The organism is Sodalis sp. dw_96 (assembly GCF_018449575.1).
In the GTDB taxonomy this organism is placed as follows: Bacteria; Pseudomonadota; Gammaproteobacteria; order Enterobacterales; family Enterobacteriaceae; genus Acerihabitans.
Map to the genome: position 1 here is coordinate 1 of NZ_JAAVUT010000018.1, position 109,473 is coordinate 109,473.

Annotated in this window: 94 protein-coding genes and 7 pseudogenes; 48 read left to right on the plus strand and 53 right to left on the minus strand. The window is 50.3% G+C overall.

All coding sequences use genetic code 11. The annotated features are described in order from the left end of the window. Positions 1-1,082, minus strand: a pseudogene (locus tag HB631_RS20585) (phage tail sheath protein); the annotation flags it as partial. Positions 1,083-1,265: 183 nt separating this feature from the next. Here HB631_RS20585 and HB631_RS20590 point away from each other — a divergent pair. Then, positions 1,266-1,997 carry a hypothetical protein gene (locus HB631_RS20590; protein ID WP_213993053.1) on the plus strand — a complete coding sequence of 244 codons (732 nt, stop codon included), beginning with the start codon at positions 1,266-1,268 and terminating at the stop codon, positions 1,995-1,997. A gap of 136 nt (positions 1,998-2,133) precedes the next feature. Here HB631_RS20590 and HB631_RS20595 read toward each other — a convergent pair whose 3' ends face one another. Beyond that, positions 2,134-2,292 carry a DNA methyltransferase gene (locus HB631_RS20595; RefSeq protein WP_345945729.1) on the minus strand — a complete coding sequence of 53 codons (159 nt, stop codon included), beginning with the start codon at positions 2,290-2,292 and terminating at the stop codon, positions 2,134-2,136. Next, positions 2,275-2,421, minus strand: a pseudogene (locus tag HB631_RS20600) (integrase); the annotation flags it as partial. The pseudogene HB631_RS20600 and the gene HB631_RS20595, both read right to left, overlap by 18 nt. A gap of 827 nt (positions 2,422-3,248) precedes the next feature. Here HB631_RS20600 and HB631_RS20605 point away from each other — a divergent pair. Next, positions 3,249-3,833 carry a hypothetical protein gene (locus HB631_RS20605; protein ID WP_213993054.1) on the plus strand — a complete coding sequence of 195 codons (585 nt, stop codon included), beginning with the start codon at positions 3,249-3,251 and terminating at the stop codon, positions 3,831-3,833. Between the two features lie 378 nt (positions 3,834-4,211). On the opposite strand, the gene HB631_RS20610 is transcribed toward HB631_RS20605, so the two are convergent. Both HB631_RS20610 and HB631_RS20615 read right to left on the minus strand, forming a co-directional pair. Then, positions 4,212-5,183, minus strand: a complete 972-nt coding sequence (locus tag HB631_RS20610) for a hypothetical protein (RefSeq protein WP_213993055.1) — start codon at positions 5,181-5,183, stop codon at positions 4,212-4,214. A gap of 19 nt (positions 5,184-5,202) precedes the next feature. Next, positions 5,203-5,442, minus strand: a pseudogene (locus HB631_RS20615) (IS630 family transposase); the annotation flags it as partial. A 544-nt stretch (positions 5,443-5,986) separates the two neighbouring features. Here HB631_RS20615 and HB631_RS20620 point away from each other — a divergent pair. After that, positions 5,987-6,577 (plus strand): TetR/AcrR family transcriptional regulator, encoded by a 591-nt coding sequence (locus HB631_RS20620; protein WP_213993056.1) that lies wholly within the window; start codon positions 5,987-5,989, stop codon positions 6,575-6,577. Between the two features lie 22 nt (positions 6,578-6,599). On the opposite strand, the gene HB631_RS20625 is transcribed toward HB631_RS20620, so the two are convergent. Continuing rightward, positions 6,600-6,842, minus strand: a complete 243-nt coding sequence (locus HB631_RS20625) for a hypothetical protein (RefSeq protein ID WP_213993057.1) — start codon at positions 6,840-6,842, stop codon at positions 6,600-6,602. 136 nt (positions 6,843-6,978) lie between these two features. On the opposite strand from HB631_RS20625, the gene HB631_RS20630 reads away from it, so the two are divergent. Further along, a complete protein-coding gene (locus HB631_RS20630; protein WP_213993058.1) occupies positions 6,979-7,347 on the plus strand; it encodes a helix-turn-helix domain-containing protein in 369 nt (122 codons plus the stop codon). A gap of 515 nt (positions 7,348-7,862) precedes the next feature. Further along, positions 7,863-8,999 carry an NADH-dependent flavin oxidoreductase gene (locus tag HB631_RS20635; protein ID WP_213993059.1) on the plus strand — a complete coding sequence of 379 codons (1,137 nt, stop codon included), beginning with the start codon at positions 7,863-7,865 and terminating at the stop codon, positions 8,997-8,999. Between the two features lie 893 nt (positions 9,000-9,892). Here HB631_RS20635 and HB631_RS20640 read toward each other — a convergent pair. Both HB631_RS20640 and HB631_RS20645 read right to left on the minus strand, forming a co-directional pair. Continuing rightward, a complete protein-coding gene (locus HB631_RS20640) occupies positions 9,893-10,741 on the minus strand; it encodes a universal stress protein (RefSeq protein ID WP_213993060.1) in 849 nt (282 codons plus the stop codon). Between the two features lie 86 nt (positions 10,742-10,827). Then, positions 10,828-11,439, minus strand: a complete 612-nt coding sequence (locus HB631_RS20645; RefSeq protein ID WP_213993061.1) for a TetR family transcriptional regulator — start codon at positions 11,437-11,439, stop codon at positions 10,828-10,830. A 377-nt stretch (positions 11,440-11,816) separates the two neighbouring features. Here HB631_RS20645 and HB631_RS20650 point away from each other — a divergent pair, with 377 nt between their 5' ends. Continuing rightward, positions 11,817-12,602 carry an IclR family transcriptional regulator gene (locus tag HB631_RS20650; protein WP_213993062.1) on the plus strand — a complete coding sequence of 262 codons (786 nt, stop codon included), beginning with the start codon at positions 11,817-11,819 and terminating at the stop codon, positions 12,600-12,602. Positions 12,603-12,879: 277 nt separating this feature from the next. Here the strand turns inward: HB631_RS20650 and HB631_RS20655 are convergent, their stop codons facing one another. Further along, positions 12,880-13,491 carry a TetR/AcrR family transcriptional regulator gene (locus tag HB631_RS20655; protein WP_213993063.1) on the minus strand — a complete coding sequence of 204 codons (612 nt, stop codon included), beginning with the start codon at positions 13,489-13,491 and terminating at the stop codon, positions 12,880-12,882. 430 nt (positions 13,492-13,921) lie between these two features. Here HB631_RS20655 and HB631_RS20660 point away from each other — a divergent pair, with 430 nt between their 5' ends. The 4 genes and pseudogenes from HB631_RS20660 to HB631_RS20680 all read left to right on the plus strand — a co-directional run. After that, entirely contained in the window at positions 13,922-15,058 is a 1,137-nt protein-coding gene (locus HB631_RS20660) for an efflux RND transporter periplasmic adaptor subunit (protein WP_213993064.1), read from the plus strand. Positions 15,059-15,068: 10 nt separating this feature from the next. Continuing rightward, positions 15,069-18,206, plus strand: coding sequence for an efflux RND transporter permease subunit (locus HB631_RS20665; RefSeq protein ID WP_213993065.1), 3,138 nt, complete (start codon positions 15,069-15,071; stop codon positions 18,204-18,206). Then, the gene (locus HB631_RS20670; RefSeq protein WP_213993066.1) at positions 18,199-19,608 is read left to right on the plus strand and encodes an efflux transporter outer membrane subunit; all 1,410 of its coding nucleotides are present in this window, start codon (positions 18,199-18,201) and stop codon (positions 19,606-19,608) included. The genes HB631_RS20665 and HB631_RS20670 overlap by 8 nt, the downstream gene beginning before the upstream one ends. Positions 19,609-21,894: 2,286 nt before the next feature. Continuing rightward, positions 21,895-22,860 (plus strand): annotated as a pseudogene (locus tag HB631_RS20680) (IS110 family transposase); the annotation flags it as partial. A 197-nt stretch (positions 22,861-23,057) separates the two neighbouring features. Here HB631_RS20680 and atoC read toward each other — a convergent pair. The 9 genes and pseudogenes from atoC to HB631_RS20720 form a co-directional block, all read right to left on the minus strand. Next, entirely contained in the window at positions 23,058-24,440 is a 1,383-nt protein-coding gene (atoC, locus tag HB631_RS20685; protein ID WP_213993067.1) for an acetoacetate metabolism transcriptional regulator AtoC, read from the minus strand. Beyond that, complete coding sequence (gene atoS, locus HB631_RS20690) at positions 24,437-26,287, minus strand: two-component system sensor histidine kinase AtoS (RefSeq protein ID WP_213993068.1); 1,851 nt, start codon at positions 26,285-26,287, stop codon at positions 24,437-24,439. The genes atoC and atoS overlap by 4 nt, the downstream gene beginning before the upstream one ends. 443 nt (positions 26,288-26,730) lie before the next feature. After that, entirely contained in the window at positions 26,731-27,915 is a 1,185-nt protein-coding gene (locus HB631_RS20695; protein WP_213993069.1) for an acetyl-CoA C-acetyltransferase, read from the minus strand. 18 nt (positions 27,916-27,933) lie between these two features. Beyond that, positions 27,934-29,265 (minus strand): TIGR00366 family protein, encoded by a 1,332-nt coding sequence (locus tag HB631_RS20700; protein ID WP_213993070.1) that lies wholly within the window; start codon positions 29,263-29,265, stop codon positions 27,934-27,936. Further along, entirely contained in the window at positions 29,262-29,927 is a 666-nt protein-coding gene (locus HB631_RS20705) for a 3-oxoacid CoA-transferase subunit B (protein ID WP_213993071.1), read from the minus strand. The genes HB631_RS20700 and HB631_RS20705 overlap by 4 nt, the downstream gene beginning before the upstream one ends. Further along, positions 29,924-30,589, minus strand: coding sequence for an acetate CoA-transferase subunit alpha (gene atoD, locus HB631_RS20710; protein ID WP_255557180.1), 666 nt, complete (start codon positions 30,587-30,589; stop codon positions 29,924-29,926). The genes HB631_RS20705 and atoD overlap by 4 nt, the downstream gene beginning before the upstream one ends. Positions 30,590-30,988: 399 nt before the next feature. Next, positions 30,989-31,451: pseudogene (locus tag HB631_RS27130) on the minus strand (IS630 family transposase); the annotation flags it as partial. After that, the gene (locus tag HB631_RS20715) at positions 31,412-31,555 is read right to left on the minus strand and encodes a hypothetical protein (RefSeq protein ID WP_213993073.1); all 144 of its coding nucleotides are present in this window, start codon (positions 31,553-31,555) and stop codon (positions 31,412-31,414) included. The gene HB631_RS20715 and the pseudogene HB631_RS27130, both read right to left, overlap by 40 nt. Positions 31,556-31,567: 12 nt before the next feature. After that, positions 31,568-32,017: a conjugal transfer protein TrbD gene (locus HB631_RS20720; protein ID WP_213993074.1), complete on the minus strand. Its 450-nt coding sequence runs from the start codon at positions 32,015-32,017 to the stop codon at positions 31,568-31,570. Between the two features lie 113 nt (positions 32,018-32,130). Here HB631_RS20720 and HB631_RS20725 point away from each other — a divergent pair. Next, a pseudogene (locus HB631_RS20725) lies at positions 32,131-32,384 on the plus strand (IS3 family transposase); the annotation flags it as partial. Between the two features lie 33 nt (positions 32,385-32,417). Here HB631_RS20725 and HB631_RS20730 read toward each other — a convergent pair. Next, positions 32,418-33,143, minus strand: a complete 726-nt coding sequence (locus HB631_RS20730) for a TetR/AcrR family transcriptional regulator (RefSeq protein WP_213993076.1) — start codon at positions 33,141-33,143, stop codon at positions 32,418-32,420. Positions 33,144-33,611: 468 nt separating this feature from the next. On the opposite strand from HB631_RS20730, the gene HB631_RS20735 reads away from it, so the two are divergent. Next, positions 33,612-34,622, plus strand: coding sequence for an amidohydrolase family protein (locus HB631_RS20735; protein ID WP_213993077.1), 1,011 nt, complete (start codon positions 33,612-33,614; stop codon positions 34,620-34,622). Between the two features lie 112 nt (positions 34,623-34,734). Here HB631_RS20735 and HB631_RS20740 read toward each other — a convergent pair whose 3' ends face one another. From HB631_RS20740 to HB631_RS20760, 5 genes and pseudogenes are all read right to left on the minus strand, one after another. Then, the gene (locus tag HB631_RS20740; protein WP_213993078.1) at positions 34,735-36,369 is read right to left on the minus strand and encodes an FGGY-family carbohydrate kinase; all 1,635 of its coding nucleotides are present in this window, start codon (positions 36,367-36,369) and stop codon (positions 34,735-34,737) included. Positions 36,370-36,386: 17 nt separating this feature from the next. Continuing rightward, the gene (locus HB631_RS20745) at positions 36,387-37,340 is read right to left on the minus strand and encodes an ABC transporter permease (protein ID WP_213993079.1); all 954 of its coding nucleotides are present in this window, start codon (positions 37,338-37,340) and stop codon (positions 36,387-36,389) included. A 1-nt stretch (position 37,341) separates the two neighbouring features. Continuing rightward, entirely contained in the window at positions 37,342-38,331 is a 990-nt protein-coding gene (locus tag HB631_RS20750) for an ABC transporter permease (protein ID WP_213993080.1), read from the minus strand. After that, positions 38,324-39,823, minus strand: a complete 1,500-nt coding sequence (locus HB631_RS20755; RefSeq protein ID WP_213993081.1) for a sugar ABC transporter ATP-binding protein — start codon at positions 39,821-39,823, stop codon at positions 38,324-38,326. The genes HB631_RS20750 and HB631_RS20755 overlap by 8 nt, the downstream gene beginning before the upstream one ends. A gap of 123 nt (positions 39,824-39,946) precedes the next feature. After that, positions 39,947-40,933, minus strand: a pseudogene (locus HB631_RS20760) (autoinducer 2 ABC transporter substrate-binding protein). 605 nt (positions 40,934-41,538) lie between these two features. Between HB631_RS20760 and HB631_RS27135 the strand changes: the two are divergent. From HB631_RS27135 to HB631_RS20775, 4 genes are all read left to right on the plus strand, one after another. Continuing rightward, positions 41,539-41,661, plus strand: coding sequence for a hypothetical protein (locus HB631_RS27135; RefSeq protein WP_255557182.1), 123 nt, complete (start codon positions 41,539-41,541; stop codon positions 41,659-41,661). A gap of 551 nt (positions 41,662-42,212) precedes the next feature. Next, positions 42,213-42,647 carry a hypothetical protein gene (locus HB631_RS27140; RefSeq protein ID WP_255557184.1) on the plus strand — a complete coding sequence of 145 codons (435 nt, stop codon included), beginning with the start codon at positions 42,213-42,215 and terminating at the stop codon, positions 42,645-42,647. Next, on the plus strand, positions 42,641-42,976 hold the full coding sequence (gene tnpB / locus HB631_RS20770) for an IS66 family insertion sequence element accessory protein TnpB (RefSeq protein ID WP_213993082.1): 336 nt from the start codon (positions 42,641-42,643) through the stop codon (positions 42,974-42,976). The genes HB631_RS27140 and tnpB overlap by 7 nt, the downstream gene beginning before the upstream one ends. Before the next feature lie 66 nt (positions 42,977-43,042). Next, positions 43,043-43,480, plus strand: a complete 438-nt coding sequence (locus HB631_RS20775) for a hypothetical protein (RefSeq protein WP_213993083.1) — start codon at positions 43,043-43,045, stop codon at positions 43,478-43,480. 21 nt (positions 43,481-43,501) lie between these two features. Here HB631_RS20775 and HB631_RS20780 read toward each other — a convergent pair whose 3' ends face one another. Then, a complete protein-coding gene (locus HB631_RS20780) occupies positions 43,502-44,710 on the minus strand; it encodes an IS256 family transposase (RefSeq protein WP_213993084.1) in 1,209 nt (402 codons plus the stop codon). Positions 44,711-45,806: 1,096 nt separating this feature from the next. Between HB631_RS20780 and HB631_RS20785 the strand changes: the two genes are divergently transcribed. Further along, a complete protein-coding gene (locus tag HB631_RS20785; protein WP_213993085.1) occupies positions 45,807-46,004 on the plus strand; it encodes a DNA polymerase III subunit theta in 198 nt (65 codons plus the stop codon). 458 nt (positions 46,005-46,462) lie between these two features. Here HB631_RS20785 and HB631_RS20790 read toward each other — a convergent pair whose 3' ends face one another. Further along, the gene (locus tag HB631_RS20790) at positions 46,463-46,951 is read right to left on the minus strand and encodes a 2-dehydropantoate 2-reductase N-terminal domain-containing protein (RefSeq protein WP_213993086.1); all 489 of its coding nucleotides are present in this window, start codon (positions 46,949-46,951) and stop codon (positions 46,463-46,465) included. Positions 46,952-47,102: 151 nt separating this feature from the next. Further along, positions 47,103-47,786: a TetR/AcrR family transcriptional regulator gene (locus HB631_RS20795; protein ID WP_213993087.1), complete on the minus strand. Its 684-nt coding sequence runs from the start codon at positions 47,784-47,786 to the stop codon at positions 47,103-47,105. 631 nt (positions 47,787-48,417) lie between these two features. On the opposite strand from HB631_RS20795, the gene HB631_RS20800 reads away from it, so the two are divergent. From HB631_RS20800 to pntB, 7 genes are all read left to right on the plus strand, one after another. Further along, positions 48,418-49,362: an NAD(P)H-binding protein gene (locus HB631_RS20800; RefSeq protein ID WP_213993088.1), complete on the plus strand. Its 945-nt coding sequence runs from the start codon at positions 48,418-48,420 to the stop codon at positions 49,360-49,362. Positions 49,363-49,397: 35 nt separating this feature from the next. Continuing rightward, complete coding sequence (locus tag HB631_RS20805; protein WP_213993089.1) at positions 49,398-50,162, plus strand: SDR family oxidoreductase; 765 nt, start codon at positions 49,398-49,400, stop codon at positions 50,160-50,162. Positions 50,163-50,258: 96 nt separating this feature from the next. Beyond that, the gene (locus HB631_RS20810; RefSeq protein ID WP_213993090.1) at positions 50,259-51,014 is read left to right on the plus strand and encodes a glucose 1-dehydrogenase; all 756 of its coding nucleotides are present in this window, start codon (positions 50,259-50,261) and stop codon (positions 51,012-51,014) included. A 63-nt stretch (positions 51,015-51,077) separates the two neighbouring features. Next, positions 51,078-51,998 (plus strand): NAD(P)H-binding protein, encoded by a 921-nt coding sequence (locus HB631_RS20815; RefSeq protein ID WP_213993091.1) that lies wholly within the window; start codon positions 51,078-51,080, stop codon positions 51,996-51,998. A 195-nt stretch (positions 51,999-52,193) separates the two neighbouring features. After that, a complete protein-coding gene (locus HB631_RS20820) occupies positions 52,194-53,273 on the plus strand; it encodes a transporter (protein WP_213993092.1) in 1,080 nt (359 codons plus the stop codon). Between the two features lie 128 nt (positions 53,274-53,401). Next, positions 53,402-54,937 (plus strand): Re/Si-specific NAD(P)(+) transhydrogenase subunit alpha, encoded by a 1,536-nt coding sequence (gene pntA / locus HB631_RS20825; RefSeq protein ID WP_213993093.1) that lies wholly within the window; start codon positions 53,402-53,404, stop codon positions 54,935-54,937. Positions 54,938-54,956: 19 nt separating this feature from the next. Further along, complete coding sequence (pntB, locus tag HB631_RS20830; RefSeq protein WP_213993141.1) at positions 54,957-56,381, plus strand: Re/Si-specific NAD(P)(+) transhydrogenase subunit beta; 1,425 nt, start codon at positions 54,957-54,959, stop codon at positions 56,379-56,381. 425 nt (positions 56,382-56,806) lie between these two features. Here the strand turns inward: pntB and HB631_RS20840 are convergent, their stop codons facing one another. The 4 genes from HB631_RS20840 to HB631_RS20855 are packed head-to-tail and all read right to left on the minus strand — an operon-like array spanning position 56,807 to position 59,626. Beyond that, positions 56,807-57,409 (minus strand): TetR/AcrR family transcriptional regulator, encoded by a 603-nt coding sequence (locus HB631_RS20840; protein ID WP_213993095.1) that lies wholly within the window; start codon positions 57,407-57,409, stop codon positions 56,807-56,809. Positions 57,410-57,461: 52 nt separating this feature from the next. Continuing rightward, positions 57,462-57,959, minus strand: coding sequence for an AAA family ATPase (locus tag HB631_RS20845; protein ID WP_213993096.1), 498 nt, complete (start codon positions 57,957-57,959; stop codon positions 57,462-57,464). Beyond that, positions 57,934-58,881, minus strand: coding sequence for an AAA family ATPase (locus HB631_RS20850; protein WP_213993097.1), 948 nt, complete (start codon positions 58,879-58,881; stop codon positions 57,934-57,936). The genes HB631_RS20845 and HB631_RS20850 overlap by 26 nt, the downstream gene beginning before the upstream one ends. Further along, the gene (locus HB631_RS20855) at positions 58,874-59,626 is read right to left on the minus strand and encodes a hypothetical protein (RefSeq protein ID WP_213993098.1); all 753 of its coding nucleotides are present in this window, start codon (positions 59,624-59,626) and stop codon (positions 58,874-58,876) included. The genes HB631_RS20850 and HB631_RS20855 overlap by 8 nt, the downstream gene beginning before the upstream one ends. 820 nt (positions 59,627-60,446) lie before the next feature. Here HB631_RS20855 and araH point away from each other — a divergent pair. The 3 genes from araH to HB631_RS20870 all read left to right on the plus strand — a co-directional run bounded on the left by araH (position 60,447) and on the right by HB631_RS20870 (position 64,062). Then, entirely contained in the window at positions 60,447-61,430 is a 984-nt protein-coding gene (gene araH, locus HB631_RS20860) for an L-arabinose ABC transporter permease AraH (RefSeq protein ID WP_213993099.1), read from the plus strand. A gap of 276 nt (positions 61,431-61,706) precedes the next feature. Then, positions 61,707-61,940: a YgdI/YgdR family lipoprotein gene (locus HB631_RS20865; protein WP_213993142.1), complete on the plus strand. Its 234-nt coding sequence runs from the start codon at positions 61,707-61,709 to the stop codon at positions 61,938-61,940. 1,012 nt (positions 61,941-62,952) lie between these two features. Next, positions 62,953-64,062, plus strand: coding sequence for an SMP-30/gluconolactonase/LRE family protein (locus tag HB631_RS20870; protein ID WP_213993100.1), 1,110 nt, complete (start codon positions 62,953-62,955; stop codon positions 64,060-64,062). A gap of 121 nt (positions 64,063-64,183) precedes the next feature. On the opposite strand, the gene HB631_RS20875 is transcribed toward HB631_RS20870, so the two are convergent. The 4 genes from HB631_RS20875 to HB631_RS20890 form a co-directional block, all read right to left on the minus strand. Continuing rightward, positions 64,184-64,474: a LysR substrate-binding domain-containing protein gene (locus HB631_RS20875; RefSeq protein WP_213993101.1), complete on the minus strand. Its 291-nt coding sequence runs from the start codon at positions 64,472-64,474 to the stop codon at positions 64,184-64,186. Between the two features lie 663 nt (positions 64,475-65,137). After that, positions 65,138-65,422: a HigA family addiction module antitoxin gene (locus tag HB631_RS20880; protein ID WP_213993102.1), complete on the minus strand. Its 285-nt coding sequence runs from the start codon at positions 65,420-65,422 to the stop codon at positions 65,138-65,140. Then, positions 65,422-65,700: a type II toxin-antitoxin system RelE/ParE family toxin gene (locus tag HB631_RS20885; RefSeq protein WP_213993103.1), complete on the minus strand. Its 279-nt coding sequence runs from the start codon at positions 65,698-65,700 to the stop codon at positions 65,422-65,424. Before HB631_RS20885 ends, HB631_RS20880 begins: the two co-directional genes overlap by 1 nt. 400 nt (positions 65,701-66,100) lie before the next feature. Continuing rightward, a complete protein-coding gene (locus HB631_RS20890; RefSeq protein ID WP_213993104.1) occupies positions 66,101-66,574 on the minus strand; it encodes a FlxA-like family protein in 474 nt (157 codons plus the stop codon). Positions 66,575-67,963: 1,389 nt separating this feature from the next. On the opposite strand from HB631_RS20890, the gene HB631_RS20895 reads away from it, so the two are divergent. Continuing rightward, positions 67,964-68,275 (plus strand): hypothetical protein, encoded by a 312-nt coding sequence (locus HB631_RS20895; protein WP_213993105.1) that lies wholly within the window; start codon positions 67,964-67,966, stop codon positions 68,273-68,275. 97 nt (positions 68,276-68,372) lie between these two features. Here HB631_RS20895 and HB631_RS20900 read toward each other — a convergent pair whose 3' ends face one another. Next, on the minus strand, positions 68,373-69,116 hold the full coding sequence (locus HB631_RS20900) for a carbonic anhydrase (RefSeq protein ID WP_213993106.1): 744 nt from the start codon (positions 69,114-69,116) through the stop codon (positions 68,373-68,375). A 788-nt stretch (positions 69,117-69,904) separates the two neighbouring features. On the opposite strand from HB631_RS20900, the gene HB631_RS20905 reads away from it, so the two are divergent. After that, positions 69,905-70,858, plus strand: a complete 954-nt coding sequence (locus HB631_RS20905) for an alpha/beta hydrolase (RefSeq protein ID WP_255557190.1) — start codon at positions 69,905-69,907, stop codon at positions 70,856-70,858. 68 nt (positions 70,859-70,926) lie between these two features. Here HB631_RS20905 and HB631_RS20910 read toward each other — a convergent pair whose 3' ends face one another. After that, positions 70,927-72,048: a L,D-transpeptidase family protein gene (locus tag HB631_RS20910; protein ID WP_213993108.1), complete on the minus strand. Its 1,122-nt coding sequence runs from the start codon at positions 72,046-72,048 to the stop codon at positions 70,927-70,929. A gap of 290 nt (positions 72,049-72,338) precedes the next feature. On the opposite strand from HB631_RS20910, the gene HB631_RS20915 reads away from it, so the two are divergent. From HB631_RS20915 to HB631_RS20930, 4 genes are all read left to right on the plus strand, one after another. Then, on the plus strand, positions 72,339-72,953 hold the full coding sequence (locus HB631_RS20915) for a prolyl oligopeptidase family serine peptidase (protein ID WP_213993109.1): 615 nt from the start codon (positions 72,339-72,341) through the stop codon (positions 72,951-72,953). Positions 72,954-73,141: 188 nt separating this feature from the next. Beyond that, positions 73,142-73,837, plus strand: coding sequence for a phosphohydrolase (locus HB631_RS20920; protein ID WP_213993110.1), 696 nt, complete (start codon positions 73,142-73,144; stop codon positions 73,835-73,837). Positions 73,838-73,937: 100 nt separating this feature from the next. Further along, the gene (locus HB631_RS20925; RefSeq protein WP_213993111.1) at positions 73,938-74,120 is read left to right on the plus strand and encodes a DUF2158 domain-containing protein; all 183 of its coding nucleotides are present in this window, start codon (positions 73,938-73,940) and stop codon (positions 74,118-74,120) included. A 409-nt stretch (positions 74,121-74,529) separates the two neighbouring features. Continuing rightward, a complete protein-coding gene (locus HB631_RS20930) occupies positions 74,530-74,697 on the plus strand; it encodes a hypothetical protein (RefSeq protein WP_213993112.1) in 168 nt (55 codons plus the stop codon). Between the two features lie 60 nt (positions 74,698-74,757). Here the strand turns inward: HB631_RS20930 and HB631_RS20935 are convergent, their stop codons facing one another. After that, positions 74,758-75,948: a beta-glucosidase gene (locus HB631_RS20935; RefSeq protein ID WP_213993113.1), complete on the minus strand. Its 1,191-nt coding sequence runs from the start codon at positions 75,946-75,948 to the stop codon at positions 74,758-74,760. A 221-nt stretch (positions 75,949-76,169) separates the two neighbouring features. Between HB631_RS20935 and HB631_RS20940 the strand changes: the two genes are divergently transcribed. From HB631_RS20940 to mdoH, 3 genes are all read left to right on the plus strand, one after another. Further along, positions 76,170-76,685: an O-acetyl-ADP-ribose deacetylase gene (locus HB631_RS20940; RefSeq protein WP_213993114.1), complete on the plus strand. Its 516-nt coding sequence runs from the start codon at positions 76,170-76,172 to the stop codon at positions 76,683-76,685. Between the two features lie 554 nt (positions 76,686-77,239). Then, the gene (locus HB631_RS20945) at positions 77,240-78,808 is read left to right on the plus strand and encodes a glucan biosynthesis protein G (protein ID WP_345945728.1); all 1,569 of its coding nucleotides are present in this window, start codon (positions 77,240-77,242) and stop codon (positions 78,806-78,808) included. Beyond that, positions 78,801-81,317, plus strand: a complete 2,517-nt coding sequence (gene mdoH / locus HB631_RS20950; RefSeq protein WP_213993116.1) for a glucans biosynthesis glucosyltransferase MdoH — start codon at positions 78,801-78,803, stop codon at positions 81,315-81,317. The genes HB631_RS20945 and mdoH overlap by 8 nt, the downstream gene beginning before the upstream one ends. Positions 81,318-81,564: 247 nt before the next feature. Here mdoH and HB631_RS20955 read toward each other — a convergent pair whose 3' ends face one another. The 4 genes from HB631_RS20955 to rhaS all read right to left on the minus strand — a co-directional run bounded on the left by HB631_RS20955 (position 81,565) and on the right by rhaS (position 86,160). Beyond that, on the minus strand, positions 81,565-82,581 hold the full coding sequence (locus HB631_RS20955; protein ID WP_213993117.1) for an ABC transporter permease: 1,017 nt from the start codon (positions 82,579-82,581) through the stop codon (positions 81,565-81,567). Between the two features lie 10 nt (positions 82,582-82,591). Continuing rightward, complete coding sequence (locus HB631_RS20960; RefSeq protein ID WP_213993118.1) at positions 82,592-83,587, minus strand: ABC transporter permease; 996 nt, start codon at positions 83,585-83,587, stop codon at positions 82,592-82,594. A gap of 2 nt (positions 83,588-83,589) precedes the next feature. Further along, positions 83,590-85,101, minus strand: a complete 1,512-nt coding sequence (locus HB631_RS20965) for a sugar ABC transporter ATP-binding protein (RefSeq protein WP_213993119.1) — start codon at positions 85,099-85,101, stop codon at positions 83,590-83,592. Between the two features lie 66 nt (positions 85,102-85,167). Continuing rightward, positions 85,168-86,160: a rhamnose ABC transporter substrate-binding protein gene (gene rhaS, locus HB631_RS20970; RefSeq protein WP_213993120.1), complete on the minus strand. Its 993-nt coding sequence runs from the start codon at positions 86,158-86,160 to the stop codon at positions 85,168-85,170. Between the two features lie 406 nt (positions 86,161-86,566). Between rhaS and HB631_RS20975 the strand changes: the two genes are divergently transcribed. Further along, complete coding sequence (locus HB631_RS20975; RefSeq protein WP_213993143.1) at positions 86,567-86,788, plus strand: YceK/YidQ family lipoprotein; 222 nt, start codon at positions 86,567-86,569, stop codon at positions 86,786-86,788. A gap of 106 nt (positions 86,789-86,894) precedes the next feature. Here HB631_RS20975 and HB631_RS20980 read toward each other — a convergent pair whose 3' ends face one another. Continuing rightward, on the minus strand, positions 86,895-87,275 hold the full coding sequence (locus HB631_RS20980; protein WP_213993121.1) for a MysB family protein: 381 nt from the start codon (positions 87,273-87,275) through the stop codon (positions 86,895-86,897). A 273-nt stretch (positions 87,276-87,548) separates the two neighbouring features. Between HB631_RS20980 and HB631_RS20985 the strand changes: the two genes are divergently transcribed. Next, complete coding sequence (locus HB631_RS20985) at positions 87,549-87,995, plus strand: hypothetical protein (protein ID WP_255557187.1); 447 nt, start codon at positions 87,549-87,551, stop codon at positions 87,993-87,995. Between the two features lies 1 nt (position 87,996). On the opposite strand, the gene mdtG is transcribed toward HB631_RS20985, so the two are convergent. The 3 genes from mdtG to HB631_RS21000 form a co-directional block, all read right to left on the minus strand. Beyond that, complete coding sequence (mdtG, locus tag HB631_RS20990; RefSeq protein ID WP_213993122.1) at positions 87,997-89,223, minus strand: multidrug efflux MFS transporter MdtG; 1,227 nt, start codon at positions 89,221-89,223, stop codon at positions 87,997-87,999. Between the two features lie 365 nt (positions 89,224-89,588). Further along, positions 89,589-90,509, minus strand: coding sequence for a Kdo(2)-lipid IV(A) acyltransferase (locus tag HB631_RS20995; RefSeq protein WP_213993123.1), 921 nt, complete (start codon positions 90,507-90,509; stop codon positions 89,589-89,591). A 165-nt stretch (positions 90,510-90,674) separates the two neighbouring features. Further along, the gene (locus tag HB631_RS21000) at positions 90,675-91,772 is read right to left on the minus strand and encodes an NADH:flavin oxidoreductase/NADH oxidase (RefSeq protein ID WP_213993124.1); all 1,098 of its coding nucleotides are present in this window, start codon (positions 91,770-91,772) and stop codon (positions 90,675-90,677) included. Between the two features lie 169 nt (positions 91,773-91,941). Between HB631_RS21000 and HB631_RS21005 the strand changes: the two genes are divergently transcribed. Then, complete coding sequence (locus HB631_RS21005; protein WP_213993125.1) at positions 91,942-93,003, plus strand: rhodanese-related sulfurtransferase; 1,062 nt, start codon at positions 91,942-91,944, stop codon at positions 93,001-93,003. Between the two features lie 28 nt (positions 93,004-93,031). Here the strand turns inward: HB631_RS21005 and solA are convergent, their stop codons facing one another. The 6 genes from solA to rne form a co-directional block, all read right to left on the minus strand. Next, positions 93,032-94,150 carry an N-methyl-L-tryptophan oxidase gene (gene solA, locus HB631_RS21010; protein WP_213993126.1) on the minus strand — a complete coding sequence of 373 codons (1,119 nt, stop codon included), beginning with the start codon at positions 94,148-94,150 and terminating at the stop codon, positions 93,032-93,034. A 154-nt stretch (positions 94,151-94,304) separates the two neighbouring features. Continuing rightward, positions 94,305-94,559, minus strand: a complete 255-nt coding sequence (gene bssS, locus HB631_RS21015; RefSeq protein ID WP_213993127.1) for a biofilm formation regulator BssS — start codon at positions 94,557-94,559, stop codon at positions 94,305-94,307. A gap of 196 nt (positions 94,560-94,755) precedes the next feature. Then, positions 94,756-95,025: a hypothetical protein gene (locus tag HB631_RS21020; protein ID WP_213993128.1), complete on the minus strand. Its 270-nt coding sequence runs from the start codon at positions 95,023-95,025 to the stop codon at positions 94,756-94,758. Positions 95,026-95,249: 224 nt separating this feature from the next. Further along, a complete protein-coding gene (gene dinI / locus HB631_RS21025; protein ID WP_213993144.1) occupies positions 95,250-95,489 on the minus strand; it encodes a DNA damage-inducible protein I in 240 nt (79 codons plus the stop codon). Between the two features lie 138 nt (positions 95,490-95,627). After that, positions 95,628-96,674 (minus strand): dihydroorotase, encoded by a 1,047-nt coding sequence (gene pyrC, locus HB631_RS21030; RefSeq protein ID WP_213993129.1) that lies wholly within the window; start codon positions 96,672-96,674, stop codon positions 95,628-95,630. Between the two features lie 196 nt (positions 96,675-96,870). Further along, a complete protein-coding gene (rne, locus tag HB631_RS21035; protein ID WP_213993130.1) occupies positions 96,871-100,854 on the minus strand; it encodes a ribonuclease E in 3,984 nt (1,327 codons plus the stop codon). Positions 100,855-101,548: 694 nt separating this feature from the next. On the opposite strand from rne, the gene rluC reads away from it, so the two are divergent. Further along, positions 101,549-102,505: a 23S rRNA pseudouridine(955/2504/2580) synthase RluC gene (gene rluC, locus HB631_RS21040; RefSeq protein WP_213993131.1), complete on the plus strand. Its 957-nt coding sequence runs from the start codon at positions 101,549-101,551 to the stop codon at positions 102,503-102,505. On the opposite strand, the gene HB631_RS21045 is transcribed toward rluC, so the two are convergent. Then, on the minus strand, positions 102,492-103,100 hold the full coding sequence (locus HB631_RS21045; protein WP_213993145.1) for a nucleoside triphosphate pyrophosphatase: 609 nt from the start codon (positions 103,098-103,100) through the stop codon (positions 102,492-102,494). The genes rluC and HB631_RS21045 overlap by 14 nt on opposite strands. 140 nt (positions 103,101-103,240) lie before the next feature. Between HB631_RS21045 and yceD the strand changes: the two genes are divergently transcribed. From yceD to fabF, 8 genes are all read left to right on the plus strand, one after another. Next, on the plus strand, positions 103,241-103,762 hold the full coding sequence (gene yceD / locus HB631_RS21050) for a 23S rRNA accumulation protein YceD (protein ID WP_213993132.1): 522 nt from the start codon (positions 103,241-103,243) through the stop codon (positions 103,760-103,762). A 16-nt stretch (positions 103,763-103,778) separates the two neighbouring features. Further along, entirely contained in the window at positions 103,779-103,949 is a 171-nt protein-coding gene (rpmF, locus tag HB631_RS21055) for a 50S ribosomal protein L32 (RefSeq protein WP_213993133.1), read from the plus strand. A gap of 15 nt (positions 103,950-103,964) precedes the next feature. After that, positions 103,965-104,999: a phosphate acyltransferase PlsX gene (plsX, locus tag HB631_RS21060; protein ID WP_213993134.1), complete on the plus strand. Its 1,035-nt coding sequence runs from the start codon at positions 103,965-103,967 to the stop codon at positions 104,997-104,999. A 6-nt stretch (positions 105,000-105,005) separates the two neighbouring features. Continuing rightward, positions 105,006-105,959, plus strand: coding sequence for a beta-ketoacyl-ACP synthase III (locus HB631_RS21065; protein ID WP_213993135.1), 954 nt, complete (start codon positions 105,006-105,008; stop codon positions 105,957-105,959). Between the two features lie 78 nt (positions 105,960-106,037). Next, a complete protein-coding gene (fabD, locus tag HB631_RS21070) occupies positions 106,038-106,970 on the plus strand; it encodes an ACP S-malonyltransferase (protein ID WP_213993136.1) in 933 nt (310 codons plus the stop codon). Between the two features lie 11 nt (positions 106,971-106,981). Beyond that, positions 106,982-107,716, plus strand: a complete 735-nt coding sequence (fabG, locus tag HB631_RS21075) for a 3-oxoacyl-ACP reductase FabG (protein ID WP_213993137.1) — start codon at positions 106,982-106,984, stop codon at positions 107,714-107,716. A 154-nt stretch (positions 107,717-107,870) separates the two neighbouring features. Next, a complete protein-coding gene (gene acpP / locus HB631_RS21080) occupies positions 107,871-108,107 on the plus strand; it encodes an acyl carrier protein (RefSeq protein WP_132922487.1) in 237 nt (78 codons plus the stop codon). A gap of 83 nt (positions 108,108-108,190) precedes the next feature. Next, on the plus strand, positions 108,191-109,432 hold the full coding sequence (gene fabF / locus HB631_RS21085) for a beta-ketoacyl-ACP synthase II (protein WP_213993138.1): 1,242 nt from the start codon (positions 108,191-108,193) through the stop codon (positions 109,430-109,432). The last annotated feature ends 41 nt before the right edge of the window (positions 109,433-109,473 follow it).

A 109,473-nucleotide genomic window follows, 5' to 3' on the forward strand; every position in this document is an offset into this window, starting at 1 on the left:
TTGCCGGTCGAATGCCACGCCCGGTGCGATAAACCGACCCTCGGCATACAGCGCGTCGTCATACCAGCAGGTGCCGTCAATGATGTACCCGGCGGATTTCAGCTCGCGGAACTTGGCGTTAACCCCTTCCATCAGGTCGCGGACCAGCGTCGGCGTGACGGGTTTATCCATGGCCCACAGGTGCGCCTCGGCCAGAGTGTCCGCCAACACCTGCGCGGTGCGGGTGTAGTTTTCAAAGGCGAACAGCGGGTCGTTGCTACAGGTGCGGGAACCCCAGAATTTAAATCCGTCCTTGCGAATAAGCGTGGTGACGCAGGCTTCATTCAGCAGGTCGGCATCGGTGCCGGTGGTTTGCAAATCCCAGTAGACGTGGCGGGAAATACCGATAACGCCGTTAACGTCCACATTGGATAGCGTCTTATGCCAGCCGGTGTCGTTGTCGATTTTGGCGCGCAGCCCTAGGGCGTAGGCGGTGGCATAAGCGGTATCACTTCACTGGCGGCGATGACCGTATTCCACACCAGGAAATCCGGCCATATCAGCATCAGCTCACGCTGGCTGAAATTGGCGCGGTATGTAATGGCCTCCGCCACCGTTTTGCAGTTCCAGGCGCTGATATAACCGAAAGCACGGAGCTGTTGGCAAATAGAGGCCAGGGCGGTAGCAACCTCCAGATTATCCAGGCCAGGGACGCCGATGATGCGGGGTTTAACGCCGGTTTCAGACTGGGCAGCCAGCAAGGCGTTCAAACCGGTGTAACGGCCTTCGGCATCCACGCCGCCAATGATATTGGCTGTAGTTGTGGCCTCGTCTTTGCCTTCGGCCACGCGAACCACGACGGTGACCAGTTTGGCCTGTGCGGCGATGGCGAGCAGTGAGGAACGTAGCGTGCCGGTGTTGCCCGCTTTTGCAGCAGCGGTCAATATATTGGTGATAAGGACCGGCGTGTTGAGTGGGAAGGTGGCGGCATCGGCATCGTCAGCGGTGCAGACCAGACCGACGACGGAGGTTGATGCGGTGGAAATGGTGCGTGAGCCGTCGTTGATTTCAAGGACGCGGACGCCGTGGTGGTAGTTAGCCATCGGGAAGATCTCTTGGTGAGGGTTATGGGTATGATGCAGGGATTTTTTTCGGTGGGCATGAGGTTTCTGTTTGATCGGGGCCAATACAACGAGGATAAAATTTAACCGGAAAATTTTGTCACGTATCGAGATTATTGAAATGAAGCCGATAAATATCGATTAGCGTATTTAGGAGATAAGTTTGTGGAAGATAGTGATCTCAATCAAGATATTATAAATAAAATATCGGCCATCAGGCCTTATTTTATTTGGGGTAAAAACGGTATAATTGATAAAATTATGCTATGGCTAATTTCAATTCCAACGTTGATTTTTGCTCTGATTATTTTATTTTATATATCAAATGGAATAATTGAAAAATATTATCCTCAGATGCTTGATCTTACCACAAATTACAACGCCTATTATCCCGTGGCAGTAAATATCATTTATATTTATTTGTGTGCAATTATGATGTTTTTTATATTTTTATCGATTTTTCATGGAATAGATGTTCTCTCTAATGGCAAGAAAAATAATGAGGCTAAACATAATTACTTTCTAATAGTACAAAATAGTAAGTTGAGTGATTTTGAACTAAACACTATGAAAATCATTGTCAGTGTAAATTTAACCAAAACTAGCAAAGAAATAAAATATTATCTAATGACGGGCGCCATGTTTGTATTTCTAATATCATCATGGCCTACATTGTCTAAATTTTTAAAATTAGATGCTGAGCTTTTTTTTGATAGCACCCCTTTCCCGATATTTTTACTGCTTTCATCATTTCTAGTGTCAGTTGTTATTCTGTTTGGAATTTTTATCGAAGTACAAAGGAGAAGTGCTTATGCATTAAATGTCATTGAAGCGGCAATAAGTTACAAACGAACAAGATATGAAAATATTTTCAAAATTAAAAAGCTTACGAAATAAATATTAAATGCTTTATCCTTTTTGAGTAATGTGAAAAATTATTCAGTAAGGGTGAAATGAGCATGATTTTTGTACCGACCCAATATGGCCGGTATAAAATTTTATCTTAAAAAATCCGATTTTGTCTTTTAACGCTTCATCCGAAAAAATTTTCCAAGTGTTGACACGAAATATCAAAATACTCCTGACTCATCTCGATCCCGATAAACCGATACCCCTGCCGCAGCGCCGCCACGCCCGTTGACGCACTGCCCACAAACGGGTCGAGTATCAGACTATCGGACCAAGCTTTGATTTGCTTTGTCCCGGTCTTACCCTGGTGGATGAAAATTCCGTCTTCCAACAATTGGCTTTTGCTCAGGCCGAGCACGTCACTTTGCCGCGCCAGGCAGAGATAGGCGATTTCCATCGCCGCACCAACGATACCCGAGGGCGGCGCAGCGGCAGCTATATCGGTTTTCTTGAGGGACATCCGGCAGGCAGCATTCAAAATTACCGGACCGACTATAAAGAGAATTGGAAAGCGGAAGGGGATGCCAAGCCATTGACGCGGGCTGATATCCGGCATTTAAACAGATAACGCAATGAATGATAAACAGACTCTTGCATATTGCATAAAACTGGCATAGATATCCAAAGATAGTGGTGATTTTATTCGCACGAAACTCAATCATTTCAGACATCGCTATTGCGGTTTTTTTGTTTTTTCTCTTTTACACTCTTTTGGTAATTTATAAAAAATCTTCACTTTCATTATTTGTTTCTGCACTTGCATTTCTCTTTATTTTTCTCAATATATATCATGATAAAGCTGGTCATGTTCCATATCAAGGATTCAAATGCTACCGAAATCATCAGAAAGACTTTCATACGAAATGTATTGATGAGAGATTGTATAATATTCAGGAACAGACTCTGTCATTTCGCACCCGGCAGAAAATATTTTTCAAAGCAAATTTTTGAAGTTGCAATTTAATACAAATGTTTTTCTAAAAAATCATCTTATCATCTTATCATCTTGTCATGCTTTTAGCTGAATACGTTTTTTAGTGTTTTTTTGTCATCATTTAGGCCAAGGAGTCGCACGATGAGACGTCTGGTTCTGACTTTTCAGGCGACGCTAGTACAGGATATCATACATCCGCTATCGCCCAATCGGGAGCAAAGTAAAAAGTCATGATAAAGAGACGAAGTACGAAACGGTCAGCGGTTATCATTTTGGCATGGTTGGCGGTGATCGGGGTTCTCGCTATGCTGGATCAGGCCCAAAACGAGGGCCTGATCAGCTCTCGGCGAGCCGCCAAAGAGACAAATTATCCGTCCTTCTGTGAGGTTCCACAAGTCGAACTCTTTTCATGTCGATTAAGCTCGAGGTGGATCGCCTCTTTGTGTTTGGACAAACAAACCAGCAAACTTCAGTTTAGCATTACGAAGGCACAGGGAACCACTGAGGTGCTGCCATTTACCCATCTGTACCAGATAGTCAACGCGGCCTCTAACGGATCTTTGACGATTATCCAGGGCAATACAACGCGCGGCATCTTGACCCTGTTCTTCAGTAATCATTATGCTAATGGCGAGGAAGACAGCGCCGTACAATTTGTGGGGCAAGCGGCCGATTATTGCCTTGATCCCACTATCCGTTATCCCTCCACCTTAATCCAGAGTCCTCAAGGGGGACTTCAGCAATCAATCGATATCTGGAGTTTGCAGAATTATGGTATGGCGAAGCCGTTTTTTGATAGGGCTACTGGAAGAAGAGATGAGACGACAATCTGGAGAATGTGGCCAATTAAAACCCCAAAGCTGGGGAAACACCCCATTAATAATCCCTAACAAGATTTTGATGTCATAGAAAAATATTATGTCCGCTAAAGAAAACATTGACAGATTGACCCTGCTTGTACAGCTTCAGGACTATAGAACGTCGGCCTTTAATACGCAAGACAGCGGTATTGCGAATAATCTGACAACCTTCTCATACGCTAAAACTCAAAGTGGAAATAGTTCTTATACTTTTGGCCTTTATTAATTTGATGTGGGTGCCAATCTCACTGTTCAAAATACATTAGTGAAGGCGCTCATCGTTGCTAACTTTACACACTATCTTCGACGAAAAAGCCACTGAGTGCGTTCGTCTCGTTCTCTTCGCCATCGTCAGGTCCAGGTGCCTTTGCCGGCGGTAATGCAGGCAAAGGCACCGGATGCTTCCCTTCAGGCTATCTCACTCTGTGCGAGCGCCTCTCGACAGAACGGATCACGTTGTAAAACGAGGTGCATTGTAAGTGCCACAGCGATGAGCGCCAGGATTACGCTGATAAGCCCGCCGGTCTGTGTCGCCAACCAAGAATAGTTTCCATTGATAACTATACTTGCCGGCATAGCTGAAAATCCGAAGACAGCGAGGTAGGCCGTTGGGGTCAAAAACAGTATGGAGACAGCTTTCCATCCCCGCAGATATTTTTCGTAGCGGTAGGCGAGCGAGGCGGCCAGAAAAAGTCCAGCAGAATTGGTAAACATCCACCATACAGGAAATTTTTGGAAGACAATAAATGGCTGATTACCGTAATAAAGATAAACCCCAGGGACACGCAGTAACAGTTCTTCAAACAAAACATCCACGGCGCCTGCGATTAAAAAAGCCCCCCATAGCCATTTTGTCTTGACTCCTTTTGAAATCAGGTAATAGTTAATATAAATTAAAACGGCACCGAAGGAAAACCACGCGGCAACCGTATACCACGTCATTTCCCTCCCCCATATGGAAAAAACTACATTTGGATTATGTGGTCCGATTGCATAGAAACAATCTCCGGCAATATCTACAAACACTTCCGGTACGACACAAAGAAGGCCACTGAGGGCAACAAAAATAGGAAGGAGGGATTTCCTTTTTGCTGCATGAAAGCAGGAAATACATACAACAATCAGGCCGCCAATGGTCCAGGCGATTCCGGCGTGCAACGTATTGGTAGCGCTGTAAAAAGTATCTATCGGTGGTATTGGTAACCCAAAAACCGGGTCGATTGGTATCGTTGATGTGCCAGCGGCGTTGGCTGCAATACTGAAGCCAGACAGCAACACCGCGAGCGGGACTCCCATAGCAGTTCCTATCTTTTTCCGAGGGGGCCTGCTCTTTTCACTATCATTTCTAGTCATTTCTATTTCCTTTTCAATAGCGGCCATTTGTACTGCGCCTGTTTCTTTAATCACCAACGTAGACTAAATAGCTGAGCCTAATAGCGCCCCATTTTTTTAGCCCATGCTTGTTGCCGGAGAAAGGGGACGCTGCTTCCATAAACTGCCCTACCTTTCGCAGTAATCGCCACATATGACGGCACAGGTGATTGCGAGTAACCGTTTCATGGAGTGCTAGCCATAACGGTTCAATCCGGTTTACCCAAGATGAATAAATAGGCTGATAAATAACGATAAATTTAGGATTTCCATCCAGCCTACTTTTGTGGATGCTATACACACCGACTTCCGCAGGCGGGATATGTGCAGAGGCGGGCTGTTTTTTATCGCAAGCAGTCAGAGCAAAGAAGACGCTCATCAGAATGCCTACACCGACGCAAGAAATCGGCTTTCTCCTCTCTATTGCTGCATGCGTTCTATTCATCAAGGGATTTTCTTGGAAACTTTTTTAGGTTGATTAACCAACCTATATGTAATAACAAAATATCACATCACCATTGGTTGTTTTTCGATGTTATCATAGATTGACTGACCGACCTATAATTGTCTTGGAGAAATCGTGCGTTCGATCAAAAATGTTCTAAAAGGCTGAATCGTGCGGTATCAATACAATAGTGGATAAAGGCATAGAAAGCAGAGTATCCGGTACTTGTATAATTATGGGCGGCGCACTAATTTGGTGCGATTTTGGGTTGAGTCACTTTTTGATTTCGCGGATAGTGATCACAAGAGACTCTGGGGATAGTCGCCGTAGCCATGATGGAAAAAGCTCCCTAGATCGAGGACGAACAATGACAGCAAATAAAAAATCAGGTGAAACGGCCATAGCCCGGCGACGTAAGGAACAGGTGCTGGACGCTGCGGGTAACTGCTTTCGCCGTGAGGGGTTTCATCGCACTAGCATGGCTCAGATTTCGGCCGCGGCTGATATGAGCTCTGGCCACATCTACCATTTCTTTAAGAGTAAAGAGGACATCGTCGAAGCCACAGTAGCCCGCGAACGCAGCGAATTGGAATTGCTCATCGAAAAAATAAAAACGTCAATGCAGCAAAAGGATGTCATTTCCGCTATTGTCGACGCAACTTCTGAGGAAGCTACCCGTTATTTGGACAGAGAAAACGCCGCGCTTAAGATGGAGATTTTGGCTGAAGGGGCCCGTAATCCTGTGGTTGCAGACCTTATAGAGCACTACGACAATGAGGTGTTTCAGGAATTTTATAAGGTCATTGGAAGTAATTCTTCAGAAACAATTTCACGCTGTGAGATAGTCTCGGCGTTAATGGAAGGATTGTCTGTACGCGCAGTTCGTAATCCACGGTTGGGGGAAACTCTTGACAGAGAGATGGTACGAAAAGTAATCCGGACCATTATGACCTTTTGATCCTGATTTCTGCCGAATCAGCTTACGTGAGGGATGAGGTTCTGGGCGAGTTTGGAGAGATCACTAGCAGCACTAGCCCTGCGGCGTAACCAATCTGGGTGACGGTAACGACCAGGCCTGATAATGCCGGCGGTATTGCCAAGGCTTGTCCAATCGTATGCGCCAGCGGTTGAGCATAATAGATTTTGGCAACAGTCATACCACATGCAGTCGCAAAAACAGTAATCCGGGCTCGAGAAAGCGAGCCGTGGTCTATTTCTTTCATAAAAGATCTCGATTCAAACCGGCACCATGGCGCCGGACAGCTCTGACTGGGAATAACGCTATCTTATATTTATGCTAAAAAATGATTGATAGTGAAAGATAAAATATTGCAAACTCTTGACCGCCAAGGAGTGCATATGAGTTACAACTCAATGATTCATGGCTTAATCATCTGGATAGAAAACCATCTAAATAAGCCACTTTCCATCGACATAGTCGCAAATAAATCGGGTTATTCAAAATGGTATTTGCAACGTATATTTTTACAGGTAACTGACCTTATGCTTGGTACCTATATACGTCAAAGAAAATTATTCGAAACTGCACTCTCGCTTTTAAAAACCAAGCAATCAATTATCGATATTACGATAGCTTATAGCTTCGACTCGCAAGAGACATTTACCCGAGCGTTTAAAAAAGTTCCATTGCACCCCTTCTCGTTACAGGAGGACCATGCCACCTTCAAATGTTGGGATGACAGAATCGAGGAATTCATCACTTATTAGATGCTCAACAAAAAGTGATGAATTACGATCTGTTTTGATATAATTATTCATCTCATATCATCAGTAGCAGTAATTATAATCATGTTAAAATAATGACCAACACACTAGTTCATCTTATTAAAAATAGCCACATTAATATTTATATAACATACATATAAACCAGCTATGTTATGAAAATAATTGACAGCCCTTCATTAAGATTTTATGCAAAGTAGACTACCCATATCTGCTATATTCGCTCTCAGGAAAATTCCATATTGCGGCAATTCAATTTCAATAAATCGATAGTTACCGTAATATACAGCCTTCACTATTAAAGCATTTTTTGCACATTTTTAATAAACTATACGCATTTTTTGCAAATGACCAATTAGTTTGTTGATATATTTTCATGACATGGATTTAAAACCGTCAAGCAAAATGTCTTCAGAGTTATATCCTAAATTTAGAGATATAGAGACCACATCAATCGGTGGAAATATATTTGTATTGTAAACACAGATAGGGGAAGGAACATGTGCAAAAATTTACAAACATTGGTGGAACCTTTGACACTAAGAAATGGTGCTGTTATTCCAAGCAGAATTGCTATGTCGCCAATGGTTGTTGAAGGTTCATCAAAAGACGGATTTGTATCTCAGCAAGATATAGACTATTTTCAAACGCGATCGAATGTTGCCGGATTGATAATCACTGGTGCGGCAGTAGTTAATGAAAACGGTCGTGGGTTTAACTATCAGTTATCCGTGTCGGATGATAAGTATATACATGGATTAGCTAAGTTAGCGGAAAGTATTAAAAAAAACAATAGTAAAGCGGTCCTGCAGATTTATCATTGCGGAAGAGAGGCAGTTATAGCTTATGAGAGACTGGGGGAAGTCATTGCGCCTAGCGCTATTAAGTTTCCCTTTCTTTCTTATGTGCCACGTGAATTGACTTCGAAAGAAATCAAAGAAATCATTAACGATTTTGGACGTGCAACCCAAAGAGCGATTACGGCTGGGTTCGATGGAATTGAGATCCATGGAGCAAATCATTATCTTATTCAGCAATTTTTTTCTGCGTATTCTAACCACAGAACCGACAAATGGGGTGGAAGCTTAAATAATCGCATGAATTTTCCTCTGGCTATTGTTGAGGAAGTACAAAAAGTCGTCAAAAAATTTGCTAAGGCCGATTTTATTGTTGGTTATCGGTTTTCTCCCCAGGAAATTCATGGTGAGAATGTCGGTTACACGATAGATGAATCTCTTCAATTGATTGAGGAAGTGATCAAGCGCAAAGTAGACTATGTTCATGTATCCATATTTACCAACTATAATTCGCACCCGCAAGGATCAACAGAATCATTTGGTCAACTTGTTAGAAAACAAGTGAATGGCCGCGCTGCCGTTATTATTATTTCAAATATCTTCTCTGCAATAGATGCTGCAAATGCTCTGGATCATGGTGATATTGTAGCAATAGGTAGAGAAGCTTTAATTGAACCAGAATTTGCTCTGAAAATTAAAGAAAACAGAATAGATGAAATTGCTTCTGCAATCTCTAAGGAATCGTTTTCCAGATTAGCACTGCCAGACAGATTAACAGAGTGGTATTTATCGGAAAACAATTCCTTACCTCCTCTGCCAGGTGTAGATTCCTTAAGATAGACAGGTAAAATGGACATCCTGGCTTATTGCAAAGTACGCTCAGGTGAGCACTTTATGCAAAAGCCGCCGCAAGCGATAAGGACAACGGATAGAACACCGCATACATTGCTAGATAAAAAACTATAAATTTCAATACGTTTCAGATAATCAAAATCCCATCATCAATCCAAGCGGATCGTGGTGCGTAGCCGGGAATGGGGGCGATCAGCAAACCACAACAAGCCGCCACGCCAGAATCCATGTAGCCTGGCCTGATAGCTGCGATACATGGGACTGCAGGGGCTTCGATCAATAGTAAACGAGCGGTGGCTGCCGCTTTGTTAATGGTAGATGCAGCATTGATGCGGTAGATCGTAGGGGCGTGTTCACGTTGAATTGTTCGAGATGTATAAGCGGGGGAGGACACGCTTTTTCCCGGGAAAGTAGACGGATCTCAGTGAAGCGGCGTCAAGCGACCGAGCATGCAGTGAGTTGTTTGCGATAGAGAGCGGCACGAAGTAGTGGCACTTCAGCGCGAAGTTCTACCGGAGCGGACCAAAGCTCAACAAAAAAGCCCATGCGCGTTCAGAAATGCGAAAGAAACGCACGCCTCGAAGGACGTTCACTTGTGGGATGCGTCGTTGGCTTCTATTATAATGAAACGATGTCTATGAATCAGATGACTATCTTTTAGATATCCGGTCATAATCTGGTATTTAAAAATTTATGATGTAGTTTAGTAATTGTCAAGCAATAGCATAGAAAAATTTATTAGAGATTATGAATATTTATTTCACATTATTCAATCAATTTTATAGTTCGCATGAAATGATATATCCTTATAATTTTTTTCACATGTCTATGGTGGGGTGACTATCTATGGATAATAATCTATCAATATAAAATCAATCCTGCTAATGTGAAATTAATAAAGGGGTTGTCATTGTTTTCAACAGCGACCTGGTGACACCGCCGAATAATATTTCACTAGACCTACTGTGACTGTAAGCACCCAATACGATAAGATCAATTTGATGAGCTGTAACATATTCCATCAATACACTGGCTACAGGTTTCCCATGAGATGATACTGGGTCGACAATAATTTTAACACCATGGCGATTAAGATAGACCAATAAATCGGCTCCAAACAAATCGCCATGATCTGGATGCCTGTCTGGATCGACTTCAACTACCGAGACTGACTGCGCCGCGATCAAAAAGGGTAAGGAATCTGTTATTGCACGCCTCGCCTCGCGGCTGCCGTTCCAACCGAGCAAAACCCGTTTGCCAATCTCGCCTGAAGGATTCGTCCATCCATTTGGCACAAGAAGAAACGGAACTCCGTTAGCTAATAATATTGTTTCAGCAGACCAGTTTTTCGGTAACCCATTGGTACCCGGATTACCGGCAATAATCATGTCTGCATATAACAAAAATGAATTAATACGTCGTTTTACTTCGCTATCTTTAATGATATAAAATTCAGAACTGATCTTTTCACTGGCTTGTGCCGCGTCGAAAAATTCTTTTGCCGTTTTCGATGTTTCAATCTCCTGGTCGCGATGAAATTTTGTCACCGATTTTATTGCCGCACTGCCTACAGAGTAGTTTTCATGGATACTGGTATCCCAGGACGTAGGCGCTATAAATATACCGATGAGATGGGCATTATGGTCACGGGCGATTTTCACGGCATAATCGATACGAGTCCAGCTGTCAGGAGAAATATCAATAAACACCACTATAGTCTTGAGCGCCATGAGTCGGTATCCTTAAAATATTTGAATAAAACTGATAAAATAATTGTTAATACTGGCCTGCTTGTACGCTCTTATACTGAACTGGCTCATATCAGAGAAATGCCTTGTACAAGCATATCCACGGCAAAACGGACACTTTGCTCTCTTTCGGGTATAGAAGGTTCGATGAGGAGCTCAAAGAGCAAGCCGGTTAGTGTCGCCTGCTGAGTCCAAAGGAGGCAATTCATCTTTTTTTCTACATCTTGATCCTGCCCACCACGAGCCCGCCGCAGCAATAAGGATAATGTGGCTTTTTTTAAACAGTCATTAAGCCGGCTTCGCATTGTTGTCACTTTGCACCTGACGGAGGGCTCCAGGGAACTCCACTCTGTTTCAAGAAGAAGAATCTGCATTAGCATTCGCGTATCTTGATCATTAGCAATGTTCAGCAATACTTCCGTAATAGCTTCCCACAGCGCCACTATATTTTTATCGTCAGGTAAATCATCAAATGGCATCTTACGATTTTCAAGCAAATGGACCAAAACATCATTTTTGTCCCGAAAATGCCAGTAAATGGCGCCTCGGGTCATTCCGGCATGTTCGGCAATTTTACATAAAGTTGCGGCGGCCCACCCCTCTCTACTGATGACGTCTGCGGCGGCTAAAAGGATCCGTTGGCGCGTTATCTTCGCATCCTCTACAGTCATCCTCACCATGATGAGTTACCTTCAAGTTAAGAGAAAAATTGGCACTTGGCCGTATTCACTTCCTACCCGCCATAGTGCTCTATCCCACTTCCCGGCCACGTATTTCAATACATACCTCTGGCATTATCCCGCGTCTGTCGATAAAACCGAGTCGAGGGATACTGGCGTGGGTTAAGGAGGACCATGGGTAACACCACATGCCCTTCTTAACGCGTCAACAACTCGCAACGACTCCGGCCATATCCTCATCATTTATCACTGTACCGCATTACAATACAGGTGTACCGTAAAAAAATCCCGTTTACAACTCTGTTTTGCGACTTCATCGATATGTGGCATCATTTACTCTGGAAATAAGGGGAAAAAGAATCCAAGGAAAATCGAACATGGTAGGGGATCATCTCAACGGGAAAGATAAGCAAGGAATGGCGGTCATTTCAAAAGCAGCGGCAGTGCTGCGCGCGTTGGGCCGACATCCCAATGGACTGAGCCTTAATGGCATTGCAGAAGAAACATCGCTTCCCCGGTCAACCGTACAACGGATAATCGATGCGCTTGAAGTAGAGCAGTTTGTTGAACCTCTTGAATCCGGTAACGGCACACGTCTCGGTCCATCACTAGGCCAACTGATGCGCTCAGCCCATAGCGATATTGTGACGGTAGTGAGGCCTTATCTTGAAAACTTATCGCAGGCAGTCCATGAAACGGTGGTCCTGGGCAGTGCGATAGGCCATCAGACGATAGTCGTAGACCGTATTATAGTTGAGCAGCCTCTTTGTGTGATTGTCCCTGTGGGAACAACCGCTCCTCCCTATACGACGGCGGTAGGCAAGGCGTTACTTTCACAGCTACCGGATGCCTCGGTTGAAAAATTCTTGGAAAACAGAATGCACCCGATGACGTCCAAGTCGGTACGTAGCATGCCCCAACTCCTTATTCAACTCCAGGAAATACGCCGTAATGGGATGGCTTATGATGAGGAGGAACATATCGAAGGCGTTTGCACTGTCGCCGTTCCACTGATGACAGTTATGGGTATAGGCCCTTACGCGGTGGCCATAGCCGCCCCGATACCACGTTATTACAGCAAGTTAGAATCGCTTGAAAAAGAAATCAAGAAATGCAGGGATAGCATCGAAATCGCATTGCAGTCGATATGGCGGGCAACATAAACAGCTGCTCGAAAGGTAACACGGGGTGATTTGTCAATGCCAAATGAATTTTTACATGGGTGCTAGCAGCAATCATTCATACAGATTAAAATAACTCAATATCATTTAGATACGTAACAGTATTCAATTTTTCCACGCTGTCAGGCGCGATAGCTGCCCATCGAATGTTGCAGGCGATGCCGGCTTTATAAACCGATCCCTTCAGTATATGAAGCACAACATATTCTCCTTCGGGCTTCTTTCAACCAGAAAAAAAGCAAGAACAATCGTTTTATGCTCACTGCTTTAACGATTTTTCCGGAAAAAGAGCGGCGGTGCTGGCTTTGATAATTTGGAAACCCGCCTGAATGTCGGTATCTTCAGGATTTAACAGATGCTGCATTGATATACCGAAAGACGCCGAGAGAATGAAGCGTGTGATCACCCCTGATGAAGTGAAATCCGGGAGTTCATGTCTGTCTTTATGACGAATAACCTGATCCTCTATCATGCTGGTGGTATCGGACAATAATGTCGCAATCTCAGCACGAAACTTATCCGAACCGAGGGCAACATTGAAAAACTCCAGAAAATTACGGTATGTATCCGTTTTTTCTTTCAGAAGAAACTCTTGATAATCAACCAGCGCCGTAATGCGCTCGCGAAGAGTATTGCTGTCCTTTAGCCAATCAGTCAGGCCGACAGCATAATCCTGTTTCATTCTTCCCAAGACGGCGGAAAATAAGCCGTCTTTGTTTTCATAGTAGTAATTAAGCTGGCCAAGGGCTACATCGGCCTCATCGGCGATGCCTCTGAGCGTCACCCTCGCACATCCTTTAGCTGCAATAGACTTGAAAGCAGCGTCGAGGATACGCTCCGCGGTCAATTCCCCTTTGGAAGCGATTGGCATGGTTATTCCCTGTCTGTTCATCATTGAAAAGTAAGCCACCGGTGGCGCCTTGATAATATCCTGACCGATATTCCATTTTACAACAGCTTGACGGCGGGTTAAAGCAAGCTTATTTTGGTACGGATGTCCGCATAAAAATGTGAGCAATCACGGTTATTGTTGTACGGTTATTTTTTGTCTGCCCTGATAGGACCGACCGGCGATGAACACGGATTTATGTCAGGTTCCTGAAGAGATAATCCACTGTTTTTTGATAAGTATGATGGCCGCGCCCCGTTAGCGATATCGGTATTTGTTCAAGGACTGCGGGTAATCTTTCTGTACGAGCGAAGTTTTTACTTAATTATTTTCACAACCTTCGTCTGTGTCGTTCCGGTGAGAGTGAACGGCTTAAGAATGAATGTGCTTGAATGATGGGATTATAAAGATTATGCGCTTTAAAAAATCAGTTATGTTTATGATTTTTTTGCTTATTGGATGTGATGGTTCCACCCCCCAATCCACGCAAAAGGCCTCTCCGCCACAGGTCAATATCGTCACGTTACATACCCAGGCTGTGGCACTTTCAACCAGTCTGCCGGGCAGAACTACGGCGGTACGGGGAGCGGAGGTCCGGCCGCAGGTTGACGGCATTATTCTGAAACGCCTGTTTACCGAAGGCGCTGAAGTGAAAGCCGGGCAACAACTTTACCAGATTGACCCGGTCGCTTATCAGGCCACCTTTGATAAGGCGCAGGCCACCTTGAATAACGCCGATGCCGTCGCCAGACGTTACAAACCGCTGTCGGAAGCTCACGCGGTCAGTGCTCAAGTCTATGACGATGCGGTCGCTGCGGCCAAAGAAGCGGCCGCCGATCTGGAAACCGCGCGGGTTAACTTAAAATATACCGAGGTCAGAGCGCCGATTTCAGGTCATATCGGTCGCTCGATGTATACGGAAGGTGCGTTGGTCACCAGCGGGCAAAGCAATTACCTGACCACCATCCAACAATTGGATCCCATGTATGTGGATATCAGCGAATCCTCCCAGGATTTACTGCGTCTGCGGCGCGCGCTGGCCGAAGGTCACCTCAAAGCGGCCGGGGACAATGCCGCCGCGATGCAACTGACGCTCGAAGACGGCAGTCCGTACGCTTACGAGGGCAAGCTTCAGTTCTCGGAAGTGACCGTGGATGAAGGGACCGGCTCAGTGACGATGCGCGCCACCTTTCCCAACCCGCACGATGAATTGCTGCCGGGGATGTTTGTGCATGCCCTCTTGCAACAAGGAGTACAAGAGCACGGTATCCTGGTGCCGCAGGAAGCGATCAGCCATGATGTCAAAGGTAAACCCTTTGTTTATATCGTGAAGCCGGACAATACCGTTGAACAGCGCACCATTGCCACCGGGGAAATGGCAAAAGGTCAATGGCTGGTGACCCAGGGACTGAGAGCGGGTGAAAAGGTGATCACCGACGGGCTGCAAAATATCAGAGCGGGGATCACGGTAATGACCAGCGAACGTCAGAACATCCCCGCATCAGAGAGCAACAACAATTCTTCAATGACTGACCCGTCGGCTCAATAGGGAAAATACCATGTCAAAGTTTTTTATTGAACGCCCTATTTTCGCTTGGGTTATCGCTATCGTTATTATGCTGGCAGGCGGCCTGTCCATTCTGTCATTACCGGTAAATCAATATCCCAATATCGCTCCACCTGCCATCTCCGTTACCGCCAGCTACCCGGGCGCCAGCGCAGAAACGGTACGTAACACCACGGTTCAGGTTATTGAACAGCAACTGAACGGGCTGGATAACCTGCGCTATATCGAGTCGCAAAGTAACAGCGATGGCAGCGCCGTTATTATCGTCACCTTTGATCAAGGCACCGATCCTGATATTGCCCAGGTGCAGGTGCAAAATAAAGTCTCGCTGGCAGAACCGCAATTGCCCGATGAAGTCACCAGCCAGGGGTTGCGGGTGGCCAAATATCAATCGAATTTTATGATGATTGTCGGTCTGACGTCCAAAAACGGCAAATTGAGCAACTCGGACCTGAGTGATTTGTTGGTGTCAAAACTCGAAGATCCCATCACCCGGACCAAAGGGGTGGGTGACTTTTTGGTGTTGGGCTCCGAGTATGCAATGCGTGTCTGGCTCGACCCCGCCAAGTTATATAAATATCAATTAATACCCAGTGATGTTTCCAACGCGATTAGCCAGCAGAACCAGCAGATATCTTCCGGGAAAATCGGCGGGTTACCCACGGTCAAAGGCACTAAAATCAGCGCGACCATTATCGGTAAAACCCGATTGGAAACGGTCAAACAATTTGAAGATATATTTTTGAAAGTGAACCCGGATGGCTCGCAGGTCAGGTTACGCGATGTCGCTAATATCGATTTGGGCCCACAGGATTACAGCATCTCATCAACCGCCAATGGACAACCAGCGAGTGGTATTGCTTTGCGCTTGGCCAGCGGGGCAAACATTCTTGATACCGCTGATAGGGTACGCGCGACGATTGCCAACCTGAAGTCTTCATTGCCTGAGGGAGTGGAGGTTCAATATCCCTATGACACCTCGCCGGTCGTCAGCGCGTCCATCGAGGAAGTGGTAAAAACACTGGTTGAAGCCATTGCGCTGGTCTTCAGCGTCATGCTGTTGTTTCTGCAAAACCTGCGGGCCACGTTGATAACGACCATGGTGGTCCCGGTGGTCTTGCTGGGCACCTTTGGTGTGCTGGCGGCAGTGGGTTATTCCATTAATACGCTGACGATGTTTGGCATGGTGCTGGCCATCGGTCTGTTAGTCGATGACGCCATCGTGGTGGTGGAAAATGTCGAGCGGGTGATGACCGAAGAAAACCTCGGGCCGAAAGAAGCCACCCTTAAATCAATGATACAAATCCAGGGTGCATTGTTCGGTATCGCGTTGGTTTTATCGGCGGTGCTGGTCCCTATGGCCTTTTTCAGCGGTTCGACCGGCATCATCTATCGGCAGTTTTCCATTACTATCGTATCGGCGATGGCGTTATCAGTATTGATGGCCCTGATTTTTACCCCGGCGTTGTGTGCCACCATGTTAAAACCCTCGGTCAAAGGACAGGTGAAACGTGGATTTTCCGGCTGGTTTAATCGGAAATTTGATTCCGGCGTGGTGTCTTATACGCGCAGTGTCAGTAGTGTTATTTCCCGACGCCATCTTTTCCTGCTGATTTATTTAGGCATTATTCTGGCAACGGGCTATCTCTTTACGCGCGTACCGACGACCTTTCTGCCGGATGAAGATCAGGGCATTATGCTGATGCAGGTGACATTACCGGCCAATGCCTCCGCCGAGCGAACTGAGCAGGTATTAATGGATATGAAAGATTATCTGCTGAAAAATGAGTCGGCGATGATCAGTTCGGTTTTTACCGCGAATGGTTTCAGCTTTGCCGGACGCGGTCAGAATAGCGCCATCGCGTTTGTGAAGTTGAAAGACTGGGGAGCCCGTACCCGGGCACAGACGGTACAGGCCTTGGCCGCCCGGGCTATGCAACACTTTGCGACATTGAAAGACGCGAAGGCCTTTGCCCTGGTTCCGCCCGCCGTGGTCGAACTGGGCAATGCGACCGGTTTTGACTTTTTTCTTCAGGATATTAACGATCAGGGGCACGAAGCGTTGATGAGCGCCCGCAATCAGTTTTTCCAACTCGCTGCCCAGGATAAACGCCTGACCGCAGTACGGCCTAACGGGATGGAAGATGAGCCCGAATATCAACTGCTCATTGATGATGAACGCGCGCGCGCCCTGGGGCTCAGCGTGGAGGATGTCAACGACGCCCTCTCCTCGGCCTGGGGCTCCAGCTATGTCAATCAATTTATGTATGGAGGCCGGGTAAAACAGGTGTATATCCAGGGACGTGCCCCATCGCGTGTCTCGCCGGAAGATCTGAATCAATGGTATTTCCGCAACAGCAAGGGTCAAATGGTGCCGTTCAGCGCATTCGGCAGCGGGAAATGGATATACGGTTCTCCCCGCTATGACCGTTTTAACGGTATCTCGGCGGTAGAAATCATGGGCTCGCCGGCGGCTGGTTTCAGCTCCGGCGAGGCGGTAAAAGCCGTCAATGACATTGCCGCTAAATTGCCCAAAGGATTTCTGGTGCAATGGCATGGCTTATCCTATGAAGAACAACTTTCCGGCTCTCAAACCCCGGCCTTGTATACCATTTCCATCATTGTGGTTTTCCTCTGTTTGGCCGCGTTATATGAAAGCTGGTCAATTCCCTTTTCGGTCCTGTTAGTCATCCCGCTGGGTATCGTGGGAACCGTTGGGGCGGTATTACTGCGGGGTTTGCAAAATGATATTTATTTCCAGATTGGGCTGTTAACGACGATTGGGCTGGCATCAAAAAACGCCATTCTGATTGTCGAATTTGCGAAAGCCCTGCACGAAAAAGAGGGTAGGGACATTGTTGAAGCGGCGGTTGACGCGGCCCAACTGCGTATCCGGCCCATTATTATGACCTCCATGGCCTTTATACTGGGTGTCCTTCCCTTATCAATATCCCACGGCGCCGGCTCAGGCAGCCAGCATTCAATCGGTACCGCGGTCATTGGCGGCATGCTGACCGCGACCTTCCTGGCCATCTTTTTTGTCCCCTTGTTCTATGTGGTGGTAGTCAAAATATTCAGTCGTGAAAAAAAGACCGCGTCCTTGTACCACGAGGCGACAAATCATGAATAAATTTTATCATACGCTACCTTTGCTGCCGGCTATAATTGCGGTGGCTCTGGCAGGTTGTACGCTACAGCCCAAGTATCACCGGCCTGCTTTGCCGGTGGCCGCTAAATGGGACGTAGACGGACCGGCAGGGGTAAACGGGGCGGATATCGGCTGGAAAGCCTTCTTTACCGATCCCGAAATAAAGCGGCTTATCGGATTGGCATTAGTCAATAACCGCGATTTGCGGGTCGCGGCGCTCAATGTCGAGACGGCGCGGGCACAGTTCCACATTGACCGGGCGGCGTTATTACCCACGGTGGATTTGTCCGCCAGCCAAACGTCCGAGCATCTGCCGGGGAATCTGTTCACAACGCAAAGCATCGGGCCGGTAACCTATCATCAATACGACGCCAATCTGGGCGTCACCGCATGGGAAATGGATTTCTTCGGCCGCTTGCGCAGCTTGCGCGACGAAGGGCTGGAGAGCTATCTGTCCACCGAGGCGACCCGGCAGGCGACGCAAATCAGCCTGATGGCTGAAGTGGCGACCGGCTATCTGACGTTGTGTTCGGACCATGAATTGCTGACGCTGGCGCAAAATACCGCCGACAGCCAGCAGCGTTCGTATGATTTAACTAAACGCAGCTATGATGGCGGGGTAAGTACTTCTCAGGACCTGGCGCAGGCGGAAACCACGGTGCGCAGCGCCCAGGCCGATGTGGCGCAATATACCCGCCAGGTCCGGCAGGATGTCGATGCCCTGCGCTTGCTGGTCGGCACCGAATTGCCCGCCGGGCTGGTTGAACATGCCCGGTTGAATCAGGACTGGCATTTCCCGGCGACCCCGGCTGGTTTACCGTCTGATTTGTTGACGCGGCGGCCGGATATTATTGCTGCCGAACATACCCTGAAAGGGGCCAATGCCGATATCGGCGCGGCGCGGGCGGCATTTTTCCCCACCATCAGCCTGACGACGGCCGGTGGCTCCTCCAGCAGCAGCCTCGACCATCTGCTAAAAGGCGGTACCGCGGCCTGGTCGTTTGTGCCTTCCGTCAGCCTGCCGATTTTTGACGGCGGCGTCAATCAGGCCAATTTAGATATCGCGAAAACCGAGCGAAAAATTGAGGTGGCGAACTATGAAAAAACCATTCAAACAGCGTTTAAAGAGGTTTCCGACGCCCTGGCCGGCCAGGTAACGTATCAGGACGAGTTAAACGCCCGCGCCTTGGATACTGCCGCCAACCAGCGCAACTATGATGCGTCGGATATGCGTTATCGGCAGGGGGTGGATAATTATTTGAATGTCCTGGTTGCTCAGCGTTCGCTTTATGCCGCGCAGCAGTCACAAATCAACACCCGATTGGGATTACTGGAGCAACAAATAACCCTTTACAAAGTACTGGGCGGAGGCTGGAAAGGGTAATCATCGATACCGCCACGGCCTGTTACCATCAATACAGGGCAGTCGTTGCGTATTCAATGATCGGAATGGACCGAAACAGGCACTGTGCGATTTCAGTCCATTAGTTTGGGCTTTGCGCTTTACCCCCCCCGTCATTGCTGTGTCTCGTCTTAAAAAGACGAGAATCAATTAGCAAGGAGAGTACGCATCAATTATGTGGACCCGGCAAAATTGGTCAATGGCTTGTGCTGCCGACTTTCAAAGTGCTGCACCGCACCACGACGCTGGGCCGTATTTGGCTCGAGGGGCACGCCCTAAGGATCGATACCTCGTGCGGGCAACCACAGTTTGCTCAGTATTTCCTCTATTTTTGGCGTAAAAAGATCACTCCCCGGAGCCTGGGCGTAAACCGATACTGTCCCTGGCGCCACTCCGATCCCTCCGGGTATCTCGTGTGAATGAGCAGTGACGCTCACCAATAATATTTTTAATCGTTGGCATGTGATAACAATTTCGTGCAGAAATCACAGACTCATCACGCCCGGCTGGGCACTATATCACGAATACTAAATCACGAATAAGTACGGCCGTCTCGCCATTGCATAGGCGTTCTCTCATTCACTACGGAAATCTGGCCGTGACCTCTGTGAGGTCTTCACGCCGGTTAGCGAAGCATTAATAACAATTATTTACAAATATTAAACAATATTTATGAAATGTGGATTCAATCACACTGACTTGTCTATAAAACGACCATCATTAACTTGCACTGAGGAGGTAATGATGAACATGAAAAGCATCTCAGCCAGTAACATCAGCATCAGAGATATCGAAGCCATAGCAGCGATAGCTGTCATCGTGTGCTTAGTGGCATATAATTTATTTTTTTAAAAAAAGGAGCCGGAAAGTTTTGGGATTAAATAGTTTCTTTCCTCTTATTTGATGGTACCTCCATTAAAAGAAGGTACCATTTTGTTTGTGCTTCTTCTTTCAGCCCAGGCGTTCATCACAACCTCCTGCGTCACACGACTGGTCGTCTAATTTTTTCATGGGACCAGAGGAGCGAATGTTGCCAGTAATAATATCAATTTTTTGTAAAAAAATGGGCCGACTACAGTCCTTAGGGGATATAACAATGAAATTGCCATGCATTGTAGGTTAGTAGCCCCGAGAGACAATGACAAATTAACTGTGCTGGCTTGTGGAACTGCCCCTATAACTGAATTTCCCAATTGTTCAGCAAAATGCGTTCAACTCTCATTTTAGCGGATTGCTGGTGACGGGCACTATGCAGATTATGAGAACAAAAAAATGCCCGTAGCATGTGAACACGGGCAAAAGCTAAAAGGAAAGGGGGAGTGTGAGACTGTATGAATACTAACATTGAATATTATGAGAATGTTAACAATTAATGCGGGTGACGCGAAAAATTGCCATTTAGCAAAGTGACGTCCCAATCATTGGGTGCTAAATAGATTTATTGGCTGGCTGAAACAATTTAGGAACAAATCCGTGCCGCATCAAAAAATTATCAACAGGCTCATCTCCACTGATACCGATGAACCGGCCGCCGCTGGCGTGGTGTTGCTACACCACTCAGCAATATTAAATAATTAATCGTTCCTCGGGGGAGAGAATAAACACCCCTTAAACTTAAATTAATATTAAACGACACTTCTCCTTAAAGCATAAAAAGACAATAATTTGACGGTCTTATGATGCAATCATAACAATGATACCTAATCAATCTGAGATTTACGGCATTTATGCACAAGCGAAGCAGGTTCGGGAAAATTACCACACATGAATTTTAGTGACAATAATCACATAGTCTTGTACCCCTAATTCTACAGGGGTTGCCGCGGTATGGATATGAACGGTGAAGTCCTTATCCGGAGTGATAATGCGTATCCCTTGTTTTTGAATTATTGTTACGACATTTTCACGAACGATGACTGATACCTCGCATTGCTTTGACCGTGCAAGATGGCCGGCAATATAACAACCTATCGCACTCGTTCCATATATGCACAGATTTTAGGAATACGGTGGTTCATCTTTGCTCCTTTATTTTCAATTGAGGGCAGGCCTTGAGTTCTTGAAACCGGTATTCGAATACCTTGATCCTGATGGCAAGGCAAAATTTTTTTAGAGTCACCAGCGTGATAACCTGAAGCTTACTTTGCGTGGCAACACGTGGCATGACCTCCCGTACAACCGAATGAAGTGATGTGATGGACGTCCCTCTTCAACGTAAGTCCTGCCAAACTTATGCTGAGTGATCTTTATCCACAGAGGTATAACATCATGAACACGATAAAAGTCATTGGTATCGATTTAGCGAAATCTTTCTTTCAGGTCTGTGTCTGGATGAGTGATGGTACCGTTGTATCCAATCGGAAGGTTGCCATAAGTAAGCCGTTGGATGCCATTCGCCACCTTCCGGCCAATACGCTGATTGCAATGGAAGCCTGTGCAACTTCGCATTACTGGGGAAGTACATTTCAGTCTATGGGCTATCTGGTCAGGCTTATTCCCACCCCGCATGTTAAAGCATTAGCCCGTTACCAAAAAAATGATGCCAATGACGCGCTGGCTATCTGTGAAACAGCGTTCCGTCCAGGAATTCATTTCGTTACTGTAAAAACTGTTGAACAGCATGATATCAAAGCGCTTCGGAGTGCCCGTCAGTTGATGGTAGAGCAGAGTACTGCGATGGCAAACCAGGCTCGGGCACTGGCGGCGGAACAAAAAATCGAGATCCCTGCCGGCATTCATATTCTTCAACGACGATTGCCTGACATTATCGAAGATCCAGAGCAATTTATTTCGCCGGTATTACGCCAACTGCTTTTTTCATTATTGGAAAATATACATTCGCTCAATGAACAAATATGTTCGACAGAGCACAACATAGCAGCTTTGTGCCAGCAGCAGCCAAAATACAAATCACTGTTGACGATACCGGGTATTGGCCCCCTCATCGCAGCCGCATTTTTGAGTGAAGTTAATGCAGATCAGTTTAATAATGGCAGACAACTTTCCGCCTGGTGTGGTCTGGTCCCCCGGCAACGCAGTTCTGGTGGGAAAAACAGTCTTTCTGCAATGACCAAAAATGGAAACCGCGAGCTTCGAATGTTGATAATCCATGGTGCCAGAGCTGTCATGTACTGGGCCCGAAAACGTGATGACAGCCTTGGGGTTTGGTTAAAAAAAATTGCTGAGCGAAGAGGAAAAATGAAAGCGACTGTCGCGTTGGCCAATAAATTGACGTTAATAAGATTTGCCACTAAAGGGTTGTTACTGTATCGACAGACAAGACCTGACACCTGTCATCATCCGGGGGTCAGGTCTTTTGCTTTTTCAGGGGTTATGATGAAAATCGTTAGGGTGCTGAACAATAATGTTGTGATTGCGTTCGATGAACATCAACATATGCGCCGTACTGGCTTTTGTGACACTGCAATAAGCTATTCAATACAGTATTCTTGCAGTTTATACATTAATGTCCGCAGACTGATCCCCAGGACTTTTGCCGTTTGTACCCGGTTATTCTGGTTGTTGTTCAAGGCTTGCAGTATGAGGGATTTTTCGTAATTCTTGAGGTTATCTTTCAAATTTACGTTTTGTTCAAAAGGTGTAATCGGCGTAACGCCGGAGGAGGGCATATTTTTGACCCGCTGCAAATGTTCCGGTAAATCGTCGGAAAAGATGATGTATCCAGTGCTCATAATCACTGCGTGTTCGATGGCATTTTCCAACTCACGCACATTCCCCGGCCATTTATACTCTTCAAGAATGCTGATGGCGCTGATATCCAATCCTAAAATATCCTTATTATTTTCAGCACTGAATCTTTGCAAGAAATGCCTGGCTAACAACAGAATATCCTCTGGACGTTCCCGCAACGGGTAGGAGTTTAAATGCATCACATTCAAGCGATAATAAAGATCGCTACGGAATTCCCCTCGCTCGATCATACTTTTGAGGTCACAGTTGGTGGCAGCGACAATACGGATATCTGTTTTGATAATTTGATTGCCTCCGACCCGTTCAAATTCACGCTCCTGCAAAACACGCAACAGTTTAACCTGCAAATGAGGCGACATTTCGCCGACCTCATCCAGCAACAACGTTCCCTGATGCGCGCGCTCGAATAACCCTTGTCGCTGTATTTGCGCCCCGGTAAATGCCCCCTTTTCATGGCCGAATAACTCGCTTTCCAATAAAGATTCCGGCAATGCCCCGCAATTGACCTTGATAAATTGGCCTTTTGCCCGCGGGCTATTATAGTGTATGGCTTTAGCAATCAGTTCCTTGCCCGTACCGCTTTCGCCGGTAATCAATACGCTGGCGTGGCTTTGCGCCACTTTGGCTATGGCCCGGCACAGCTCCATCATTTTGGGATTATTGGTCAATATACGGCCGTGGCTATAGCTGTCCGATAGTTCCCGGTGCAACAAATTGATCTCGTGTTTCATATCGCGCAATTGCAAGGCCCGCGCCATCAAGAGCTTCATCTCATCAAGTTCAAAGGGTTTGATGATATAATCGAACGCACCGAGACGTAACGCCTCCACGGCGGTTTCCACCGCAGCATAGGCGGTCATGAGAATCACCGGGATATCCTGATAAATAGCGTGCATGTGTTGCAACGCTTCAATGCCGTCCATATTCGGCATCCGGATATCCATCAGCACCAGATCGGGTTGTTCGTGTTTAAAGAGCTCAATCGCCTGTTCACCATTGTCGGCGCATAAAATAGTATTGCCGTTCTGGGAAAAAACGGCTTTCAGCATCAGGCGGACATTTTCTTCATCATCAACGATCAATATACGATTCGGCTGGCTCATGATGGATCCCGGTCTTTATTATTAATGGGTAACGTAATGATTAACGTCGTTCCCTGGCTTGGCTGGCTTTCCAGCGTAATACTTCCGTTATGGGCGGTCACGATGCGTTGGGCAATGGAAAGGCCCAGTCCGGTTCCCGTGGGTTTGGTGGTAAAAAATGGGGTAAACACTTTTTCTATATCATCAGGCATAATACCGATACCCGTATCATGAATATTTATTTGCACGCATTTGCCGGGGCACAGCGCGGTACTGATCACGACCTTTCCCGCGTTAATAATCGATTGCATTGCGTTGATGATCAAGTTGAGAATTACCTGCTTGACCAACGGAGGATCGACTTCAATCTGGGGTAAATTTTCGCCCAATCGCAAATCAAAATTCACTTTCTTATCTACACCATGAGCTTTTACCAACAGCAGGCTTTCCTTGATTAACGCGTTGATGGATACCCACTGATAATGCTGGGGATGGGGACGGGAAAATTCCAATAATTGTTGGATAAGCTTATTTATCGAGCCAATTTCTTTGCGGATGATTTTAATATATTCCATCCGTTGAGGTTCGGTTTCACCCTCGGTCAAATATTGTATAAACCCGCTGATGGCGGTGAGCGGGTTGCGCACTTCATGGGCAATGCCCGCCACCAGTTCTCCCAATGCGGCTAGCCGTTCAGCGCGGCCAATCTGGTCTTGCATCTGTTTTTGTGCGGTTAAATCGGTAAAAATAACCAGTGCACCGATAATATCACCGTCGGAATTATGCAGTTGGCTACTGCTGGCTTTGATATAGAGCATTTTGCTTTTGGCGGGGAATTCAACTTCAATACCCACGTGTGTCACGCCATAGTTCAGCGTATCCAGGATAGGACTTTGGAAACGGGCCTTGTTGAAGATATCACGATAGGGTTTCCCGAGGACTTCTTCCAGGCTGTAACCGGTTATAGCCTGTGCTGCCGGGTTGAAAATCCTGATGCAGCATTGATTATCGACGCTGACGATCGCATCGGCGGCACTTTCTATAATCAATTCATTCAGCGTTCTTGCTTCCAGCAGGGCATAGGATATCGCGTTTATGCTATCGGAAATTTCTCCCATCTCGCCATGCATCGGTGGGATGGTCGTTCTTAAATTAATGGGGAGTTTATACAGGCCGGCTTTTATAGTATCCACATCTTGGGTGATTTTTCGGGAAAGAACGATAATAAGGAAGACACTTAACGATAATCCTATGCCAATTACCCCAAAAATAGACAAATCCATCGCCAATTCTTGTTTGTCAATATGATGAATGAGTTCATTGGCCCAGATATAGCCCACCACTTTCTGGTGCCGATAGATAGGGATCATGGCATTCATGATATCCCCTCGCACCTGACGCCCGGATTTAATCAGGGGTTTGGCAGTTTTCATCACAATCCGGCCAGGATGATTTTCTTCGATACGGATGCCCACGTTGTTCGAATAATATTTTCGCGGCGCATAAGTGATTATTGCATCCAGTTCCTTGCTATAATAACCAGCGGCGACGTTGGGAAATGCAGCCGTAATTTTTTCGGTAATACCGGCTAAATCTCGATTTAAAGCCTGGATTCGCTCTTGCCTAGGTAGCGTGGAATAACGATCGAGACCGTCGGCCAACGCCTGGTCTAATAAATATGTAACGCTGTAAAGTTTGCTGGTTTTTTCCTCCAACATCCCGCTGCGCCCCTGTTTTTCCACGAAAAAGGCCATTAATAGCGTGGGTAAAAAAACCATAAAGATCGCCAGGAAAATTAGCTTATTGCGCAGAGTGTCAAAAAAAAGATTGTGGATGTACTTTACCACATTGAAATCCTGCGGATACATAACTATATAACTCCAAAAAGCCCACTTATCCGTGCAGCTTTTTTAATATTTGGTCATGTCGTTACCATAGGTTTTTATAAAGTTGGATTACCTTACAAAATCCTCACCCATTCAGTTCAAATCCTTTAACAATATTGGTTCTATTGTGTAAAAATTTCGCGTCCGCGCTGTCTCAATAAAAAATCTGTTATGATATAGATTATTACTCGGTAGTAATAATTATCATAAATCACTGATGGCTCTATTTTACTGATTATTCTAAAACATCTGGTGTAATATTTTGTGCTTTGGCTCGCTTTTCCGCTTAAATGCGCCAATTTATTTTTTATGGTCCGTAATCATCGGTTTATAAAAATAGCTATTTTTTGTGTTATTGCCCGACGCTGGGTTATCCTCCTGCCGTAATCGTCACCGACAGGGGGATATTATCTTCTTAACCGGTATTACAAACGTTCAACAATTACCGCAACCCCTTGTCCGCCGCCGATGCACAAGGTCGCCAGCCCGAGGGTTTTGTCCCTGGCCTGCAAGGCATGCAGTAACGTCACCAGAATGCGGGCACCGCTGGCGCCAATCGGATGGCCCAAGGCTATGGCGCCACCATTGACATTCACCTTTTCTTCTTTGAATCCGAGCGCTCGGCCTACCGCAAGAAATTGCGAGGCAAAGGCTTCATTGGCTTCAATCAAATCCATATCGCTGATGCTCAGATGCGTATCGGCCAGGACTTTTTGCGTTGCCGGAACCGGCCCCATCCCCATCAAGGCCGGGTCAACCCCGGCGCTGGCGTAACCGCGAATACGGGCCAAGGGTTTTAACCCCAGTTGCTTTGCGTATTCTTCCGACATGACCACCAGCGCCGCCGCACCGTCATTAATGCCGGAAGCATTTCCCGCCGTCACGGTACCGTCGGGTTTAAACGCGGGACTCAGCTTCGCCAATTTTTCCAAAGAGGTATCGCCGCGGGGGTGCTCGTCGGTATCAAAAATCCTGTCGCCGGTTTTCTTATTTTTAATCACCATTGGCGTAATCTCTTTGACAAACGCGCCGCCGGCAATGGCCGCCGCTGCTTTTTTCTGGGATTCCAGCGCTAACTGATCCTGATCTTCACGGCTGATATGGTACTTTTTAGCCACGTTTTCCGCGGTGATGCCCATATGATAGCCATTAACCGCACACAGCAACCCATCTTGCAAAATGATGTCCTGCACGACGGTATCACCCATGCGATACCCCCAACGCGCCTTGCTGCCTAATAAATAGGGCGCCATGCTCATATTTTCCATACCGCCGGCAATAAGCACCTTGGCGTCGCCGGCGCGTATGGCCTGGGCGGCAAGCGCCACGCTTTTTAAACCGGAACCACAGACTTTATTGATGGTCATCGCGCTGACATTGTCTGGAATACCTGCTTTTAATGCTGCCTGGCGGGCGGTATTCTGTCCCAAGCCGGCCTGTAATACATGACCCATAATGACTTCATCAATAATATGGGGATCAATACCCGCTCTTTTTATCGCTTCAGTAATGGCGATAGCACCAAGTTCTATTGCCGGAGTCGATATCAGGGCACCGGCAAAACTGCCGACGGCTGTGCGTGTTGCACTGACAATAACAACGTTATTCATTGTATTTTCCTTTGGATATTATAAAAAGCTCAGGGCAATGATAAAAATGATCGCGGAAAAAATTAACGCCGTGATGCAATACCCCATAATGTCTCGCACGCTGAGTCCGGCAATGGCCAATGCTGGCAGCGCCCAAAATGGTTGCGCCATATTCCCGCACTGTTCGCCATAAGCGATGGCCATGGTGGCTTTGCTCAAATCAGTACCGAGTTGTTGCGCGGCGGGAATAACGAACGGACCCTGAATAACCCAATGCCCGCCGCCGGAGGGCACGGCGAAATTGATAATGGCCGAGCTGATAAATGCCATAACAGGAAAAGTATTTTTTGTTGATATATCCACGAAAAAGTTGGTTATCATGCCGCCGAAGCCGGAGTGCTCCATCATTAATTGGATTCCGGCATAAAATGGGAATTGGACAAGCACACCGGCGCAACTACGGGTACCCGCCGAAAACGCGCGCATATAGGCCATCGGTGTTTTATGCAGTAATAACCCGGCAATCAGGAAAATCATATTCACATTGTTGATTGTGATATTGAAGCCGTTTTTCCAGAAATACATTATCAGGTAAACACTCGCCAATATGCTGATGAGAAAAGTAAGGGTCCGGCTTTCTTCCAACTTCTCCGCGACGGAGGCATTAGGCGGAAGTTTTCGTTGATAATCGGGGTCTTCTTGCAGCAAATCAGGATTGATAATATGTACTTGATCGGGCTTTGGCATCATCATCCCGGCAACCAGCGGAATAACAATCAGCAATGCCGCCATTGCAAATATATTAAAACCCGCGAACATGGTCCGGCCGATAGGAATAATACCGCCGGTTAAATGTTCCATTGGATTACCGGGCGTCGCGGCCAGTAGCGGCATAGAACCCGATAACCCTCCGCCCCAGGACAAAAAGCCCATATAAGCGCAGGCGATAAGTAACGGGTAGTCGGAGCCTTTAACGCGGCGGGCAACCTCTTTGGCAAACATGGCGCCCACGATAAGGCCGAATCCCCAGTTAATCGCACAGGCGATCAGACTGAAAAAAGACACGAGCATCACACCTTGCACCGGCGTTTTTGCCAATGATGCGGTATCCCTTAACAAATTGCGGACCAGGGGAGTACTGGCCAGCGCATGACCCGTGACGATGATCAGCGCCATCTGCATACCGAAGGCGAGCAGATTCCAGAATCCGTCCCCCCACATATTGCCGATCTCCAACGGCGAATGGGGAGTGAAAAGGAACCCGATGCAGAACATTAGCAGCGTCAACAGCATGGCGAAGATAAGCGGATCGGGCAGGTAGCGATTAACCACCATGGTCATCGTACTGGAGATTTTTCCTATGCCGTTCATAATGTGGGCCCATCCATTGCAATCGGCATAACCTTCAGGTCGCCCAGGATGGTGATAACGGCCATGGTCTTGTCCAGGACGGTGGACAGCGATACGCCAGGGGCTAATTCTTTCAGTACCAATTGCCCGTTTTCAAAGACCAGAACGCATAATTCGGTCACTATCATATCCACCACGTGCTTGGCCGTTAGCGGCAAGGTACAGCGGGGGAGTATTTTTGCAGAGCCATCTTTGGCGCAGTGCTCCATGGCGATAATGACTTTATGGGCACCGATAACCAAATCCATGGCTCCGCCCATGCCTGGCACCATTTTTCCAGGCACCATCCAGTTAGCCAAATCGGCATCCTGATCCACCTGCAACCCGCCCAGTACACTGGTGTCGATATGTCCGCCGCGTATCAGGGCGAATGAGGTCGCGCTATCGAACATGGCCGCCCCCGGCAGGATGCCGCAGGGCTGGCCGCCGGCATTCACCAGGTCGGGACAGGGTTCGGTAACCGGTCCAAGCCCCAGGAATCCATTTTCCGATTGAAGCGTGATCTCGACATCCTTAGGCAGAAAATTGGCTACCAGGGTCGGTAAGCCGATACCCAGATTAACGATATCGCCATCATGCAGTTCCAGGGCGACTCGACGTGCAATAAGCTCTTTGGCATTCATGACAACGCCTCCACGGGGTAAACAATCAGATCGATCAGGGCGGCGGGCGTAATGACGCAATCGGGATGAATATCGCCGATTGCAACCATTTCGCGGGGTTCTGCAATAACCACATCGGCGGCGAAGGCGATCAAGGGATTGAAATTGCGCGCCGATAATTTGTAGGTGAGATTCCCCGTGGGGTCAGCCATGTCAGCCTGAATTAACGCCAGGTCGGCGCGCAGAGGAAGTTCCAGCAGGTACTCGACGCCATGTTGGTGAATGGTTTCTTTACCCTCCTGTACCACGGTCCCGACGCCGGTTTGAGTTAAAAAACCGCCAATGCCGGCTCCGCCGCAACGGATCCTTTCAACCAATGTTCCCTGGGGAACCAATTCGACGTCTAATTCACCCGAAATCATGCGGCGTCCGGTTTCCGGATTGGTGCCGATATGTGACGCAATCACTTTTTTCACCCGGCCATGGGTAATTAATGGCCCGACGCCGGTATCTATAAAAGCGGTATCGTTGCATATCAGTGTTATATCTTTAATACCCGAATCCATGACGGCTTGAAGTAAATTCGGTGGCGAACCGATGCCCATAAAGCCGCCGACCATAATTGTCATGCCATCATGAAAATAGGGCATGGTATCGGATAACATAATTTTTTTATTTTTCAATTTGGTTATTTCCCCTAAGTCTATAAATAATTCAGGTAAAGCGTTTGCAAACATGGGGCCATTATTTTATATTTTTTATGCGATGTTTATCGTCATGAAAATTATAAATTTTATTAAAAAATTATTTTATAAAAAATATGCAAGTAGAGGTCGTTTCGTTGTATTTTTGCACGGGTGTGCATTTTTATCTGCACACCACGATGATATTATGTGACGGGAGTCACTATGCTATTTTGATAATAATCATTTTGATCTGTTCCAATAAAAATCAACATTCTATTTCAGGATGAATGACGGTTCTATTTTAAACAGAACTGCCGCCGCGCACACGCCAGTTTATCACCGATATACGCGTCTGAATTAACCCGTTACAACCGTTCCACCACTAAATATCTGCGCCTAATACCGCACCACTTTTGCCTGCCCATGTCCGTTGCCGGGGAATGGGGATGCCGCTTTCATAAACTGTTTCACTTTTTTTAATAATTGCCACGTATATCGGCATTAGTGATTGCGAGTCACCGTTTCATGAAGTGCTAGCCATAACAACTCTATCCGGTTCACCCAAGGTGAGTAAATCGGTTGATAAATAATGATAAATTTTGAATTTTCATCCAGCCATCTCGGGTCTTCTGGCTCTTGTGAATGATGTAATTATCAACGATTAGCGTGATGGTTTTCGCGCTGCGATAAATACTTCTAGGTGTTTTAGCATTTGGATGAATAAATCCGAATTTTTACTTGTTGAACTGACGTAATCGACCCGCCCTGTTCCGGCATGTAACACCCCGGCTAGATAATGTTTTTCGTTTTTTCCCGGCGTTAGGATCCGTTTTTGGTATCCTCGTCGTTGCCAATCAGACCGCCGCTTTTGGTCATCACCACGCCGTCATGCCAAAGGGCGGCATAGGCCAGCAAATCGCCGACGCCTTTTGCCTGGCTGCGATAGGGTTTTAGCCTGAACATTGATAAGCGCTCCTATTGTTTTTGCCGTGATGATGAATTTTCGTACACAAAAGGGGTGCTGCGCGCCGGGTAATATGACTGATAGCGACGCTGGCGCAGAAACACCCGTGACATCTCCGGGTCGACTTTGGCCATCATTCGCAGCAGCGCCAGACAAATCACATAAAGCGGTATCCCCACCGCCACGGCCATCAGGTTTTGCGAGGTCAGAATAATGCTGCCGGCGACCAGCGCGGTGAACATCACTAATTCACGTTCACCCCCCATCAGCAGGTTCTCGCGATGGAATACCCGTTGAATAGGCGTGTGACGAAGCTGTCCATTGCTCGTCGTGGGCTTTGATGCGTCAGATGAGCGCGAGCACGAATGCGCCGGTAGACGATGAACGTCAGGAAAATGACCGCCGCCGTCCACATCGCCATGCCACCGTTCATTTTGGATGTTGCCCGGGCTCGGGAACATCCAGTCATCTATTTAATTGAATTTTATCATAAATTTTTTATCCGTCTATTGTTAAGACTCTCGCTTTGACCTGTTTGCCAGCCGTGGCAGCGGGGCGACAAAGAGAAGCGTGATGGCAACTGAAACAGGAAATACAGCGTGTCTATGACAAAAACTACCGTGTCTATGGCTAGCGCAAAATCTGGCATCAGTTAAAACGCGAAGGCATCCGCGTGGCCAGGTGCACCGTGGAACGCCTAATGAGGGTGTTGCAGATAAGTGGTGTGCGGCGGGGTAAAAGCGTCAGAATCACCTATGGCAGCAAAGCGGGTACGCCACATGACCTGGTTAAACGTCATTCGTGGCGGAGCGCCCCGATCACCTGTGGGGGCAGATTTCAATCACTGTATTTTGACAACCCTTAACACTCGACGAGTCCATCTTTATCTGGTCCTGGCGGGTGGTTGCCCTCGAACGAAGCCGCTTTGACGGCTTGAAGGCCCGCCCATAAAAATGTTTTCATGTGGGCCGCCACCATTAACTCGTCACCTTCGCGTACCATTTGCGCCGGTCCCGGCAGGTCGCGGTTCAAGACCAACAGCACAAGCACAGGAGACATGACACTCAGGGTGCTTTGCACAGTCACAGGATGACAGGGTTGCCGGTTGATGACCTCTGCCACGATTTGCCGAATCATATCAAATTTCGGCATCACCTCCATCTCGAGCACTCCTGCCATCAGTTTCGAAGGGGCAAGCAATTCACGTGCCCACAATCGTTTTTGCCAGTCTTCGCCATTTAGCAAATTCACGCAAATGCCGTCGATCAACTGGTCTAGTTTTTCATGGCTGGTCATCTCGCTATCCGCTAACCGGCTCATGTAGTCCAGGGAAAGCATGTGCTGATGTACTTCCCTGAGCACGGCCAGGTACAGGTCCTCTCGACTGCCGAAGTGGTAGTTGACGGCTGCGATGTTGGTATGTGCCGCTTCACAGATCATTTTGCTCGTTGTCTGTGCGTAGCCGAATTCGGCGAATAAACGCCCTGCCACGTTTAAGATTTTTGCCTTCGTCGTATCGCCATCGGGCCGGGGCGCACGAGATTTTTCGACCGTTTTCCGATTGGTAGAGGATGGAGAATTGGTCATGGTTATCCTGGTGTGTAGAAGATGAAGCAGGTATTTTGTTCGAAAATGTTGTCAAATTCAAATTTGAATTCTATACTGTTTTTAACTTTTACCCCATTGGAGGAGCAATGAGCGCCTCCTGCGGTTGTGAGGTGCTGGTTGTAGACGCCGGCCCTAACCGGATTGATGGCCGCCTATTTGTTGAAACTGGCCGGTATTGAAGTGCAAAGAGTCGAACAGCGGGCGGTACTCTCTAATTCTGGAAATCGGCACGTAAAATCAGTGTGGTGCAGGCCTGACATTGCAGACTTCAGATGACCGCAACTGGGATGCGGACGTAGACAATCTACGCTGGCGCGTGGATATGAGAGCTATCTGCTGCTACCAATTATCCCCCTTTCTGGCTGCCCTAGATCCCTCTGGCTGCCGAGCCAAGCGGTTAAGGAGCAGGATGTTTACGGTAGAAATCGATTGATTTATGAGGAAATTATGCGCATTGTTGCCTTGGAAGAACATTTCAACTTCCCAGATATGATTGCCAGGCTCCCCGCGGCCCTGATCCGCAATCGTGGATGGCCGGAAGGCTCTGACGCCCCAGCTTTGATGCAGCGTATTGCACAGCAGTTGCCGGAACTGGGCGCTAACCGTTTGGCCGATATGGATAAACACAACATCACAATGCAGGTGCTGTCGTGGGCTGGGCCAGGTGCCGAGTTACTGCCCGGGGCCCAAGGTGTTATCTGGTCACAAGAAGTCAACGATCGGCTGGCCAATTTTATCGCCCAACATAGCTACCGTTTCGCCGGGTTTGCCCATCTGCCAGTTACAGACCCCGAAGCGGCGCCAGACGAGCTAGAGCGCTCTGTTAAATCGCTGGGTCTAGTAGGCGCAATGATCAACGGGACCAGTGACGGTCGGTTCCTTGACGATCCGCAGTTCCAGCCATTGTTGGAAAAAGCACAAGCGCTGGGTGTCCCACTGTATCTTCATCCTGGGCTGGCACCTATGTCAGTACGCGGTGCCTATTACAGCGGTCTGCCCAGCCCATTGGATTTCATTTTGTCGACCTACGGTTTCGGATGGCATGCGGAAGTCGCTATCCATGTATTGCGCCTTGTATTTTCAGGTACTCTGGACCGTTACCCAAAACTGCGCCTGATCATCGGCCACATGGGAGAATTTTTGCCTATGACAATGACCCGTACCCAATCCATGCTGGCAAACGAACCCGCTGTATCACTGAGCAGACCGCTTGTTCAACAACTACAAGAACAAGTGTGGGTGACAACCAGTGGCCAATTTGATCCTGCAGTGCTACGTCTACTGTATGCCACTTTTGGGGACGACCGGGTGATGTTTAGCGTTGACCATCCCTATAGCAGCAATGCCGAGGGTGGTCTTTTTCTCAGCAGACTTGGATTAACGGAGGCAGAGGCGTCGAGGCTGGCATATGGTACGGCCGACGCTCTGTTAGGCTTGAAGCTGCCTCACGTCAATTGAAAAGCCCGGTACTTTCCGGGCGAGCCGCTGCGGTTGCTCCTCCGGGATGAAAAGTCCTCACTCTTCAAATACGCTCCCCCTTGGATCGTCAGTTAACGACTTGCACGACTACTCAGTCTTTATGCATCATTTGAAAGTATTTCATATGATCGAAATACATCTCATGAAATACCTGATATTTACGATTGTAATACTGTTTAATTTTGTTGGTCTGCGGCGTTACGGTCTTTCCTATACGACTCATGGCATTCATCGCCTCCGGCAGTGAATCATAGATGCCCGCTGCCACGGTGCCCATCATTGCGCCTCCCAGCAACATGGCTTCACTTTCTTCCGGCAATAGCATCGTGCAGCCGGTGGCGTTGGCGTGCTCCTGCACAAATATAGGATTTTTAGTACCACCGCCGCTGGCCATGATGGTATCAATGCGATAGCCGTTCTTGTTCATGGTTTCGATAATATGCCGAGTACCCAGCGCTATAGCCTGGAGGGTGGACAGATAATGCAGGGCCAAATCTTCCGGCGTATTGGAAAGTTTTAGTCCGGTCATCACCCCGGTCAGCGTCGGGTTGGCACGAGGTGAACGATTGCCGTGAAAATAAGGCAGCATATGAATATCACGGGTGAGGAAGGCGATATCTTCTGGCTCGCCCGCCATATGGCGCAGGATATCATTCAGCACTTCATAAATGGTTTTCCCGGCAGTTTTCCCTTGCTTCAGCAGCGCCGGGTAACAGGGATGGGATTGAATGATATGATCGATCAGGGCCCCCGTGACCGACTGCCCCCCTTCGTTAAGCCAATAGCCAGGTAAAATAGCCGAATAGTAGGGACCCCAAACGCCTTTGATGTAACATGGGTTACCGGAAATAGCCATATGACAAGTCGATGTACCGCCAATCAACGCAATGCGACGGTCAAAATCCGCATGTTCGCCCGACGCGCCGGTGGCGCCCAGCGTCCCCAGACTACCCGCATGCGCATCAATGATCGAGACGCTGACCGCAGTCCCGGGGATCAATCCCATCTCGGCGGCGGCACGTTGCGTCAGACCACGTCCTAGCGGTTCACCCATCATTTTCACATCACGACCGATTTTGGCCGCATCATGCTCCAATAATTCTTCTAATTCAATTTGTTTGAAAAAGCTGTCATCCCAACGATTTTCATGACCGAGATAAGTCCATTTACAGACTAACGAACAAAGCGAACGCGTCTCATCCGAGGTTGCCCGCCAGGTGAGATAATCGGGCAGGTCGAAAAAATGACCCGCATTATTCCACGTATTCGGCATATGTTGCCTGAGCCATAACAGTTTCGGCATCTGCATTTCAGGCGAAATGACGCCACCGACATAATCGAGCACTCGGTGTTTTGTCGTGTTAATACGCTCGGCCTGGCTGATGGCGCGATGGTCCAACCAGACGATAACGTTTTGCTCGTTACGACCTGAGGGACTGATGGTGAGAGGTTGGCCTTTTTTATCCAGCACCACCAATGAGCAAGTGGCGTCAAAACCCAATCCTTTCACCTGGATGGGATTCACATCCGCTATATTTAGCGCATCACGCACCGCCTGACAAATAGCTTGCCAGATATCATCCGACGACTGTTCAATAAAATTGTCTTTTGGACGAAACAGCGCTATTTCCCGACTGGCTTGGCCAACCATTCTGCCGGTGATATCGAACACCCCTGCACGCGCGCTACTCGTTCCGACATCCACACCAATAAAATAATTTGCCATAGTTTTTCCCTTTGTGTTTATGCTCTACGATTTTGTAAGGCAATAAATAGGATTAACACGCCGCCCCAAAGCGCCATCGTCAGATAGCTACTGACGCCAAGCAGATTCAGGCCGCTTTCCAACATCTGCAATACTACCAGCGCCAAAATCAATCCCAGTACACGACCGAATCCACCATCCGGATTGATACCGCCGAGGACCGAGGCGAGAATAGTCACCAGCAGGTAAGAGTCGCCATAACCCGCTTTGGCAGAGTTGAACTTTCCCATCATTAACAGCGCCGCGCCCCAACCGAGCAAAGCGGAAAGGATATAGACGATAATCTGTACCCGATGAGTGTTAACACCGCTAAAACGTGTCGCCTGCTCGTTAGAGCCGATCAAATACAGACTGCGTCCTAACGTGGTGTGCTCAAGTAATATCCATAACGCGATCATCACCAGTAAAAACAGGACTAGCGCCACCGGGATACCCAGCAGATTGCCGTTACCGAGAAACTGGATGACATTCGGAAAGCCGGAGATCACATTTCCATTGGAAAGAAGGATATTCAGGCCGCTAATCAGGGTCATGGTACCGAGCGTGGCAAGTATCGGCGACACACCTATCCACGCTATCAGCACGCCGTTTAGCGCACCGATGAGCACCGCCAGCAACAGCCCGGCCAGTAACGCCAGTATCAAAAATAGCGGTTGTCCGGAGTGGCTGACGATAATGGCCGCCATAAGCAGCGCACAGGCGTTGGAACTGGCGATAATGGACAGATTAATACCGCCGGTCAGCATGGTGATGCCCATGCCCAGCGCCAACATCCCTAGGATCGGCAGTTGGGAGCTGATAGACTGAAAATTCCCCACGCTGAAAAAGCGTATGCCGAGCGTGAATGAAAATACCATCGCCACAGCGATAATGATCATGAGTTGTAAGCGAATATTGCGATCGGCCGACAGAAACCGGGTGAGCGTTGCCATATTAAAGTTCCTTCGCCAGTTTACGTTTTTCATTCCAGGCGGTGCTGCTGATACTGATCAAGATAATCATCCCGCTAAATACGGTATGCCAGTAAGACGAGACGCCGAGCAGCGTCAGACCATTTTGCAAAAAAGCCAGCAACATAACACCGAGCAGGGTACCGGTCAGCGAACCGCTGCCGCCCGTCATACTGGTCCCTCCCAGTACTACCGCGGCCAGCACCGTCAGTTCGAAACCAAACAGCGAGTTGGGTGCTACCGACTGCGTAATCTGCGCCTGTACCACGGCGGCGACTCCAGCCAGTAATCCCATATAGCCGTAGGCATAAAAATGCAGCTTCAGTAAATTCATCCCCAGACGCGATGCGGCATCATGGTTACTGCCCATGGCATAAATCTGCCGCCCCAGGCGGGTGAAATTCATCAGCACGCCCGTGACGATAAACACCAGACACAGGCATAACAAAGGCAGCGTGATACCGTAATTGTTGCCATCGCCGGCCGTGAAGGAAAACCAGTTAATACCGTTCATGAACCAAAGAGGGAAACCATAGAGCCATTTACCGCCGGTAAACCAGACCAGCAGGCCGTAAAACAGGTTCAACGTAGCGATGGTGATAATAATGGCCGGTACGCGCAGGTTATAGACCAAAAAGCCATTAATTAGACCGAGCACCATGCCGCATAGCATCGCCAGTGCGAAGGCGATAATAAAATTACCGCCATGGGCAATGATCCAGCTCGCCATCACATACTGCGCAATGGCGGTCATTGCCGGGAAAGAAATATCGATCCCGCCGGCAATCAGCACCACAAATAACCCGCATGCGAGTATGCCGAGAATGGCATAGCTGGTCGCGACATCAGTCAGGTTACCCACGGTCAGAAATTCACCGGTACCGACGCTGAGGCCTAGCGCCAGCAGTAAAACCAATAAACCCAACCAGAATTCATGATGCGTTACCCACTGACTGAGCGTGCGTTTATTCATTCACCACCCCCGCAATCTGTTGTTCAGTACACTGGTGCGGCGCGAATGTCGCCACCAGTTCGCCTTTGCGCATGACAATAACGCGGTGGCTGTTGTAATAGGCTTCGGGGACTTCGTCACAAATCATCATTACCGCCATGCCGGACTCCGCCAGTGCGCGCACGATACGATAGATGCCTTCTTTATTGGCGATATCCACCCCGACGGTAGGTGAATCGAGGATTAAAATACGCGGTCGCGTCGCCACCCATTTGGCAATAGCCACACGTTGGGCATTCCCGCCGGATAACGTTTGCACCGGCCGGGAAGGATCGGTCACTTTGATATTCAGTTCCCGAATTAAGATATCGACCTCATTACGCGCTTTATGGTGATCCAGCAGCTTCAGGCGGGTATGCAAACGATCAAAAATCGATACCAGCAAGTTGTCGAAAATCGGCTGTTGCATAATCAGCCCTTTGGCCTGCCGATCCTCGGAAACATAGGCAATACCACAGCGGATGGCATCACGATTACTTCGAAACCGGACCGGCCGGCCCGCGACCAGCATCTGGCCGCTGTCGGGCTGAGTCATACCGAACAATGACAAACATAATTCGGTACGCCCCGCGCCCAGCAGACCGATAATAGAGATAATCTCACCTCGACGCAGCGCCAGGTTGACATTGCGATACTGCCCGGCGCGCGACAGATTTTTCACCTCAAGCAGCGGTGTTTCCTCCGTTGACGCACGTGCCGGCAAATGGCTGAACGTGAAACGCTGACCGGTCATGAGGAAAGCCAGCTCGTCGCGATCCAATTCACTCGCCGGCCAGGTGCCAATCAGTTTGCCATCACGCATGACGCTAATGCGATCCGCGATTTCCATCACCTCGTCCAGCCGGTGGCTGACAAATACCACGCAGATACCGGCCATTTTCAGTTCGGTAACAACGCGCAGCAGGCTGTTGACTTCCTGCCGAGTCAGCGACGCAGTAGGTTCATCCATAATCACCAAGCTGGCATCAGCCGCCAGTGCGCGACAAATGGCAACAAGCTGGCGGTCAGCGATCGATAATGTTGCTACTTTTTTATCAGGATCGAGCGTGATGCCTACGCGCGCCATAACCGCACACGCCAGTTTACGCATCGCACGGCGTTGCACCCAAAAGCCGCCGCCCGGCAAATAACAATGAATGGTAATATTTTCCGCGACCGAAAGATTAGGAAACAGCGAAAGATCTTGATAGATCACCTGAATACCATAATGCGCAGAAAGCTGTGGTGTGAGATGATGAAATAATTTCCCATCCAGGCTAATAACAGCTTTTTCTTCCGGTTGATATACTCCGGAAATAATTTTAATGATAGTACTTTTGCCGCAACCATTTTGTCCGGCCAGACAATGTACCTCACCTTTATTCAGCGTCAGAGTAATATCATCAAGTGCCAGCACGCCTGGGAATTTTTTGCTGATATTCTCCAGCGTGATAAAGGGTGTGTCGGCAATCATGAATAAATCCTTACAGCACAATACATATGCGCTGCTATTGAGCATAAATTATCAGGAGAGGAATACTGATGCGTTATACCTTATTTCACATCAGTATCTTTTCCGGTAAAGCGATGCATTAACTTAAAAACCCAATGACGTTGCGTTATCTTTGGTTACTGTAAGAATTTTATCAAAGCGGATAACTTTATGCTCCATATCGACATTCGCCTTACCCAGTCCATCAATCGTTAAATCTTTTGTTACCGGCTTGCCATTCAGCAATTGTTCGGCCACCGTCACCAAGGCATACCCCGCGTCTTTTGGATCCCATAGCAGCACTTTTTTAATATCGCCGCGTAACAGGTAGGGCGCCGCCTGAGCCGGCATGGCAATGCCGACCACTGCCAATTTATTCTGGGCCCGTTTCTGCGCTACCGCCTGACCCGCGCCGATCGGCCCCAGTGAACCGAAGCCAATAATCCCTTTCAGGTCTGGATAGGTTTTCATTAGATCGAGAGTGGTGGAATAGGCGTTGTCAAGGTTTTCACCTACCGGTAAACGCGAGGTGACTTCTTTCATCGCCGGATATTTCTCTTTCTGATACTTAATCGCATAATTCGCCCAGGTATTATGCAAGGGTACCGTCAGGGAACCGACGTAAATAGCGTAACCACCCTTGCTGTGCATGTCTTTGGCTAATTCATCTACATTTGCCTGGGCGTATTTTTCGCTGTCGATGGTTTCAATATCCCATTGGCCGATTTGCTGATCCGGCTACTCATGGGTTAATACCACAATACCTTGATCGCGCGCCTTTTTTAATACCAATTCCAATACTTTAGCATCATCAGGCACTACAATAATCGCGTCCACTTTTTTTGCTATCAAATCCTCAATGACTTTCTCCTGTTGGGCTGGATCGGGCGTTGAGGGACCGACCTGATAAGCATTGACATTCAACTTCTTTCCAGCTTCATTCACCCCGGCTTCCATGCGCGTAAACCAGGGGATACCGGTAACTTTCACTACCACGGCAATCTCGTGCTTGGCGGCGGCCATAGCAGGAAAGGCTGATAACATGCACGCCGCCAGCGCACACACATTAAAAAATGCGAGTTTCATTTTCATAAAAGATATACCCTTTTATTTGTAGGGATGGCGTTTATTCAGCAGTGAAGTTAACAGATAAGCGGAAAGGGGTAGATGAGAAAAGTATAAAATGTGACACATGAGCATTTTTGTAAAAAATGGTCATTAATAATGTTATATTTTAATTAAATTTAAAATTATGTAGAAAATTTACCACATAAAATGTTATTTATATGTTATTTTAGTTAAAAAATATGAGTAATTGTGACTTTCGGCTGGTCTTATCCTCAATATTGTCTCGATTTCGATTGAAAAAATTTCTTTTACAGGAGCATTTTTATAAATCTTGTGAGATGCATAATAAAATTATTCGACCGGTTATTGAATGAGAGAGACCTATCTGTCGATTAATATACGTTATTTAATTACAGTCTCTTCATCCAGCCTTTCAATGAATTGCGCTGATAACAAGTCTGATAAACCCGAGGCTTACGGCGCGAACGCAGTACCCAAAGGCCCTCAGTGATTAGCAAGTTGCGCAGCGTTTCAACGGAGGCCTGCAGGTTATGGTGTTCGAGAAGTACGCAGCAGGCATGAAAATGAATTTGACACGTTTTCTGTCTCTGCCACATCTAAAGGAGTCGATGAGTCCTACTGACGGCCATTATGTTGACGCAGCGTTATCCAAGATGCAGCGTATCCGACATGTCGCGCTGAACGTGCCGCACTGGCTGGCGGAAATAGCCTCCCTGGGAGGAACCCAATGATGCCGGTGTTTCCGTTTCACATGACCGACGAGACACTTTGGCGCGACGTAGCGCCGTTGCTGAATGGACATGAGATGTATTACGCCGATCTACGCGAGGTACAACAATCGAAAACATGGTACGGCAAAATGTCCGCGCCTGCCCATTGCGCTGCATTCTGGTGGGAGGAGGGCTACGTGGCTCGGGAGAATGTTCGACAGGAACTCGATCGCGTAGCAGCCTTGATACTTATTGCCACATCTTGTCGGCCTGACACGTTGGAGCAAGTCGCGCGAAAAGTCCATTCAGCATATGCAATACCACTAGGGCCATTCAAGGGCCTGGCTCCGTCTGCCATTGTTGCGTTTTTACACCACCAGCATGCTGGCAATCAACAATTAATTGACCGTGTGCGCGAGATGGGTGTGTTTAGGAAGAGAAGTATTCATTCGGCAAACGTTGATGCAACGCCGGAGCGATATTGCCCGTCTCGACTCCATCAAAAGTTGTCCAACGCTAATTATTGCTGCAGAGGAGAATGATCTACGCAGCTTAGACGAGGCCCAGGAACTATGCGCCGGCATACCATCCACAACGCTCAAGCTAATAAAAAAGTAAGGGGCTGGGCATCTCGCCTTGCTGATCTCATTTCGTTATCGCATGCTCTTTTTTATATTATTTTTGGTTTGGAAGAGAGCATGTTAAAACGGCATACCCGCGCCGAACAGTTACGGCATATTGAAGCCTGGCGGCGCAGCGGATTAACCAAGTCACTTTATTGTCAACAACACCGCATTGCGCCTCACAACTTTTATCGCTGGTTGAAAATTCGGCCAATGAGCAGCGATGCGACCGCCCCGGCGCTCGGCGCGTTTATTCCCGTTCAGCGCAGGACCCCGGATGCCGGCCGCAGCGAAACCGTCATGCTCAATCTGCCCAACGGCTGCTCGGTCAGTTGCCTGCCATCACAACTGATGAGCGTGATGCAGGCACTGTCATTATGCTAATCCCGCAGCACATCTGGCTGGCGCTCGAACCGGTGGATATGCGCCGCGGCATTGATACGCTCACCCAATACATCACCGACAATCTGCACCAGGCCTGGCAGGAAGGCGCCGCCTTTGTTTTTTGCAACAAGTCACACTCCCGCATGAAGGTGTTGCGCTGGGATAAACACGGCGTCTGGCTGTGCCTGCGCCGTCTCCACCAGGGCCATTTTATCTGGCCCAAACAGGGCGATGCCGCCTGGAATCTGTCGCCGGAACAGTTCGATTGGCTGACCAAGGGCATCGACTGGCAACGCGTTGACGGCCTGGATTTAAGCCAATGGAAATAAAGATAAAAGTGAATTAATACCTTGATTTTAAATGACAATAATGCCCTGTTTTGATAAAATAAATACATGGATATTGACTCGCTGCTGACCTCACAAGACCCCGATGACCTGCGCTCCCTGGCGTTGAAATTACTCGCGGACCTTGAACAGAAAACGTCGGCGCTTGAGCAGCAAACGCAAAAAAACCGGGCGCAGGAAGCGGTCGCATCGACACTGCGCTCCGACCTTGAGCAGCAAACACAAAAAAATCAGGCGCTGGCACAGTATATCCAGCAACTGGAAGAGGCGCTGAAAAATGCCCGCCGCTGGCGCTTCGGCCGTAAAAGCGAAGCCTTCCAGGGCGAGCAGCGCGGCCTGTTTGATGAAGATATCGAGTCCGATGCCGCCGATATCGAACAGCAGCATGAAACGCTATTAACCGAACCGAAAACCCCCAAACCGGCGGTACCTAAACGCCGCCCGCTGCCGCCAGAATTACCCCGCCAGGACAGACCCTGTAAATAATTCTGTGTAATTGCCACCCTATTAAATGTGACCGTTCAGTCGGTCACCGAACTCAATAATAAATCGACTCATTGCCAGCCGCCAATTTTGAATCGGCATGCTCCATTTTTTCGACGCCGACTGTATCGCAAGGTATATTACTTTGCGTACCGAGCCATCCGTCGGGAACACTTTGCGTTTCTTGATAGCCTGTCGGATCACGCTATTGAGCGATTCTATCGAGTTAGTTGTGTATATTGCCTTGCGGATATCAGGCGGATAACCAAAGAAGGTATTGAGATTTTCCCAGTTGGCCCGCCAGCTTTTGCTGATCTGGGGATATTTACCGTCCCAGGCGTTTGCGAATTCATCCAGCGCCATCAGGGCGGCTTCTTCCGTCGGCGATTGATAGACGGCTTTCAGCCCGTCAGTAACACCCTTGTAGTCTTTCCACGATACGAATTTCAGGCTGTTGCGTACCATGTGGATAATGCAAAGCTGGATATGTGTTTGCGGGTAGACGCTGTTTATCGCCTCCGGGAAGCCTTTCAAGCCATCTACACAGGCGATAAGGATGTCCTGAAGCCCACGATTTTTCAGCTCAGCCAGTACATTAAGCCAGAACTTCGCGCCCTCATTTTCTGCCAACCACATGCCGAGCAACTCTTTTTTGCCCTCGGTATTGATACCCAACGCAAGGAAAACGGCCTTGTTTATCACCGAACCATTGTGTCGGATTTTTACCACAATACAGTCAAGATAAACAATGGGATACAGTGAGTCCAGCGGACGATTTTGCCATTCGGTTACCTGTTCTTTAACAGCATCCGTCACTTTGGATATCAAGGTGGCCGACACGTCAGCGTCATACATTTCTTTGAACGTCGTGACGATTTCACGCGTGGTCATGCCTTTGGCATAAAGAGATAAAATCTGGCTATCCATCTGGGTGATACGGGTCTGGTTCTTCTTGATAAGCTGCGGCTCGAAGGTTCCTTCACGGTCACGTGGCGTGTTTAGCGCGATCTCCCCGTCATCAATAAGCAATGTTTTTGAGGAGTACCCGTTACGGGTGTTGGTACCGGTTTTGGGCGTGTTTTTCTCATGCCCAAGGTGGTCAGTGAGTTCAGCGTTCAGCGCCGTTTCCACGGTGAGCTTAGTTAACATGCGTGAAAACTGATTGAGATCAGCTTCGGTCTTGATGTCTTTGGCCAGCTCTGTAGCAAGTGCCTGAAGTTTCTTCTCGTCCATAATTTACCTGTCTCCGTTGTTCGGATAACGATATCAAAAACAGGCAATTACACAATTTAATTTACAGGCTCGAAGCGGCTAAATTATTTATAGAACAAGGGTTTTATTGGGGGTGTGTAAATAATTCTGGAGAATATCACTGCTTTTTTATTAATACCTCGTCTCTGGATGAAACATATTTATCCGATTCGAAGTGGAAAGCCAATTCATGAGATGTGTACCGCATCTTTTACTCAATGATCGATGTGTCCGGAATATTCTTTGATTATTTTAACTTGATGATATGTGACATCAAAAAACCATGCCCTGACACTAACGAAAATTAACGCCATGATGCTAAATTGTTATGAAGATATTATATATAGCGATAATATATGACTAATTCTTATAAAAAAGTAGCCGAGTTGAAGCAAAACTTCGAAGAAGGGCTAAGAAAAAAGTTGTTCTGAGTGCACAAGTGACAAGTGACAGTTTGACGCAATCAATAGAGCGACCGAATGAATGTCCGACTGCTTGATCAAAAAAGTTTTATTCCAGCAATTCTCCTGCCAGCATGTTCTTTTGCGAGGGGAGGACTCGGTCACACACTCCACAAATACTTTCCTGTCATGAGAGCGTTCAGGCAGGCTTTCAGTGGACACCACAGTATGACGGCTGGTCGCTGATTCACGAGGTTGAGTCGGAGGAAGATGAAATGTAGCTGCGTTGCCATCCTTTTAGACCATTGGATGACAAAAACTTCTCTGATTTCCTGGAGAGCGGTATGTCAGCCATGACATAGTATCTAATTCCGTGTCCTGACTGCATTGTTCGGACATCAGGGCATTGAAGCGGAACTATAATTGTTTATCGGTGGATTCTGAATAACTGAAGGTGAGGTAAACCGCTATGTTACCTCTCACCAAATGGCTTCGGCTTGATTGTACAGCCCGTAAGCCATGTTTCATGACCAAACGGACGTGCTGCCGCTGGTAAACTATAGGGGCATGGTGGTATTCGGAAAAGAATGAAGATAGAGCACTTAAAGCATATCTGCACAAATGGATTATAGGTTAATTTGGAAGAAATGATAATGGGCTAAGCGGGAGAGCGCAACATGACAAAATCACATCTGTTAACCTCTCAATATAATCATGCCCATGTAGATTTTATGGCTTCCACTGTCGCTTTCATGGAACGCCAAAAAAAAACTATTGATGTGTGTATGGTTGAGGCTAAAATTCCCAGCGAACATCTTGATTTCTTCAGGAAACGGCTGGCGCACTATAGAGCTATATATACTCCGCAGCAATGAGCCAGATTATTGTGTTATAGATTTATTTGACCATGACCATCAAGCATATTTGCATAATGTTATACTTCTTTATTTTTCCATCTAGAAAGTATTTTACCATGATTTATCAAAAAAATGATTTCTATTGTTCACAAATAAGCTTGTCTAAATTGATCAAAAGTATAACAGATAACGCTTAATTTAGTATTAAATATCGCGTCGTTTTCAGTCAGCATTCCTTCAATGATGCTCACGACTGCCGGCGATTTGGCAATGCCATCCATATCGGCTAATGTCAGAATGCCCACCGGATTCCAGCACAGGCTATTGGCGAATTTTGTCCAAATCTCACCGCGTATGTTGTCAGATAGCGGGGCGCGGAGGCCTCCTTGTTCTAGCAGATGGGATAGCAGACGCGCGCGTTCGGAATGCCTACCGTTAAGTTCACTTAGGGGATACCGGCCTTGATCGCCATCCTGCTACGTTACGCCCGGTTTGATGCTGTGCGCACCGTACCAGAAAACCACCGGCAGGACCTGTTCCGGTGGCATTGTTTGCCATTGCCGGTCCTCGGGATCAACGTAAGCGAGATGCCGGTTTTTAAACGGGCCCTTTAATTCGTGGAAAAAGAAATAGGGTATTCCGGTGGAAGGCGGCAGAATGGCGGTCTCTTCGCCGATCAGATGACTAATACTTGCCAGTAATGTATTGGCTTGCTGGATTTTCGTGGCAACAATCACATAGTCCTGCACCCCTAATTCCTCAGGGGTTGTCGCGGCATGGACTTGAAAAGTGAAGTCTTGATCCGGTTTAATGACGCGCATCCCTCGCTGCTGAATTATTGTTACGACTTCTTCTCGATCGATAATTGACACATCGCATTGTTTTGACCGCGCAAGATGACCGGCAAGAGGACATCCTACCGCACCCGCCCCATATACGCAGATTTTAGGAATTCGTTGGCTCATATGTTGCTCCCTTATTTTAAACCCATGATAGTGCTTTAGCTTTTAAACCCATCATTGAATATATTGAATCGGGTGGCGGGGTATAAATGTTGGAGAGTCAACAGTGTAAAAGGTCGCAGTTCGCTTTATGTGGCAATACGTGACATTGCGCCTACGGCAGGATGAGCCGGTGCTCCCCCTTTTCAATAAGCATTCCACGAACAATAAAACCCACGATAATATCGTTTATCTTTTTCCAGTCATTATTTTTAGAAAAATCACCGAATAAAGGTGATACCCGGTGACGAAAAGACGTTGGGTAAAATGTTACACCCAGAGCGCACGAGTATAACCAATGAAAAACATCTGGTTCATAATTTGACAGCACCTCTTGTGTCAGAGCGTGCAGTAAAAATGTCACGCCATGGAATAACTCGGTAATGACTTTAACCATACCTTCGGATGGCTCGGTGAGGACCGCACCGTAAAGCTGACGTATGGCTTCGGCTCCGTTTTTATCGGCCCATTCTGGATTGACGGAAGGGCACACCCACGCGGAAATGATTTCTTTCAACTCGACCGCTTCTCCCTGTTGCAAGCGAAGTTGGCAGCCGCGCAGCCCCTCGAACTGTTTGTCCCTTACCGGCCCGAGCCTGCGTTCAAAGACCTCCTGTAAAAAGCTTTCCTTGGAATTCCAGTGATAGGTGAGCGTACCGATGCCAGCACCGGCTTCGGCGGCGATAATACGCATGGAGGCACCTTCGTATCCCATACGGATAAAGACCCGTTCCGCGGCATCCAGATAGCTGCTTCGCCTGGCGCTTGAGACTGAGTTGCCCTCCCTGTCATTCTTCATATTTTTGTCCCTCAGCAAAAGAGTAATCCTCAATATTGGCAGAGTTGAATTGAGTATCAATAAGTTACCGCATCAAAAAGGAAAATGCTATTCATAAAAGTGCTTATAAATGCAAAAATTATTTATTTTTATTGTTTATGTAAATATAAAATACAGTATTAGATTTTTTAAGAATTATAGAGAAATTTAGCAAATGTTCAGTGCAATAATTTTAAAATTGATAATAACTCAGCCAAAAGTAGCCCATGATATGTTTGTTGAAAGTTAAATATGTTAATAAAATAGCTATGTTTCATGCTGGCAAACCCTTTTTTTATCAAAAAATGCTATTTTTTGATGATTTAAGCTATTAAAAATGAGAGCAACGATTTTCTGATTAAATTTGTGATCAGACAGGGTTATTTTAATCAAAATATGATCGTACGATCGTACGAAGTTGCAATAGGTATTGCCAAAAATAAATCTGACTTTTTGGGTCTGCGGGAAAGCTTTATCCATGAATAATTGAGATGGTCAGATGGTGTTGGCAATAACGATGTTTTCTCTGGTTGCGATGATAAATAACGCGATGACTATCTCGCATTATCGCTGGGTTCTTCACATCTATCCACACGGGATAAAAGGAATCAGTATGTATATTATTACTGGTGTTGACGGACATTTCGGCAGTTCGGTCGCTGAGCTTTTATTGGGGGCAATACCCGGCGATCAACTTATATTTACCACTCCCTTTCTCGACAAAATTCCTCCTGCTCGTATTGAACGTTGGCGCGACAGCGGCGTACAGGTCAGGATCGGCGATTATGATGATCCCGACGGTCTTACCGAAGCGTTTAAAGGGGGGGAACGCCTCTTTATGCTGTCGGCAATGAAAGTCGGACCGGTACGGCAAAGGGAGCATAAGAATGCCATTGAGGCGGCGATTAACGCCGGGGTGAAATACCTGGTGTATACCTCCTACATCGGCGGCGAAAAGGATAATGCCGAGGCCATTGTCACCGTCGATCACCACTATACCGAGGAATTGATCAAGCTATCCGGCCTGCAGTGGAATGTCATGCGGGATTCCATGTATATGCAGACCATGGCCAATCAAATGGCGCAGGTGGGGTTCGATACCGGTAATTGGCGGGTCAATGAAGGTGAGGGCCGTATCGGTTTTGTGGCCCGCGAAGATTGTATCCGCGTGGCCGTTGCCCTGCTACTCGGCAAGGGTGAGCCCCATACCGCCTATGATATTACCGGTTCCGAGGCCCTCTCTTATCCCGATATTTTCCGTATGGTCATGACGCTCGCCGGTCGTGATGACGTGGAATACCTCGAAGTCAGTGACGACGAACTCTATGCCTTCTGGGATTCATTGCATGTGCCGCGTGAAGCTACCGGCGACTTTTCCCGTTCTCCCACGCCCTGGTGCAGTGATGACATGGTGTCCTACGGACGCTGTGTCCGTCAGGGCGATATGGATCTCGTGACCGATCATGTCGAAAAACTGACCGGTCGTAAGCCGATCCGCATGGGGGAAGTTCTCGCAGCAGCAGCGGCTAGCTGGCCCAAGGCGCCGGCGAAGGCCTGAATGCAGTTCATCATCGACAGAGGAGTAAAAAGATTATGGGACGACTCAGCAATAAGGTAGCGGTGGTCACCGGTGCCACCTCGGGTATCGGCGAGGGCGTAGCCCTGATGTTCGCCGCTGAAGGCGCCAAAGTGGTCGGCGTCGGGCGCAATGATAAAAAAGGTGCCGAACTGGTCAAAAGAATTACCGACGCAGGCGGGGAAGCCACCTTCATTCGGGCGGATTTACTGCAGAAAGAAAATGTATCTGCCATTAGAAATACGGCGCTTAAAGCTTACGGCCAGGTTGATGTGCTGGTGAACGGGGCGGGCGTGCTGGTGCATAAACCCTTTCTGCAACAAAACGACGCCGATCTCGACCTGATCCTGGAGACCAACTTCCGCTCCTGCGTGTGGACCATGCAGAGCTTCATCCCGGTTATGGTTGAGGCCGGCGGCGGCAGTATTATCAATATTGCTTCTATTTCCGCTATTTGGCCGGAAAGCAATGCCTATTTCTACGGGGCGATGAAGGCCGCCGTTAACAAGCTCTCCCGCGATGTTGCCCGTGAGTTCGCCAGACAACATGTGCGTATCAATACCATTTTACCCGGGCCGACGGATACACCCATGGTGCCGGATTACGTTAAAAACGACCCGGCGGTGATGCAGGAAGTGATCGATACGTTGGCGCTGCTCGGCCGGCTGAGCACGCCGGAAGATATTGCCTATGCCGCGGTATACCTGGCATCAGACGAGTCGCTGATGGTTACCGGCCAGCAGATGGTGGTAGACAGCGGGGTCACGATCAGTAACCCCTAAGCCGGGTGAGGTGCCGGGCGACGGGGCTGAATCGGGCACAGCGTTATTGTCAGGCGCCTATCTCTATCGGTTTTTATAAATCAACAGGAGGGCAAAATGAGTGATGCAGGTATCCTCAAGAACAAGGTCGCCGTCGTGGTGGGCAGTACGTCTGGCATCGGAGAGGCCATTGCGCGTGAATTCAGCGCCCAGGGGGCGAAAGTCGTCTTATCCGGCCGGCGGACAGAGCGCGGGCAATCGATTGTCGACGAGATCCTCGCGGCAGGTGGCGAGGCGGTTTTCATCCGTACCGATGTCTCGGTTCCGGTCGATATCGAACGGCTCATCGCGTCGTCGGTCAGCCGGTTTGGCGCGCTGGACATTTTGGTCAATAACGCCGCGCTTGAACTGACCCGGCCGCTGGCGGAGTGCACGGCTGAAGATTTTGATCGGGTGATCAATACCAACCTGCGCAGTTATTTCCTGGCTTCCGTGCACGCGCTGAAAATCATGACACAGCAGCGGCGCGGGGTGATCCTTAACGTCAATTCCGTTACCGCCGAACATCCCGCTCCCGGTATCGGACTGTATTCCATGGCTAAAGGCGCGGTACGGCAGCTGACCCGTACTCTGGCTCTGGAAAACGCACACCTGGGGATACGGGCCAATGAGATCAATCCCGGGCTGATCCAGACAGAGATATTCAATGATCCGACGGCGGCAAAGGTGGCAGAGTTTGGCGTAAGCCAAACTCCTATCGGCCGAATTGGTACTCCGGAGGAATGTGCCAAAGCAGCGTTGTATCTTGTTTCCGATGACGCAGGTTTTACCACCGGCGCGTCGCTGGTGATTGATGGCGGTTTAACAATATAACGGTGGTTCTAAACGCGATGGGTCGATTTATCTGAAGATTTTAAACAATGAGGATGAAAAGTTATGAGCAAAATTATCATCACCGGCGTGGATGGCCAGTTCGGCGGTATTGCGGCTGAGCACGCGCTCAAGCGAAAACCGGCGGGAGAGCTGATTTTCACCAGCCCGTTTCCGGAAAAAATCAGCCATTACCAGGATAAAGGTGTGGAGGTACGAAAAGCAGATTTTTCCAGTAAGGACTCGTTGACAAAAGCCTTTGCGGGCGGGGAAAGCATATTGTTGATTTCCATGCCCATTGTCGGGGACGAACGCGTCGCTATGCATACCCGTGCGATTGAAGCGGCAAAAGCAGCGGGCGTCCGCCATATTGTGTATACCTCGATAGTGGGCGCTGGCGACCCCGCTAATGATGCGCTGGTGACCATTGATCATAATGCCACTGAAGAATTGATTAAAGATTCCGGGCTGACCTACAAAATTGCCCGCAATGGCCAGTACAGCGAGGCGATCACGGAATATTCCCTGCCCTCTGCTTTTCAGACCGGTAAGTGGACCGTCAATGAAGGCGATGGACAAATGGCCTATATCTCTCGTCGGGACTGTGCCGAAGCCGCCGCGGCGCTGGTGTGCGGCAAGGGGGATGACAACCACATCTATTATATCACCGGGCCGGAATTGCTGACTAAACAGCAAATAGTCACCCTCGCCGAGGACATGACGGGCCGGGAAATTGAGCTCATTGATATTTCCGATGATCAAACCTACGCCTTCTTTGATTCCCTGGGCGTACCACGGACCACGGCTAATGGCATGGTGGGGTCGCCGATACCCTGGTGCAGCGATGATATGGTGTCTTTCGGCCGTGCGGTGAGGGAAGGTAAAATGGCGGTCTCTACCGACGATTTCGGCAATATTACCGGCCACAAGGCTGTTTCCCTGCGACAATTAATTGGAGAGGCAATAAAGAAAGGCCTGTATAACTGAATGAATAATAGGTGATGACTTTTTTTCTGATGCGATTAAATGTAATGAAAAGCTAATAATCTGCGTCAGTCAAATAGCCATAGAGCATATTATCAGGAAGTAAAAATCATCCGCGTTTATGTTTTTCTCTACTGAGGAAGATAATTAACTCAATGCGGAGAGAGATATCTGCGCTCAAATCTCCGGGAAATTAATATGAACATTTACTCACTTATTTATATTCGTTGGTTGGTCGGTAAAAAAAGTAATATAAGAGAAAACAGCATAAGCAGTTTAAAAAAATATTGTCGTTCATTCCCGCTGGCATTTACCCTGGCCGTGACACCCGCTCTGGCTGGGGAAACGGTAATAACCGCCACTCCCGCCGGGGGAAACGATCTCGGCGCCGCGCTGCTGCCACCGCCGGGATTGTATGGCGCCTTGTCCCTGGTGCCCGCGAGCGGGCGTTCCCTGTTCGATGTGCATGGGGATCGTGTCCATTCTGTTAACGCAAGATTGGAAGTGTATTCGGTCGCGGCGACCCTGCAGTACGTTTATCCCGGCGAGATTTTTGGCGGCCATGTGTCAAGCCTGATCCAGGGCGCCTATTCACACGCCTGGGTCAAGATGGATCCCGTATATAACAGTGATTCTTCCGGCATCCAGGATATGTATGTCGACGTGTTCAACTGGTCGAAAAATGTTTCTCGTTCCGGAGCCACGCCACCGGAAGGCACTCCGGCGATGCCGTCGGCGGGACCTTATGGCTGGATGCCGCTGGGGCTGAATATTTCCGCCGGGCTGGCGATGAAGCTGCCGGTCGGTCATTACGATAAGGATGAACCGGTGAACACCGGCGCCAATTTGTGGATCATTTCGCCCAACCTCGGTATGACCTGGCTGAGTACCCCCGACCGTGACAGCACGCTGGGACCGTGGGATGCGAGCTTCCGGGCCTATTACAGCTTCCCGGTTAAAAATCAGGACACCGACTATACCACCGGACAGGTCCTGTCCGTCGACTGGGGCGTAGGCCGCTATCTTCGCCCCGATCTTGAAGTGGGTATTGCCGGTGTGTTCCAACAGCAGATCACCAACGACCATCCGCCATCGGATTACACCGGTTCCCTTGAGAACGGCAACAAATACGCCAATGCGTCCGCCGGTCCGGTGGTGTCTTACACGCTGCCCAACAATATGGGTTCACTCAAGTGGAAATGGCTGGCTCCGCAGTTTTGGGTGAAAGACGGTATCAGAAATCAGCTCATGATATTGACTTATGCCCGGCAGTTTTAACCGATCCTCCGGCTGGAAGTGGAATGGCGACCGTCGCTAGCCGGGGACATTATCCGCACTGTTGCCGCTGAAGACCGTTTTCTTTCGGTGACAGTGCCAGGTGCTCATTACAGGGCAAAGGAGAAAAAATGAAGATTGGCGTACCAAAAGAGCAATTACTTCATGAAGCGCGCGTGGCCGCCACGCCGAAAACCGTGGAACAATTACTGAAGCTGGGTTTTTCCGTCGCTATCGAACGAAATGCGGGTAATCTGGCGAGTTTTGACGACGAGGCTTACCGGGCGGTAGGGGCCGTTATTGAGGACCGCGTTGCCGTCTGGCAGTCCGATATTCTCCTTAAGGTTAATGCGCCGCTGGACGATGAAATCGGTTTGCTGCGGGAAGGGGGTATCGTGGTGAGCTTTATCTGGCCGGCACAACATCCCGCGCTGTTGGAAAAACTGGCTGCCCGCAATATTACCGCGATGGCGATGGACGCGGTGCCGCGTATTTCACGGGCGCAATCGTTGGATGCGCTGAGTTCGATGTCGAATATTGCCGGCTATCGCGCTATCGTCGAAGCGGCACACGCGTTCGGTCGTTTTTTCACCGGCCAAATCACCGCGGCGGGGAAGGTCCCTCCGGCAAAAGTGCTGGTGATCGGCGCCGGGGTGGCAGGGCTGGCGGCCATTGGCGCCGCCGGCAGCCTGGGGGCCATTGTGCGCGCTTTTGATACCCGGCCGGAAGTCAAAGAGCAGATAGAGAGCATGGGCGCGGAATTCCTGCTGCTGGATTTTGCGGAAGAAGCCAGCGGGGCGGGCGGTTACGCCAAAACGATGTCGCCGGAGTTTATCAACGCGGAGATGGCGCTGTTCGCCGCGCAGGCAAAAGAGGTGGATATTATCGTCACCACGGCATTGATCCCCGGCAAACCGGCACCGAAGCTGATTACGCGCGAGATGGTGGAAAGCATGAAACCCGGTAGCGTGATCGTCGATTTGGCGGCGCAGACCGGCGGTAACTGCGCGCTGACGGTTGCGGATACCCTGGTCACTACCGATAACCGGGTAAAAATCATCGGCTATACCGACCTACCCAGCCGGCTGCCTACCCAGTCTTCCCAGTTGTATGGCACCAACCTAGTGAATCTGATGAAGCTGCTCTGTAAGGAAAAGGACGGCAACATCACCGTCGATTTCCACGATGTGGTGATCCGTGGCGTTACGGTTATCCGGGAAGGGGACATTACCTGGCCCGCGCCGCCCATCCCGGTTTCCGCCCAGCCGCAACCGGCGCGAAAGACCGTCAACACGGTTGGCGAGCCATCGGCCAAAATCCCTGCATCCCCCTGGAAAAAATACCTGTTGGCCATCGTGGTTATGGGCCTTTTTGGCTGGCTGGCCAGTGTGGCGCCAAAAGAATTTTTATCCCATTTCACCGTTTTCATTCTCTCCTGCGTAGTGGGCTACTACGTGGTATGGAATGTAAGCCATGCGCTGCACACGCCGCTGATGTCGGTCACCAATGCCATCTCTGGCATCATTGTGGTCGGGGCATTGTTGCAGATAGGCCATGGCGGTGCCGTCGCCATCTTGTCATTTATTGCCGTGCTGATCGCCAGCATCAATATTTTCGGTGGGTTCACCGTCACGCAGCGCATGCTGAAGATGTTCCGCAAAGGTTAAGGAGAATAATATGGTACAGATATCGGGTGGACTGGTTACGGCAGCCTATATTATTGCGGCCATCCTGTTTATTGGCAGCCTGGCCGGGTTGTCGCAGCATGAAACGTCCCGGCGGGGGAATATTTTCGGCATTACCGGCATGGCCCTGGCCTTGTTGGCGACCGTTTTTGGACCGGGTTTCACGGTCATCCTGCTGGGGAGGATTGGGGCGGCAATGGTTATCGGCGGGGCCATCGGCGTGTACTTGGCCCGTAAGGTCGAGATGACGGGAATGCCGGAGCTGGTGGCGATGCTGCACAGCTTTGTCGGCCTGGCCGCGGTGCTGGTGGGATATAATAGTTATCTTGATCAAACACCGGGAGCCGAAGCGGTACTGGAAAACATCCATTTGACGGAAGTTTTCCTGGGAGTTTTCATTGGCGCGGTCACCTTTACCGGTTCGGTGGTCGCGTTCGGTAAATTACGCGGCACATTTTCTTCGAAGCCGCTGATGCTGCCCCATCGCCACCAGCTGAATCTGCTGGCACTGGTGCTCTCCTTTGCTCTGCTGTGGATATTTATCAAAGGGGATGTCGTCAGTAACCCCGTGGACGGTGCGGCGTGGATCAGGACGCAGTTTGCGGCCTTGCTGGTGATGACGGTGATTGCCCTGGCGTTTGGCTGGCATCTGGTGGCGTCAATCGGTGGGGCTGATATGCCGGTGGTCATTTCCATGCTGAATTCCTACTCGGGGTGGGCGGCGGCGGCGGCGGGTTTTATGCTCGGCAACGACCTGCTGATCGTCACCGGCGCGCTGGTGGGGTCATCCGGTGCCATACTTTCTTACATCATGTGCAAGGCGATGAACCGCTCGTTTATCAGTGTGATTGCCGGGGGCTTCGGTTCTGACGGCGCCTCTTCCGGCAGTGCGGAAGAAACGGGCGAACACCGTGAAATTACCGCCGAAGAGACGGCGGAGCTGCTGAAAAATTCCACGTCGGTGATTATCACTCCCGGCTATGGCATGGCGGTGGCGCAGGCCCAATATCCGGTGGCGGATATGACCAAAAAACTACGTGAGCGCGGCATAAAGGTGCGTTTCGGTATTCATCCGGTGGCCGGCCGGTTGCCGGGGCATATGAACGTGCTTCTGGCGGAAGCAAAGGTGCCCTATGATGTGGTGCTGGAAATGGATGAAATCAATGATGATTTTATCGATACCGATACGGTGCTGGTGATTGGCGCCAACGATACGGTCAATCCGGCGGCGCAGGAAGATCCGCATAGCCCGATTGCGGGCATGCCGGTGCTGGAGGTCTGGAAAGCGCAGAATGTCATCGTGTTCAAGCGCTCAATGAACACTGGTTATGCCGGTGTGCAGAACCCTCTGTTCTTTAAGGAAAACACCCAGATGCTGTTCGGCGATGCCAAAGCCAGCGTGGAAGCTATTTTGAAATCTCTCTGACCGGGCTGTGGGTCTGCTCGGAAGGAGTGAATTAGAGGCGGTTATTTAATCATCCAGCATGCGCTTATATCTTGCCTGGTAAGCTTTGCTATGCATAATACGGGAGGGCCTATGCTGTTGCTCCTGCGAAATTTGATTTTATGTATAATACTGATACCGATAATGACGTTGTTCTTGCTGGGGATGATATATTCTATAGGTGAAATATCTAACATTATTTCTCGTATCCCTAAGCATTGGTCACCCTCCGTAAGTAAAAAAAAGAGATAAAAAAATCTTTATAACCGATAACAAGTCATTATCTCAGGGGTATTGGTGATGAATATTCTGAAAAAGGAAATATGAAGGGATGTCCGGTAGACGTCAATCAGATTCCGGCAGGCAGTGACATTTGGACTTGTGGGCAGACACCATTCGGTGTGACGTTAAGGATTATTCCGCTCCGCACGCGCTATGATTGCTTTCATCGCATCGAACCCCGGGAGGATCCGCGTATCTGCCGGGGCCAGCAGATATTGGATGGACAGACCGAACGACGCGGCCAGGATGAGCCGCGTGATGACTTCAAGCGAGAAAGGTGACGGTTGCGGGGCGTTTCCCTCGTCGTTTCTGACCACCTGAGCATCGATAGCGATGAGAATATCGGAAACAAATCCGGCCATTTCCTCTTTAAACGGCTCAGACCACATCGCATAGTTAAAAAACTCAAGAAAACATTGATACAACGCCGTATTCTCTTTGAGAAGCTCTTCATTGTAAGAGGCCAGCGCCGTTATTCGTTCGGCAAACGAAACGCATTTTTTCATCCGGAGATCGAGACCGTCCGTGTAGGTTTGCCGCATAGCTTTTATCACCGCAGAGAAAAGCCCTTCCTTATTCACAAAATAATAGTTCAACTGGCTTAGCACCACGCCGGCCTCTTGGGCGATCTCTCGCAGCGTGACGCTGTTGCATCCCTTCGCCGCGATGCAGTTGAACGCGGCGGTGAGGATTTTCTCTGCGGTGATCTCACTTTTGGATTTTGTCATTATTCAGCTCTGATTATTCCGGTGTTATGCGTGAGCGCCTAAGCTCGTCAGTTTAACCAGGATTATCCTGGGTCATTTCAAGTAAGGCCAGCTCGAAATGATCATTATCAATAGTAAAAGGCAGAAAATCCGGACCGGGGCAAGTACTGACAGATTGTCTGATAGCCAGGAGGGCAGCTCGTTGACACAGTGATTGCAGATCCGCGCCGGTCATGTTCGCTGTGCGTGCGGCAAGACCGCCAATATCGACATTGGGATCCACGGGGCGATGGCGGCAGTGGCTTTGCAGGATCGCCAGGCGCGCCACCAGATCCGGCATCGGCAGGTCGACCACAAAATCAAAACGTCCAGGGCGCAGCAGCGCTTTGTCGATAAGTTCGGGGCGGTTGGTCGCCGCCAGTATGACTACCCCCTCCTGACTCGCCATGTTGTCCATTTCAAGCAGCAACTGACCTACCATGCGCTCATTGATTTGGGAACCGCTCTCGCCCTGGCCCCGAATGGGCGCGATGGCATCGATTTCATCAAAAAAATGAAAGCAGTTGGGCAACTACCCGCTTTTCCACATCTCCCAACACGGTCTCCCGGTTAGGTGCAACGGCGTCAATCTCATCGAAGAAGATAATGGCCGGGGCGTTTTTCTCTGCATCGGCAAAAATTTGACGCAGTAATTCTTCCGATTCGCCGTAGTGCTTTTGAATGATCTCCGGTCCACTAACGCTGAAAAAGTAGACTCCGGTCCCCTGAGCGACTGTCCGCGCGATAAGCGTCTTGCCGCATCCGGGAGGCCCATAGAGCAACAAACCCTTGGGCGGGTCAATGCCTAATTGTCTGAACAAGTGTGGCGCCCGCAAAGGCAATTCGACCATTTCCCTCACCCGGGTAATTTCCTTGTCAAGACCGCCAACGTTTTGATAAGCGCTTAATCCCTCGGAGTTTGTAAAAATAACGGCGGTCGAGCCATCAACTACCACTGGGCCTTCGAGCGTCGTCTCTGCGATCTGATATTCCCCGATCTCACCGTTTCGCGCCAGGCGCAGGATATCCCCGGTCGCGACAATGAGTCCGATAGGTGATGTGGCCGGATGGGTATTCTTGTCGGCTGGGGCAGCGTTGATGAGTCGCCCCATTGCGTGGTAAAGGCGGCTGCACAGAGCGTACAGCCAGTTTTTTGTTCCGGGTGGATCGGCGGCGCGGGTTGCCAGCAGGACGATACGTTGTGCCGGACTATCCGGCATGGTATGGCCCGCCCCAAAGTTGCCCGTCACTGCACCGCCAGGAGCGCAGGGATGATTTGGCGCGCCGCTATTCCCCTCCACGGACCGGGTCAATCTGTCTATCCCGCGGCGGTCCGCGTCATCCTGGTGGCCTAAAACCAGAATATCGTCCTTAGCCAAAGCAGCTGATGGTAGAGGAGCTGGCAGGATACCCACCGCCGCTTCCTTCTGTGGGTCCGGTATCCGCTCAGTCATTAAAGTGGCTCTGGCTGATGACTTGCCCCAATCCGGCGACGGCGGGAATTTTGGTCCGTTTGATATCCTGAACCATATAAGGCCCGATGATGGCAGTGAAGAGGCCATAACTGATGAATGCTACATGGTACGACCAGTACCCATTGAGTGCAAAAGGACCGGATTTAAAGTAAGGCAAAAATGTGATGGCCAGGAAGGATAGGCCGGAGAACAGGGCCAGGCAAGCGACCCAGTGCGGCATGATCGCGGGTTTTTGCCGGTCCAGGAAGATCAGCAGGAAAATGGCGCTCACCTCGACTGTGGTGATCATATAGGTCATATCGAAGGTATACCACGCCATGAAATGCACCGCCTTGATTAACTCCGGGTTAACCGTCCCGGCAACTTCCGCGCACCAGGCCCAGAGTGCCGGGCAGAAGATCAGCACCCAACCGGTCAGCAGGCCGCCGGTCAATTGAAGCAATGAGAGAATGGGGGTGGTTTCTCTCCGCCACATTTGGACCGTGAGCTGACATGCCCAAATCAGATAGAGAATGCCGAAGGCGGTCGACAAAGACTGGCCCAACATGATTTGGTCTCGGTACTTGAGGTAGAAATTATCCACCAGTTCCTGGCCGGTGAACAAGGGATTGGGCGGTGGATAATTATGGCCGAGCACCACCCAGCTCAGCCCGTACAGGATGACAAATGCCGGGCCGCAATAGGCGCAGAAAATTTGAATTCGTCTTGAGGCAATTTCGTTCATGGTTTTCCTCTGGTGGTCTATGACAGGGCTGCGGACATGTTGACTTAGTCTCATCACTAAAATAGAACGGATGTCCGATTTAATGCAAGTTAAGCCAGGATACCTGCTTTGTCAATGACTGAAAGCGAATGGTGGGTAGCCGGATGAAATCGTTATTGGCATGGTGTCTTGCACCCTTCCCAGTCTTCTGTACTCTCTACATCAAGCTGTTTCACGTTTTTTGCCATCAGGACAAGGTGTTAATCACCGAAGATGATAATGTCCCGGTACCATTCAATTTTTTGCCGGCTGATATTTTTATTGAAATTGATAGCGACCAAACATTTGCAACTTCAGTATTATTTTTCATTACCGCCTCAATGCCTATTTTTTTGAGCGACGAAAGAGAATTTATAATTGCCTTATCTTGCTATAGATATAAACATACTGGCTGTAATCCTCAAATGTGATAGTGCTCGATATTCTGAAGGATGATTTGAAATTAAACTTATTAACATCGCTGCTATGAATAATTAATTGTTTCCGATACAGAATAGTTTGTCTTATTGATAATAACTAATCGGTAATGTCCCACGATAACAATATTTAGTTTGTGAAGTATATCGTCGAACGGACGGCGTGATTGCGGTTCACTCGATAAAGGACAATTTATCCGCGGTATTGATGTGGATGCCAAACATGAAATCTACAGCATTATTTATTCATTAGCTGAGCGAGGCATTGCCGTTTCATTTGCTTCCAGTGATTTAGCGGAAGCATTGGGTTTGGCGGATCGTAGAAACCACCACTGCGGTGATGTGATTATTGAGGAACAAATAAAATGTCACTTCCATCCTTACCGTTTGTTAAATCTAAGCACAATATTGGGCTGGTTCGAATCTGGGATGCCTACGGCATGCTGGTGGTTTTTGCCGCATTGTTTGTTGTCTGCGCTATTTTTGTTCCCAATTTTGCCTCTTATATTAATATGAAAGGATTAGGATTGGCGATGTCCATGTCCGGTATTGTGGCATGCGGCATGTTGTTTTGCCTGGCCTCAGGTGACTTCGATTTGTCGATAGCGTCGGTTATCGCCTGTGCCGGGGTCACTACTGCAGTGGTCATTAATAAAACGGACAGCCTATTTGTCGGTATTCTGGCCGGGTTGATGGTCGGGGTTATCTGCGGCCTGGTTAATGGTCTGGTGATTGCGCGCTTGAAAATTAATGCACTGATCACCACATTGGCCACCATGCAAATTGTCCGTGGGCTGGCATACATCTTTTCCGATGGAAAAGCGGTCGGGGTTGCAAAAGAATCCTTCTTTTTCCTGGGTTCAGCCAGCTGGTTTGGCTTACCGGCACCTATTTGGCTAACCATCCTCTGTATGGTGATATTCGGCTTCTTGCTGAACAAGACGACCTTTGGGCGGAATACGTTATCACTGGGCGGTAACGAAGAAGCGGCACGGTTATCAGGTGTTCCGGTGGTACGGACAAAAGTGATTATTTTTGTGCTCTCCGGTCTGGTCTCGGCCATTGGTGGTATTATTCTGGCCTCGCGCATGACCAGCGGTCAGCCGATGACCTCCATTGGTTTTGAAATGACCGTTATTTCCGCTTGCGTACTTGGTGGTGTGTCAATGAAGGGTGGGGTGGGCAAAATCTCTTACGTGGTCGCCGGGGTGCTGATCTTAGGTACCATCGAAAATGCCATGAATCTGCTCAATATCTCACCTTTTACCCAATACGTGGTTCGGGGACTCATTCTGCTGGCAGCTGTTATATTTGACCGTTATAAACAAACGGGACAGGGGGCGATTTAGGTTATAATAACGCTGCCAGGGGAAATATAACAGATGTGGTGAATTATGGCGGACATTTCATAAAACGATTTCTCCATTGCTCCGACAGCGTGCATGGGGTGACAAGCATGGCGCGTTACCAGACTCAATTATTCAGGCCACTGGCAGTGAAAATAATGCCGAGACTGCAAAAAAACTTGACGGACAAGACAGTTGCCGTGAATACAAGCGCGGAGCGGGTGACGTTTCTTAATCTCTCCTTACTTAAAAAGAGCTAACCCTTAGGGATGAAACACTATAAAAAGAAAATGGCTTTATGCCGCAACGCTTACGGCTTTATCACTATTCAGTGTCGTAGGATGTTCTTCAAACCAGGCCATCAAAACCGTTGATGGAGAAACCATTGTGACTGATGGAAAGCCCAAAGTTGATAATGATACTGGCCTGGTGTCTTACAAAAATGCGGAAACAGGTAAGACCGCGCAGCTCAACCGAGATCAAATAAAAAATATGAATGAGCTTGAAAACTAATAAGTAGGAACAAAAAGGGCGATATCGGATGAGATTAGGATGGCGAAGCGGTATTTTATATATCAATATGAGATGCCGGTTCGATTACGAATGTCCAAGCGATAAAAATAGTTTTTTTTCATAAGAGTAAAGAATTAATTTTCAATATAATATCGGCATAATCATTATATAATGACTGATGGTATTTTCTACGATAAATTTGAACTAAAAAATTATTTTTTATGAATCCTTGCATTTAAAAAACAAAATTTTTACTTTCGATAAATAACTAATTTAATATACTAATTATAAATGTCAATTAGATGATTTTTTGTATTATGCTATGTGGTTCATGTTAAATGATATATATTCTTATTTATGATGTAAGAAATGTTAGTGAATTTCTCTAGGCCGGTTTATTTGGAATTTATTTCACTTGTTGTATGGCTAAGTTAAAATCTTACTTTGCCAATCATAAGTATCATTCGGTTAATTTTTTAATTGAGATAAAGATTCAAGCCGATATCTTAAAAAATATAAAAATTAGAATGAAAGCTGCGAATATTATATTAATAATGAGTGTGTGCAAAATATAAATATTATTTCGAACTGTGCGAGTAATAAAACCATATTTTTCTTGTAAGTTATAGTAAATTTATTTTTTATCGGGCTAATCCGTTCAGGTAGGATAGCAAGGGAACGCAACTGATGGCGTGGGGGTTGATCTATCATAATTGAGGCATATTAGCCACTTGAGTTTGTGTCATCATTAATAACTTCATCATTTTCCTTTATTTATCGCTCGAAAAAGTGTTTTCATCGCAAATAATCAGATTTTGTACAAAATCACACAATTCACGTGAAATCCACTTTTCTTACTTTAATTAATTTGATAAATCTCACAAAATACTGAATTTTTAAATATTGCTGTTCCAATAAATTTGATGTTACTGGTAACATCATGCGACAAGTCACGTCCAAGTAGAAGGTCGCGATATTTTTCATTTTCTTAATATGAGGAATAACCAATGACATGGGCAAAAAAATGTTGCTACTATTTATTACTATGGTTACTGGTGTTTCGGGCAGCTATATCGCCAATGTTTCCGCTGCTACAGTTGAAACCAGCTCTTCACAAGCAGCCGATGCAAATACTGAAATTACGACACCCCTCAAGATAGATCGTCTCGATCCATCCATCGATCGGATCATTCCCGCTGGTGCCACATTGCAACGTGTTGCCACTGGTTTCAAATGGCTCGAAGGACCCGTGTGGGTTAAAGATCGTCTGTTCTTTGCTGAGATAATCAGTAACAGTATCCGCACCTATACACCAGGCAAAGGTACCCATATTTTCCTCAAACCTAGTGGCTACCAAGGTGCTGCACCTTACGGCGGGCTTGAGCCCGGATCTAACGGGATGACGCTCGACGTCAAAGGTCGGCTCACAGTGGCTGGACACGCGCAGCGTGATGTTTTCAGATTTGAATCGCTAAATTCGGCAGGCCCTATTACTATTCTCGCGGACTCTTATCAGGACAAGAAGCTTAATAGTCCTAATGATCTGGTTTACAAATCGGATGGCTCGCTTTATTTCACTGATCCACCTTATGGCTTGCGTACACAAAAGGATAGCGATCCAGAGAAGCTATTGCAGATAAACGGTGTCTATCGTATTCCTCACGCATTGACACAGAAAGCTGGCGCTGCGCCCGCACGCGCTGAGTTACAACAATTAATTACTAATCTTCCCCGGCCGAATGGCATCGCGTTCTCACCTGATGAAAAATATCTGTATGTTGATAATTCCGAACCCAAGAAGATATGGATGCGTTACCGCGTCAAGCCAGATGGTTCGCTTACTGGTGGCAGGGTATTATACGACGCAACATCAGACCTGCGTCCCGGAAATCCCGACGGCATGAAAGTTGATCAAAAAGGCAATATTTATAGTGCTGGTCCGGCGGGAGTCTGGATTTTTTCACCTGACGGGAAACCGCTTGCGACTATTCTTATTCCGGAGAAAGTTTCCAGTGTAGCCTGGGCTGGCGCCTATCGGAAAACCCTCTATATTACTGCGACTAATAATATCTATCGTACGTATCTTAATATCGCTGGAGAGCCATTAGTTCGTCTTCGGTGAAATAGCTTAGCGTCGATACTATGATATAAAAGAGCCGGGGCGTGACTTCAACTACCATATGGGATATTCACCCCCGATAGAAACTAGATTGTTAGCACCCATGTATACTTTTTTTGCTATCTTAGATTATTTTAATATAAATTGATAGTGGTTTAATGACACGGACGCTTAGCCCGGCATCCGGCAGGTCACCGTTGCGGATAGCAACATCAAACTCCTCAACAAGCAAATCGACTTGTCGATCGTGTAAGGCGAGATCAATTCTTACTTCGCGATGGCGGTGGAGATATTCGGTCAAAAGCCCAGACAAAATCGTGGTTCCTAAGGTCACTAGAGCAGTGACGCGACAGAGGCCGCGCGGTGCCGCCTGATCATCGCTGGCAATTCCCTCAGCAGCGTCGACCTCCGCCATGATTTGCCGACACCGCTCATTGTAAGCTCGTCCAAGTCGGTCAGGCTATGTTACCGAGTGGGTCGGTTGATGAGTTACATATCTGATCGCTCTTTCAGAAAGTGCACATGATTACGCACCATGGGTGCGGTAAGACCGGAGCCACGAGCCGAGTTCTATGAAGAATTAGTCGGCGTATTGCAGAAGGCTTCTCATTTAAACGGGATAACTTCCTAGGATATTTTGCCAATCGTTAGGTTTTCCTATTATTGTAAAATTTAGCTGTCTTAACTCCTTCAACCAGGATCAAAAGAAAGGTCGATAGCCAGAAATAATGGGGGCCTTTATGGGGGCTTAATAGAACAATTATTTAGAAATATGCAATTTATACAAATAGTTGTATAATACTTCAAGTCCCGTCCCGGTACCACACCGAATTCGTAATAAAAACAAAGCAGTATGAGTAACATTGATGCCGTCGAGAGACGGTTTTTTTATGCCTTCAATTTGGCTTTCATAATATCTTTCAACAATAAAATCCCAATGATCTGACTTCTGGCACAAATGCCTGCATCCAAATAATAGCTTTCTACTTGATAATAAGTAGGGTATAGCAGGGCCATCCTTGCATCTTTACCCGCATGGCCATAGGTGCGAGGAAGCTATGGTTGAGTAGCGCAGCCGTCAGGCTGCCACCAACCGATGTAGCTGTGAAATATCAACTTCTTTCTCTGCTACCCAAAGGCTGTAATTATCTTGGAGATTGAGCCAAAACTTCGCCGAACTTCCAAGCACCGCCGAGAGTTTAAGAGCCATTTCCGGAGAAACCGCCGAATGACCGCTGACCAGTCGTTGCGCGGTGGAAGGGGCGACATGCAGTGCTCGGGAGAATTCACGGATGCCGACATTCAGATCGTCCAGAGTCTCTGCAATGATTTCACCGGGGTGGGGCGGATTAAACATAGTCATCAGTGATAATCCTCATAATTAATGACATAGGCATTGCCATCCATAAATTCAAACTTAATGCGCCAGTTGTCCGTGACGGTTATTGACCGCTGGCCTTTTCTGTCCCCTGTAAGAGCGTGAAGGCAATATCCCGGCCGGTCAATATCCTTGATGTCTTCCGCTGCATCAATTACTGCCAGGCGTAAGCGAAGTTTACCGGACTGATTCGCGTCGATACCTGCGGTCGACCCTTTCTCGAAAAACAGGCGCAATCCTTTGTGCTTGAAGCTTTTAATCATGAAAAGGCTCGTAGGTGTTGCGTACTAGGGAACAGTATAACACTGTTCCCTAGTACGCAACACCTTTAGTTTTTATGCCTGCAATTCCTCAAAATCCCCGAAATGACAATAAAAACGTACGTAAAGCAGCAAATTTCTCCAGCTTGATTTGGGAATAGGCCGCATCGGCATCAGGGACGGGGGCTCGGACATGATTGCTTTGGCAACTGCGAGCATTTTCGTCAGGTGGTACCACAAAAGGGGATGAGGGGTATTGTCTTGCAGGCCAGGAAGCTACTGAACATCATTAATCTTTCTTTCGGGTTTAACCGCACGTACCACAAGTAAACAAAATAGGGGAATTGATTAGAGAGTCGGCACTCCTTTGCCGGCACGCTAGTGGATACGCAAAAGCTCTCGTTCAGACGTAAATGTCTATTTGGTTACTGCTACTGTCGCTGCTGCTATTATTGTCGCTGCTGCTATTATTAGTGCTGTTAGTGCTGTTAGTGCTGTTAGTGCTGTTAGTGCTGTTAGTGCTGTTAGTGCTGTTAGTGCTGTTAGTGCTGTTAGTGCTGTTAGTGTTACTGGTGCTGCTGGTGCTGCTGGTGTTACTGCTTTTCTGCGTGGAGGCAGATGGCTGTGTCGTGTTCGTCTGCTGCGTTTGCTGCTGCTGTAAGGCGCTCACCTGGGCTTCCAGCATTTTAATCTGGCCCTCGATGAGTTGCTCCTCTTGCTGCTTTTGATCTGCGGACACACTGGAACTAGACAGGGTGGATAATTGCTTCGTCAGCGTGGTGATCTGTTTTTCAAGGCTACTGATTTGCGATGCCACACTGCTGCTGCTGCCGCTTGAAGATACGGGCATGACGGATGTTGAGATAGTGTTAGACAAGGTCGCTCTCCTTTTTGGAATGTATTATCTGGTTATCGGCAGACTGATGTTTCGCTGCAGCGTTAAAACGTAAAGGAATTGCAAGGAAAGGGTAAAAAAAGAGATAAATGACACGGGGCACTGTAGCAATCATTCATTGCAAAATATCTAAAGCATGGTGATAAAATCTATGAACTTTATGGTCATGAATGAGGGCGAAAATTTTCAATTTTAAGAATTTAATGCGCCCGTAATTGCCCATGTAAATTCATTAGCACGACGTTCTGATAGTCCTTCAGAGCGTCTTGCTGACAAAGATGTTAAAAAGAGGTAAAATCCAGAGGTGTTATCAATAAACATAAACAACACGCAAAAAAAACTACAATATGAGTAACTTACCAAAACATTTTGACTAATACACAGCCGAACACGATACCGGCAAAAGCTAATGCCCAGCAAAATTTCAGCAACATCAAATCAGTTTTCGCTACGTTTTCCATGATAATTCCTCGACTATATTGTGATATTGGTCACTATTTTATCGGATAACGTTCTCTAAAAAGCGTGACTTAAATCACATTTAAATGATTTGTCATACAAAATTACCAAAACAAACGAATGCTTTTTTCTGCAGTCAGATAGCATATGGCCAGGTAGGTAGCCGGTTAACACCAATTGCGAGAGCAAACGATGTGCTGCCGGTCCGGGCCGATAAAACATGCAGGATAAGAACTGAATGCATGGAGTTGGTCACGGCTGGCTCCAAATATTTTGTCTGCGGGCGTTGTCTGCGGCTAATACTTTGACAGCAGGGCGTTTAACCAGTTGAAAACATGGGCACTCAAACCCGTTCGCCAAAGGAATATAAATGGAACCAAATGTAACAAAGGAGTGCGCAAAGACAATCTCATATTGATATTAAATGATTCTTAAATGGGTTTGGCGTGAAAGGGATTATGGTGAGATAATCAGTTTAAATATAAAATTAGGGCTTTTTTTTGAAAACTGCTTGTGAATATTGCTTATTCCTTTTGAATCGTTGCACCTAGGTTATTTATTTCATCCCTGCTTTTGGATCCGGGATGACTTGTTCATGTCACTAAAGCAAGACCATTTCCATGCTCACGGAAAATGAAGTCTGTATTGTTCAGCCGAATAGGAATATTCCATGCAGCTATGACAAACTCAACCTGTTATGTTATGGCGGTTATCCCATTAACCGGCAGGTAGTGAAAAAACGCTTAATGGTGAATCCTGCTCAACTGATTTTAATAAATACCCATGCTTATGTCTATGGGATACGTTTTAACGGACCTTTACCGTTCCTGCTAAAAAACAGACATTCAACGTCTATATTTCTGATCAAAAATGGCCGACACTTAGTCTGATTATCCTCAAAGGATGGCGTCGGTGAAATTAGAAAAGTTTTACTCAATTCCGGGCAACCATGATGTTACCGCCAAGGTTACGGTCTTTTTTACTGGTTTTATCTACATTGAATTGATCGGTATGCATTGTCAGTTGCGGGCCCATGCCGATGAGATTGAATGCCGGTTGTTTACCGATGTGGAACGGCAAAATGAAGCCGAGTTGAAATGTTGCTCAAAGAAAAGCAGCGTGCCCCTGTGGAAATTACACCTGTTCAAGCAGGATGCGGCGGAACTGATGTCATTAATTCAGTGGCGGGAGCATACCCTTAATTATTTTAAACAAGAGGGCTAACGTTCGTTACAGCCAGCCAATTAAGCAAAATCAGCAACCCCCCGCAGGCTGCTGATTTGAAAGGACATCCTGCTGTAAGGAAACTACGCCCGTTGGTTCAGGAGAAAAATTCCACCTTTCCCCCGGACAGGTTATACATGGAACCGACGATTTTTATTTTGCCATCGGTTTCCAATTTGCCAAGGATGTCGCTTTTCCTGATCTCATCCATGGTCAGTTTGACGTTGGTTTTGGCGACAGCGTCGACAAACTCGTCGTTACTGCTGGTTCTTTCCTTGGTGTATTCCGTTTTATCAATGGCGGGTTTGATTTTAGCCAGCAAACCGGTTAGATGGCCCAACTCAACGTTATCAATCGCTCCCTTTACCGCGCCGCAGGCCGTATGTCCCATGACCAGGATAACTTTTGCCCCGGCGGCGGCACAGGCGAATTCGAGGCTACCGAGAATGTCGTCGTTGGCAATATTTCCAGCGATGCGGCTGTTGAAGGCTTCGCCTATGCCGGTATCAAGAATGATCTCCGCCGGCGCACGGGAGTCGATGCAGCTAAGGATAACGGCGGAAGGGAATTGACCAGCGGCACTGCTACGTTTTTGCGCCAGGTAGTTGTGCTGATGGGCCTTGCCAGTGTGAAAACGGATGTTCCCCTGTTTTAATCCCTCGATTATCTCATCGGGTGTCAGTTTGTCCCTGGCTTCTCTGGTCATAGCCGCCGCATAAGAAAGGGAGGGTAAGCCGACACTCATCACACCGGCGATGCCTAAAATGGAGAGGCCGGCCGCCCGTTTTATTAAAGTGCGCCGTGTGGGTTCTGATGATGGCAATATGTCTTTATACATCATTTACTCCGGTAGTTAGAATAAATTCTAACAGCTCAATGATATTAATGGGCGATGGCTGATAATTGTCTCGGTGCGAAAAGTATATAACGCTTGGGCATTCTAAAAGATGCACTGAGGCGATAATGTGATAAATGTAGTTATTTCTTCAAGACAATCCTATTTTTGGGCGTTAGGGACGATCTTTTTTTATATTTGGAATCAGCATCACTACAGAATAGAATAAATATTATTTAATAGTTTGCTAATATTTATACCATTGATAATAAAGAATCTCTAATCATAAAGAGAGTTTCGCTAAGCGGCGATTATATTGTCATGGTGTTTTCGTGTTCAGGGTAGAATATTGAGTATATATAAAGCTTATTAATGTTATAAGTGATCCGATTAATTTAGTGATATATTTGTCTTTCGATGGTTTTCAAACAGGGAGAGCGGTGACGTGACCGTACACTTTATGAATGACATTTGCTCGTTATCCTTACTATTTTAAAAATCAATAGTCGGTGTAGGATGAATTGGCCTGATGAAAATGGCCTACAGATTAATTCGGCAGGACTTGGTGTTCAAAAAGGGAAAAGATGAAGGTTTGATACATCGTCCGTTTGCCCTTAATCTTGTAGGGCATTCATTACGATAGCCGCTTTTTGCCGGAGGGTGAAGGAAACAGTGGGACGCCATCACGGTTACCCTTTCCTGGCGGCCGCTCATTTAATCTGAAAGGTCAAATCATGTTTCGTTTTGTCAAATGCCTGTTTGTCATAATCACCTGTTTTTTCAGTTATTTTCAAATGGCCGTCGCCGCTGCAACGCCGCTATATGGACCGCAGCTTCAAGGATTTACCTATCCTTATCCGCTGCACTATTATTCTTTTACTTCCCAGGGCGTACCCCTTGAGATGGGCTATATGGATATCGCCCCCCAGGGAGCCGGCAACGGTAAGGCGGTGGTATTGCTGCATGGGAAAAATTTTTGCGCAGCCACTTGGGAGGACACCATCAAGGCATTGAGCCGGCAGGGTTACCGGGTGATCGCCCCCGACCAGATTGGCTTTTGCACCTCAACCAAGCCCGATCATTATCAGTACAGTTTCCAGCAATTGGCCGGCAATACCCATTCATTGCTGCTTAGCCTAGGTATCGCCAAGGCGATGGTGGTGGGGCATTCCACCGGAGGCATGCTGGCGACGCGTTATGCGCTAATGTTCCCCGCCGCGGTGCAAAAATTAGTCCTGGTGAATCCAATCGGCCTGGAGGATTGGAAAGCTCTCGGTGTGCCTTACCGTACTCCCGACCAATGGTATGAGCGCGAGCTGAAGACTTCCGCCGCGGGTATCCGCCAATATGAACTGACTACTTATTATGTCGGGCACTGGAAACCGGCATATGACTGCTGGGTGGATATGCTGGCCGGTTTGAATCAGGGATCGGGGCATAAACAGGTGGCCTGGAATTCGGCGCTGATTTACGACATGATTTTTACCCAGCCCGTGGTATATGAATTCAAGGATTTGCAGGTACCGACGACCTTGATAATCGGTACGGCGGATACCACCGCTATTGGCAGCGATATTGCGTCTGCGGCGGTAAAATCAACCTTGGGGCACTATGACCGGCTTGGTAAGGATACGGTAAAACGCATTCCCGGGGGGCAATTGATTGAGTTCGCGGGATTGGGACATGCACCGCAGATGGAAGAGCCGGAACGGTTCAATCATACCCTTTTGCAAGTGCTGAACCGCTAATCCGACGTTGTCGAGGTGAAGGCGGAGTCCGGCATTCTGGCCAGATTCCCGCCTTCAGGCGTTAAGGATCAATTGGAACTGCTGGACGGCGCCTGTACGGGTTGTACTCCGCCGTCGGTAGCCGGTGCCTGGGGCACCGCTGTCTGCGTGCTGCCGTTGTCGGCCGGGGCCGTCTGGGATGCGGCGCCAGCCTGTGTCGAAACAGGCGCGGCGGCGGGCGCGTTAGCGGGAGCGCTCACCGGCAAGACTGCCGGCGCGGCATTGTCCGGTGCGGTAACATTAATCGGGAGACCGGAGCGATTTTGCAGCGCCATGTTAACCACATTCTGATTGACCACCTGATCCACCAGCACCTTGCTTACGTTAACCGGAAGCGTAATCGGTACAGGTTCGGAGGATTTGAACTGTTCTTCGGTGGAGGACAGCGGGTTATGTACTTCAAGATAACGGGAACCGTCCGGCTCAATGGTGGCTTTGACCGGTTCGTCGATAAACTGTACCCGGGTGCCCACCGGAACGTGATCAAACAGATACTTGATATCGTCGGCGCGCAAACGGACGCAACCATGGCTGACCCGTAAACCTATGCCGAAATTGGCATTGGTGCCGTGAATGGCAAATAACCGGCCGACATACATCGCGTACAATCCCATGGGATTATCCGGCCCCGCCGGGAATACATCCGGCAGCGTTTCGCCCTCGGCCGCGTATTCAGCATGCATCGCCTTAGTGGGTGTCCAGGTCGGTCCGGCCTGTTTACGTTGAACGGTGGTTAACCAGTTCACCGGGGTATCCTTACCCAGTTGACCGATGCCGATAGGTAAGACCACCACGGTCTTGGTTCCTTTCGGGTAATAGTACAAACGCATCTCGGCGCTGTTTACCACGATGCCTTCATGGGGCGTATCGGGAAGAATCAATTGATGGGGTATAATCAGCTTGCTGCCGGGGGTGGGCAGGTACGGATCGACCCCGGGGTTAGCCTCCAGCATATTGCTCAGGCCCATTTGGTATTGTGCGGCAAAATGCTCCAGCGGCAATTTACTGTCCTGGGGAATCTCCACTTCCAGATTTTGCCCAATCAGTCGACTGTTGTCGGCAGGCAATGGGTATACCACGGCAAAGGCGGAGTGGCTAAACGCAGCCACGGCCAATATTGCCGTACAGATAGCACGCATATTCATTTTCATAGTTGTCAGATGTTATCGCCATACAGGCAGTAATTGAGTTTTCGATTCCAGGTCGATGATGACCGGATGGGCATTATATGTGCACAGCGGCCAAAGTGGGAAATAATATGTGTAACCTAGGGTACAATGCAATGGTTATATGTTGTTTTTATGTGATAATTTGGTCATGGTTGTGTTCAAAATAGCCGATAGGGGGAATTTGGCCTTGCTGAATCCTAGCGGTATGTCACAGTCCTGCCCCACGTTCCCTTATCGGGGGCGGTCTGCCCACTAATGGAGAGAGAAAATAAATGAAGCAAAGCCTGGTTATTTTCTTACACGGCGTCGGCAGTAACGGCGACGATCTGGCGCCGCTGGGGGATGTGTGGCGGCAAAGCCTGCCGGAAACCCGTTTCGCCGCGCCTAACGCGCCGATGCCGTTTGACATGGGCCCCGGTTATCAGTGGTTCAGTGTCAACGGCGTAACCCAGGACAACCGGGCGCAACGGATCGCGGCCGCCAGGGCCGCGTTCGACCAGCAGGTTGCCCGGCTGATGGCGGAGCAGGGCATGGCCGATCATCCCGAACGGGTGGTGTTGGCGGGATTCTCCCAAGGTTCGATTATGGCCCTGGACGCCGTCGCTTCGGGGCGTTGGCCTTTTGCCGGCGTGGTGGCCTTTTCCGGCCGGTTATCGTCGCCGATGCCTTTGATACCGGCCGTCGGCACGCCGGTTCTCCTGATCCATGGCGCGGATGATCAGGTTATTCCTTCCTGGGAAACCGAGCGTGCCGGCGTTACCTTGCAGGAATTGGGTGTAACGGCGACTACCGTCATCTTGCCCCATCTGGGGCATGGGATTTCCGGTGAAGGCGTGGCGCTGGCGGGACGATTTATTTCGCGGGCGCTGTCCGCAAAGGCTGAATGAAACGGTTAATAAGCTTGATGACCGGCGCGGGATATGGCTTAGTAGGGTATCTTGGCGGCGATGAGAATCGCTGTTTCAGCCAGTATATTGGGGAGTGTCCGGAGAAAGAAATGTTCTCCGTAACAAATAATTAACAATTATCAGCAAGAATACTATTATAAGAAACATATCGCAGGCAGGAGGTAAATATGGGATTAGAGGAATGGGAAACTCGATACAAAGCCTATTTGGAACAGCATTTCCCTCAGGACGACAAAGCGCATGATCTCGCCCATTTTAGCCGTGTCTGGCAAACCGCTCAAAAAATTATGCACCTTACCAAGGCCGATGAATTAACCGTGCTGACAGCCTGTTATTTTCATGATGTGGTTAACCTGCCGAAAAATCATCCCGAACGCCATTTGGCCTCCGCCAAGGCGGCTAAAGAGACGTTGCGAATTCTGTCCGATTGTTTTGCGGATTTTCCGGTAGCGAAATATCCCTCGGTGGCACATGCCATTGAAGCGCACAGCTTCAGTGCCGGCATTACGCCTGAGACCCTGGAAGCGAAAATTGTCCAGGATGCCGACCGGTTGGAGTCCCTGGGTGCCATAGGGTTGGCCCGGGTGTTTCATGTTTCGGGTCAATTGGGGCGCGGTTTGTTTGATGTGGAAGATCCCTTGGCTCTCCATCGTCCTTTGGACGATCTTAAATACACCTTTGATCATTTTCAAACCAAACTATTAACTCTCGCCGATACCATGCAAACCGAAATGGGGCGCCAGATGGCGGCCTATAATATCGATTATTTGGTAACCTTTATGAGCAAGCTTTGCGCCGAGCTTAAAGGCGACTACTACCAGCTGGATACCGAGACCCTGGAGCGCTTCCGGGTTAAACGTTAACTTTTATTGACGTATGCGGCAGGCAAATATAGGCTTAAATATTGGCCGGCGTCGGGTTCCTCGCGACGTGGAATACAGACGTTGAAGACAGGAGAAATTCATGACATTTGAAACCGGTGATGTGGTCCAGCCGATAAACGGCGGACCGGCAATGAGTGTGGTAAAAGTTGAAAACGGCATCGTATTTTGCGGCATGATGGATTCCGGTGTGGAAAATGCCAAACAGTTCAAAGCCGAAGAGCTGTCCTTATACAAGGAAGACGGGGATTTTGGTGTGTGTTAACACCCAGGCTTGCCCATAAGCCGGGCTGTTTTCCTATTGCGGCCCGGTGACTGAATGCGTCGGATTAACTCCGGTAAGTCAAGAAGTTGCCTACCATGTAATGAATAGCCGCCAGGCGGCGTCACCCCTTGCAAAGCCCTGCCGATTCGCATATTTTATAAGCGGATTATGTGCCGGTCGGATATGGCCTCTCTTCTGGTGTGTATCTTTTGATATTGTTACTCAATAAGCTTATTTGTGAATAAAAGCCGTCAATCCCGTCGCGAGAGAAATTACAGAGAGACCCTGAATGATGCTCAATTCGCGATAGCGGTGCTCGCCGTAGCCTCAGGTACCCTCATCAGTTTTATCATTTTAGCGACACTGTGGTTCGTGTGATGAACACGTCGATATAAAGGAAGGATTGGACATGGAAAACAGCAAACTTGATGATACAACGTTGCTAGCAATAATCGGTTTGTTAATCTCAGTCTTGATTACCGTATCGGTACTGTTCGGTATAGCCTACTTTTATGATATCCGGCACAGTAGCGGCGTTGATACCGGTGCTTGTTATACCAAAACCAACGGCGCCTAGCTTATCCCCCACCCTCAGGCGGCAGCCAACACGGCCGCAACGTGAAAGATGAAGGGTATCTCAAGCCGGCATGGCACGCTGGTCAGGCAGGGGATCTTCCAGCAGGCCTTTGAGCCGTATCTGCTGGCTGCGCATCTCCAGCGCCAGAGGCTCGAATAATGAACGGCACCCGTTGACGTCAGGCATGCCGAGCAGGCCGAACGGCAAATGTTTGTCGCCGCTCCAGCTGCGATAATCCGCCACCGGGTAGATACAAAGGCCTTCAACGGCGACGTTGGCTTTCATTGCCAGGACGGTTTGCTCAAAAACATAACGCATCCAGGGGACCCGCATGTCGTTTTCCGCACCGGTCTCCGCGATCAGGATCGGACGCAGATACCGCTGGTGGACTTCGTCCAAAATTGTCGCAAAGGGCCGATAGTGGATGTCATCCACGGCAATGACGTCCCCCTTGAAAAACCACTGGTTGGCCGGACGGTAGCTGACCCCGACAATATCGAGATATTCCGGAGCGCCGCCTAGCTCGGGACAAATACGTCCGCTCAGCATATCCCAGACTTCAAACTGCGCCATCCGCAGCTCCTCCGAGGCGGCCTCCAGCTCCGGTTTGTTTTCCGGCGCATTGATGTGTACCACCGGTTCGGGTTGCAGAAATCGGGCGGTGTCGTCCACCGCGCGGATAGCGTCCATGGCGGCCAGCGTGGCGCGTACCAACTGTTGTTTGAGTAATTTGCCTTTATTTGACGTCATTGGCTGGATGTGCGCCATTTCGCCGCCGGCCCATGCCAGGAAAGAAATGGAATTTATCGGCGTATAGCAGGGCTGATGTATGCCCTCATCGCGGACCTTGGCGGCCACGGCGCCGGCGAAACGGGCAAAATGCTCCACAAAGGCCGGTTGCCAGATATCGAGATGATCCGGCCAGCCATAATGGCAAAGGTCCCAGATGACCTGGATGTTATTGGCCTGGGCGGCATGCAGCGTGGGCAGGAAACTGGACCAGTCGTACCGGCCGGCGGTTTCCTCAATCAGGTGCCAGCGCAGGCCGTCCCGCACGGTAACTATTTTCTGTTCCGCCAGTTGGGCATAATCCTTGGACGCCAGCATTTCGTGGCCGCTGGCATGAATCAGATCCAGGCGTCGGCCGTCGCCGCGTACTTCGGTGGAGCAGGCGAATCCGGCCTGCAAAAAACTTTTAAAAAGTGTCGGGTGGTACATGGGTGATATGCCATGTTCGATTTGATCTTGCATTGGGCTCCCCCCTTCCCATGACAGTTTTGCCTGACCGGGTCAATCTGCTTATCATGTAAAGTTAGACAGGTAACAGTTAAAACGTTTCCGGATATGGCGTACTTTTGCGATCTTTATTGCAAAGTTAGTTCACCAGAGAACCGCAAAAAGCCCTATGAGTCAAATTTTGTCCGCAATTGTTAAGGGCGATAAGCCTGTCCGGTGAATAAATGGGGTGAATTATGCCAGCAAGAATGGACGTAATGACCGGGGATATTACGGGGTTGGCCGCCGATGCCATCGTGAATGCCGCCAACAGCGCGCTGATGGGCGGCGGCGGGGTGGACGGGGCTATACATCGGGCGGCAGGTCCCGCCCTGGCCCTGGCCTGTGCCGAGATCCGGCGGCGCCAGGGCGGGTGCCCGGTGGGCAGCGCGGTGCTTACCGACGGGGGAAATTTACCCGCCAAGGCGGTGATCCATACCGTCGGACCGGTATGGCACGGCGGCGGACGTAATGAACCGGAACTGCTGCGGCAGGCCTATCTTAGCAGCCTGGCCCTTGCTTGCGATAAACGAATGCAGCTTGTCGCTTTCCCTAATATCAGTACCGGCGTCTACGGTTTTCCCAAAGAATTGGCCGCCGATATTGCGATTGCCGCGGTGGGTGAATTCCTGGCGCGGCATAGCTGGCCGAAAAGGGTTATTTTCGTCTGCTTTGACAGGGAAAACGCCCTCTTGTATCAAGCAAGATTATGACGGGCGCACAGGGGTAATTGACGCCGCGGATAATTGTTCAAGTGGACTTTGCATCGAAGTCGAGTTCGCTATTTTTGAATCTGCGTTTATTTGCGCGCATACTCGTTCCCGCCTGTGGAATTATTATAAATCAGCAGGCTAGCTGAAGAACGGGAACGATTATATTGTAATAAGATTTTTCCTATAATGGCCGTTAATTAAATTAGGCGCACGTTTTGTTTTGACGACCCGGTCGGGTCCGATAGCCTTTTGCACGCCAAAAAAGGCCGGCGCGAGGTCATTTAACTCGGCTTTTATAATAACTTCCCGCTTAACGTTAAAAATGATTAACCCCCCGCTGATGGCTCAGGTAAAATCAGCGGGCGGTTCCGATTGTTGGAATGTGCTGTTTTAGACTATCTTTTACCGGTAGATGCGTTTGTTTTCTGATCGTTGATTAAACACTGTACCGGTAAGATTAATGTGAGGAACCATCGTTGTATCACGCTGTCGGAAAAGTGATTTATCAATTAAAATTGCTTTAAATGATTAAGAGCACACGCATAGGGGGGGATGTGCCAACTAATAAATTTTTCGTCAAATTACCCAAAGCGAGTCTCCGTTGGCTGGGAGCGACGGTATTGTTATCCTTATACGCCTTGCCTTCATGGGCATTTTCTATTGACGATGTGGCTAAACAAGCGCAAGAACTGGCCAGTAAAGGTTACGAGGCGCCCAAAAGCAATTTGCCTTCGCAATTTCGCGAAATGAAATTTGCCGATTATCAGCAGATTCAATTCAATCATGATAAGGCTTACTGGCACGATCAGCCGACGCCATTCAAACTGGAATTCTATCACCAGGGGATGTATTTCGACACGCCGGTGAGAATCAATGAAGTCACATCTTCTGCCGTCACTGAAATCAAATATTCGCCGGATCTGTTCACTTTTGGGTCGGTCAACCACGATCCCGATTTGGTCAAGAATCTCGGTTTCGCCGGTTTCAAAATCCTTTATCCCATCAACAAGGCTGACAAGAGCGACGAAATTGCCAGTATGCTGGGAGCCAGTTATTTCCGCGTGATTGGCAAGGGCCAGGTATATGGCCTTTCCGCACGGGGCCTGGCAATTGATACCGCCTTGCCGTCCGGCGAGGAATTCCCGCGTTTTCGCGAGTTCTGGATTGAACGTCCGCAGCAAAACGATAAACATTTGGTGCTCTATGCGCTGCTTGACTCGCCGCGCGCCACCGGCGCTTATCGCTTTGTCATCTACCCGGGACGCGATACCAGCGTCGATGTGCAAGCCAGGGTATTCCTGCGGGATAAAGTGGGTAAACTGGGATTGGCGCCGTTGACCAGCATGTATTTGTTCGGTCCCAACCAGCCTTCCACCACCATGAACTTCCGTCCGGCGCTGCATGATTCCAACGGATTATCGATCCATGCCGGCAACGGCGAGTGGATCTGGCGTCCCCTGAATAATCCCAAGCATCTGTCCGTCAGCACCTTTCAGGTGGAGAATCCCCGCGGTTTTGGGTTACTGCAACGCGGCCGGTCGTTCTCGCAATACGAGGATCTGGACGATCGTTATGATCTGAGGCCCAGCGGCTGGATTGAACCCAAGGGGGATTGGGGTAAAGGGCATGTTGAGCTGGTGGAGATACCCACCGCCGATGAAACCAACGATAATATCGTGGCGTTCTGGACGCCGGAAAAACTTCCGGATACCGGTAAACCCTTCGATCTCGCCTACCGGCTGCACTTTACCCGCGACGAAGACAAAATTCATTCACCGGATTTAGCCTACGTTCAGCAGACATTGCGTTCCGCCGGAGATGTAAGACAGTCCAATCTGATTCGCCAGCCGGACGGCACTACCGCGTTTGTGGTGGATTTCGTCGGACCGTCCCTGAAGGCCCTTGACGAGAAGACTCCGGTGGCGTCCCAGTTGAGTGTTGGCAATAATGCCGAAGTGGTGGAAAACAATGTCCGCTATAATCCAGTAACGCATGGCTGGCGTCTGACGCTGCGTTTGCGCGTGAAAGATGAAAAGCAACCTACTGAAATGCGCGCCGCGCTGACCAACGGCGACAAGACATTGACTGAAACCTGGAGCTATTTGCTACCTGCCAATGAATAAATCAACCGAACCCAGCCTCGATTATATCGAGGCTTTACCGCTATCTCCCGAGCAGAAGAGCTCTTTGCTCGCCAAGTTGCCGGGGAAGGGCACTCCGTCCCTTGCATCGCTGCATGCCGATATCGGGAGCATGGCGCCCGGCACGACGCCCAGTGAAGACAATGCCGCCTTGGATTCGGTAAAATCGCGGTTGAACATGGCCTGGCCGGTAACCGAGACCTGCAAGGAGCTGCTGGTGGAGGATAGCCTCGGCCGTACCGCCATCAAGGCGATGCCCACCATTACGCGTACGCCGATGTTCCCGGAACCCTGGCTGACCAACCCCGTTTCACGTTTCTGGAATGCTTTGCGAGGTCATACCGCGCCGCCGCGCCATAAGGGGGAAGCGGCCGCCCGCGAGGACGGCAACTGGCGCCGGGTGGGAAGCATGCGCCGGTATGTTTTGCTCATACTGACGCTGTTTCAAACCGCTGTGGCCACCTGGTATATGAAAACCATCCTGCCATACCAGGGATGGGCGCTGATTGATCCGATGGATATGCTGCATCAGGACTGGCTGCAATCGGTTTTGCAACTGCTGCCTTATGTTTTGCAAAGCGGCATCCTGATTTTATTCGCCATACTGTTTTGCTGGGTATCGGCGGGGTTTTGGACGGCCCTAATGGGCTTTCTCCAGCTACTTATCGGCCATGATAAGTACAGTATCTCCGCCAGCACCACCGGCGATGAACCCCTGAATCCGCAACATCGAACCGCGCTCATCATGCCCATATGCAATGAGGATGTTGAGCGGGTTTTCGCCGGCCTGCGGGCGACTTATGAATCGGTGGAAGCCACCGGACAGATTGAACATTTCGATTTTTATATTCTGAGCGACAGCTATAACGCCGATATCGCCATCGCCGAGCAAAAGGCCTGGATGGAAATCTGCCAGGAAACCGGCGGATGCGGCCGAATTTTTTATCGCCGCCGCCGCCGGCGGGTAAAGCGTAAAAGCGGCAATATCGATGACTTCTGCCGCCGCTGGGGCAAACAGTACAGCTATATGGTGATCCTGGATGCCGACAGCGTCATGAGCGGCTTTTGCCTGACCAACCTGGTCCGGCTCATGGAAGCCAACCCCACCGCCGGGATTATCCAAAGCGCGCCCAAGGCCTCCGGCATGGATACGCTGTATGCCCGTTGCCAGCAGTTCGCCACCCGGGTATACGGACCGTTGTTTACCGCCGGGCTGCATTACTGGCAGTTGGGTGAATCCCATTATTGGGGTCATAACGCCATTATCCGGGTCGATCCCTTCATCAAGCACTGCGCCCTTGCGCCATTGCCCGGCGATGGTTCGTTTGCCGGCTCGATTTTATCCCATGACTTCGTGGAAGCGGCCTTGATGCGCCGGGCGGGATGGGGGGTGTGGATAGCTTACGATTTGCCGGGCAGCTACGAAGAACTGCCCCCCAATCTGCTGGATGAGCTCAAGCGCGACCGCCGCTGGTGCCAGGGCAATTTGATGAACTTCCGGCTGTTTCTGGTGAAAGGCATGCATCCGGTCCACCGGGCGGTCTTCCTCACCGGCGTCATGTCGTATTTATCCGCGCCGCTGTGGTTTATGTTTTTGGCGCTGTCGACCGCCTTGCAGGTGGTGCATACCCTGATGGAGCCGCAATACTTTTTGCAGCCTCGCCAGCTTTTCCCCGTTTGGCCCCAATGGCGACCCGAATTGGCGGTGGCGCTGTTCTCCACCACCATGGTGTTGCTGTTCTTGCCGAAGCTGCTCAGCGTGATCCTGATCTGCGCCAAAGGCGCGAAACAGTACGGCGGGGTATTTATCCTGTTCTGTTCAATGCTGTTGGAGATGCTGTTTTCCGTACTGCTGGCCCCGGTTCGCATGCTGTTCCACACCATTTTTGTGGTCAGCGCGTTTCTCGGCTGGGCGGTGCAATGGAACTCGCCGCAGCGGGATGACGATGCGACGCCCTGGAGCGAATCTTTCACGCGCCACGGTTCGCAAATGCTGCTGGGACTGGTCTGGGCCGGCGGTATGGCGTGGCTTGACCTGCGTTTCCTGTGGTGGCTGTCACCTATCGTATTTTCGTTGATCCTTTCACCGCTGGTGTCGGTTTTCTCCAGTCGGGCCAATCTCGGGTTGGCATGTAAACGTGTCAGCCTGTTTTTGATCCCGGAAGAGTACTCACCGCCTAAAGAGCTGGTGGATACGGAAAACTATCTGCGGCGTAATCAGGCGCGGGCGCTGTTGGACGGTTTCCGGCATGCGGTAATGGATCCTGCCTATAATGCCTTGGCGACCGGCATGGCCACCGCGCGCCACGGCGTCTGCCAGGCCATTGAAGTCGATCGTGAAGAGCACGTTCAGGCGGCGCTGCAACGAGGCCCGCGTGGCCTGACTCCTCCTGAGCGGCTGTCGATTTTAAGCGATCCGGTTATCCTCTCCCGTCTGCATCTGCGGTTATGGTCGCAGCCGCAGGCATGGCCGGCCTGGGATAAGAACTAGCCGAAGCAGTCTGAACCACCCGCAAGGATGGTTGAGCTTGTTGACAAAGTGCCCGGTCGCGACAGGTTGCTAGATCGTAAACACGCCGTAAATCCATCCCTGGAGGCTCGATCCGCGCCATCCCTGGCGCGGACGGTTTACTCCTCTAGCAGCCTGTCCCGCCTTATCGACTCCGAGTCTGTTTGTCCGCAGTCGGAACCACCCGCAAGGGTGGTTCCGCTTGTTGACATGTGTTGCGTGACTTTCCTCAAGACGTTCTCTTTTTCCGCGACAGAAAACGCTGCGTCAGTATGGGCAGCGATATCACCGTAATCAGCATCGCGCCGACAATAATCGACATTACAATTCCCGGCACGTTCAGCAGGCTCAGTCCAAAAGTGACCAACCCCATTAGGAACGCCGCGATAATCACGCCGGTCATGCTGCCGGAGCCTCCCAGCACATTCACGCCCCCCAATACCACCATGGTTATCACGCTTAACTCCCAGCCCAGCGCCAGGGTGGGGCGGGTGCTGCCCAGTCGTGAGGTCAGCAATACCCCCGCCAATCCGGACATGACTCCCACCATGCTGAACAGGATCAGATTATGGCGTTTCACATTGATGCCGGAATAATAGGCGGCGACAGGGTTATTGCCGATGGCGAAGGTCCGCCGGCCAAAATTGGTTTTATGCAGCAAAAAGTAAAACAGGATGGCCAGCATGATAAATAAGGCGAACTCGAACGACAGGGCGCCGAATACGTAGCCCTGTCCGAAAAAGGCAAAGCTGGCCGGGTAGTGGTTGATGGATTGATCCCCCAAGAGCACATAGGTAATACCCCGGAACAGGCTCATGGTACCGATGGTGATCACAATGGACGACAAATTCAAGCGGGTCACCAGCAGGCCGTTAACCAGACCGCACAGCAGTCCGACGCCCAGCCCGACGCAGACCAGCACCGAAGTCTCCATCCCGGCCTGGGCGCAAAAACCCATGATGGTGGAGCTCAGCGCCATGGTGGAAGCCACCGACAGATCGATTTCCCGGGCGATGATCAGCATCGCCATCGGTAACACTATCATGGCTTTCTCGGTGAAATTAAAGGTCGCGTCCGACAGGTTCCATAGATTCAGAAAATAAGGTGAGGCGGCGGCATTAATGGCAAACACCGCTACGGTCACTGCCAGTAAAAAAACCTCCCAGCACAGCAAGCGTTGAAACCATGAGATATTGTGCAGCGGAACCGGCTCCGGCTGCGAGTGAGAAAGTAGCGTCTTGTTCATATCATTTCTCTCACTTTTGTCGGGTCTGATTGGCAAGGACGGCATCACGCAGGATAAGCCGGCCCTTACGTTTGTTTGAGCGTTCGTTCAGGATGACGGCAATAACAATCACACCGCCGGATATCGCCATTTGCCAGAATGGCGACACCTCGATCACCGGCAGGGCGTTATTGATGACACCCAAAAACAGTGCGCCCAGCAGGCAGCCGGAAACCGACCCGATCCCTCCCATGGTGCTGACGCCGCCTATCACACAGGCGGCGATAATCTGCAGTTCAAAGCCGTTGGCGACGTCGACATAGGCCACCGCAAATCGTGATATCCACAGATATCCGCAAAATCCCGCCAGCGTGCCGGACAGGCAGAAACTGATAAACTGCATCTTACCGGCATTGATCCCGGTGTAATAAGCCGCGGTGGCATTGCCGCCGGCGGTATAGAGCGCCCGGCCGGTACGGCTGTAGCGCATAAAGTAGCCCACCGCCAGCAGCGCCGCGATGGCGCTCCAGCCCAGCAGCGGTAAATGCAGGAACTCACTGCGCGGCAAACCGAGGAAGGGTGCGCTCATTTGATGTGCGTTAATCCAGCCGCCGTGGGACAGTAAAAAAATAATGCCGCGATAAATGCTCATGGTGCCCAAGGTCACGACAATCGAGGGGATTCCCATCTTCCAGACCAATAAACCGTTGATGGCCCCCATCAGCAGCCCCATGACGGTGGCGATGATCACCAGCAGACCGATGGACAGATCGGGATGATGAAAATTCAGTAACGCGACAATCATGCCGGTCAGCGCCAAATTGGCGGCCATGGATAAATCGATGCCTTTGGTCAGCAATACCATCATTTGACCCAGGGCCAGGATGATAAGAATCGACGTGTCGTTGAAGGTTTCCAGCAGGTTTTCAAGACCTAAAAACTCCGGCGAACGACTGCCGACCCCGAGCACCATCATAATGATGACCAACCCCAGCAGGATCTCGCGGTGTTTGAATAATGTTTTCATCTTTACGCCGCCTCCGTGCCGGCACCGCTGGCCGCGCTGACAATCATCTCCGCCGTTGCCGCGCCGGCGTTGAATTCCGCCGCCATCAGACCCTCGTGCATGACGATAATGCGATCGGACATGCCCATGACTTCGGGCAACTCTGAGGAGACCATAATGACCGCCAGCCCTTGCCCCACCAGTTCGGCCATGAACTGGTGCACCGCCGCTTTGGAGCCGATATCGATGCCCTTGGTGGGTTCATCCAAAATGATGATGAGGGGCGCCGTCGCCAGCCATTTGCCGATCACCACTTTTTGCTGGTTGCCGCCGGATAAGGTCGCCACCTGCTGGCGCCAGCTAAAGGCTTTCACCTGCAGACGATTGGCGTAATCATCCGCCAGGGCCCACTCTTTTTCTTCATCGAGGAAGCCGGTCGGATTGAGATGGCTGAGCTGCGGCAGGCTGATATTCTGGTAAATGGGCAGATCGATAATGGTGCCTTGGCTTTGGCGCTCTTCCGGCACGTAAACGATGCCGGCGTGGATAGCCGCCGCGGGATGGGTGAAATGCCGGACTTTGCCACCGACGATTATCTGACCGCGGCTGGGTTGGGTCACACCGAACAGGGCTTTCATTAATTCCGTCCGTCCCGCCCCCACCAGGCCGTAAAACCCCAGGATTTCCCCCTTGCGCAATGAAAAATTTATGCCGGAAAACTCGGTGGGGTGGCTCAGGTTGACCACCTGCAGAACCGTTTCACCGGGCAGTCCGGACTTTTTGGGATAGACCTGGCTGATTTCACGGCCGACCATCATGGTGACCATGCTGGCCTCGGTGATATCGCCCATTTGGCCCGAACCCACGTAGCTGCCGTCACGCAAAACCGTGTAATAATCCGCGATGGCAAAAATCTCGTCAAATTTATGGGAAATAAACAGGATGGCTTTATTTTCCAGCTTTAAGCGTTCGACAATTTGATAAAACTCGATAATTTCATGCTGAGACAATGCCGCCGTCGGCTCGTCGAGAATAACCACCTGCGCGTTGAACGACAGGGCCCGGGCTATAGCCACCATATGCCGCTGGGCAATGCTCAGCTCTTTTAACACGGCGCTGGGGTCAATCTGCACTTCCAGCCGGGCCAGGATTTCCCGAGATTTTTTTTGCATGGCGGGCCAGTTCAGGCGTTTAAGCCAACCGCTGTAGAGATAGTGCCCGGCAAAGATATTTTCGGTTACCGACAGCTCGTCGAACAGCACGGTTTCCTGATGGATGGCGGTGATGCCGATTTTATGGGCGGCTTCCGGATTAACCAGTTTGATGGGGATTTTTTTATATTCTATCTCGCCTTTTTCCGGCTGATAAATGCCGGTCATCACCTTGACCAGCGTTGATTTGCCGGCGCCGTTCTCCCCCACAAGCGCCGTGACTTTGCCGGGATAGAGATCAATATGAACATTTTCCAGCGCCCGAACACCGGGAAATATTTTCGTGATCCCTTTTAATGATAATAAAGGTATGGCGTCGGTCATCACAACCCTCCGCGTGCTATGGCAGATCATGAAGGCTCACGGCGGGGCGGTGAGCCTGATGAAAAATCAGAACACTTTGGCGAATTTATCGATATTGCCGGCGTTGTAGATAAAGGGTTTACCCATGGCGCCGTTGCCGTCCGCATCAAGCTGCACTTTTCCCAAACGGCCCATGCTGGCCTCTTTGGGCGTGGCGGTTCCTTTCACCAGATCATAGGCGATATAGGTTGCCGCATAACCCAGATCGATGGGATTCCAGATGGCGAAGCTTTTACTTGCACCGGACTTCACCGCGCCGGCCATTTCAGAAGGCAATCCCAAGCCGGTCACATAGACCTTGCCGATTTTACCCTGATCTTTCACCGCCTGCGCCGCGGCGACAATGCCCACCGAGGAGGGAGAGATGATCACTTTCAGGTTCGGATAGGACTTCAGCAGGCCAATGGTTTCGCGGTAGCTTTTGTCGGAAAGGTCATCGCCGTAGGCCACCGCCACCAGATTCACCGAGGGGTACTTCGGCAGCACCTTCTTCATTTCCGTAATCCAGATGTTCTGGTTGGTGGAGGTGGGCGTGGCGCTTAGAATTGCCGTATCGCCCTTTTGCAGCCCGAGGTCCTTGATGGCTTCGGCGGCTAATTGTACATTCATTTGGCCTATCAGATCGTTACTGGACGGATTAAGATGAATCTGGCGGCCGGCCTTGGCGACGCCGGAATCCCATGACACCACCTTGATGCCGCGCTGCATGGCTTTCTTCAGCACCGGCACCAGCGCATCCGGATCGTTCGCCGACACCGCGATGGCATCCACACCCTGTGCTATCAGGCCGTTAAGGACTTCAATCTGCGCTTCGGCGGTAGTCGTGGTGGGGCCGGTATAGATGACCTTAACGTCTCCCAATTCTTTTGCCGCCTGCTGTGCGCCGGTATTTGCCGCTTCAAAAAAACCGTTGCCCAGCGACTTCGCCACCAGGGCAATTTTGACTTCTGCCGAAGCCGTGCCCGCCAGGGCCAGGCAGGAAGCCATGAGGGTACAAGTCAGTAGTTGTTTTAATTTCATTGTTTGTACTCCACTTAATTAAAATAATGACAACAAGCTGTAGGGTATAAAAAATAACTAAGCGTATCGGGAATGGGAGTATTGCCAAAAACACCGCCCGGAAGAATCCGGGTAATGGGGAATGACCTGTGGCAAGGGTACGGGGATAATCATAATCAAGACCTTCATTGAAGGATGATCATGACTTTAGAACCTTGTCGCGCCGGCCGCCTTTATTATACTGCCAACTCCGGCGGGAAGCTGGCAACCAGACGAAGGCGGGGATGAGAGATATCACAAATTTATAACATTTTTTATTCCTGGCCCGATGTGCGCTGTTTTGCCATATGTGATAGTGTCTTCCCGTCTGATGGCGATGGGTCGGCGTGTCTGGCCGTTGAATCTGGAATAGGATAACAGGGTGCGAATGATAGTAGTGGCGATATGTGTGCTGGGCCTGACCGGCTGCGGCAGCATTATCAGCCGTACGTTTCCCGGGCAAGGGCACGGCAATCAATATTATCCGGGCGTGAAATGGGACTTGCGCGACTCTCCCTGGAGATATATCACCGTGATAGATCTGCCGCTGTCGATGGTGGTGGATACGATTTTATTGCCTGTCGATATGCGGCACGGGCCTTATCGATAGGGTATCAACCGGCGGAACGCTATGTTGATAGCTCAGCCAGTTGATACCCCGGCGGACCCGGACAATGGGCGTCGTTTAAACCGGTCAGGGTAGTGTCCAGCCGGATTTACAGTTCTTCCCACTCGTCGGCAGCGGTTTTTCCTTCCTCGGTATCCAGCGGAGGCTCGTATTGATAATCTCCTTCATCCCATTCATGCAGGGTGTTTTCCTCTTGCCATTCCAGGCGCAGTTCGGTTTCGTCAAAATCACCGTCAAAAATGGCCTGTGCGGCTTCCCCGGTTCGAAAAGGCAATGCATCCGCCGCTTCGTTCTCATCGGCCAGAAATTCCGCTTCCCACATGATCTCACCGTCTTGCATGATGTATTTTTGTAAACTGAACTGACTCACCACCGGGTCCAGATCGTCATTGCCGCTGTCACGGGAGGCTTCAAGAAATTCCTCACGTGCGGTATCTATGGCTTCTTCCAGAGTTGCGTACATGCTCATTTTGGCTCTCCTGTGATCAAAGATGATCTGACGTTACCGCGCCCATGGCGGGCATCTATGTAATTGTTGTCGGAGTCTGAAAACTTTCAAGTGTCATTAATAAAATGATTTACGGTAATGAAAAAAATTCCCGGCAAGGTATAAAAATATTTATTTACTCTGCATTCATCATTGCAAAGGGCATGTGGGTATCTGGTAAAGGTTTCGCAAATGAACGTTCGTGGCGGTGGATAAGCGCTAGAGTAAAATCAATGAACAACCAGGAGACGCACTATGACCTTGTTAAGCAAATCATTGATAATATTAACCTGCACACTGGGTGCGGTAAGTCTCGGCGGCATGGCGGCGGCTCCCGCGGGGACGCCGTCCACCACGAATGCGCCGGCCGGTTGGCAAAATCCACCGCCTTCGGAACCGATGCCGATGTTTTCTCCCCATCCAGGCGGACCCATGATGATGCCGATGTTCTTTCCCCATCCCGGCGGACCGATGATGATGCCCCATGGGACGGGATTTTGTCATGGCGGCGAAGTCTTTTGCGCGTCAATGCAAAGCGATAATCCCGGCGAGACCCTACAAAAGTTGAACAGCATATTGCCGGCCGCTACCGCCGGCAGTCACTATGAGGTGCGGATATCAGTGGTGAAGGTGCCCGATCATCACGACGAGGAGAAAGCGCCGGATGCAGGAGCAGGACCTCACCCGGCAAACGGTGGCTGATTTATTCATTCGGCAGCCTGATTCGGGACGGGCCGTGCTGCAAGCTCCACCAGGAATAGAACACATTAAACAGCACTACCAGCGCGGTGACGCAAAATACCGCGCGAAATCCATAGCTGGCGGAGACAAATGCGCCGATCAAAGGACCGCTGACATTACCCACGTCGCGAAAGGACTGGTTGTAACTGAATATCCGGCCGGCCACCTGATTGGTGCAATTATAGATAAGTAAGGTTTGCACCGCCGGCAGCAGGGCGCCGTCGGCGGCCCCCAGCAGGAAGCGCAGGAACCCCAGTTGCCAGGGGGTCTGGACAAAGGCCATGGGAATCAGCAGTAGCACCGAAACCGCCAGCATGCAGATCAAAATCCGCTCCGGTCCGATTTTATCCCCCAGCCTGCCTAGCCGTGGCGCGCTTAACAACGCCGCCATGCCGGGGACGGCGGCGATCATGCCGCTGACAAACGCCAGATTCTGGATGTTGCCGGCCAGTTCGCGCACATACAATGTCAAGATTGGCGCAATTGACCCCGTGGCAACCTGAATAATCATGGTGGTAACGAACAGGCTCAACACCAGCCGTGGTTTGGTCAGGGAGGCGAACACCTGCCGTGCGGAGAGCATGTCCTTTTTTTGTATCGGTTTGAAACGCTCTTCGACATAAATGTAGGTGATGATAAAACAGATGAACAGTACCAGGGCGGTGATAAAAAATACCAGGCGCAAACCATAATGGTCCGCCAGCAACCCGCCGATAAGCGGGCCGATTAATGCGCCGCCCACCGCCCCGGTGGAAAGGGTCCCCAGGGCCCAGCCGCTTTTGTTGCGCGGAACCTGGGTGGCGATAAGGGCATTGGCGTTGGGCACGAATCCCCCCAGCAACCCCAGCAGAGCGCGCAAAATCAAAAACTGGACGATATTTTGCGCCACGCCCATCAATGCCATGACAATCGCCATGCCCAGGGCGGAGCGTAGCAGCATGATTTTACGTCCCCGGCGATCCGCCAGTCCGCCCCAAAAGGGCGAGGCAATCGCCGAAAACAGGAAGGTGATACTGAAGACCGCTCCCGACCACATATTCAATTCACGCGGGTCGGTGACACCGAGCATTTCAACATAAAGCGGTAAAAAGGGCATAATCAGGCTAAATGCCGCACCGGTTAAAAAACAACCGACCCAGGCAATGTAGAGATTACGTTTCCAATTTATGGGTTCCGACACCGTCGTCATGACATCTCAATAAAATAGGCAACGGCGGTCAAATAATGTGACAAGGCTCGAGGGCGTTATCGCCGAGGTTATACAGAAGAGCGTAAGTATGCGCCTAAACAGGGCAGCGGGCAATTTTCGGGGCATCAATTGCACCAAACCACCGCTACCAGGCCGCACTGACCAGAGGTCCGCCGATGCGGCAATATTGTTTCAAATTTCCGCCGCGTCCCGGTTAGCGTAACGTCCTCAATGTAAAGGAATATCGCTTCAATTTATCCAGAGTCGCGTTAAACGTAGCGCCGCCGATGGAGCGGTAAAGCGACTTCCCGTGCCTGTCTCGTCGGCAATGTACCGCGGCTTTTTTGCCCGATATGCTGTTGGCGTCAATAGATCGAGGGTTGTCCCGGCGGCCGGGTTTTGAACCGGCGGTGCAGCCACATATATTGATCCGGCGCCAGCAGAATGGCCTGTTCCAGCACCTTGTTCATATAGGTGGCGGTGGCGACATCGCTCTCCAGCGGTAAATGCTGTTCATCCGGCATGATAATCAGTTCATAACCTTTACCGCCGGGCAAACGGCGGGGGACAAAGGGGATCACCGCCGGCTTGGCCAGCCGCACCAACATATGCGTGCCGGAGGTGGTAGCCGCCTGCTCCATCGCGAACAGGGGGGCGAAAACGCTGCTCTTAGGTCCGTAGTCGTGATCCGGCGCATACCAGATGATTTCACCGTTTTTCAGGGCCCGAATCATGCCTTTGATATCCGAGCGATCGATCATGGATTTATTGGAGCGCAGCCGTCCCCAGGTTTGCAGCCAATCCAGCAGCTTGTTGTTGTTGGGGCGATAGACGCCGATACCGGGATTATGGATACCGAAAATACGCGCCCCCAGCTCCAGGGATAAAAAATGCAGCCCAATCAGCAACACGCCTTGCTTCTTGGCATGAGCAAGGCTGATATTTTCCAAGCCGGAAACATTAAACCAACGTTCTACCCGCCAATCGGGCCAGAACCACCCCATGCCGGTTTCAAACAGGCCCATGCCCACGGATTCAAAATTTTTCACCAGCAGTGCTTCTCTTTCGGCGCTTGAGCGATCGGGGAAACATAATTCGAGATTTCGGCGGGCAATGTGGACGCGCCGGGGCAGGAAGCGCATGGAGAGGCGTCCGAGAAAGGTGCCGAGCCGATACAGCAACGGATAAGGCAATAATACCAAAAGGTATAACAGACCAATGCCAACCCAGGTTGGCCAATAACGGGGGTGCAGCAAAGAACGGTTAAAAGTTGGAATATTTGTCATGGATTCTCGCCACCATAAACGTAAAAGACAAAGCTCATTACATATTTAATGTTCCGCACACTGAAATCAGTGTGGCATTTCTTTGCAAAAGGGAAAGCGAACGGCGCACAAAAGGTTAAATTTCCCTTGAGTGCGCGTTACACTCATCAAAAACCGACGAATCTTTTACTCTTTGTTGAATAAATTCTTCACATTATGCGGTTCGCAGCGCCAATACTGCTTGGGACCGTTTACCTTAGCCCCCAGCTTGGCCGCGGCGTGCCAAGGCCAGCGCGGGTCGTAAAGCACCGCGCGCGCCAGCGCAATCATATCCGCGTCACCGGTGGCCACAATGGTCTCCGCCTGTTCGGCTTCGGTAATCAGGCCGACGGCGATGGTATTCAATCCGGTCTCGGCCTTGATGCGTCGGGCAAAAGGCACCTGGTAACCGGGGCCCACCGGAATCTTTTGCTGGGTGGACAACCCGCCGCTGGACACATGTATATAGTCGCAACCCTGGGATTTCAAGGCCTGCGCCAGCGTGACCGATTGTTCGATATCCCAGCCGCCCTCTACCCAGTCGGAGCCGGAAATGCGTACGCCAACCGGCAGGTCGGGAGAAATCGCTTGCCGAACCGCCTGGACGACTTCGAGAGTCAGGCGCATACGGTTTTCCAGACTGCCGCCATATTGATCCTGTCGTTGGTTGGCCAACGGCGAGAGGAACTGGTGTAGCAAATAACCGTGGGCTGCATGGATCTCGATGAGATTAAAGCCGATGCGCTGGGCGCGTTTGGCCGCGGCGGCGAATTCCGCCTTCAATTCCCCGATTTGCGTCAGCGTCATGGCCTGAGGGGCTAAATCCTTGTCCGCAAAGGGGATGGCGGAGGGAGCCATCGTTTGCCAGCCGCCCTGTCCGGGAGGGATATAGCCGCCGCCGAACCAGGGTGCATGGGTAGAGGCTTTTCGGCCCGCATGGGCAAGCTGAATGCCCAGGGCGATGGGGGAGTGAGTCTTGACGGTATCCACCACCGCCGCCAGCGCCCGCTCGGTTTCGTCATTCCACAAACCGAGATCCTGCGGCGAGATACGGCCTTCCGGCGTCACCGCCGTGGCCTCGACGATGAGCAGGCCCGCACCTGACAATGCCAGATGGCCCAGATGAATTCCGTGCCATGAGGTCGCTTTCCCTTCGTCGGCGGAATACTGGCACATGGGCGCGATGACAATGCGATTTGGCAGCGCCAGGTTTCCCACTGTATAGTTCGAAAACAATTGACTCATAGGTTATGCCTCATTAAGGTGCCGTTGGCGTAACATTACCCGTGTTGATGTTAAAATTCATTCGTTAAGCCGTTACGCCGTTTTAGCCAACGTTAGCAATTTAAGAAAGTTTTGACTCAGCGTTAAATGCTTTTTACCCGATATATTCATAACTACAGGAACGTACACCATGCCAGTGTTACATAACCAGGTAGCCAACGAAGAGCTTAAAAGGCGCATGCTGGCTGAATCAGAGCCGCGCACGACCTTGTCATTCTATAAGTATTTTCGCCTCGACAATCCGCAGGCATTTCGCGACGGGTTATATCGTTCCATGGGCGACCTGGGGGTTTTCGGCCGGGTGTATATTGCCGGCGAGGGGATTAATGCCCAAATCAGCGTGCCGCAACATCGGTTTGAAGCATTAAAGACGCTGTTGTTTGCGGCCCATCCCGCGCTGGATGGGGTTCGGTTGAATGTGGCGCTGGATGATGACGGTAAATCATTCTGGGTTTTACGGATGAAGGTGCGCGATCGAATCGTGGCCGACGGTATTATCGACCCCACGTTTGATCCCACCCGGATCGGACATTATCTGCGGGCGGAGCAGGTTAATGCCATGGCCGACGATCCCGATACGGTATTTGTGGATATGCGCAATCATTATGAATATGAGGTTGGCCATTTTGATCGCGCCATGGAGATCCCCTCCGACACCTTTCGGGAACAGTTGCCGATGGCGGTGGATATGCTGGCGGCGGAAAAAAATAAGAATATTGTCATGTATTGCACCGGCGGGATCCGCTGTGAAAAAGCCAGTGCCTATATGCGGCATCATGGCTTTGAACATGTTTATCATGTGGAAGGCGGTATTATCGAATATGCCCGTCAGGCAAAGGCGCTGGGATTACCGCTGAAGTTTACCGGCAAAAACTTTGTGTTCGACGAGCGGCTGGGGGAACGCATTACCCCCGATGTGATAGCCCATTGTCACCAATGCGGCACGGCCTGTGATACCCATGTCAATTGCCAGAACCAGGGCTGTCATTTGTTGTTTATCCAGTGTCCGGTATGCGGGGAAAAATACCAGGGATGTTGCAGCGAAACCTGTCGTGATGAAAAGGATTTACCTGTCCATGAACAGCGCGCGCGGCGGGCGGGACGGGAAAACGGACTGAAAATATTCAATAAATCCCGACAGCGGTTATCAATGGATTTGCCGTGGCGCGCCCCCGGTAAAACAGCAGAATAATGGCAAACCGTCGCGCGGGGCGGCGGATTCAGCTGAAACGAGCCAGTGAAAATGGCGTTAAATCAAACGCCGTAGGGCGTCCGGCGGCAAAGCCGGCGGCTATTTCCCCCAATACGCTGGCGAATTTAAAACCATGGCCGCTTAATCCGCTGATAATCATCATCTCCGGATTGTCCGGCAACGTGTCGATGATAAAGTCCTCGTCTGGGGAAAGGTCGTAACTGCAGGCTTCGCCGTTGAGACAAACGCCGACCCCGGGCAGAAACTGCCGCAAAAAACGAAAAACCTCGCTGCCGTCGGTGCCATAGCTGCCGAAAGCCGTGCGCTGTTCCGGTTCGTCAATAGGCTGTCCGCCATCATGCTTGCCCACTTTAAGCTCGTTGTTGATGGCGGGAAAACCGTAATATTGCCCGCCGTCGGGGGTTTCCACGGTAAATGCCGGGAAATGGTTATCTTCACTGAAGCGGCCGTCCGCCTGATGCCAGGCAAAGACTTTACGCACCGGGGTTATCGGCAGCGACGGGATGAGTTTTTTCACCCAGGTGCCGGCACAGACCAGTAATTTATTGCTCTGGTAACGGCTACCTTCCACGGTGACCACTTCAAAACCAGGGAACAACGGAATGATTTGCGTGACCCCGCAGTTAAACAACTGCCCGCAGCCGGCGTTTTCCGCCAGCCGGATATAAGAGGCAACGGACAGTTCTGATTTGAGATAACCGGCTTGTGGTTCGAAAACACCGAGATAATCTTCCGGCACGATAAATTCAGGCCAGCGGTCGGCTATCTGAACAGCGCTCAATGTTTCGCACGGCAAACCAAATGATTGGGCGCTGCCGGCGGCGTTTTGGATAAATTTCGCTTGGCGCGGTCCCAGATTGAGCACGCCGCTGCGATGAAACAACACATTGCCGCTACGTACCGCCAATTCATCCCACAGCGTCTGGGCCCGCAGGACCATCGGCACGTATTTTTCACCTTCGCCGTAAGCGTGCCGGATAATGCGGGTATCGCCATGATGGCTGCCGCCGTGATGAGGAGGAAACGCCGCATCAATCATCAGAATGTTCAGACCGGCTTCGGTTCCATAGAAACCCGCAGCTGAACCCACCGAGCCGCTACCGACAATAATAAGATCATAAATCATGTAGATAACTCCTTGGATAAGGCAAATCCGGGCTTTGCGTAGTATAGACTTTCGAACCAGGACGGGTATATCGTCATTTGGCGGAAACAATCAAGCGGGATAATAAAAAAGCACCCGATGCAATGCAGCGGATGCCTGAGGGGTAAGTTCGAGATTAATGTTTTCGGTGGTCAAGATCCTGATAAGCCGTCGATTCAATTTTTGCAATGCCGGCTTCAAGGATGGATATAAGTTGCTTAGCGACATCGGTGGTCAGCCAAAGGGTTCTGTCCACTTCCGCATCTTCGGCAGCCTGGCTGGTTGAATTGATATAATGCAAACGGATCATCATGGCATTATAGGTATCTACGGTACTGATATCCCAGCCGACCAGCGGGTGGGTATGAATAATCTCGTTTTTTCTGTCCATAAATACCCCTTTTCTGACTCGTTTAAAAAAAGAGTAACTTCGAGGTTAAATGCGGCTCCATTTTAGCGAGCAATATAAGTATACCTGTCTTTGTCACTTTTTTGCCAAATAAGCGACTTTTTTTTATGCCGCCGTTTGGTCGTGAGTTATTCACGGGTCTTATGCTTTGTCAGAAAAAGCGCTGAACCCTATCGGGTCATGAGGCGACCGGAGGAATCACCGGGCGGATTCGTCTTGTCAGTTCATCGGCCAATTGTGAAAAGTATTTCTGCATGATGGCATCGCGGTTCTGATTCTGAGCCTCCAGCATCAGATTATTTATCAGCAGCTGATTGGCTTTTTCATCCAGGCTGAAAGAGAGGTAGGAAAAGGCGATTTCCAGCACATTCAGTCGGCGTTGCTGCTCGCTGATTAACTCCAGCAATTCACCGAAGGTCATGGCTTCTTCTGGTTTATTGACATTCATGGTCATACTCCCCTGAAAGGCCGATAAAATGCATATATTCTGGCTGAGTACAGACCAGAAATAAGCATTTGCCAAGAGAGGCGCGGATAATTTTCACTGAGAGACGGCAGATAATGGCCGGACGGAAGAAGGCGGGGGAATCATTAAGCGGCGGCAAGCCCTGGCCCGATGGAATAAAGCCGGGAACCTATCCCGGCGAAGAACCGGTAAAAAGCTAAGATCAATTATTGCGGATCGAACCAGTCATCGGCGCTTTCCCATGTCTCTTGCAGGATGTCGGTGATCAACGCCTTATCTTCTTTGCTGCCGCCCATGACGCTGATGCCATTTGCGCCGGCATAACGTACCTGTACATGGGAATTAGTAAAATGTTTATCAATCCGGGTAGTAAATTCCTGGGTCAGGGCCTCAAGCGCGCCTGCGGGAAGCGGCGTTGCTTTAGCCAGAGTGATTTCTATACGCATCATTTTTTCTCATCGCATTAAAGCCTGTTTATATATACAGTTATTATTAGTATAAAGCAAGTATGGAATTACGTTTTCCTTTTTTCAACGTGGCGCTCATCTCGGCGCAGGCAACGTCCGGCCTGAGGAAAAATGCCTTTAAGACTTAACCGACCAATTGAGGTTTTGGCCGGCAAGAAAAGGCACCAGCGTAATATCTCCCAGGGAGATCTGTTCCGGCTGTGTTTCCGGCCGGCGCTGCAGCTCAATAAATTCCTCATTAATAGGTAAACCGTAGAACCGTGGTCCGTTCAGGGAACAAAAGGCTTCAAAGCGATCCAGCGCATTGAGCTCTTCGAAAACCGTGGCATAAGCGGCCAGGGCGGCCGGGGCATTAAACACCCCGGCGCATCCGCAGTCGGTCTCTTTTCGCTGACGAAGATGGGGCGCCGAGTCAGTACCGAGAAAGAGACGATCGCAACCGCTTGCCACCGCCTGACGAAGTGCGTCCTGATGCGTATTGCGTTTAAGGATCGGTAGACAATACAGATGCGGACGGATACCCCCCACCAGCATATGGTTGCGGTTAAACATCAAATGCTGCGGAGTGACGGTTGCCGCCAAAAAGCGATCACCCTCCAGCACATATTGAGCCGCCTCGCGGGTGGTAATATGCTCACAGACGATTTTCAGCCTGGGAAAGCGGCGGCGTATCGGATCCAGCACCGTCTCGATAAACCGCGCTTCACGATCGAATATATCAATCTCCGCCGCGGTGACTTCGCCATGAATCAGCAGCGGCATGCCGTTTTCTTCCATGGCTTCGAACAGCGGATATATGCCGGTGATTTTTGTGACCCCATGGCTGGAGTTGGTGGTGGCGTTGGCCGGATAGAGTTTGGCGGCGGTAAAAACCCCTTGGCGGAACCCCTCGATCAATTCCTCCGGATCCTGTGTATCCGTAAGATAACAGGTCATAAGCGGCTGGAAATGATGGCCTTCGGGCACTGCCGCCAAAATCCGCTCACGGTAAGCGATGGCTTGGGAGACGGAGGTGATCGGCGGCGACAGATTCGGCATGACGATGGCCCGGCCGAAAATACGGCTGGTATAAGGCAATACGGCGCTCAGCATCTCGTCATCACGTAAATGCAGATGCCAGTCGTCCGGGCGGCGAATATGGAGTATCGAAGGCTGTGCGGTCATGGGGAAAAGCTCCGGCTATTGAAGTATGAACAGAGAAAATCAATGTCAGATTTAGGGGTATAAGAATAAGCGTAATGGGCGGCGGATGCATTATTTAGTTGGCGGAACCGGTATTGACGCCGGCCTTGCAATAAAAAAGACCCGCCGAGGCGGGTCTGAGCTTATTGGCAACGGGGTCCGTCGCCAAGACGAGGTGTCACTCTTTATCAGGCAGCGTCGGTTTGGCGGCCGGCGCGGCGGCGTGGTTTACCGCCGCATGGCCGCCGGCCGAACCCTGTCCTTCAAAGTGATAATCCTGACGATGCCACTCTCCGGCCTTTTCCACCGGTGGAACATAAACCGGGGCGGGGGCCTTGGTCATCGGCGCGCTCACGTGATGTGTAGGGAGCGGCTGTGAAGCGGAGAGGTCGGAAGGCGAACCGTTGAGCGCGTCTGGGTTTTCCGCAGCCGGCTGTACGGCGGCTGTTCCTGTTTCGTCCGCCTGTGCCTCAACCCTGTTAACGCCGACCGGGGCCTGTGCGATCGGATTCAGGTCCGTCTCCGTCGTTTTGCGGGAGAGCTGACTGGCGACAATGCTTTCGTCCGAGAGATATACAACCACCGGCGACTTGGCGGGGATAATATCCGTACCCTGTGCGATATCATCAGGCTGCGCGGCCGGCGTCGGGTGAGCCGGAATCTCGGCATCCCTCTCCGGTGCTACCGAACCGGTGACAATCGGTTGAGTCACTGCCGGCGATGGATGGGCCGGAACATCGGCATCGGCCTCAGGGACAGCCGAACCGGTGACCACCGGCTGGGTGACGACCGGCACCGTTACCGGCTGGGCCGGAACAACGGCATCGGTTTCAGGGGCAGTCGAACCGGTGACAATCGGCTGATTGACAGCAGGCACCGTATGGGCCGGTGTCTTGACATCGGCATCGTCGGTTTCAGCCGCCGAAGCGGACTGAGCCGGGGTGCTGGCATCGGCATCGCCGGTTTCAACCGCCGAAGCGGACTGAGCCGGGGTGCTGGCATCGGCATCGCCGGTTTCAACCGCCGAAGCGGACTGCGCCGGGGTGCTGGCATCGGCATCGTCGATTTCAGCCGCCGAAGCGGACCGAGCCGTAGTGCTGGCATCGGTGTCGCCGGTTTCAGCCGCCGAAGCGGACTGAGCCGGGGTGTAGGCATCGGCGTCGCCGGTATCAGCCGCCGGGGTGAACCGGGCAGAGGTGTTGCTATCGGCATCCTCTGCGTCCTCATCGTCGAATGAGATTTCATCCGGGCGATTTGCAGCGGACGAGACGGAAGCGGATTTTACGCTGCCGTAAGGTTCGTCCGTTACTATCTCAGCCGGCTTGGCGGCGGATAACATCGCCCATGATCCTGGATGATCCTCGTCTTTGATTACCGAGGGGACTTCATCGACGGCGGCCTGCTGTGCCTGGGTGGTATGTTGTGGGACCGTCGTAGACGCGGGACGTTCATGTTCCGACAGCGGCCCGGACAGCATTACGCCGGTCTGGTCATTCCCGAGCAGAGGTTCCAGTTCTTCCAGCGGCTGAACGGATGACGGCTCGAAGCGTTCGACCGGCGTGATCGGATAGCTTATCCAGACTTTACCGGACGCCATTTCCGGCGACATCACCGCACTGCTCAGAGGCACCGGTGATTGAGACAGGTAACGTTCGTCACGATAGCGGCGACGGCGTTGACCGCTGACCCGCAAATGGCGCGGCGACCGGCGGGAGCGGCGCGGTAAACCCGTTTCGTTATTGTTGCGTCCGTTATCGCTATAACCTTCCGAGGATGCATTATCCTGAACATCCGCCAGAATCGGCAACGGCGTTTGATGACTTTCCTGCACCGGAGCGGTATAGGACGCCTCGATGGCGGCGGGCGCGTCAGTCTCGACGGCGGCATCGGTCACACGGATTTTTTGCGTGAGGTTACGACGCGGGCGACGCGGCATTGCCGGCGTCGGCTGGTCGTCTTCATTCACCGTCTCGATGATGTCGACCGGTTCTTCAACCGGTAACGGTTTGGCTTCCTGCTGCGGCGCCTGGCGTTTGTCATCCTGGCGGCGGCGAGGGCGATCCCCACGAGGTTCGCGACGTGGCGTCGGCTGAATCTCGGCCTGGGTCTCTTCTATTTCATCGATGATTTCCGTCTCGACCGGCGCATTCGGGCGTTTGCCTTTGCGCGCTTCGTCACGGCGTTCCCGCGGTTCCCGTGACTCGCGAGGTTCACGAGGCTGCCTGCCTTCCTGTGGAGCACGCGGTTCGCGTTCGCCGCTGCGTTCGCCGCTGCGTTCGCCGTTACGATCGCGCCGCACGTTCTGACGGCGTTGCCCACGGCCTCCCTGACGACGCGGCGCATCGGTCTCTTCGACGGCAACCTGTTCCACAGGCTCTGCCGGTTTCTCTTCTTCCGCCGGAGTGCTGAACCAGCCTTTAATCCGGCTGACGGCGCGGCTCAATAAACCGGAGCCGGCCGGCTCGGAGGCCACCGGACGGGCAGGGGCGGCGACGATATCCGCCGCGGCCGGGGCCGGTTCCTTGATTGCCGTATCGCTGGCTATCGGTGGTGAATCCGGCATGACAAATGCGGCCAGTGCCGGCTGTTCGGGCAGTTTGCGCTCAGCGGCGAGCTCTTCGGACGGCTGAGCCATTTCCGCTTCGTGCAGCTGCGGCAGCAGATAGCTTAATGTAGGCGCTTCTTCACCCTTGCGGACACGCAAAACAGCATAGTGCGGTGTCTGCATCTGATCGTGGGGGACAATGATGGCCCGCACGCCGCCCTGACGCTTCTCGATGGCGTTCACCGAATCGCGTTTCTCGTTGAGCAGGTAAGACGCGATCTGCACCGGCACGATGGCGTGGACTTCGTGGGTATTCTCTTTCAACGCCTCTTCTTCAATCAGGCGTAAAATGGAGAGCGACAGCGATTCGTTATCGCGAATGGTGCCGGTACCGCCGCAGCGCGGGCAGACATGATGACTGGATTCACCCAGGGAAGGACTCAGGCGCTGACGGGACAACTCCAGCAAACCGAAACGGGAGATACGGCCGATTTGTATCCTGGCGCGATCCTGTCGCACGGATTCACGCAGGCAGTTTTCAACTTCACGCTGATGCCTTACCGGCGTCATATCGATAAAGTCGATAACAATCAGGCCGCCGAGATCCCGCAGGCGAAGCTGACGGGCGATTTCATCCGCTGCTTCGAGATTGGTGTTGAACGCGGTTTCTTCAATATCGCCGCCGCGGGTGGAGCGGGCGGAGTTGATATCGATGGCGGTCAGCGCTTCAGTGGTGTCGATGACAATCGAACCGCCCGACGGCAGCCGGACTTCGCGCTGGAAGGCGGATTCGATTTGCGATTCGATTTGATAATGGCTGAACAGCGGGATCTCGCCGCTGTACAATTTGATCTTGCTGCTGAAATCCGGACGGCCGAGAGAAGCGATATGTTCCTTCGCTTTTTCCAGCACGATGGGATTATCAATGAGAATTTCGCCGATATCGGGACGCAAATAATCGCGGAAGGCACGGACGATGACATTGCTTTCCTGATGAATCAGAAAAGGCGCCTGCCGTCCTTCGGCGGCTTTTTTAATCGCTTCCCAATGCTTGAGGCGGAAAGCCAGATCCCACTGCAACGCATCGGCGGACTTACCCACCCCGGCGGTACGCACGATAAGTCCCATGCCCTCAGGCAGCTCCAGGGAGGATAACGCCTCTTTCAGCTCGGTGCGATCGTCGCCTTCGATACGACGGGAAATCCCGCCGGCGCGAGGGTTATTCGGCATCAGGACCAGATAGCTGCCGGCCAGACTGATAAAGGTGGTCAAGGCTGCGCCTTTATTCCCACGTTCTTCTTTATCAACCTGAACAATCACTTCCTGGCCTTCCCGCAGCACGTCCTTGATATTGGGCCGGCCATGGGATGAATATTGTGCGGGGAAGTACTCGCGGGCGATTTCCTTCAGGGGAAGAAATCCGTGGCGTTCGGCGCCGTAATCCACAAACGCCGCTTCTAGACTGGGTTCAATACGGGTGATTTTACCCTTGTATATATTGGCTTTTTTCTGCTCATGACCGGGGCTTTCAATATCCAGATCGTAGAGCCGCTGGCCGTCTACCAGGGCTACACGCAACTCTTCCTGCTGAGTTGCGTTTATTAACATTCTCTTCATCTTCAACTTACTCTTTTTTATGCATTGGCATCAGAGCTGCGGGCAAAAAAAACGCAAGACCGGGTAATCACCGACGGCCCCGTGACTTGTCGCAATACCGTCAACCTCACGGTTGTCGTCAGCAGAGGGGCGCATTATTTCGGTAGCCTGTTTTCTGAGAGAAAAACAGCGCTTTTACTGAGGGAATAACGTCTGAAGTCTGTCGCCAGAACGAATTCCTTTTGCCGGCCAAGCTGCAATCCGCAGCCCGCTAACTGCCTGAATAACCAATACGTCTTACGCCATTGCCGCGTGTATGGCTAATCAGGCAAATTTAAAAAATTCCACGTTTCCTCGCCTTTACGGGAGCAGCATGGAAAGTTGACACATTATTCCACCGCTGACACACATATAGCAAGGCGACTTTACCTCTCGGCAACAAGATTCAGATTTACGGTTATATCCATCATCTTTCAACTCGAAGCTGTGTTGGCGGCGCTCGTTCACCCGAATCACCTACATTATTAGTAAGCTCATCAGGATTCTCTCGCTTGCCGCCTAGCTGCATCTTGAAAGCCATTGGGTATATATTCCGCCGACATCTGTCTGCCGTGAAGGCGAAAACAACCCGCAAAACTTTCTTACCGATTAAAGCACAGTTAAGCACAGAAAAAGGAGTGGCGCTATGTCGGCGGTATATTTAGAATCGCCTCCCATGAATGAAAATAATACCGGCGTACAATTTATCACCATTTCCGCTGACCAGGCCGGCCAGCGAATCGACAATTTTTTGCGTACACGATTAAAAGGCGTACCGAAAAGCATGATCTACCGCATCGTGCGTAAAGGGGAAGTGCGGGTCAATAAAAAAAGAGTCAAACCGGAATACAAACTGGAAGACGGCGATGAACTGCGTATCCCGCCGGTCCGTCAATCGGAACCTGAACAGGCTCCGGTATCCGTCCATCTGGATAAAGTGGCGGCGCTGGCGAACGCGGTGTTGTATGAAGATGATCATTTGCTGATTCTCAACAAACCCTCGGGTACGGCGGTGCACGGCGGCAGCGGGTTAAGCTTCGGCGTCATCGAAGGATTGCGGGCGTTGCGTCCCTCCGCCCATTTTCTGGAATTGGTGCACCGTCTCGATCGCGATACCTCCGGGGTGCTACTGATTGCCAAAAAACGTTCGGCCCTGCGTTTGCTTCATGAACAGCTGCGTCTGAAGGGTATGCAAAAGGATTATCTGGCGCTGGTGCGCGGCGAATGGCCGTCCCATAACAAGGCGGTGTCCGCGCCGCTGGTGAAAAACATCCTGGCCAGCGGTGAACGTATCGTGCGGGTCGGCAGCGAGGGTAAACCCTCCGAGACGCGCTTCAAAGTAGAAGAGCGGTTCACTCGCGCCACCCTGGTGAAAGCCAGTCCGGTCACCGGCCGTACCCACCAAATCCGGGTGCATGCGCAGTTTGCCGGCCACCCCATCGCCTTTGACGATCGTTATGGCGACGCCGAATTCGACCGCCTTCTGAAAGAAACCGGCCTGCATCGGCTATTTCTCCACGCCGCCGCCTTGCGCTTCGATCATCCGGCCACCGGGGAAACCATGCGTATCGAAGCGCCGCTTGATAATGAATTACGCCAGTGCCTGGCCTATATGCGGCTTAATCACAAATAGCGGGCGGATTGCGGGCCGTCAGGGGATTAATCCCCTCATTGCGCAGCATGGCCGCCAGGGCGATGAGCGGAAGGCCTATCAGGCTGTTCGGGTCGCGGCCGTCGAGGGAGTGGAACAGGGTGATGCCCAGCCCCTCGCATTTAAACGACCCCGCGCAGTTCAAAGGTTGTTCGGCGTCCACGTAACCCTCGATTTCGCTCTCCGTCAGGCTGCGGAATGTGACCTGAAACGGCTCCACCGTCTGTTGCAGCCGCCCGGTGCGGCTATTGAGCAGCACCAGACCGGTATAGAACGTCACCCTCCTGCCGCTGGCGCGGCGCAGCTGTTTTATGGCGTTTTCCCGGCTATGGGGCTTGCCGGTGATATCATTCCCCAGGACGCAACACTGATCGGAACCGATAATCAGATGCTGATCATACTGTCGGCGGAGGGCGGCGGCTTTGCCGGCGGACAGTCTCAGCACCATGTCCCGCGGCGATTCCCCCCGCAGCGGGGATTCATCGATATCCGGCGCGGCGGTGAGAAACGGCAGCATTAATTTTTCCAGTAGCGCCCGGCGAAAGGGCGAAGAAGAAGCCAGCACAATTTTGCACATAAATTTTAATCCAACCATAGCGTATTTCCCTGACTCATTTTAAACTGTTCGCCGCTCTGGAAGCGAATATTGGTAAAAGGCACTCATAATTAGCCTTTTTCTTTGACTCTATGCCGTTACAAAGTTAATATGCGCGCCCTATGCAAAAGGTAAAATTACCCCTGACCATCGATGCGGCACGTGCCGCTCAGAAAAGCCTGGACTATATCGGTGTCTACGGCCCTGAGCAGGTGAGTCGTGTTGCCGAATCCGTGGTAAGTGTGGATAGCGATGTTCAGGCGGCGTTATCGTTCGATATCGATAATCAACGCCTGGCGGTTATCAGGGGCGGTGCGGATGTGGCGGTTACGCTCACATGTCAGCGCTGCAACCAGCCGTTTGCACATCAGGTACACACGACATTTTGTTTTAGCCCGGTCGTCACCGACGAACAGGCTGAGGCATTACCGGAAGCGTACGAAGCAGCCTATGTCAATGAATACGGCGAGGTAGACCTGCTGGCAATGATGGAAGACGAAATTATTCTTTCATTACCCATCGCACCGGTGCATGATCCTGAACACTGTGAAGTGTCCGACACGGAACAGGTATTCGGCAAATTGCCGTCCGAGGTTGAAAAACCTAACCCGTTTTCCGTATTAGCCAGTTTAAAGCGTAAGTAATCAAGGAGTAAGGTCCATGGCCGTACAACAAACCAAGCCGTCTCGTTCTACCCGTGGCATGCGCCGTTCACACGACGCGCTGACCACATCCACTGTTTCCGTGGACAAAGCTTCCGGTGAAACTCATCTGCGTCACCATATCACTGCCGACGGTTTCTACCGCGGTCGCAAAGTTATCGCCAAGTAATCCAAAGGCGATACATTGATACGTCTAACCCTTGCGTTAGATGCAATGGGCGGTGATTTCGGTCCCGCCGTTACGGTGCCTGCTGCTTTGCAGGCACTGGCTTATCATCCGCAATTAGAGCTGCTGCTGGTGGGCGATCCTGCCGCAATAAATCCTTTACTGTCAAAAACAGATTCCGTTCTGCGAGAGCGTTTGACGGTTATTACCGCTGAATCCGTTATTGCCGGTGACGCAAAACCCTCCGTTGCCATCAGGGCCAGTCGCGGCACTTCCATGCGCATCATGCTGGAATTGATCAAGGAGGGGCGGGCGCAGGCCTGCGTCAGCGCCGGAAACACCGGCGCGCTGATGGGTCTGGCCAAATTGCTGATCAAGCCGCTGGAGGGCATCCAGCGCCCGGCGCTGATGACCATATTGCCCCATCAGCAGCGGGGTAAAACCGTGGTGCTGGATTTGGGCGCCAATGTGGAATGCGACGGCGAGATGTTGGCTCAATTCGCCATTATGGGCGCCGTGGTGGCGGAAGATATCATCGGTATTAAAAATCCGCGGGTGGCGTTGCTGAATATCGGCGAGGAAGAAACCAAGGGCCTCGATAATATTCACCAGGCGGCGGTAATCCTGCGAAGTATTCCGTCAATCAATTATATCGGGTATCTTGAAGCCAACGAATTGCTGACCGGAAAGACCGATGTACTGATTTGTGACGGGTTTGTCGGCAATGTCACATTAAAGACCATGGAAGGGGTGATAAGACTTTTTCTGTCTTTGCTTAAATCCTCAGGGGACGGCGGCAGGCAGAGTTGGTTTATGAAGTTCGCGAAACGTTGGGTTAAAAAACGTCTCGCCCGCCAATTCGGTCATCTCAATCCCGACCAATATAATGGCGCATGTCTGTTAGGTTTACGTGGTACGGTTATCAAAAGTCACGGCGCGGCGAATCAGCGCGCGTTCGCCGTCGCGATCGAACAGGCAATGCAAGCGGTGGAGCGGCAGATTCCCGAAAGGATCGCCGCGCGCCTGGATGCGGTATTACCCAAGAGTGATTAAGCGTACATGTATACAAAGATTCTCGGTACCGGGAGTTATCTTCCGGTGCAAATAAGGTCGAATGCGGACCTGGAAAAGATGGTGGATACTTCCGATGAATGGATTGTGACGCGTACCGGTATTCGTGAACGGCGTATCGCCGGCGTGCACGAAACGGTGTCCACCATGGGTTTTACCGCCGCGCAGCAAGCCCTCGACATGGCCGGCGTCCGGCCCGATCAGGTGGGCCTTATTCTTGTCGCCACCACGTCTTCGAGCCATGCTTTTCCCAGTTCGGCATGTGAGATCCAGCTTAAATTGGGCATTCGCGATACGGTTTCTTTTGATATTGCCGCGGCGTGCGCGGGTTTTGCCTATGCGCTGAGCGTGGCGGATCAATATATCAAAAGCGGCGCGGTGGAATATGCGCTGGTGGTGGGTTCGGATATGCTGAGCCGCACCCTGGATCCCACCGATCGCGGCACGTTGATTCTTTTCGGCGACGGCGCGGGCGCCGTAGTGCTGGGACGCAGTGAACAACCGGGTATTTTATCCACCCATTTACACGCGGACGGCCGTTACGGCGAACTGCTGACCTTGCCGTATCATAACCGTCTCGATCCCACTGCGCCGGCGTTTCTGACCATGTCGGGCAACGAAGTGTTCAAAGTGGCGGTTACCGAACTGGCGCACATCGTGGATGAAACCCTGGCCGCCAACCGGCTGGATCGCGCCGAGCTTGACTGGTTGGTGCCCCATCAGGCGAACCTGCGCATTATCGCCGCCACGGCGAAGCGGCTCAATATGAGCATGGATAAAGTCATCGTTACACTGGATCGCCAAGGCAATACCTCCGCCGCGTCCGTGCCGCTGGCACTTGACGAAGCGGTGCGTGACGGCCGGATTCAACGGGGACAGCTGATTTTGCTTGAAGCTTTCGGCGGCGGCTTTACCTGGGGTTCGGCTCTGATTAGATTTTAACCTAATACCCAATAGCTTTCGCGTTGCAGCCAACCCAACTGCAATGTGAAAGATGAAGGGTATAACAGGAATAAAAACATGACAGCAATTGCAATGGTTTTCCCCGGACAGGGATCGCAATCCGTGGGTATGCTGGCTGAGCTGGCCGCGCTTTACCCGCTGGTGGAGACCACTTTTGGCGAAGCATCCGCCGCACTGGGATATGATTTATGGGCCTTGACGCAGCAAGGGCCGGTGGAAGAATTGAATAAAACCTGGCAGACCCAGCCGGCGCTGTTGGCGGCATCGGTGTCCATCTGGCGGGTTTGGCGGCAGCAGGGCGGCAAGATGCCCGCCTGGCTGGCGGGTCATAGCCTGGGTGAATATTCCGCGCTGGTGTGTGCCGGCGTGCTGGATTTCACTGAGGCGGTCAAGCTGGTGGAACTGCGCGGCAAGCTGATGCAGGAAGCGGTTCCCGCCGGCGTCGGTGGCATGTCGGCCATTATCGGTCTGGACAACGCCGCCATCGCCAAAGCCTGCGAGGAGGCGGCCCAGGGACAGGTGGTGGCGCCGGTGAATTTTAATTCGCCGGGCCAGGTGGTGATCGCCGGCCATAAAGAGGCGGTTGAGCGTGCCGGAGCGGCGTGTAAAGCGGCCGGCGCAAAACGCGCCTTGCCTTTGCCGGTAAGCGTGCCTTCCCATTGTGCGTTGATGGAACCGGCGGCTAAAAAACTTGCGCTGGCCCTGCGTGACGTTCGTTTTTCCTCACCTGAATTGCCGGTGGTGAATAACGTCGACGTGAAAGTGGAAGCTGACCCCGATGCCATCCGTAGTGCTCTGGTGCGCCAGCTGTATCATCCGGTGCGGTGGACGGAAACGGTGCAATACCTCGCCGCCCAGGGCGCCGAGGTATTGATCGAAGTGGGTCCCGGCAAAGTCCTTACCGGTTTGACCAAACGCATCGTCGACACCCTGTCCGGCCTGGCGGTAAACGATCCTGCCTCTCTGGCCGCGGCGATTGAGCAAAAATAATGGGGAATTTAATGAGTTTTGAAGGTAAAATCGCGCTGGTCACAGGCGCCAGCCGGGGTATCGGTCGCGCCATTGCCGAGAAACTGGCGGCATGCGGTGCCACGGTTATCGGTACCGCCACCAGTGAACCGGGCGCCGACGCCATCAGCGCTTATCTCGCCGGCAAAGGCAAGGGGCTGCGGCTTGACGTCTCCGATAGCGCCTCCATTGAGACACTTTTGGAGAAAATACGTGCGGAATTTGGCGAAGTCGACATTTTAGTGAACAATGCCGGCATCACGCGTGATAATCTACTGATGCGCATGAAAGAAGAGGAATGGCAGTCTATCCTAGATACTAACCTGACCTCCGTGTTCCGCATGTCTAAAGCGGTAATGCGCGCGATGATGAAAAAGCGCTACGGCAGAATCATCACCATCGGTTCTGTTGTCGGCTCAATGGGTAATGCCGGGCAAGCGAACTATGCCGCGGCAAAAGCCGGCCTGGTGGGTTTTAGCAAATCCCTGGCTCGGGAAGTCGCTTCAAGAGGCATCACGGTTAACGTGGTGGCTCCCGGATTTATAGCTACAGATATGACCGAAGCGTTGACAGATGAACACCGAGCGGACATTTTGACCAGAATTCCGGCCAACCGTCTCGGCGATCCACAGGAAATTGCCAGTGTTGTTGCTTTTTTCGCTTCTGACGAGGCGGCATACATTACCGGTGAAACGATACATGTCAATGGCGGCATGTATATGCTGTGAAAAGCACGAAAATCATTTGCGTTATTTGTGGTAAAAACCGCAAAATAGCATAAAATCGTGGTTTGACCAGCCGGGATTTAGTTGCATCTTTTTCAACATTTTATACACTACGAAAACCATCGCGAAAGCGAGTTTTGATAGGAAATTTAAGAGTATGAGCACTACCGAAGAAAAAGTTAAGGCAATCATCGCTGAGCAACTGGGTGTTAAGAAAGAAGAAGTCGTGAACAATGCTTCTTTCGTTGATGACCTTGGCGCAGACTCCCTTGACACTGTTGAGCTGGTTATGGCGCTGGAAGAAGAATTTGATACCGAAATTCCGGACGAAGAAGCTGAGAAAATCACTACTGTTCAGGCAGCGATTGATTTCATTCAGGCAAGCCAGCAGTAAGCGAACATCCCTAGGCGGTCATTCGACCGCCTAAGTTTTTTTTCGTCCCATAGTATCATATTTTCCCTCCCTGGAGGACAAGCGTGTCTAAGCGTCGAGTAGTTGTGACCGGACTCGGCATGTTGTCTCCTGTTGGCAATACCGTAGAATCTACGTGGAGCGCGCTCCTTGCCGGACAGAGTGGCATCGGCCTGATCGACCATTTTGATACTTCTGCCTATGCAACGCGTTTTGCGGGCTTAGTGAAAAATTTTAATTGTGAAGATTATCTCTCGCGCAAAGAAGCACGCAAGATGGATATTTTCATTCAATACGGCATTGCCGCTGGAATACAGGCAATGCGGGATTCCGGACTGGTGGTCACCGAGGAAAACGCTACCCGTATCGGTGCGGCGATTGGTTCGGGTATCGGCGGGCTGGGCCTGATCGAAGACAACCACTCTGCGCTGGTTAACGGCGGGCCGCGTAAAATCAGTCCGTTTTTTGTGCCTTCCACCATCGTTAACATGATTGCCGGTCATTTGACCATCATGTGCGGACTGCGTGGACCCAGCATTTGTATCGCCACCGCTTGTACCACAGGGGTGCATAATATCGGCCATGCCGCGCGAATAATCGCTTATAACGATGCGGATGTGATGTTGGCCGGTGGCGCCGAAAAAGGCAGTACTCCTCTGGGCGTCGGTGGTTTTGGCGCCGCTCGCGCGTTGTCCACCCGCAATGACGATCCCCAGGCGGCGAGCCGTCCATGGGACCGCGATCGGGATGGATTCGTGCTGGGAGACGGTGCAGGCGTCATGGTATTGGAAGAATACGAACACGCAAAAAAACGCGGCGCGAAAATTTACGCCGAACTGGTGGGTTTCGGCATGAGCAGTGATGCCTATCACATGACTTCGCCGCCGGAAGATGGCGCCGGAGCGGCATTGGCTATGGAAAATGCCTTGCATGACGCGGGTATTACTCCGGGTCAGGTGCAATATATCAATGCTCACGGCACCTCAACGCCGGTAGGTGATAAGGCTGAAACTTACGCCGTTAAATCGGTATTCAGGGAAGATGCCCATAAAGTCATGTTAAGCTCCACAAAATCCATGACCGGCCATTTGTTAGGTGCCGCCGGGGCGATTGAGGCTATATTCAGCGTGCTGGCATTGCGCGATCAGGCAATACCGCCCACCATCAACCTGGATAATCCCGGTGAAGAGTGCGACCTGGATTTTGTGCCCCATGAAGCCCGTCAGATGTCCGACATGCAATATACGCTGTGTAACTCCTTCGGTTTCGGCGGTACCAACGGCTCGCTGGTATTTCGTAAAATCTAACCTGGAGTGACATCCAATGGCCCGTTAATCGGGCCATTTTT

Excerpts from the sequence above, each read along its gene's own strand:
- rhaS (WP_213993120.1), bottom strand. The coding sequence starts at position 86,160 with ATGAAATTAAAACAACTACTGACTTGTACCCTCATGGCTTCCTGCCTG.
- HB631_RS20955 (WP_213993117.1), bottom strand. The coding sequence starts at position 82,581 with ATGAACAAGACGCTACTTTCTCACTCGCAGCCGGAGCCGGTTCCGCTG.
- HB631_RS20850 (WP_213993097.1), bottom strand. The coding sequence starts at position 58,881 with ATGACTGAGCGGATACCGGACCCACAGAAGGAAGCGGCGGTGGGTATC.
- HB631_RS20640 (WP_213993060.1), bottom strand. The coding sequence starts at position 10,741 with ATGGCGCTCAAGACTATAGTGGTGTTTATTGATATTTCTCCTGACAGC.
- HB631_RS20715 (WP_213993073.1), bottom strand. The coding sequence starts at position 31,555 with ATGTTCAGGCTAAAACCCTATCGCAGCCAGGCAAAAGGCGTCGGCGAT.
- atoC (WP_213993067.1), bottom strand. The coding sequence starts at position 24,440 with ATGAGCCAGCCGAATCGTATATTGATCGTTGATGATGAAGAAAATGTC.
- HB631_RS20965 (WP_213993119.1), bottom strand. The coding sequence starts at position 85,101 with ATGACCGACGCCATACCTTTATTATCATTAAAAGGGATCACGAAAATA.
- HB631_RS20780 (WP_213993084.1), bottom strand. The coding sequence starts at position 44,710 with ATGGACGAGAAGAAACTTCAGGCACTTGCTACAGAGCTGGCCAAAGAC.
- HB631_RS20785 (WP_213993085.1), top strand. The coding sequence starts at position 45,807 with ATGACAAAATCACATCTGTTAACCTCTCAATATAATCATGCCCATGTA.
- HB631_RS20620 (WP_213993056.1), top strand. The coding sequence starts at position 5,987 with ATGACAGCAAATAAAAAATCAGGTGAAACGGCCATAGCCCGGCGACGT.
- rne (WP_213993130.1), bottom strand. The coding sequence starts at position 100,854 with ATGAAGAGAATGTTAATAAACGCAACTCAGCAGGAAGAGTTGCGTGTA.
- HB631_RS20635 (WP_213993059.1), top strand. The coding sequence starts at position 7,863 with ATGTGCAAAAATTTACAAACATTGGTGGAACCTTTGACACTAAGAAAT.
- HB631_RS27140 (WP_255557184.1), top strand. The coding sequence starts at position 42,213 with ATGCGCCGGCATACCATCCACAACGCTCAAGCTAATAAAAAAGTAAGG.
- HB631_RS20790 (WP_213993086.1), bottom strand. The coding sequence starts at position 46,951 with ATGAGCCAACGAATTCCTAAAATCTGCGTATATGGGGCGGGTGCGGTA.
- HB631_RS20660 (WP_213993064.1), top strand. The coding sequence starts at position 13,922 with ATGCGCTTTAAAAAATCAGTTATGTTTATGATTTTTTTGCTTATTGGA.
- HB631_RS20930 (WP_213993112.1), top strand. The coding sequence starts at position 74,530 with ATGGAAAACAGCAAACTTGATGATACAACGTTGCTAGCAATAATCGGT.
- HB631_RS20775 (WP_213993083.1), top strand. The coding sequence starts at position 43,043 with ATGGATATTGACTCGCTGCTGACCTCACAAGACCCCGATGACCTGCGC.
- HB631_RS20815 (WP_213993091.1), top strand. The coding sequence starts at position 51,078 with ATGAGCAAAATTATCATCACCGGCGTGGATGGCCAGTTCGGCGGTATT.
- HB631_RS20755 (WP_213993081.1), bottom strand. The coding sequence starts at position 39,823 with ATGATTGCCGACACACCCTTTATCACGCTGGAGAATATCAGCAAAAAA.
- tnpB (WP_213993082.1), top strand. The coding sequence starts at position 42,641 with ATGCTAATCCCGCAGCACATCTGGCTGGCGCTCGAACCGGTGGATATG.
- atoS (WP_213993068.1), bottom strand. The coding sequence starts at position 26,287 with ATGTATCCGCAGGATTTCAATGTGGTAAAGTACATCCACAATCTTTTT.
- HB631_RS20720 (WP_213993074.1), bottom strand. The coding sequence starts at position 32,017 with ATGTTCCCGAGCCCGGGCAACATCCAAAATGAACGGTGGCATGGCGAT.
- HB631_RS20925 (WP_213993111.1), top strand. The coding sequence starts at position 73,938 with ATGACATTTGAAACCGGTGATGTGGTCCAGCCGATAAACGGCGGACCG.
- HB631_RS20940 (WP_213993114.1), top strand. The coding sequence starts at position 76,170 with ATGCCAGCAAGAATGGACGTAATGACCGGGGATATTACGGGGTTGGCC.
- HB631_RS20740 (WP_213993078.1), bottom strand. The coding sequence starts at position 36,369 with ATGGCAAATTATTTTATTGGTGTGGATGTCGGAACGAGTAGCGCGCGT.
- HB631_RS20980 (WP_213993121.1), bottom strand. The coding sequence starts at position 87,275 with ATGAGCATGTACGCAACTCTGGAAGAAGCCATAGATACCGCACGTGAG.
- HB631_RS21005 (WP_213993125.1), top strand. The coding sequence starts at position 91,942 with ATGCCAGTGTTACATAACCAGGTAGCCAACGAAGAGCTTAAAAGGCGC.
- HB631_RS20915 (WP_213993109.1), top strand. The coding sequence starts at position 72,339 with ATGAAGCAAAGCCTGGTTATTTTCTTACACGGCGTCGGCAGTAACGGC.
- mdtG (WP_213993122.1), bottom strand. The coding sequence starts at position 89,223 with ATGACGACGGTGTCGGAACCCATAAATTGGAAACGTAATCTCTACATT.
- HB631_RS27135 (WP_255557182.1), top strand. The coding sequence starts at position 41,539 with ATGAGTCCTACTGACGGCCATTATGTTGACGCAGCGTTATCCAAGATG.
- HB631_RS20655 (WP_213993063.1), bottom strand. The coding sequence starts at position 13,491 with ATGCCAATCGCTTCCAAAGGGGAATTGACCGCGGAGCGTATCCTCGAC.
- HB631_RS20695 (WP_213993069.1), bottom strand. The coding sequence starts at position 27,915 with ATGAATAACGTTGTTATTGTCAGTGCAACACGCACAGCCGTCGGCAGT.
- yceD (WP_213993132.1), top strand. The coding sequence starts at position 103,241 with ATGCAAAAGGTAAAATTACCCCTGACCATCGATGCGGCACGTGCCGCT.
- HB631_RS20920 (WP_213993110.1), top strand. The coding sequence starts at position 73,142 with ATGGGATTAGAGGAATGGGAAACTCGATACAAAGCCTATTTGGAACAG.
- HB631_RS20820 (WP_213993092.1), top strand. The coding sequence starts at position 52,194 with ATGAACATTTACTCACTTATTTATATTCGTTGGTTGGTCGGTAAAAAA.
- bssS (WP_213993127.1), bottom strand. The coding sequence starts at position 94,559 with ATGGACAGAAAAAACGAGATTATTCATACCCACCCGCTGGTCGGCTGG.
- HB631_RS20795 (WP_213993087.1), bottom strand. The coding sequence starts at position 47,786 with ATGAAGAATGACAGGGAGGGCAACTCAGTCTCAAGCGCCAGGCGAAGC.
- HB631_RS20750 (WP_213993080.1), bottom strand. The coding sequence starts at position 38,331 with ATGAATAAACGCACGCTCAGTCAGTGGGTAACGCATCATGAATTCTGG.
- rluC (WP_213993131.1), top strand. The coding sequence starts at position 101,549 with ATGAATGAAAATAATACCGGCGTACAATTTATCACCATTTCCGCTGAC.
- HB631_RS20745 (WP_213993079.1), bottom strand. The coding sequence starts at position 37,340 with ATGGCAACGCTCACCCGGTTTCTGTCGGCCGATCGCAATATTCGCTTA.
- HB631_RS20875 (WP_213993101.1), bottom strand. The coding sequence starts at position 64,474 with ATGGCGGAGGTCGACGCTGCTGAGGGAATTGCCAGCGATGATCAGGCG.
- HB631_RS20705 (WP_213993071.1), bottom strand. The coding sequence starts at position 29,927 with ATGAATGCCAAAGAGCTTATTGCACGTCGAGTCGCCCTGGAACTGCAT.
- HB631_RS20730 (WP_213993076.1), bottom strand. The coding sequence starts at position 33,143 with ATGACCAATTCTCCATCCTCTACCAATCGGAAAACGGTCGAAAAATCT.
- HB631_RS20975 (WP_213993143.1), top strand. The coding sequence starts at position 86,567 with ATGATAGTAGTGGCGATATGTGTGCTGGGCCTGACCGGCTGCGGCAGC.
- rpmF (WP_213993133.1), top strand. The coding sequence starts at position 103,779 with ATGGCCGTACAACAAACCAAGCCGTCTCGTTCTACCCGTGGCATGCGC.
- HB631_RS21045 (WP_213993145.1), bottom strand. The coding sequence starts at position 103,100 with ATGTGCAAAATTGTGCTGGCTTCTTCTTCGCCCTTTCGCCGGGCGCTA.
- fabD (WP_213993136.1), top strand. The coding sequence starts at position 106,038 with ATGACAGCAATTGCAATGGTTTTCCCCGGACAGGGATCGCAATCCGTG.
- HB631_RS20910 (WP_213993108.1), bottom strand. The coding sequence starts at position 72,048 with ATGAAAATGAATATGCGTGCTATCTGTACGGCAATATTGGCCGTGGCT.
- HB631_RS20630 (WP_213993058.1), top strand. The coding sequence starts at position 6,979 with ATGAGTTACAACTCAATGATTCATGGCTTAATCATCTGGATAGAAAAC.
- acpP (WP_132922487.1), top strand. The coding sequence starts at position 107,871 with ATGAGCACTACCGAAGAAAAAGTTAAGGCAATCATCGCTGAGCAACTG.
- HB631_RS20645 (WP_213993061.1), bottom strand. The coding sequence starts at position 11,439 with ATGGTGAGGATGACTGTAGAGGATGCGAAGATAACGCGCCAACGGATC.
- HB631_RS20985 (WP_255557187.1), top strand. The coding sequence starts at position 87,549 with ATGACCTTGTTAAGCAAATCATTGATAATATTAACCTGCACACTGGGT.
- HB631_RS20670 (WP_213993066.1), top strand. The coding sequence starts at position 18,199 with ATGAATAAATTTTATCATACGCTACCTTTGCTGCCGGCTATAATTGCG.
- HB631_RS20900 (WP_213993106.1), bottom strand. The coding sequence starts at position 69,116 with ATGATGTATAAAGACATATTGCCATCATCAGAACCCACACGGCGCACT.
- HB631_RS20810 (WP_213993090.1), top strand. The coding sequence starts at position 50,259 with ATGAGTGATGCAGGTATCCTCAAGAACAAGGTCGCCGTCGTGGTGGGC.
- HB631_RS20605 (WP_213993054.1), top strand. The coding sequence starts at position 3,249 with ATGCTGGATCAGGCCCAAAACGAGGGCCTGATCAGCTCTCGGCGAGCC.
- HB631_RS20995 (WP_213993123.1), bottom strand. The coding sequence starts at position 90,509 with ATGACAAATATTCCAACTTTTAACCGTTCTTTGCTGCACCCCCGTTAT.
- HB631_RS20735 (WP_213993077.1), top strand. The coding sequence starts at position 33,612 with ATGCGCATTGTTGCCTTGGAAGAACATTTCAACTTCCCAGATATGATT.
- HB631_RS21020 (WP_213993128.1), bottom strand. The coding sequence starts at position 95,025 with ATGAATGTCAATAAACCAGAAGAAGCCATGACCTTCGGTGAATTGCTG.
- HB631_RS20800 (WP_213993088.1), top strand. The coding sequence starts at position 48,418 with ATGTATATTATTACTGGTGTTGACGGACATTTCGGCAGTTCGGTCGCT.
- solA (WP_213993126.1), bottom strand. The coding sequence starts at position 94,150 with ATGATTTATGATCTTATTATTGTCGGTAGCGGCTCGGTGGGTTCAGCT.
- araH (WP_213993099.1), top strand. The coding sequence starts at position 60,447 with ATGTCACTTCCATCCTTACCGTTTGTTAAATCTAAGCACAATATTGGG.
- HB631_RS20880 (WP_213993102.1), bottom strand. The coding sequence starts at position 65,422 with ATGACTATGTTTAATCCGCCCCACCCCGGTGAAATCATTGCAGAGACT.
- HB631_RS20650 (WP_213993062.1), top strand. The coding sequence starts at position 11,817 with ATGGTAGGGGATCATCTCAACGGGAAAGATAAGCAAGGAATGGCGGTC.
- HB631_RS20960 (WP_213993118.1), bottom strand. The coding sequence starts at position 83,587 with ATGAAAACATTATTCAAACACCGCGAGATCCTGCTGGGGTTGGTCATC.
- HB631_RS20805 (WP_213993089.1), top strand. The coding sequence starts at position 49,398 with ATGGGACGACTCAGCAATAAGGTAGCGGTGGTCACCGGTGCCACCTCG.
- HB631_RS21000 (WP_213993124.1), bottom strand. The coding sequence starts at position 91,772 with ATGAGTCAATTGTTTTCGAACTATACAGTGGGAAACCTGGCGCTGCCA.
- HB631_RS20700 (WP_213993070.1), bottom strand. The coding sequence starts at position 29,265 with ATGAACGGCATAGGAAAAATCTCCAGTACGATGACCATGGTGGTTAAT.
- HB631_RS21065 (WP_213993135.1), top strand. The coding sequence starts at position 105,006 with ATGTATACAAAGATTCTCGGTACCGGGAGTTATCTTCCGGTGCAAATA.
- HB631_RS20905 (WP_255557190.1), top strand. The coding sequence starts at position 69,905 with ATGGCCGTCGCCGCTGCAACGCCGCTATATGGACCGCAGCTTCAAGGA.
- HB631_RS20665 (WP_213993065.1), top strand. The coding sequence starts at position 15,069 with ATGTCAAAGTTTTTTATTGAACGCCCTATTTTCGCTTGGGTTATCGCT.
- HB631_RS20855 (WP_213993098.1), bottom strand. The coding sequence starts at position 59,626 with ATGAACGAAATTGCCTCAAGACGAATTCAAATTTTCTGCGCCTATTGC.
- mdoH (WP_213993116.1), top strand. The coding sequence starts at position 78,801 with ATGAATAAATCAACCGAACCCAGCCTCGATTATATCGAGGCTTTACCG.
- dinI (WP_213993144.1), bottom strand. The coding sequence starts at position 95,489 with ATGCGTATAGAAATCACTCTGGCTAAAGCAACGCCGCTTCCCGCAGGC.
- HB631_RS20935 (WP_213993113.1), bottom strand. The coding sequence starts at position 75,948 with ATGCAAGATCAAATCGAACATGGCATATCACCCATGTACCACCCGACA.
- HB631_RS20625 (WP_213993057.1), bottom strand. The coding sequence starts at position 6,842 with ATGAAAGAAATAGACCACGGCTCGCTTTCTCGAGCCCGGATTACTGTT.
- fabG (WP_213993137.1), top strand. The coding sequence starts at position 106,982 with ATGAGTTTTGAAGGTAAAATCGCGCTGGTCACAGGCGCCAGCCGGGGT.
- HB631_RS20610 (WP_213993055.1), bottom strand. The coding sequence starts at position 5,183 with ATGGCCGCTATTGAAAAGGAAATAGAAATGACTAGAAATGATAGTGAA.
- HB631_RS20885 (WP_213993103.1), bottom strand. The coding sequence starts at position 65,700 with ATGATTAAAAGCTTCAAGCACAAAGGATTGCGCCTGTTTTTCGAGAAA.
- HB631_RS20840 (WP_213993095.1), bottom strand. The coding sequence starts at position 57,409 with ATGACAAAATCCAAAAGTGAGATCACCGCAGAGAAAATCCTCACCGCC.
- pntA (WP_213993093.1), top strand. The coding sequence starts at position 53,402 with ATGAAGATTGGCGTACCAAAAGAGCAATTACTTCATGAAGCGCGCGTG.
- pyrC (WP_213993129.1), bottom strand. The coding sequence starts at position 96,674 with ATGACCGCACAGCCTTCGATACTCCATATTCGCCGCCCGGACGACTGG.
- HB631_RS20870 (WP_213993100.1), top strand. The coding sequence starts at position 62,953 with ATGGGCAAAAAAATGTTGCTACTATTTATTACTATGGTTACTGGTGTT.